This is a genomic window from Paenibacillus vandeheii, from assembly GCF_030433635.1.
Lineage (GTDB): Bacteria > Bacillota > Bacilli > Paenibacillales > Paenibacillaceae > Paenibacillus > Paenibacillus vandeheii.
The window spans coordinates 115,344-230,686 of the sequence record NZ_JAROCD010000009.1 but is presented as its reverse complement, the minus strand read 5'-3'; the positions used below and the strand labels follow the sequence as shown (position 1 = coordinate 230,686).

The window sequence follows — 115,343 nt, the reverse complement described above, 5'->3', positions numbered from 1 at the left end:
TGACAACCAGCTCCGCATATTGTTCCAACGACTTTTCAAAGGTTTGTTCAAAATTACTCATGGTTGTATTCACTCCTAATTCATATTTGAATGTTTAGAATCCATTCCTTCCCCTTCACTACACTTATGCTAATATTTCCAACTCTTTGATTACACACAATGATCTAAGCATTACGTTTTTCCTGCTCACGCAGCTCAATGCGGCGGATTTTACCGGAGTTTGTTTTCGGAAGATCGGCTACAAACTCGATTTTGCGTGGATATTTGTATGGTGCTGTCCATTCCTTCACATGATTTTGCAGTTCACGCGCCAGTTCTGGTGAAGCGAGAGACTCGTCTCTCAGTACAACAAATGCTTTCACTACGTTACCACGGATCTCATCGGGGCTTGCCACAACCGCACATTCCTTCACGCTGTCGTGTTTCATCAGTGCTTCTTCCACCTCGAACGGTCCAATCGTGTATCCCGAACTGATAATGATATCATCACTGCGTCCTTCAAACCAGAAGTAGCCTTCTTCGTCTTTGCGTGCGCGGTCACCTGTTACAAAATAATCCCCGCGCTGATTCGCTTCCTTCCGTCCCTCATCCTGATAATAGGCACGGAACAAGGCTGGCATGTCCTTATGCACCGCGATATCTCCTACTTCACCAGCAGGTACAGGTTGTCCCTCTTCATTGATGATCTCAATGAGGCCTGGTGTAATCGACTGCCCCATCGAACCGATTCGTACGGGAGCATCCTTCAAGCTGCCGATCAGCAGTGTACTCTCGGTTTGTCCATATCCGTCCCGGATTGTCAGGTCAAAGTGACGTTGGAAAATTTCAATCACTTCCTGATTCAACGGCTCACCCGCAGACACGGCGCTGCGCAACGCGGACAGATCATGCTTACCAAGATCGTCTGCCTTGGCCATTAAGCGATATTCCGTCGGCGTACAGCAGAGGACGTTGATATGATGCTCCTGCATCAGTTCCAGATAACGCTTGGGTTGGAAGGATCCATTGTAGACGAGTCCGGTCGCCCCTCTTCCGAGTACGGACAGAAACGGACTCCAGATCCATTTTTGCCATCCAGGTGCTGCGGTTGCCCAGACCGTATCCGAAGGCTGAATATCCAGCCATAACGATGAAGCAATCCGCAAATGGGCATATCCCCACCCATGACTATGTACTACGCCTTTTGGATTCCCGGTTGTACCCGAGGTATATGCGAGAATGGCCATATCGTCACGATGCGTTTCCACCGCAGCCATCGTATCGGATTGGCCTTGCATTAACTGGTGTACGTTAACCCAGCCTTCTCCAGGTACGCGATCATCACCATTTGGTGAAGCAACGATACGGTGTGCCAATGCTGGCAAATCTGCATCTATCTTTTCAACTTCAGCGGTAGTCTCGGACCAGACAATGACAGCCCGCGCCTCGGAATGCCGGAGACGATACTCCAGATCTTTCGCACGCAGCATCTCGGAAGAAGGAATAACTGCAATGCCCAGTTTCAGGCAGGCAATGTAAATGACATAGGCAATAATCCGGCGTGGTACCATGACCAGCACCCGGTCGCCCTTCTCCAAACCAAGACCACGCAAGCCTCCCGCAAGACGATTTGCCTGCTTTAATAACTCACCATAAGTGATCTCTTCCAATTCTTTATGATCGCTCAGCCATCTAAGTGCAACCCGATCCGACGGGTGATTCTCCATCTCGGATGTCAGGTTATAAGTTTCAGGCGAAATCCACTGTTGAAAATTCAAATGGAGCCTCTCCTTCATATTTCAAATGTATAGCATCTATATATTATACCCTAAATCCTAGGACCTGGTGCTATGATATGAACTAGTTTAGGAAAAAAAATAAACATAGGTCAATTCAATGATGCCCTTTAAGGTACATCTCCTATAATAAAGAATGACTCGTAAGACAAAAAAAGTGTCCTCCTGACTACAGGAAGACACGTTTAGTTATCCCAATATATCTAATAGCATAGTTTTTATATTTTCCCATGGTAGACATGACTCTGAATCTCCAAAGTCATATCTCTCCGTTACAAGTTACCAAGCATAGTTTCCGATGCCATCCAAGATGCCTTCGATTTCATTCAGCTCTTCCGACGTCAGGTCTGGTGCCTGAAGGGCGGCTACATTTTCTTCGATCTGAGACACACGACTGGCACCGATCAGGGCTGAGGTAACCCGGTTGTCACGCAAAATCCAGTTCAGTGCCAACTGGGAGATCGTTTGGCCTCTCCGCTCGGCAACCGTCTGAAGTGCTTCGAACTTGGCGATTCGTTCGTCCGTATAAGCTTCTTTTCTCAAATTGCCTGTTGGGTTGGTACGCTCTTCCTTGAGCTTGTCCACATATTTATTCGTCAACTGACCGCGGCCAAGCGGACAGAAGGCAATCGAGCCTACACCGTGCTCATCCAGCACATCCTGCAATCCATCCTCAATCCAGCGATGCAGCATTGAATAGTTTGGCTGGTGAACGAGACAAGGCGTACCGAGACGACGCAAAATAGTAACGGCTTCCTTCGTCTGTTCAGCATCATAGTTGGACAAACCTACGTACAGCGCTTTGCCCTGTCTAACGATATGATCCAGCGCAGTCATCGTTTCTTCGAGCGGTGTATCTGGATCTGGACGGTGATGATAGAAAATATCTACATAATCCAATCCCATACGACTCAAGCTTTGGTCCAGACTGGCAATCAGGTTTTTGCGGGAACCCCATTCGCCATAAGGACCATTCCACATATGATAACCTGCCTTGGTCGAGATGAGCAGTTCGTCGCGATAAGGACGCAGATGTTTTTTGAAAATGACACCGAAATTCTCTTCAGCTGATCCTGGAGGTGGACCATAATTATTTGCCAGATCGAAATGGTTAATTCCCAGATCGAATGCGCGCAGAATCATCTCTTCCTGAATATCAAGGGTACGATTTCCACCAAAGTTCTGCCATAGGCCAAGAGCAATTTGCGGTAGCTTGATTCCGCTTTTGCCGGAGCGTGCGTACTTCATTTCACTGTATCGTTGTTCATTCGCAGTATAGGGCATTGTTATTCTCTCTTTTCCTGTAAAAGTTATTGAATACCCTTTCATCTTAGACAGTTTCATAGCAAAGCGATATGGCATTTCACTACAACGATATGGAAAAATGATTGTTATCTTCAGCAAATGATATTCATAAAACGATTCCTTTTCACCTTTTATATGTTAAAATGCAAGGTATAACGACCTTATAACAGGAGTGAATAGCCTTGATTACATATTTGTGCAAAAATAATCACTTTCAGGAGCTGCAGCTCCTTCATTACGGCACAGAAGCTTGCACACCCGGTCACTACTTTGGTCCGGCCATGCGGGACTACTACAAAATCCATTACATTTTGGACGGAAAAGGCACCTTTGAAGTTGGAGGCAAAAAGGTTGAGCTGCGCAAGGGACAGGGATTTCTGATCGTCCCCCATTCTGTCGTTCATTATGAAGCAGATCAGGCTGACCCATGGGAGTATAGCTGGGTTGCTTTCCAAGGAAGCACCTGTCCTTCGCTATTGCAGCAGGCCTGCCTGTCTGAGCACCATCCGATCTTTGAACTGGGCAATGAAGATGACGAGCTGCGCTCCTGTCTGCACCGCATGATCAGCTCTCGTAATACCCATAAAGGATGGGAGATCAGCATGACGGGATTGCTGTTTCAGTTCTTCTCCATATTGATTGATCGGGCCAGTGAGGACAGACCTATTCCGTTTCAGGATTACACGAAAGAAAACTATGTCACTCAGGTCATGGATTTCATTGAGATTAATTATGCCAACGCCATAACCGTACAGTCCATTGCGTCTCATGTTGGATTACAGCGCAGTTACTTGTGCTCCCTCTTTAAAGACAAGATGGGCACCAGCATTCAGTCTTATCTGGTCAATTACCGAATGCGCAGAGCGGCTGAACTGACGCTCGACCCGGCTTTGACCATTGGGGATATCTCCCGTTCCGTTGGATACGCCGATCAGCTTCTTTTCTCGAAAATGTTCAAAAAAGTCATGGGCGAAGCCCCCACGTATTATCGCAAACACAAAACAGCACCTTCCCATTTATGCAGCTAATGGAAAGGTGCTGTTTTTGTATTTTTACACAGGATATGATGACCTGCTTATAGCTGGATTCCATTCATTCTACTCGTTTTGCTTAAATCTGCTCCTGCATGGTTACGCCTACCACTTGCACTTTAATTTCATTGACCATAATGCCTGTTAATTGCTCCACAGCTTGCTGCACATTATGTTGAAGTTCCTGACAGACTTCATGCATCTTGCTGCCATATTGAACATTAATTCGCAGCTGGATGGATGCCTGGTCATCTTTGATCGCCACATCAATCCCTTTTTGCAAGCTCTTTCCACTGATGCTCTTGGCGATTCCTTCGGTAAGACCAACCGACATGGAGGATATTCCTACAGTCGTCTGAGCGGCCATGCCGACAATTTTGGATACAACATCGTTGGAAATATGAATGGCGCCCATTTGAACAGATTGTGGCTCAATATACTCAGGTTCAGTGTATGGTTGTGGGATGATTTCAGACATGATTTCCACTCCTTTTATATAAGTTATCCATGTTTAAGCATTCTGCCATTTGTCCTTGAAGAATAGCTGGTAGATTCGAACCAAAATAATTTTAACGATCATGTAGACAGGGATGATAATCAGAATGGCAATAATACCACCCAGATCCCCTGCACCCAGCACCAATATAATGGTGGTCAGCGGGTGAATATCGAGTTTTTTGCCGAATACATACGGTGCAACCAGATTATCCTGAATTTGCTGCGCTACCAAAATAATAACGAGTGACCAGATTGCAACCGAAGGGGATACCACCAGTCCCATAATGACAATAGGAACGGAAGACAGGATTGCCCCGATAAACGGAACAAAGTTCATGATGACCGCAATCACGGTTAACAACAGTGCATATGGGAGACCAATGATCAGAAAACCGATATACATCAGCACGCCCAGAGCCAGATTCACGAGCACTCGTCCCACGATAAAGCCACTTAACGCCTGATCGATCTCAAGTACAACTTCACGGCTGTCTTTTTGGAAGCGTTTGGGTGCAATGTGCACCAGCTTACGACCGAACTTCTCTCCCTGCTTCAGCATGTAGAACAAAATGATCGGGAAGGTGAACAGAACAATCGCAAAGCTGGATATGAGTGAGAAGAATCCACTTACATAGTTCGTTACAAAAGTGAAGCCTTTGTTAATGTAATCCGTAATCTGAGAAAACGGGGTCGATCCTTCCGGGAACAAAGCCGTAATGGCACCGTTCTGTTCGAGCTCTTTGAGCTGCAAGCTTAGTGAATTAAGCAGATTTGGTGCGTTTTCTACCAGGTTAACCAGCTGCTCACGTAAAGAAGGCCATAGTCCTATAATAAACAGGGCGAACAGTATACCAAACACCAGATAGATCAGCAAAATGCTAAGTGTACGATTCAGCTTCTTTTTTTCCATGTAATTGACGAGTGGCCGCAGCAGATAATAAAAGAATACGGACAGCATCATCGGCACGGTAATCACCGTAATCATGGTAACAAGCGGTTGGAAAATGAAACTGACACGTGATAACAGGTAGATATTGATCAGTATCAGTGCCAGTGCAATACTGAAACGTACAAACGAATTTACTTTGAACAAAAAGTTTCCCCTCCACTTAACCTTTTCTATATGAGTAATTTGCAAAATGCGATCAGATGACAGAATGTTTATGTCAACCTTATCCTTTATGTCGGTTCTTTATTTCGGAATCTGTATAGTGAACACCGTTGTCTCCTGACCGCGTCGGGAAAGTGTTAATCGCCCACCCATCTTCTCGGTGTTGCGCCGCGCAATCGCCAGTCCAAGCCCCGTCCCTCCGGTTCCCGAACGCGCCTCATCCCCTCGGACAAATGGATCAAAGATGGTTGCCCACAATTCCTGAGGGATACCTACACCGGTATCAGCGACCTCAATAACCACATGCTTGTCCAGTGGAATTAACTCCACACGCAGCTCAGTTCCCCGTGGATTGTAGGACAAAGCGTTCGTGATCAGGTTCTGAATCACTCTGGACAACAGTTCCGGATCATATCTTGCATAGATTTCTTCATCAGGGACGAGCACATGCAGGCTAAAATGATTCTGCTCAATCTCCCCATACGTATCCGCCATAATTTCACGTACGAATTCGCCGATTTCCCGCTGCTGAATGTGCATACGGAAGTCAGGTGAATCCACTTTGAGCAATTCCAGCATATTCTGAATCATGCGCGCGACCTGGACGGACTTGTTGTAGATATATCCCAGATATCGCTGCTGTCTGTCCTTGTCTTCCCCCCGCCCTTCCACCAAAGCCTGGGCGTATCCCTGAATACTCGTGATCGGGGTCTTGAGATCATGTGACAGGTCCACAATCAGTCGCTGTTTGCTCTCTTCCGCATATCGTTTCTCCGCAGATGTATTCTCAATAACGTCCGCCATATAATTGAAGGTTTCACCAATCTGGACAAATTCCCTCTCAGCCGAGATAGACATGCGTGTACTATAATTTCCCTGAATCATCTGGGTAAGACCTAGAGAAAGGATACTCAGCGGTTTTTTGATTCTTCGGGCGACCCAATAACTGTATACAAATATCAGCAGCAAGACCAACCCGATTCCAATCATAATGTAAAACGATAACGGATGCTTCAAATTGGTAATCAGTTGATTATCGTTAATTCGCACACTGACCAACTCACGCGGAATCTTTAGCAAAACGTACTCAGCAGTTCTATCTGTCGATAGCGGACTAATGGAGTAGTAGTACGGCTGTTCATTTCGGTTTTCGAGTCCTTCATATAGCTCGGCTTCACTGTATTGAGTGAACGTATCCTGCTTGTCCCCGATATAACGAATGACCCTTCGATCCGCATCCAGCACTTCAATCCATCCTCCGCTATCCTTGAGACGCTGAATCTCGGTATTATTGGCCTCATCAGAACTACCTGACAGCTCTTCGTTCTCCAGTTCGGTCACATACACATGCGCCTCCACATTCAGATCGGGATCAACCACTTGATCCGAAATGCGGAAATCGACCACATCCAGCGTAATGATAATGTACACAATGGCTACCAGTAGTAACAAAAAGAAGTTGAACAGCAAAAAGTCCAGGGTCAGGGACGTTTGCAATAGTCTCTTTTCTCTAGCTTTCCATGGGCGCTTCAATTTTGTATCCCAGTCCCCTTATCGTTTTTAAATATTCCGGTTGCCTGGAGTCACGCTCGATCTTCTCCCGAATGTTACTGATATGTACCATGATCGTACTGTCTTCGTGCGCGTAATAATCTCCCCAGACAGCTTCGTATATTTTTTTGCGGGTAAAGACACGACCTGGCTGCTCCAGCAGAAGCTCCACGATCTTGTACTCTGTAGAGGTCAACGTTACAGGCTTCCCCGAGCGAAAAAGGATACATTGAGATCGATCAAGCCTGAGCTCACCGAGCACAAGATTTAACTCTTTGGCAGCAGGCACGTCCGGTGCATCAAATTGATTGACTCTTCTGAGCAAAGCTTCCACTCTGGCGACAATCTCCAAGGGATTAAAAGGTTTGGAGATATAGTCATCGGCACCTAATCCGAGTCCAAGGATTTTGTCATGATCCTGGCTTTTGGCCGACAGGAACAGAACAGGCATATGGTGTGTGGACCTGATTTGTTTGATCAATTGCAGTCCATCCATCACGGGCATCATAATATCCAGTATGACCAGATCGATCTGAGTTGAACGGATACACTGCAGCGCATCTACTCCATTAACGGCTGTCACAATGTTGTAGTCCTTCTCCAAGTACAGTTGAAGCAGTTCCACAATTTCGGGCTCGTCATCTGCAATTAATAGTGTGTATCTCATGCGAATCCTCTCATTCCTATTACAATAAATTCAGTTCTCATTCGAATTCGTATCCGCACTTCAGCTTCCTATGGTTCACATGTCTATACGTTACTACTATATACTACGTCTCTTAATTCAATCTAAACCAATTCTAAAGATAACCTAAATAAAAAGCCCGGGCATCAGGCCAGAGCTTTAAATCCAAAGAAAAATAAGCAGCGTTTCTTCAGCATCATTCATCCCTTGCTATGTAACCATGGTTCAACCCGTGCATATAATCGGTCCTTGTCATACTGCATATACTGACTCGCCCGATTGCGTACCGGGTCGCCGGCATAGAAACGTTCATACAGATCATGTCTGGCTCCCAAAGGACTTCCCGTCAGCTCCCAGGCGAGCTGGAATAATCGAATTTTCTCCGGTGCCTGCATCGTTACACCGCCAAGATACTTGTTCATCATGGGGCTCATACTATTTTCTAGCTCCAGATTCCCGGAAGGGATCTGAATGAGACCACCGGCGGCGATTGTCTTCAAAATCTCAACAGCGCGTGGATAATAACGGTTCCCCAAATTGCGGGCTGTTTCGATATATTTGAATGATGGGAGCCAGTTCCCATGAACATCCGGCGCAGCTTGTGCCTCGGAGGCAATGATGAGTCCTTCAATCGTGTGCATCTGACTAATCATTTCCCCAAGCTGTTCCTGTACGTTCAGGAAGGAATCCACTCCAATCTCCTTGGCAATGGAAGACGTGATGGCTGTGATGAATTCCAGCTTCGAATGCAGCCGAATAATGCTCTGATGATAAGCCAGACTGGAGGATGCGGCGTTGCAGCGAATCTGCCATACCGCTTCCGGATTGTTATGCAGCAGTACGCGCTCCCATGGTACGAATACGTCGTCAAAAAATAATACAGCATCCATCTCATCATACTGCATACTGAGCGGATGAGCGGTATCTAAGTCTGATGCAGCAAAAGATTCTCTACATACCATATGTAAACCTGGACTGCCTGCTGCAACAATAACCATATGCGCCAGTTCTGGGCGATGTCCGGGAATGCGCTGAATTGGATATGCAATGATATCATCCGCATATGGAGCCGCAGTTGCCACCATCTTGGCGCCCCGGAGGACAACCCCCTCTGTATTGGTACTCATGATTCGGAGCATGGCATCTTCATCTTCCCCTACAGGCAGAGCGCGATTAATCTGGGGGTCACGCTGAACAATGGTCAGGAAGGCATCCTTTCGTTTAGCTTCATCATAATAGGCAGCGATTTTACCTCCAAATGCCGGGTCGTATACAGCCATGGCGTCACGCGTGGCATACCATCCGGTCAGGCGGGATCGAGCGTAATCCGATAGACGGCTCATGACCCCATAGGTGCGATCGGACCACAATCGAAAGGCTGCCGCCCTGTTGTTGATTTCCAGCGAAGTTCGAGGTACACGAAAAGCCTGATGTACATATCCCCCCGTCTGCTCATCCCAATAAGCCACTGTTTCTCGCGTGTCCGCATCGTCCACCAGATTGAACAAACTTTCAATCGTATGCAAGGTTCCCCGGAAGGCAGGATGCTCCGTAACGCGAATACGTTCTCCATCCAGCCATACATTGCGTTCGTCATTCAACCGTTGCAGATAAGCTTGTCCACGAGACATCGTTATGCTCAATGTAATCCTCCTTCTCGGTAGCTATAACGATACAAATTGTATCTATTGAAATAGTACTTTGCTTTGGAGGGAAAAGTCAACAAACACCGAACCTAAGGTCCGGTGCCTGTTGTATTAGATTTATATCAGATCAATTTGGCATACATGTTGCGTAAATAACGCCAGCGTACTAGCAGGAAGAACAGAATCTGCATGGATGCAAATACCAAGAAAATACGCAAGGTATAACCCATGACTGAGAAATCTACCAACTGCTGTAATGCAACAAAGGCAACGGAGCTGTGGATAATGGCCAAGACGATTGGCAGGAAAAACATTAACATCAGCTGTCTAGTTACGATGTTACGAAGCTCGGGGCGACTCAGTCCCATCTTGCCAATCATGCGGTACTGCTCTTCGTCCCGTTCCAGATCCGCATATAACCTGAAGTAGGTAAAGCTTGCAGCAAAGGTGAAAAAGACGATGCCAATCAAGCCGCTTAGAATAAGGATGATGCCATTGGTTTGTTTGGAATTAAGCCAATCCAGCACGAGAGCGCTGAGCGCGAAGTAACCCTGACTACCCGAGTCATTTTGAATGGTTTCAACCAGATCAGGCGCAAACTTCCGCGTCCCCATCCAATCGTTCACAACAAATTGAGTCATTTTATTGGAATAATAATTTTCATCTGCTTGGATTTGAATATTAAATTCCTTATTGATCTTATCGTACAGCTTATTGGACACCACATAAACGTCCCTTTTGTATTCAACCGGGACGACGATCTCGGTTTCAGGTGTTGTTAACCGAACCTTTTCATGAACTTCTCCGACCCACAAATCGAAGTTATTCTGAGAGGAGCCCTCTCCTGCCTCTGCACGTAATGCCTTACGACTTGTAAGATTACCTGGAGTCATAAACGACTCATCGGTATTCTCCAACGTTCGCTCTTTATAACCTAAAGCCTTGGCAAGATGATTATACTCACTGAGTTTGATGATATAGTTGCCCTTGTTATCCATCAGCGGAATATAACTTCCTTTCTGGTACGGAACTTCATTATCAATGAGTGTCTCTTCGATCTTCCTGATGTGGCGTTCTGCACTAGATGTATCCCATGAATTTTGGTAAGTAAATGCATATGGATTCGTCATGGATGACAAGCCCGGATCAGCGATCGCCAGCATTGTGCCAATGCCCGTAAAGGCGGAAGCCGAGATCACACTTACCATAAAAAACATGACCGCATTATCTTTCATTCGATAGGCAAGTTCGGACAGAAATAGCAAATTCGTTTTGCGGAAAAATAAACGCTTATTGCCTTTGAGCGCCCGAATGGCATATACACTAAGTTGGGTGAATAACAGATATGTGCCTGCAATAACCAAAACAACGCTGCCGACCAGCAAAGGGAAGGAGAATGTGATCCATACAAAGGTAAATACACCCGCATATCCACCCCCAATGAGTATGACGGAGAGCAGTGCTAATAGACGTGAAGCCTTAGGCTCAGGTTTTGGTTTTTCCTCTGATTTTACAAGGTCAATCAATGACCCTTTTCGCATCAGCAGGGATGAGGTCAACGCAATCACAAAAAACAGAATTAAAAATGCTCCGACAGTAAGTGCAATAGCCTTTCCTGGAAAATAGAAACGCAGACTTTCTTCCACAGCCAGCATGGAACCGCAGATCAAAAGGATTAGCTTGGAAAAGATCATTCCTAATCCAACGCCTGTCACAATGGCAGCCAAACCAATACACATGTTTTCCATAAATAACAGTCGGTTCATCTGTTTGCGAGTCATGCCAATGATTTGAAATATGCCAAATTCCTTTTTGCGCGTCTTTAGAAATGAACCTACGGAATAGAGCAGAAACAGAAACGAAAAGATGAAAATAATGATCTCTGCAATCAGAAACCCCTGATTCGCAAGCGTGGTCACTGTCTTACTTGATCCTTTCAATCCTTCCTTCAGATCCGGGTGAAACAAAAGCAGCGCATACGTAAAAAAGATCATGACCGAAAACGTACTGCTCAGAAAATGGGCCAGGTAAATTCGTTTGTTGCGAACAACATTATTAATGGCGAACTGGCGAAAATTCATGACCCGAGCCTCCCATCAGGGATAATACGTTGATGATTCGCTGATAGAACGCCGATCGGTTATCTCCATAATGAATTTCGTTGTACAGTCGCCCATCCTTAATAAATACAACCCGGCTGCAATAACTTGCAGCAACAGCATCATGCGTGACCAGCAGCATGGTGGCCCGATCTTCCTGGTTGCGGCGTTCCAGCATTTCCATTACATCACGCGCTGCCTTCGAGTCCAGATTTCCTGTTGGCTCATCTGCCAGCACCAGCTTGGGAGAATGAATCAGAGCTCGTGCGATTGCTGTCCGCTGGGCCTGACCGCCGGAAATTTCATACGTGCGTTTGTTCAGAAGATCTGCAATACCGAGCTTCTCTGCGAGCCGATCAACACGTTCATTCATCTCCTCAACCGATACTCCGTCGAGCGTGAGCGGCAGGACAATGTTTTCTTTTACGGTGAGTGTATTGAGCAGGTTAAACGACTGGAATACAAATCCCAGCTCTCGGCGTCTGAACAAGGCCAGTTCATCATGATTCAGTTCAAACGGATTTTTTCCTGCGATCTGCAATTCCCCTGAAGTAGGGTGGTCAATAGTTGAAATCATGTTTAGCAACGTTGTTTTGCCACTGCCTGATGGACCCATGATGCCAACGAATTCACCTTCCTGAATACTGAGATCAATACCTGACAAGGCTTCGTAGGACACGACCCCTTTATAAATTTTGCTAATCTGTTTCACTGAACATATCTCCATAGGTTGATGGCTCCTTTTCGAATTTGAATTAAAATAAGTTGGGCTGAACATCATTGCCAATTGATGTCGTTCTCTTACTTTCTGACTTCAGTCTATCGAAGTTTCGACTATTCTCCTATGGATTAACCTTTCATCTTCATGACATTATTGTAAGGTTACGTTATCACTCATGATTAAAAAAGCCCTCTTCTATGTAGAACAGAGAAAGACGCCGATACCTGTTGAGGGGTACCAGACGTCTTCCCGTTTTGTTTTGCATCCTGCTGATATAGTTTTCATGTTTCAAATGTAATGGTTACGGTTGTCCCTTCTCCCTGAACCGATGCCAGATCAATTCGATGATTCATCCGTGTCAGTACATCCTTTACAATATACAGTCCCATACCCGTGGATTCTTTAAAATGACGTCCATTCTCTCCCGTGAAGAAAGGCTGGAATACACGGTTAAGATCAGACTTTGGAATCCCCACACCCTGATCCTTCACTTCAAGGATGATGGACCGTGCGGATTCGTAAGCCTGAATGGTGACCTTTTGCCCATGGCTGCCAGAAGAGTACTTGATGGCGTTGGATAACAGCTGTACGAGGACAAACCGAATCCACTTGGCATCCGAGTGGACCATTAACGCAGAGTTAATTTCCATCTCGGGATACACATGGTTACGAATGAAGAACCGTTTCAGTTCATGAATGGCCTCTTCTGCGGCAGCCTTGAGTGATACCGGCTCCACAATGAAGTCCTGTTCAAATGTCTCCAGCCGCGCCACGTACAACACGGTTTCCAAGCCCCGCCTCATCTGGTCTGCTTCCTCTCGAATGCTAATGAACCGTGGATCTTCATCCTCCTGGTCCTCAACCGTCAGTTCAATGACGGACAACGGTGTCTTCATCTGATGTACCCATTGGTTCATAAATGTCAGGTATTCCTGCTGCCGCTGTTCCAAACGATGCAAATGGGCATGGTAATGACCATACTGCGAATCCAGCAGTTCCGCCAGAGCCTGCGGCAAAGGTGCGGGCTCATTCAGTGGAACAAATTCTTTTAAATCATTCATTCGTTGGGACATCCGGGAATAAAACATGCGATGGGACAGATAACGATAAATGAGATAACCTGCGTACAGGCAAAACCCTAGAGATACCGCATACGTGGCCGTTAACCAGTGGTCATAGCCGTCGTACCAGAAGACTGCAACCACAGTAAGAAGCACAACGATTACCCAACAGGTCAGTACAATATGTTCTTTGATAAACAATTTCATGAGGGCGACGATGCCTTCCAATTACTGTTGAGTCGATAACCCGAACCTCGTACCGTCTCCAGCGCATCCGTAATTCCCAGCTCAGTCAATCGTTTACGCACTCGGGTCACATTCACGCTAAGTGTATTATCATCCACAAAGGAATCATCCCACAGCTTTTCCAAAATGGTTTCGCGGCTAACCAATTTGGGACTGCGCCGCAGCAGCGTCTCCAGCAAAATGGTTTCTTTCTTGGTCAGTTGTATCTTACGGTCACCTAACTGCATCTCCAACCGTTCCAGATAGACCGTCAGTCCATCCAATTCCACCTTGCGTTCTTCATGACTTGCAGCATAATCGCCATACACCCTCCTCAGCTGACTACGAATTTTGGCCATGACAATTTCATGCTCGAACGGCTTCGTAATATAATCGTCCGCACCGTTCTCAAGGGCCATGACCTGATCCATCTTGCCACTCCGGGCCGAGATGAAAATGATTGGACAAGTGGAGATGGAGCGAATCTGTCGACACCAGTAGAATCCGTCGTAACTTGGCAAGTTGATATCCAGCAGCACAACATGAGGCTTCAGTTGTTCAAATTGCCGGACAACCTGTTCAAAGTCCTCAACCGTTACAGCCCGGTCTCCATATCGCTCGATATGGGATTTGAGAAGACCCGCAATCTTCGGGTCATCTTCAATAATCATTATTGTATACATAAAAAAAGGTCTCACCTCTAACGTGTCATAATGGAATATGCGATTCTCTTTCCAAAATCATAACACAGGTGGGTACTATCGGGCATCGACCTGCTTGCGCCAATCCAGAATGTCAGCATTCAGCTGCTTCAAATCTCCAGACGACTGCTTCTCATCAGACAAGTTATACTTCTGTTTCAACGCCAGAATTCGATAGACACTTTCATCAATGCGAGATTCGGAAATCTTCCCTGACTTCACCGCGCTCTTCAACGTATCAAAAATAGTCTTGGCACTCTCATAACTGTGAGCTACCAGCAGAATATCGCTCCCTGCCTGAACCGTAGCCACGGCGGCATCGTCCAGCTTGTAATTTTTCGCGATTGCGCCCATGCTCAGATCATCTGTGATGACCACACCGTCATACTTGAATTTGCCACGTAAATGCTGACCAATGATGACATCCGACAAGGAGGCCGGATGGTCGGGATCGAGTTTCGGAAACAGAATATGAGCTACCATAACCGCTTCTACCTGTTCCTTCACCGCAGCTTCAAACGGAATCCATTCGAGCTCGGCAAGCTGCTTTTCTGTTTTGTTCACGACAGGCAGATCCAGATGGGAATCCACCGACGTGTCCCCATGACCCGGAAAATGCTTCACTACAGGAATAATTCCTTCGCTGCGCAGCCCCTTCATCTCGGCTATACCCATTTGCGACACCAGACTGGCTGAGCTTCCAAATGAACGATCCCCAATTACCGGGTTATTCGGATTACTGTTGATATCCAGCACTGGAGCAAAGTCAACGTTAAAGCCAACAAGCTGAATTTGTCTTGCCAACAATTTACCCATCGTTTCAGCCAAATCAGCATCTTTCGTCTTACCCACTTTCCCATTGGAAGGAATAGACTCTACCGTTTCCGGCATACGACTCACTTTGCCACCCTCCTGATCCACACTCATGAAGATTGGAACCGGATTGGAACGATTGGCATCCTTAATGGATTGCACGAACTTCGCTGTCTCTTGAAGAGTCGAGACGTTATTGGCATAGAAAATAATGCCTCCCACCTTCTGATCCGTAATCATCTGTTTGGCTTGAGCATCCAAAGTAGTCCCTTGAACACCTGCGAGAATCATCTGACCGACTTTCTCATCCAAAGACAATTGATTGAGCTGCTCTTGTACCGGATCTTTCTCTTCCTGCGGCGGCACTGTATTCTGCTGATCATCCTGATCATTTGCGCCTGCGTTTGAATTCGCATCTGTCTTCGTTCCGGTATTATGGTTACTCTGCTCTGACGAGGAAGGCTTCTGAGACTGCCCACATGCGGATAAGAGCAGGACTATTCCCAATAGCAGGAACAACATTTTAAGCCTGTTTATGTGTTTGTTTTTTGAATTGCGATTATGGATATACAAGGATAGTCATCCTCCTTAAGCGTTGTTGTCATTCAGCCTGAATGTGGTTCAGGCATAACCTTATCATAAGGTGCTTCATTTTCAAAATGGAGACAGCTCGCGCACAAATAAAGTTAATGTAGTCGGAATAACGAAAAAAATTCCCTTTTGGGGTTAAAGTGTGGTACTTTTTGGCGTTATTACTTTGGGCGTGTGTGATTGGAGCAAATGAGAAAAGGTGACTGCGGTGCGAAAAACGGTTTTCTATTGTGAATTTTTCATATGATGAAATTATTATTGAAGGAAGGTTGAAAAAGCCGCCCTTCGGCGGCTTCACGTTTGTTTTCAGTTTTCGTTGCCATTGGCGTTTGTTCTTACAATCCTTTTCTGAAAGTTCTCTTAATAGAGTGTTTGCAACACTTCTGTTGTAAAGGGTATGATTTCGGACTGGCGTCCTTCGCGAACTTTGTTCGGCCATTCCGGATCACTCAACAGTACACGCCCCAATGCGATCAAATCAAATTCATTTTTCTCCATTTTCTCGTTCAATTGATCCAGGTGAGCATCGCCAGCCCCCTGGTTTTCGTTCGCTCGATCCACGAATTCCGCTTCAAGCCCTACCGATCCAACAGAGATCGCCGGTTTGCCACTTATTTTCTGTGTCCAGCCTGCCAGATTCAGCTCTGAGCCTTCGAATTCCGGCAGCCAGAAACGACGTGTTGAGCAATGGAAAATATCTACGCCTGCAGCCGTCAGAGGAGCAAGGAACTGCTCCAGTTGTTCTGGTGATTCCACCAAACGTGCGTCATAGTTTCCCATTTTCCATTGAGAGAAACGAAGAATGATCGGAAAGTCAGGACCTACAGCAGCGCGACATGCTTCAATAACTTCGACAGCAAAACGCGTGCGCTGCACCAGATCGCCTCCGTACTTATCCGTACGACGGTTGGTGTGTTCCCAGAAAAATTGATCAATCAGGTAACCATGAGCTCCGTGAAGCTCAATACCATCGAAACCGATGCGCTGTGCATCGGCCGCTGCCTGTGCATACGCCTGGATAAGACCCTTGATTTCGTCCTCTGACAAAGGTTCTCTCTCCGGTTCACCTGCCATACTTTGTCCCGATGGACCTACTGGCTCCGCTTCTGCATTAGGCAGATCGCCCGAACGGCGAGCTGTGCCCACATGCCATAATTGTGGCATGATTTTGCCACCTGCCGCATGGACTGCCTTGACTACATTCGCCCAACCCTCCAGTGACTCATCGCCATGGAACAGCGGAATGCTTGCGCCACTAACGGATGAAGGGTGGTTAATCCCTGTTCCTTCGGTAATGATCAGCCCTACACCTCCGGCTGCTCTGCGACGATAGTAATCCACGACCTCTGGCCCGGGTACGCCTTCGGGTGAAAATCCACGAGTCATGGGCGCCATGACGATCCGGTTGGACAGGGTGAGCTTGTCCGAGGTAAATGGTTTAAACAAAGCTGACGGCACATTCATTGTGCATTGCTCCTTTTCGATCAGATTGGAAGAAAACATGTACACGTTCTTGCACATGCTTCTGTATAACTACCACAGATGTTTTAGCGAGTCGATTAAGATATCTTCTTTCTATATTATAGTTTCTGATTTTTATTTTCAAATTTTTGAAAAAAAGAAATTAATGGCCTTTTGAACACAAAAATAGAGCAAGTTCGATGTAGCTTCTTCTAAGAAGTTCTACCATTTCGGCCCTGCCCTACTTATAACTAAATTGCCCTCGCTGTAACCAAAAATGCGGATGCAGCATAGTATATAATATCCATAATCTTCCTTTCGTTTAATTAGCATTAACAGGGATATCATTGCGATTAACTCTTAGCAATTTGCCAGATGAAGTGGATAGAACATCGGGGTCCGTTCCTAGCCCAAAGTAGAAATCACCTTCGTGTTCTTCGAAAGACCTGGCATACGTGTCCTGGTTAAAACGGAGAATTTCATTCCATGTGTTTAGATCCGTCGATTGATATACGCGGTTTATATAGAGATTCGCACTTTTGCGTGTGTAGGTAAGCACATAGACTTTACCATCTCGCAGCAGCAGATCAGTAGGAAGGGCCTGGGTATCCGGCAAAATGACGCGCTTTGCCTGATTAATATCAGTCATGATATTCAAGGATTTGGGTAACAGCTGCCCGTCATTGAATACCCCTCCGGCAATATAGAGCAGCTTATTTTTGAAATTAATATTTTTCCCTATTTTATTATACGGAACTGTGCCAGTTTGATAGGATAACCCCGGTAGCATTTTGCTGCCATAGACCAGCACGTCTTTCTTTTCTAGCTTCTCATTAATCTCTAATATATTCGTTTTATCGCCCCAAATATTATTGGCAGGATACATCATGCCGGATGCATATAATTTGCCCTTGATTTCAAACAGCGTATACGCCCTGAAGCCAAATGTATTGATGGTGGCGAATTTTTGCCAGCTTTCACCTTGATCATGAGAAATTAATACGGTAGGCTTCTTCTCGGTACCCAGCGCTGCAAATAGTTTGCCCTGATAGGACGCCAAATCGTATACATGTACACCCAGCGGCAGATTACGATATTTTGTCCAAACATCTCCATCCAATCGGTAGAAGTTCCCCATATCCCACTGCTCACCATCCGAATCATTTCCGGGAATATACAATTTGTCATTTAGCACTTTGTAAATGTCAATCTGTTCCTCATCCACAAACTTTTTGGTCGAAGGAACGATGCTCGGATTTCTATTCGTAACGGATTGGGTTACAAATTTGGGAGTGGCTGTGTCGTAATAAATGACCGGAATTGGGCCCGCATTGGGTGAAACACCTAAATTACTGCTGTTCCCATGCCCCATATATATTTTTCCTCTGTACAATTGCAAATCCCAGACATTGTTGGCATAAGGCGCTTTCTTAAAAGGCCTTCCAAGCAGCTCGATCTTGGACGTCACATCGGCGGATGTGATAGCCGCATTGGACACCTTGGCAAGCATCCGCTCGGCAGTCGGCTGCTCTGTTACAGTATCATTCTTGGGTTTCGAATTGCCCATAAGCAGCCACCCCATACCTGCAACGAGGGTCAAAATCACAGCTGCCCATTTCGTATTCCTCTGCATGTCCGCTTCCTCCTTCATTTTATGAGATAACACCTTTACATCAAAATGATACAAATTGTATCTTTTCATATTATGTAAAACGAAACCTACTTGCAACAAATTCCGCCCGATCTGTGCAAAAAAAATAGACAATCGCATCCGGAGATGCGTTGTCTATTCGTCATAATTCAAGTGCATGCCTGCTAATTGAGCATCAGCTCCAGTTGCACTCCAACTGGGTTGCCTATCTCCTTTTGCTGACTTCCACTCTATTATATTCTGATGTTATTGGCCTGGAATTTACTCTGCTTTCACCAGAATTTTAACCTGGTTTTTCTCTTTGAGCAGTGCTTCAAATCCATGCTCTACCACTTCGTCCAGGCTAATTCGTTTGGTTACCAGCTTGTCTGAAGGGAAGAAACCTTTAGCCATCAGACTAATGACAGCCGGGAATACATCACGGTAACCGATAATGCCATTGACCGTACGCTCCTTCATGACAATGGAGTTTGGCAGAATCGGTGCTTCCTGTTCAAAAATGCTGACGATCATCAATTCACCACCAATACGTGTTGAATCAATCGCTTGCTGCAGTACCCGTGGAACACCGGTCACTTCATAAGCTACGTTCACACCACCTTGGGTCCGTGCATGAATTTCTTCCACAACATTATATTGTGCAGGATCAATAACGATAGCGCCAAGTTCTTCCGCTTTGGCTTTACGTTCCTCGGATAATTCCACGACATAAATATCCGATGCACCAGAAGCTTTCAGCGCCTCAATAACCAACAAACCGATAGGACCCGCACCAAAAACAGCCGCAGTGTCGCCGACTTTCAGTTTGCTCTGACGCACAGCATGAAGAGCTACTGCGGAAGGTTCCACCAAAGCTCCTTGCTCGTACGAGATGGAATCCGGAATGGCATGTACCATATTTTCCTCAGCCGTTACATACTCCGAGAAACCTCCGCCTCCCCCAGCAAGGCCCAAGAAACCCATCTGATCGCATAAATTATATTTTCCTTGCTTGCAGGCTTCACAATGACCGCATGCATAGATCGGTTCAACCACAACGCGATCACCTGCCTGAAAACGTGTCACGCCTTCGCCTACTTCAACGACTTGTCCTGAAAACTCATGCCCCATCACAACAGGTGCTTGTTCCCCTGTTAGCGGATGCGGTGCTTGAGCCGGAATGAAGATCGGGCCAGCAGTGTACTCGTGCAAGTCACTGCCGCAGATTCCACACCACTCCACTTTTATTTTAACCTTTCCCTGTTCAGGGCGGGGTTCATCAATATTTTCGAGACGCAAATCTTTTACTCCGTGCCAACGTAATGCTTTCATTTGTTTCATCTCCCAGATCATAAGTTTTGATATAATCGGAAACGTTTCCGTAAATCAAATATGTCACATTTTAAATAGACTGTCAAACATAATTTGTCACACTTATGTCTATATTATGAATTTTACGCCGATAATTCTGGGATAAAGCCAGCCTTCAATACACCTGCCACTCCGATGACAGAACAACCTTCCAAGCGCTATTATCCCCAGATTTTTTGGATACTTTTTTTCAAAAGGAATAATCAACTCTTCTGGAACAATAAACAACTATGATCTTTCAATCGTATTCACAGGATACTTGTTGGCTCAAATGTTATAATCAAGGTATAGTTTTGTCATTCCATTTGTACATATTTTCAAAATTCGGAATCGTTTCCGATTGAAGTGAGGTTAACTAAACGTGAATAAAGATCAGAAGGTTACGATCAAGGACGTTGCAGAACTTGCAGGTGTAGGCATCGCTACCGTCTCCAGAGCCATCAACAACTCGGAAGGTATCAGCAGCAAAACACGTGAGAAAGTCATGCAGGCCATTGAGGAGCTTGGTTTTGTCCCCAATACCTCTGCCCAGAGTCTAAAAATACGCCAGACGCATCAGATTGCACTGGTTGTACCTGACATACGCAACGCCATTATTCCCGAGATTTCCTGGTCTGTTGAACAAACAGCGAAGCAGCATGGCTATCATGTGGTCCAAATCAATACGGCGGGCAATGCAAGAACGGAACTGGAAACCATTCGTAACATCAAAAAACTGCACGTGGACGGGCTTATTTTCATGCCTTTGGCCTATCCCAAAACATTGCCTAGCTTAATTGATAAAGCTCCCCTTCCCATTTCCATGATTAATTACGGTAAAAAGCTGGAGCCTGGCATGAAAGCAGATGTCGTTTCTCTTTCACAACCCGAAGGGAAACTGGTCATGGAACATCTGATTAAAATTGGGCGGACCCGCATCGCCTACGCCGGTGCCCCTAAAGACATTATCGAGGAACGTTATCGGGCTTATGAGAAGGCTGTAGGTCATGTAGATATCTCCCTCGTTTATTTCGGAGAAGATTTTTCATTGAATACGGGAGCCAATGCAGCAGATTATTTTCATGGGCTGACTCACATGCCGGATGCCGTATACGCCATTAATGATATGGTTGCCATCGGATTGGTCAATCGGTTTAAAGAACTGGGCGTTCGTGTGCCCGAAGATATTGCTGTTGTGGGCGTTGACAACAACCAATTTACAACCGTTTCGTCTCCGCAGATCAGTTCAGTCTCGATTATGGGCGAAGAAGTGGCCAGACTTGCAACGGAATTGCTGTTAAAGCGAATTCGAGAGATGAGTACCACCGATTACGAGCATATTCAATTCGAGCCAAGGTTAATTGTGCGCGAGTCCAGTGTTGCCATGATCCGCTCATCTTCACAAGGACCACACGCCTAAGCGTTGTCGTGAAGACACGGATCTATTGGACAACATTCGAATAACACAAAAAAAGGTGTTCTCCAGGAATGAATTTCAGTCCTGAGAAACACCTTTTTTTCATCTTCACCCACGCACTTTTAGCTCAGCCCCACCTAAGAGCAATCACTTTTTCGGAAGCAGTTGTCTAATCGGTGTCCCCTTCAGGAACATCTCAATATCTTCTACAGTATGGTTAAAATAAATAGCATAGTTGCCTTGAGTCACGTAACCAATGTGCGGCGTTGCCAAGAGATTAGGCAATGTGCGCAGGATATGATTTACAGGAAGAGGCTCCTGTTCATATACGTCGAGACCTGCCCCAGCAATCCACTCATTCTGTAAAGCCTCGACCATCGCCTCTTGATCCACAATGCCTGCACGAGACGTATTGATTAATAAAGCGGTATTTTTCATTCGTTGGAACTCGGCTCGTCCAATCAGATTACGAGTGCGGTCACTGAGCACCAGATGGATGGAGACAATATCACTTTGTTCTAGGAGTTGTTCCTTGGTCTCTGCCCATTGGACTACCTGTTCCTCTGCTCTTGCCTGTGTCAAATTCTCACTCCAGGCGATTACTTTCATGCCAAAGGCTTGTGCAATCTGTGCCATTCGGCTGCCAATCTTGCCTAAGCCGAGCAGTCCCAATGTTTTTCCATACAAGTCCATGCCCACTGTACTCTGCCAGTTTCGGTTCAAACGCAGCGCGTTATTTTCGGTCACCAACTGTCTGGACAGGCCCAGGATAAGCGCCCATGTCAGTTCTGTGGGTGGATTGAAGCTTCCTTCCGTGCCACAGACGATGACACCGTTTGTTTCCGCAGCCTGGAGGTCAATGGAGGCATTACGCATGCCGCTTGTAATCAGAAGCTTGAGTTTCGGCAATTGAGTGATCACGGATTCAGGGAAAGGTGTACGTTCACGCATCAACACAATCACTTCAAAATCCCGCAGTTCCTGAACAACCTTCTCTTCTGATCCTAGGTAATGATTAAACGTCTGAACCTCAACCCGATCCAGGATCGGAGTCCAATCCGCTGAAGAAAGGGCAACATTCTGATAATCATCCAATATGGCACAACGCAACTTCGTCTGCATGGTTGAATCTCCTCCTCATATATGTGCATCATTGAACAATGTTTGAAAATGTTACCCCGCATATGTAACTCATAATATACATTCCTAATTTAATCTATACCCTATCTGTATTGTATCAACTCAGCCCCCATCTGCCCAATGCCCTCAGACACAAAAAAAAGCAGGAGTAGGCTCCCGCTCTTGCTAACCGTTCAAAAAAGTTTAAAAAGCAGCGCCGTAATGAGAATCGCAATCGCCACTTGAAACAAAGACCGTATTTTCCAGAACATTTTATCCAGTTTCGATTGATCATTCTCTGTCAGGGAACCCACGATAGCAATAAAAGCAAGTATGCCAATCACAATCAAACTGAACTCAATGATCCCCAGCCCGCCGTATGTCGTTAGCAGCACACCGATAATGTATAAAACGACAAGGTAGATCCTATGAAAATAACGTTCCATATGAACACCCCTTCTATAAAAGAAATCCTTCCCTTATGCCTCAAGCAACGATAACGTAACCTTTATACTCTGCTGTACAAATGAACGGTCCGGCTCCGATTTCATCATAACGGTTAATCCAATCATCGACACAACCAGCGACTTGGAGAGCGCAAATGCGTCAAGATCATCAGACAATTCCCCGGTTTCCTGTCCCCGTTCAATCGTCTCCTTGAAAATCGCCGCCAGATACATCTGGTGCTCACGTGTAAGAACAGCCAATTTAGGATCATGCGGAGCCAGTTCAACCATCGTATTGATGCAAAAACAGCCGTGACGAGGATCTGTTACATCCCCTTCAGCTCCAATATGTTCAAACAATGCACGGAAGGCCTCTTTTACAGAGGATGTATGCTGAAGTCTGGATCTGACCTGAGCGGCATGCAAAGTCGTATACCTGCGAAGTGCCGTTTCAAACAATTCCTTTTTGTCACCAAAAGCCGCATATAGACTGGGACGCTGAATACCCATGGACGTCGTCAGATCACTTAAGGATGTCGCTTCAAATCCTTTATCCCAAAATGTCTGCATTGCTGCTTCCAATGCCTTATCCGTATCAAATTCCCGTTGTCTAACCACACATTCACCTCTTTGTGTATCGATCAGTATAAAACAATTCTAAGCTATACTGAATTCCCATGTCAAACCCATCTCAATATACTAAAAAGAATATAGTCTTATCCCTTCAACTCTTGACATCATCTCAAAGCATGAAGTATGTTTATTCCGAATCATAATGTACTGATCAGTATATTTTAATCCAACAGTATTCATTCCGCTCCTAACGTACCACATTCGAAATACGGAAAGGTGAATCATTCATGCAAAATCCATCTTATCTAACGCATCCCTCCAACGAAGGACGTCCGAGCATGTCCCGGCTTGTGGCGCTACTATTTGCCCTTTGCAGCGGACTGGCGGTAGCCAATATTTATTATGCCCAGCCTTTGCTCGACTCCATTGCTGCGGAGTTCAGTCTCGCTCATTCATCCATTGGGATCGTTATCACCGTAACCCAGGTCTGTTACGCCCTCGGGTTGCTATTACTCGTTCCCCTTGGTGATCTATTGAATCGACGCAAACTGATCATCATCCAGATGCTTTTATCCGTAATCGCCCTGATTGCGGTCGGTACCTCAGCATCCAGCCGAATTTTATTCATTGGAATGGCAGCTATCGGGCTGCTCGCCGTCATTACTCAAACACTCGTTGCCTTTGCCGCCTCCCTCGCTGCACCGTCTGAACGAGGGCGCATTGTCGGTCTGGTCACTAGCGGGATTGTCATCGGCATATTGCTGGCGCGAACCATTGCAGGTACCTTAAATGATTGGATTGGCTGGAGATCGGTCTATCTCTTCTCTGCCAGCCTGACATTACTGGGGATTATCGCCCTGTTTCTCGTACTCCCCAAACACGAACCGGAGCGAGAAAAACTAAGCTACACCCAATTGATCGTTTCTGTCCTGCAATTGTACCGTGAACTGCCTGTTCTTCGCGTACGCGGCGTTCTCGCCATGTTGATTTTCGCAGCCTTCAGCACCTTGTGGACTTCCATGGTTTTACCCCTAAGTGCTGCACCCTTCTCCTTGTCACATACTGCGATTGGAGCCTTTGGTCTCGCGGGAGCTGCTGGCGCGCTGGCTGCTGCACGTGCAGGAAGACTGGCTGATCGGGGACTTGGACAAAAGACAACGGGCGTCGCCCTTGTAATATTGCTTTTGTCCTGGCTGCCCATAGGCTATGTTCACCACTCTTTATGGCTGCTTATAGCCGGGGTAATTATGCTGGACCTTGCCGTGCAGGCCGTGCATGTCACCAACCAGAGCTTGATCTATGAAGTTCGACCTGAGGCGCAGAGCCGCTTAACGGGCGCCTACATGATCTTTTATTCGATAGGCAGTGCTACCGGCTCCATCGCTTCCACTCAAGTGTACGCCTGGGCAGGTTGGACTGGTGTTTGTTGGCTGGGTGCAGGCGTTAGTGCCGCTGCGCTTCTGTTCTGGGTTTTTGATCGTTACATCCATCGGAATACGGGTCACTAAATTAATCCAGCTTATTCCACACCACGATAAACAGAGTGGCTAACGGACCAAATAACAGGGAAATCAGAAACCAGTTACGTCCACTTCTGTTTTTTCCCTGAGCAAGTCCGGCATTAATAAGGGCAAGCGTGCCCCAACCTACAACGTATTCGTTATCCATCACCTATCATCTCCTCTTAACAGATCGGCTCTACCTGTGGCTCTCAAGCAACGCCTTAAGTTTCAAATTTCGACTCTCCAGGAAAGCCTGCATGTACCTCTTGAGTACAATACGCTCTGCAACCCATCCCAGAACACCAAGAGGAGCTTCAAATCTCAGTGTGTCTCTCATACAAGTGGTCTGCTCGCCAAGCTTACTGAAGCTGTGTTCATGTCTCATGCTCTTGAAGGCGCCTTTCTCCATCTGATCCACAAAAAGATGCGGCCGATTGTACTCGGCGATCCGGGAAGTCAGCTTCTGCCTTATCCCGAAATGGCTTGCTTCGAAAGTTACCGTATCGCCTTCGCCAATTTTTCCCGTTGTAACACCAGCTATAGCCCGCTCACGGGTATGTTTCCAGACCGTCCGGGTATGAATATCAATATCCCTTGCATAGTCAAAGCATCGCTCAATGGGGGCATATATTGTAATCTCGGTTACCACTTCAATCAAGGACTATCTCTCCTTTTACGCTTCCGTTACAATGAATGAATAGGCGGTTCGTCCACTCTGCAACCTATTGATAATCACTGAAAGGAGTTGTATATAATTCATGAATGCGTCATCCAAAATCACAACATTTCTGATGTTCTCCGGACAAGCGGAGGAAGCTATTCGCTGGTACACTTCTTTGTTTGCTGATTCGGCCATTCAGCATATGTTTTATCAGGATAACGGCAAAGTTCTGCATGCCATATTTACACTGAACGGGCAGACCTTTATGGCGATCGACAATACTAGCGCTTACCACGCATTTACGCCAGCCATCTCATTGTTTGTCAACTGCGAAACGACCGACGAGCTTACCCGGCTGTTCGAAGCCTTATCCACAGATGGAGAGGTATTGATGCCGCTGGCTGCATCCCCCGTCAGTCAGCAGTTTGGCTGGGTCCAGGACCGTTATGGCGTGAACTGGCAGCTCAATCTGCCTAAAAAGGAAAATTAAGGTCTTTGCAAAGTATACTCCTGGTCCCCACGAAGAACAACGTCAGGGGTAGGATAAAAAAAGGGTCCCCTGTGATCGTACAGGAGGCCCGTTTTGCGTATGAATTCAATTATTTTCAAACTCAGATGATTAACTCATTAATGGCAAGCGTGCGCTCTTTGGACAGATCACGATATTGTTCCGACTCCACCTTGATCAGTGGTTTGAAAATATCGGATGTATTGTTCATGACAATCACGCCCCGCTCGCCGTTGCTCAGAAGCACTTGTTTACCAATAAAATTAGGAAGCAGATGCTGCATCAAGGCCTGAACCGGCTTCTCATTCAATTTGCCAAATCCCATCGCATAGATATCGCGCAGGTTGTTGATCAGATTCGGATTGCTGGTTCCGTGACTGCCGGATCTCATCCCGATGTATATGTCGGCGACAGATACGATCTGTGTGTATGGGTGAATCTCTTCTTTTTTAAGTTGCATCGGATAACCGGTACCATCCTCCAGTTCATGATGCTGAAGAGCTACCAGCGCAGTGGCTTCATCCGTCATGGAGCTTTTGATAATATCATGCCCATAGATCGTATGACGCTGCAATTCAAGCTGTTCATCTGCGGTTAACGGTTCCGTCTTGTTGCGAATCCGGTGGGATACTTTGCACTTGCCAATATCATGAAGATAGCCACCACGACTGATCTGGTAACTCTCTTTTTGAGAATAACCAAGCCAGTTGGCCAGGTAAAATGACAATAGTCCAACCTGAATGGAATGTGTGTAGTTATTGACATCATCCCGTTCCAGCATCATCAGGAGATGTACGACATCCTTTTGCTCGTCCAGTCCCTCCACCATTGGTTGAAGTGCATCATCCACCATTGTTGCGTTGAACTTGCCTACAGTCAGCGCTTCGAGAAATGCAGATTGATAGTTATGTACGGTTTGTATAAATTGGGATTTCATTTCTTCTTCAGGCGGTTCTTCCTTGGTGCTTGTGCTTGCTCCAGATGCAAATTTTGCCGCAGCAGCAAAGAATTCCGCTTCCGTGATCTCTTCCTCGCGTGGTTCAATATCCACATAGTCCACGCGGTGCTGCATCAGCAAGGTGATATCTTCACTTTTGATCACAGTACCCTGACCCAGAACGTGTAATCCCGCTTCGCTGAAAGTATCCGCAGTCAGACGGTCTCCATCTTGCAGGTTCATAATATGGATTCTCAAATCGGTATTCCCCCTGAACAATCATTTATAGTCAACAGTACCCGTTAGATCGGGTCCTATAAATCCCTATACTACTTTATATCGATATAATCTTTCTTTTTCTCCATAGTCCAAACGACCTTAATCACAAAAGGAAATACGAACGTATAAGACTTTATTCTCACTCCCATTTTCAAAAAAGTCCCGGTTTGAATCCGTATTAAGATAACTGGCATCTTGTTTTACACATATATAACCAAAAAGCCCAAAAAAATGTTTGGGCTTTTATTGAATTTCACTATATTTTGATCGAACTCAGACTCGCTCCCTGTACAAAAAAGCGTTCAATACTCTTCTCAACAGATGGGTCCGGAATTAACGGTGGCGCCTGATGAGGCTTCACTCTGGCATCGATAATGATCTGGTCGCAGCCCCAATGTTTATAGTTGTAGCCGCTATTTACACCGTACATATCATGAGACGGGTTACTGCGGGTAAATGTCGCCCACAAGAAATTGCTGAGATTCACACTCAGGAAAGAGCTATCGTCACATAATACGATCATTGGACAGGAGGACAAATCTCCTTTTTCCTTCAGCATGTCTGTTAATGCCTTCATTTCCTGTTCTGTATCCGCATAACTGGTGAACGGCGTACCCTGAACAGCAACAATTCCTGGCATCACGAGCTGTGGATTGTTATAACCTCGAATATCTTTCAATGTCTCCGGTACTTCCCGGCACAGCTCCCGGATCTTGTCCCCGTAGGCTGCAAATACAACCTTACTGCCGCTGTTCAATCCGGTTCCCGAGTAATCCAGCGTATCAATCGTTGTATTGGTATGGAAATGAATGTCCCGCTGCAGATCCATTCGTTCGAGGATATACGTCAGGAATTCCACTTCCCGATGTGTATCCAGGGGTTGCTGATCCTCTGCTGTGATAAACAAGTACTTCGCCAGACTGAGCTGGCCTGTACCCAGAATACGACTCGCAATCGTCAGCAGCTCTGTTGGCTGTTTTACCGTCTGATACGGCGTATAACGTTCACTGCCAATCGCGAACAGAAGCGGATGAACCCCTGCTGCATCGACTGCATGGACTTCTTTTACCCCTGGAATCTCCTGTTTAATGGCATCACCCGTAATTTCGTGAATCAAATCCCCAAATGCGGTATCCTCTTGCGGAGGACGCCCCACCACGGTAAAGGGCCAGATCGCATTCGGCTTGGCGTACACTTTATGCACTCTCATTAACGGGAACGGATGCGTCAGACTGTAATATCCCAGATGATCGCCAAACGGTCCTTCAGGCTTCGTCTCGTCCGGGTAAATATCACCCGTGATGACAAAATCGGCGTCATTGCTGATGCAATATCCATCCTTATAGCTGTAACGGAAGCGACGCCCGGCAAGCAGCCCGGCGAAAGTCATCTCACTGAGTCCTTCAGGCAAAGGCATCACTGCAGAGAGAGTATGTGCCGGAGGGCCTCCGATGAAAATGCTCACTTTCAGGGGTTCTCCCTTTTTGACAGCTTTGGCCTGATGAATTCCGATTCCGCGATGGATCTGGTAGTGAAGTCCAATTTCCTTGTTCAGTTCATAATCATTTCCACTTAGCTGTACACGGTACATACCCAGATTGGAGTTCATGATGCCTGGCTTGTCCGGGTCCTCGGAATAGACCTGAGGCAGCGTAACGAATGCTCCGCCATCCATGGGCCAATGCTTGATTAATGGCAGATCCGAAATCTGAATCTCCTGTGCGGTTACTGGCAGACTGATCGACTTCTGCTTGGGCAGAGCCTGCCAGGCGGCAAGGCCTGTGCTGATATGCTGAAATGGCGTTTTGAGTGCCTTCATTGGATCGTCCCGGACAGCCATGACACGTTGTACGCCTTCAAGCGTTCCACGGAACATGAATTTGCTTCGCTCCAGCGTACCGAACAGGTTCGAAACGGCCTGGAACTTCGAGCCTTTCACATTTTCGAAAAGCAATGCTGGGCCTTTCGCCTCATGTACTTTCATATGTAATGCTGCCATCTCCAAATGAGGGTCCACTTCTTCCTTCACTCGAATCAAATGTCCATGCTGCTCCAGATCGTTAATGCAATCTTCCATATTGCGATATTTCATTGGATGGCTCCATTCTTTGTATAATCAATAATTATGTTCATATATTCACATAGGTGTGAAGTAGCGGGTTGAATATAACGTTGGATCTACCTTGTCTACTTTTCACCTAAAAAAATGATTGATTCTAGCGTCTCTTCTATATTATCAAATGATCTGCTGCTTAACAAAACAATATATACAATTTGTCACGAAGCACTCACCAAAAAGCAATATTTAGGCAACCCGAGTCCAGTATTCATAAGGACCACAATTGCTTCAATATTGCTAATTGACTTACTTATGGTGTAGTCGAAGGTCTGGGGATCGTAACCGTAAACTGCGTTCCTTCTCCAACCCTGCTCTCCACATCTATTGTACAATCATGCAATTTCAAAATTTTAATTACGATGGAAAGCCCTAATCCATTCCCTCTTAGAGCGCTGCTCCGTGCTTTGTCCACCATATAAAATCGATCGAAAATATACGGAAGGGCTTCCTCCGGTATTCCTTGTCCTGAATCTCTAATCGTTACCTTCACGAATGAAGTAGACTTCTCGATTTCAACATGGATGCACCCATCAGGACCCGTATATTTTATAGCATTGTTCATTAGATTCTGCCAGACCTGCTCAAACAGATCTTTATCCACCGTGATTTCACAAGGCAATAGATCCAATTCAATCTTGATATTTTTGCGCGCCCACTGAGGTTCCGCTAATACAATCGTTCTTCTTAATTGTTCATCTAATTGGAATGTGGTGAGATTAAACGGATGATGCTCCGAATCAAGTGAGGCTAACCGGAGTAAATTATCACTAAGCCTGGACAGGCGTAATGTTTCCTCATAGATGATATCCAGATGCTCTTTCTGCTCTTCCAGCGGAATGACACCATCTTGCAGCGCTCTTGTAAATCCTCTAATCGATGTAAGTGGAGACTGCATTTCATGAGAGACGTTACTGACAAAATCATCCCGAACCGAGTCTATTTTCTGCAGCTCACTAGCCATGTGATTAAAGCTCTCCATCAGCTCACCAAACTCATCCTGATTATGATGTTTCAACCGTACTGTTAGATCGCCTGATGCCATTTTCTTGGCCGCAGCGGTTAGTCTTTTAATAGGTTTCACAATGTACCCAGACATAAACATGATTAATAAGCTTCCTATAACTAGAACAGTTAATAGCGATATCAATAGTGTTCGTTTCACATTATGAAAAATCGATGAAAAATTAATTGTGATCAGGAGCGCATCTTTGTCAGCATTCAGCCTGGGAACACCAACGACCGCTGTTTCATCTTTATTGGAAAGTATAAACGCTTCCGTGGTATTTTCGTCGAATAATTTATGAACTTTACCATCCGAAAAGGAAGCCAGCACTTCACTTTGTTCATTCACAGCATTTATGTTCAAACCGTATCGCGAAAAAATATTCAAGCCTGTTTTCACCTTTTCCGGATCATCGATCAGGTTTATCATCGCAGCGATATCTTCGGCAATAGTAACCAGAGTATGATTCGGTGTCTTTTCCTGAGGTCTCATGTTTAGTATGAAGGAGAGAATCAAACTGATGATCACAATACCAATAAAGGTAGCTACGATTCGTAAGCGCAGGCTTTTACTCACTATTTTCATACAAGCTCCAGACGATATCCCAGTCCTCTGATCGTCGAAATAATCAGTTCCGGGATGGGTTCCAGCCGTTCTCTTAACCTTTTAATATGCACATCAACGGTACGCTCATCACCTTCATAATCGAGTCCCCATATATCTTCTATAAGCTGTGTGCGTGTGAATATTTGCCCTGGCAGACTCGCCAAAGCAAACAACAATTCACATTCCTTCTTTTTCAATTCAACCGTATGCGCTCCTGCAGCAACTGTCAAATTGCTTAGATCAATTGTTACACCACCTATATGAATCACATTCGAGGATACCTTGTTGTATCTCTTCATTAAAGATTTCACACGCAAGATTAATTCTACAGGATCAAAAGGTTTTACTAAATAATCGTCTGACCCTGCATTAAATCCTTTGACTTTATCCTTGGATTCTCCTTTTGCCGTCACCATCAGAATGGGAATATCCATATAAGATCGAATATCTTCGGTCAGTTCAATACCATCAACACGTGGCATCATCACATCGACAATCACCAAATCAATTTTCGTATGAGATAGGATGTTCAGTGCTTCTTGACCATCCGGCGCTTCCACTACGGAAAACTGATTCGTTTCAAGGTATATACGAATTAATTTGCGGATATGGGAATCATCATCAACCACAAGAATCGTGTTCATTCATCTATTATCCTTTCAATAATCTTATTTATTCATATCGTAAGGACTCCATTGGATCCAGCTTGGCAGCTTTGGATGAAGGCATCAAACCCGCAATGATACTGATTAGTGTACTTACAGCGACGCCAAACACGATATAATATCCAGATAAATTAATCAATTTTGCTCCAAAAGCATTGTCCAGGAAGATGTTTAGCACATAGCTGATGATCGCTGCAAGGATAACGGCAATAACACCACTGAATATACCTAATAAGGCAGATTCGGAAAAGAATATTCGCTTAATATCCTTTTTCCTTGCTCCAATCGCTCGAAGAATTCCGATTTCCTTCGTCCGTTCCACTACACTAATGTACAGCACCACCAATATCATAATCCCTGATACGATTAATGAAATCCCGGCAATGCCAGCCAGAACAATTGTAGCCATGCTTACGTAGGTCGTGATACGCTCCATGATTTTGGCCGTTTGGGAGCCTGAGAAACCTGCATCCACAGCTGCGGCATTAATATCATTCACATATTTCATATCGGTTGCATAAGCATTAACTTGAATCGGGCCAATGGTCATTCCATTATCAGTGTACATCTGTTCCAGCGTCTGTGAAGGAAGATACCCTGGAGTCTGCTGCATCGGTGTTTGTTGACCCGCCGCTTCATAGATACCGGAGATCGTAACTTCTTTTTCTAAAATGATCGGTTTGTGGTTAGCATCCATTTCATTAATATATAGATGGATGGATTTGCCTATCATAGAATCAGGTTGATCATTTCCACTTAATTTATTCGCCGTTTTTAATGGTAACAGAATTTGATTGCCTTCTGGAAAAGTTCCTGCCGTAATCGTTTCTTTATCAAAAGCATCTGTAAGGGTCGTTAACTGAGTGAGTCCCTCCGACTGTTCTTCATACACCAGAGTCGATTTTCCATCCACGGAGGTAATCGTCTCCACATGATCCACATTCGGAAGACTACGAATGGTTTCGATATCAGCATCCGTAAATGCCTGTCCTGTTGCCATCAGAGCTTCCGGGCCGCGCAGGTCGCTTGCTTCTTCACTCGGTTTAGTGATGTCCACGAGTAATGGGTCCATGCTTGCATTAATTTCGTTATTCATATAACTCGTAATTCCATTTCCCAAGGATAACATCAGGAGTACGCTTAAAATACCTATCGATCCACCCAATGCTACCAGTACATTACGCTTGCCGTTGAGTTTCATATTTTGGAGAGCCATTTTGAAAGAAGCGAATAAGCCCAGGTTTCTGGAAGTCCCATTACTACCCTCATAGGTCGTCAAGGAACGATCTTTTAAATGAATATCATCCTTAATCCGTCCCTCCTCTACCTTCACAATACGTGTACCGGAATCAGCTACTTTCTGCGAGTGAGTTACGGCAATGACCAGCATCCCTTTTTGCGCAATACTGTCCAGTAAAGCCAGGATTTGATCTCCATTTTCCTTATCCAGTGCTCCTGTTGGCTCATCGGCCAAAATAATGTCTGGATTGTTTGATAATGCGCGCGCAATGGATACCCTTTGTTTCTGACCACCCGACAGCTGATTAGGGCGTTTATTCAAATGATTTTTCAGTCCAACCTCGGTCAAAATATCTATAGCGCGCTTATTCCGTTCCTTCTCACTTGTATCCGTCATTTGCATAGCGATCGTAACATTTTCAAGCACAGACAGATGTGGAATCAGATTGAAATTTTGAAACACAAAACCGATATTATTCTTCCGATAATCATCCATTTCCTTCTCAGTCATGGCACTTAGGTTCTTTCCACGAACGAGAATATCCCCTTCAAAATCGGAGTCCATTCCACCAATAATATTCATAAGGGTCGATTTTCCGCAACCCGATTCACCAAGGATCGAGACAAATTCTCCTGTCTCAAAACTCAAATTTACATCATGGAGCACGGGAACCTTTTCCTTACCATACAACGTGTATGATTTCTTCACATGTTTAACTTCTAATAGGGTCATCTTGATCTCTTCCTCTCCAAGTCATACACTCTATCTATTGGTTTGATTTACTTTTCACATTCTAACAAATTTGTGTGAACTGATAATGAACTGGACAATTGGCGTCTGCCTGGCAAAGAAAATACACCTGCAGTGACTTAAGTTGAATATTTCAAATCATTGAAGGTGTCAAAATCAATATGTAAGCAAAGCAAACTGAGCCCTATTTAAGGACTCAGTCTGATTGTTTTTTTGTTTGTTTTACTTAAAAGCGTTCATCATTTAATAACATGGTGTTGATTTAAACGGTCTGCTTGAACTACATTCAGAACAGTCCGGCTGTGACACTATATCCCCTCAACAATACGCTTTGCTCGAACCTGTACCTGATGGAAAAGTTCCTCCTCATTAATCGTTAGCAGCTGCCTGCCTCTCATCAGCACACGACCATTCACAATGGTTGTATCTACATCGGCACCATTCACGCTGTATGCAAGCAAGGATTCCAGCTCGTGAACAGGCTGCAAATGCGGTTTCTTCAGATCAATCAGAATCAGGTCGGCCTTGCGTCCAACTTCCAGAACCCCTGCATCGTGCTGAATATTTAGGAGTTCTGCACTTCCGCGGGTAGCCATTCGGAGAATTGCTTTGGCCGGCAACCGGGTGGGATCACCATAATCCAACTTCTGCAGCCAGGTCGCAGCCTTGATCTCCTCAAACATATCGACGGTTGTCGCACTTCCTGCTCCATCGGTTCCAAGACCCACGTTAATTCCCTGTGAAATCATCTCGGTGATCGGAGCGATTCCGCAGCCCAGCTTCAGATTGCTGACCGGATTGTGTGCTACTCCTCCACGCATGCCTTTCAGCCTGCCAAGATCCCTTCGATTCAGGTGTACACCATGGGCGAGCAATACGTGTGCACGTTCGAACATGCCCGCCTCCTGCAAATACTCCGTAGGTGTCATGCCATAGTGCTCACGAATTTTTACAACTTCTTCTTTGGTCTCAGCCAGATGAATGTGGATGGGTACGTTTTCCTGCTCGGCCATTTCAATTACTTCCCTTAAAGGCTCTACTGGGCAAGTATAGGGAGAATGCGGGCCATACATCGTCGTAATTCGGCCCTCAGCCTTGCCAGACCAACGTTGAACCAAATCCACCGCTTCCTGTAATCTGCGTCCTCCATCATCCTCTACGAACACCATGCCGCGTGTGAGCGATGCCCGAATACCGGTTTCCGTTACCGCTTCTGCAATTTCATTCATGTGAATGTACATATCAGCGTAAGCTGTCGTTCCTGAACGGATCATCTCTGCGATGGATAATTGTGCTCCCCAGTAGATGTCTTCGGGAGTCATTCGTGCTTCTGCGGGCAGCATTTTACGGTCAAGCCAGTCCATAAGCTTCAGATCATCCGAAAATGCTCGTAACAGACTCATAGGTGTATGCTGGTGAGCATTGATCAGGCCCGGCATTGCCAGTTTAAGTTTACCGTCTATAATGTCATCACCCTGTTGAGGCTGAATGTGGGGAGCAATCTCTGCGATACGGTCGCCTACAATGCAAATATCCCCCGTAAAGGGGGAATCGCTGTCTTTCATGGTTAAGATTGTGGCTTGTTGGATTAACATGCGCATTCGTTTCACAACTCCTCTAGGTTTGGATTGCCATACTTCCAAATCCGAGGATAAGCCTTCACGTAACGGCAAGGTCAAGGTTAAGGTTAAGTTAATTTTTGAGTTGTCATTGTTCTGAACGTTTGGATAAAAGGCTTGGGATCTATATTGACCAGATAAGGGTAGACTCCCGTGCTCGTGTGGAGATAAAAAAAGCCACCTTCATTGCCCATTCTCCGAAAAGACATGTCGAACACTTCCGTAATATTAAACTCGCGGTATTTCGTTACAATCTTGTCCGAATACAGAATCATGGACCGATCGCTCTGCAGTACTTCCTGTGCGAGACCCGTCACTTCTCTCTGTATTTTGTAATAAGGCAATACAGCAATGCAGTTCATGATCTCCCTCCGTTCTAGCCATGATTATTTGTTCCATCATAGCAGATCAGAGCGCGTGAGCAAAAAAATGATCCATCAACATTTATGTTTTAGCTGATTTCCGTTGTTACATTCAATGGAAAACGAAGTGCATCCTGAATATCCTGCAAGGAAAGGCACTGTTCAATGTGGAAAACACCATGCGGCAGTTCCGTCCGATACATTCTCTCTGCTACTGCCGCAGCAACGGCTGCTGTTGCATCTGCTTCACGCTTGCCAACCAGCAGCTGTTCGACATGGATTGGCTTGCCCTTTGTCCAACCTACTGCATCTACCTTAACTGCGAACATCGGCTCCCCTCCGGGAATAACCCCAAAAGCCTTGACCGTACCATTTCGAAGTGAGGGAATACGCAGCAGTTTGAACAGTCCTATTCGTTTCGAGATCGCCATGGAACTGGTTATCCAACGTGAATCGAGACATAACCGGGTGGACACCGTCGGAATACGAAGTGTACGCGCAACGACATGCTGATCCGAAAAGTTAAACCGATACGCTTTCCTGCGACCCAGGTCTGCACCAAAATCAATCCATTTCCCATCGTGAAAGCTTTGCACTTCGGCTGGTTTACCCTTTTTCATAACCTGATACGTGGCATTCATCTGATCCACAGTCCACTCCACCGCGGCTTTCCCGTGTTTCTCCCCCAGTCCCAGCATGACGGTAATATCGGCTTCGTCCACTTGCTCCATATGGGTTCCAGCTTCGCGCACAAGCAGATTGGTCACACCTGGCGACAATCCCACACTGAGCATGGCTGTTGCTTTGAAACGCTGCATTTTGGTATGTAACTGTTCGACCTGACTCAGAAAATCATCATTGGCCGAAATATCAATATAATCTGTGCCTGATTTGGCACAAGCCTCCACAAACCGGGTATCCGTCTGGTCCACACACATGATCACCAGTTTGACGGATTGAAGCAGAGCAGGATCAATCGCTTTTCGTACATCCAGTTGAAGCGGCTGGACTATACCTCCTGTAGATCGACTGAATTCTTCAGCCCGGTTCATCCGCGTACCTGCCGCCCATACGTTGCCCGGAAACGAGCGTGCCAGCTCTGTACATATCATTTGCCCCACTTGACCATATCCGCCAACAACCCAAATCTGGTCTTTCACAGAAACTTTAGATTCGTTTCGCATAATATCCCTCCACCCAGAATGCTCCGAAATAACGTGTAATATGGGAGAATCCGCATTCTGCCAAAAGCTCTATCATCTGTTCAGATGAGATGGGGTCCGACTCTCGGCCAAGAGAAGCGGCAAACTGCTCCCATTCTTCAGGCAGAATACCATTACTTAACATGTGATCCTGCCAGGCTTGCATCATGGTTGGATATACAGGCGAATGAAGATCGGCATTCACTGCTGCAATAATAAGTGGTGCCCCAGATTTCAGTCTGGCTGCAAGGTTGGACAAGAATCTTCTTTTGGACTCCATCCCCTGAATAAAATGCAGCATTAGCATGCTTGTTGCCCCGTCGTATATCTCCTCCTCCGGCAACCCTTCAATTGTCATGGATTTAAGCTGCACTCTGGCGACGACACCTGCTTCTTGGACTCTTCGTTTTGCTAATTGAAGCATCGGCTCGGAAGGATCTATTCCAGTAAACGTCCATCCTGCATGGCGAGTTCCAAGCAGAGCCAATTCTTTGCCTCCCCCTGCTCCAACAATCAGTATTTCATCTTCGTTGTTACCTGAGATAGAAGCGGCAAGCAGCCGCTCCATCAGATCATGCATATGAGAATAACCCGGAATTTTCAGGGCTATTGATTGTTCGTAACGGTTTTCATCCGCCGTATCCCAGCTCATAGGTGGTTGATTGTGGTTCATCGATACTACACTCCTCATGGATTCAAGTTAGACTTGACTCTTCGTTCGTCTAATTTCATTATAAAAGGATACATAGAGCTTACAATCCCAGAACATTGGGATATCTGCATGCGGAGAGGAGAAGGCTTTATGACATCACGTATGGAACGGAACCAGCGACTCATTACTTCTCTCGAAAAAGGAACCTGGACTTCGCGTACCTACCGGGAAGCTGTACTGAAACAAATCCAGAACATCGTTCCGTATGACGCTTACTGCTTTACAACGGTTGATCCACAGACCCTCCTCTCCACGGGTGCCGTGACGGAGGACGGCATTGAGGCGATTCACGATCAACTGTTCGTTAATGAATACATGGAAGAAGACATACATAAGTATGCTGATTTGATTCGCAGCAATGAACATACAGCAACCCTTCATGCATCGATTAGCGAAAATCTTATTCCAAGCGCTCGCTATGATAACATTCTTCAACCAGCAGGTTTCGGTGATGAACTTCGGACCGTACTGGTGAGTGGCGGCGCCTGTTGGGGGTATCTGACCCTATATCGCAAGTCGGGAAAATCGGTATTCACAGAAGAGGAGCGACTAAGCATCCAGGCATGGACCCCTTCTATTGCATTGATGTTACGATCCTCAAGTCTGACTCTTATGGACGAGATCAAGAACGGAAGTCCCTCCGACCCTGGTATCATGATCACATCGGACGCTTTCGAGATCTTATCCGTGAACGATCCCGCTCAATATTGGCTATCGCAATTACGTTTGCTGGAGCATGTGGGACCAGATATATTGCCACGCCCCGTCCGTGCCGTCAGTTCGCACCTGCAGCGTCAGATTCGTACAGATACCGACTCGGCCGTTGCGAAAGGACCCTTGCATCATTCTCCTTCTAAAGTCTGCATTCAGCTTCTGGATGGTCGGTACCTTGTGCTACATGCCAGCCGCATGCAACAGCTCGCAGGTCCAGATCAGATTGCGATCAGGCTTGAGCAGGCCATGCCCCAGGACTTGCTTCCTTTACTTGCCGAGAGTCATGGATTATCCGTTCGTGAGCGGGAGCTGTTGGGTTACGTGCTGCGCAGTTATTCTTCCAAGGAGATTGCAGAAGCGATGCACATCTCCGCTTACACGGTTCAGGACCATTTAAAATCCATTTTCGCCAAAACAGATGTATCCTCACGCCGCGAGCTGATCTGGTATTTTGTATCCCGTTTCCAGTGGTCCAATGAACCTGCGATTTAAATACATAATTATGACGTACAAAAAGATGCCTTGTCCGATTGGACAAGGCATCTTTGCGCGAAATGATGGTGAAGGAAATGTCAGCTATATTAACCGATACGTTAATTTCATGCGACCTACAATACCATTCTCACGAATGGACCATTAAGACTTGGCGGGTTTGGCAGGTTTCTTCACAGGTTTAATGTTCTTCACCTGCACAGCAACAGGCTCTTGCAGGTGTTCAACCGGGTACAATTTGCGGAACAATAACGTCTGCAAGACCAGAAATGAGCCGCCAATCGTCCAGTACAGCGGCATCGCTGCCGGTGCCGAAAGAGAGAAAAAGGCCATCATTAATGGAGATATATATCCCATGATCGCGAACTGTTTTCGCTGTTCAGGCGCCATATTGGCTTGCGAAACCTTGGCTTGAATCAGGTAAATTACCGCAACCACAACGGCAAGCACGTAGTCAGGCGCTCCTAATTTGAACCACAGAAATGAGTGGGATGACAACTCCGGTGTAAGTCGGATAGCTGTGTAGATACCTGACAGAATCGGCAACTGAATCAGCATTGGCAAGCATCCGATATTCAGCGGATTGAACTTGTGCTTCTTGTACAGCTCCATCGTTTCCTGTGAAAGCTTCTGCTTATCGGCTGGGTCATTTTTGCCCTCATACTTTTTCTTGAGCGCATCCATCTCCGGCTTCATCGCATTCATAATCACTCGAGTACCTTGCTGAGATTTGGCTTGCCGCATCATCAATGGCAACAACGCAAGACGGATAACGAGGGTAATCACTATAATAGCTACCCCATAACTTCCATTAAATATCGTTGCAATGTGCTGAATGAGATACGACAACGGAAATACAACATAATGGTTAAAGAATCCCGGTGTTGATGAATTAATCTCTGAGACGTTGTTGCTGCATCCAGCCAATAGCATAACTGCAAATAGAATTGCAATCAGCCCATAGATCCGCCCCTTGCCAGATGTAAAAGTGAACCCCTTGCTTGTCTTATGTTCCATATATATCCTCCTCGTTGATTTGTAGAAAATGGATTCAACGAGGATTTGCAATCTGGTTCATCTTCATCCGGTGATTCTCGCCGTCTGACGATTCGACTTAAAGCTTCAGGTCTGTGCTGTCCGTCCAAGGACAAGGCTGGCAAGCCAGGTTCCAGGCCGCCTCCGGCTCCGCCTTCCATCCAGAACTCGGTCACACCACAGTGAAGATGGGCAATATAGGCATAGCTTACTGTGAAAATGAGTCCAATTGTAAATATATAGGGTATCAATTCATGAAGTTCAAACAAGGGATTCACCCCCTTTATAGGTTAGTTTTTATAGTATAACACTTACATATTGATTTTGCATAAATTCATTGTTGGAAACGATGATTGCATGAATTCACTCTGTTCTTAACGGTGTTAATTCTCTTGAGGCCCGATATCTTGCCAGATTAAATGATGGCCATGAATGGTTTACCTTTTCCGTCTGTACATACGCATAACGCTCCAGCAAAACATCTTTTAATTCTGGATACTCCTCGGCAAATTCACGCAGTAGCGGAACTGCATCAGCAGATAAACTCGCCAAATAGGATGCGTCAATATGGCCTGTCTGATGATACCGTTCAATATTAAGCGCTGCAATCCGATGATCCATGCCCACATAGTTGACTGCCACATATGCGGTAAGGGACATTACAATATACCAGCGGATCAACGATATGGACGTATAACGGATTCGGAGAGCGGCGATAAGAAGCAGCAGCGCCAGAAAAATCATAAATGCATGTACGAGAAATCGAATGTAGGTATAACCATAGGCCTGTTCATACAGGTTGAGGCGTATAAACGCCGAATACAGCATGATTGCGGAACAACCCACCAGGACAAAGAGCAACACCTGATGCACAACAGAGCCTATTTTGCCGCTTGAACGCGTGAACTGAAGAGCAATGATTAGTATGAAAAAATTAATGCCTGTTACCAGGATCAGCTCTGCAAATCCACTTCTTGCATACTCCGCATAGGACAGGTCTGACGGAAGATGTCCCTCACCTGCTCCAAAAAGATAAGAAAATTGTACAAGCACAAACAGAATGTACACACAGTTGATGACCAACAGCATCGTACCCACAATGATGGGGTCCAATCTTAATGGTTCCCGATGAGCTTGAGTTGGAATTGCCTCAGGTAAGATTTCATTCACTACCTGACCCTCCATTATCGGGTTTATAGAAGGATCTCCTTGCTTTTCGATTTTTGAAGCAGCCACAAAAGCTGTTCCATTTTTCCAATGTACATTCTCTCTCTTCTCTGCTTCATATTGCATCGGCTGTACAAATCCCCATACGTACCCGAACAATAAAACACCCGCGATGAGAATCCAGATCACTCTCGGAAATCCTGGTGTCAGTGTCAGATGGTTCAACCACTCCGGAAAACCGGATAAATACTCATTAAAAATTCCATCTGCTGAGGAGAGCAGTGCTACGACCACGATGAGGATGGGAACGGATGCTATAAGGCCAATGAACACTTTGAAAGCAACCGTTTTTTGTGTTTTACCCCATCCACGTCCTCCTGTTTTCACAGCAATACTTGCGACGGTTCCCCAGTGACGGATGGATTGTGGCAGCAAATGATCTATAGCGGTACCGATTAAACCCATGTCCCACCATTGTCTCTGTTTTCTGCCGACAAGATAAGTCATATGTAAGATTATAAGCCCCGGTACGACCAGGAAATTAAGTATACTTAGCGGTTCATTGTCGTATAACAGAAACGTTAGCGCCAGCATCAACACCACTCCAGCCATAAAAGCATCAATCATTGTCAATGGCCGCACGCGGTCCCTGGTAAACAAGACCATAAAGCCATAAAAGAGGATAACAAAGATGGGATAAGAAACACCAACCTCCTTACCATAGAACAAATACTGATGAATGATAGCCAACATGAATGAGGAAAGTAGTGTAATTACAGGGCGGTTGGGTGAATCCATTATTTTATTAATCATGGGAAAAACCTCCATTAAACTTTCTAGGCTTCATTTTAGATGATAAAATAAGAATATAAATAGAAACTAAAGTGGATAAAACTTCTTATTTTAATATATTGCATCAGATATAACCTCCAGGAGGGACCAAAACTTTGAAATTACATCAGCAGTATTTGCTGCTCCATAGCCGGTTTGGTCAACTTTTAGAACATGAAGTAACGCTCTCTGACCTCGCGGAACTGCTCGATTGTACACACCGTAACACGTTAACGATCGTCAAAAAAATGGTTGCCCATGAATGGATTCGGTGGGTGTCCCAACGCGGTCGTGGACGGCGTTCTATGTTGACCCTGCTTGTTCCAGCTGATCTAATTGCGGCAGAATACATGATGCAGGCCATGAATCGCCGCGAGTTACAGCAAGCCGCCGAACAGGTTGGTGCTTTCTCCAGTTCTACGACAATGCAGGATCACCTGAATCAGTGGTTGCTTGGTTATTCTGGACACCATACGGAAGCTGGTACTCACAATGAGCGGATTGATACGTTAAGATTACCGATCCGCCAACAGCTGCACGCGCTTGATCCCCTTTATATCAATTTGCTGGCTGAATCTTTTGTCACCAGTCATGTGTTCGATGGGCTGGTTCAGCGTAATGAACATGGCGAAATTGTTCCTTGTCTGTCTCATACCTGGGATATCAGTCCAGATCGGAAGACATGGTTCTTTTATTTACGAAAAGGGATTACATTTCACAATGGACGCTTGCTGACAGCCTCGGATGTGGTGTATACATTTGAACGACTGCAATCCACGGAACGACGAACATTATACCGTGATGTGAGCAAACAAATTCTATCGATTGAAGCAGCAGATCCCTTGACCGTATGTTTCAAGCTCAGAGCCCCACACGAGTTGTTTTTGCCGTTTCTTTCTACGAGCCGTGCAGCGATTGTTGCTTCACAAGCCCCATACGGGCAACATAAAGATGGAGAACATGACCCAGACGTATCGAATACCATGCAGATACCTGTAGGAACGGGGCCTTTCAAGGTCACAGCCTGGGATGATCACCTGTGCAGACTAGAAGCTTTTCCGATGTATTTTCAAGGCCGAGCCCATCTGGACCGCGTAGACATTCTACAAATTCCGTGGAGTGCCCCTGCACATGTGGATGAAAAGCAAGAGATCGAATCTCCCTTCTTTCACCTTGTTCATAATCCATCTTCGTCTGCGGGTAGGGACTGGACTCAGATTAGTGCAGGCGTGATGGTGTGCAAATTACTTACTTGTAATACGCAAAAAACCGGACCGCTAAGCGATCCGGATGTAAGAGCACATGTTCAGGCATGTATTGCTGAATTGTATAGAAAAGACATGAATGAAAGTGATCCAGGAGATGCTGATAGAAAGTTGATACATGCGGAAGAGATGACTCACTCGTCTCATCCTTCCACTTTAGCCACCCCCATCTCCCTTCACATCGCAACCATTCCGCAATATCGGATGGATGCTAAACGTTTGGCATCTTCATTGGAAATGTGTGGCTTTTCTTGTACTGTCCGCATAGGCACGATGGAGGAATTCAAAGGGAACCTGAGAATGGAATCCGATCTGATTCTCTTCTCCCTGATTCGGGACCGGGACGAAGAATTGCGCAGATACGATCTTTATCTCACCTTATCCGAGCATCTGGAGGAATCTTCCAATAAGAGTGTACAAGACATGCTGCGAATCGTTGTAGCTTCACAAATATCAGCAGACCGAACTGCTGAACTGTATCGGATCGAACGATTTTTGGTGCAGCAGAGTCTATTATTCCATTTATCTGAAAAACCTGTGGAGACTGCCTACCTGCCTTCCGTTCGCGGCCTCTCCTTCAACAGTCAGGGATGGGTAAACCTCAGGCACATCTGGTTCCCGTGAATGCTCGTTAAACGAGCATAACAATCCCTTCGTTTCAAGATGCGGTAATGATTTTGGATGCTTATGAACTGGTCATTGGGTCGGCATCCACTTTCTGCCGTATTTCTTCATTTCTCTTCGAAATGGTATCCTTCCGACGATAAATACCGAGAAGTAAACCGAGCATGGCATAATCAAACATCAGGTGATTTCCGTATCCAATAAAAGGAAAAGAAATACTAAGAATCGGAGCCTTCCCGGTAGTCATCGCCAACGAATAGATGATTTGCAATGCAAACACGGCGGTGATACTGACAATAATCATACGACCAAAATCATCCCGGATGCGAGGAAGCATCTTCACCATACTGGCAACAAACCAGATGATACCCACCAATAACAGTATCCCGGCTGACCAGCCAAACACATCAATGAGCAGCACACCTGGGTAATTATAATAACTCGTTTTAAACATGTCGAACGTTGTATTAACCCCATTACCCCACCAGCCGGATGATCGAATAACTTCAAAATTGGAATTGTTGCTATAGCCACTCCCGTAAGGGTCATCCTGAAGATTCAAAACGACAGAAAGCCTCTTCAGGCGTCCGTTTTGATCTGCAAAAAACAATAACATTACAAAAATACTTCCTGTTATAACAGCACCTACGACGGTATAAAGCCATTTTCGCGTGATCCAGCCAAATAAAATAATGGACATTATGCCAAACAGAAACAAGCGAACCCAGTCAAATGTTTGAAACAATAGTACTGCGGGGAGCGTTACCATCGCAATGTACTTCATTATGAATTAGTCCAACTAACAGCCCCCAATGCATGCGATGACGATGCAATCTATGCATACTTTTGCCCACGACTGCGGGATCCCCCATCTGCTCAATGGCGTATGCAGCTGCCTCTTCCTGGCTAAGTCCCTCTTGCTCCTTGTCCAACATCATTTCTTCCAAGTGGTTGCCGAGCTCATCACGCAGATTAGTATGTACTTCACGTGCCTTAACCTGACTACATAGTTGATCAAGATATTGTTTAATCTTCTCATGTCGATCCGTCATGTTAAGCCTCCTTCTCCAAGCACCCGATCTACAGCTCCGCGGAATAAATGCCACTCGGCTTTTTTATGCTGTAACGCCTCCACACCCTTGTCACAGATGGAATAATATTTACGTTTCCTACCTTCAACCTCCAACCAGTAGGACTCCACCCATCCCTCAAGCTCCATCGCGTGCAGAATGGGATATAACGTACCTTCCTTCAAATTAAACACACCCTCGGATTGACGATGGAGTTCCTTGATCAATTCATAACCGTAAAGCGGCTGTTCCTTCAGTAGCGTAAGAATCAATGTCTCCGTACTGCCTTTAATCATTTGTTTGTTCACCTGCAAAGCTGTCACTCCCTTTTGTTCATGCTTCCACGTTCAATAATAACAACAACCACTTGTACCACTTCTTAAAAATTCAACAACGTGAGCCTAATAAAATCACTTGGCTACATACATCGGAAATCTATGCATAGTAAAACTAGGTATTATATTACCTGATTCTTCCTTTTCTGTCCAGCTATGAATTGGACACGTTTATGATAAAATAAACAAGTCATTTCACATCTGAGATACTATACTGAATCTCTCTATTCTTTGTTTTCATAATACATATTCGTTCTAACCATTCTGAGGAGGCCATCCAAACCATGAGCAAATTGATATTCTTTCTCGGCGGGGCCGGGAGCGGCAAAACAACCCTTGCCAAAGCCCTCTCCCGTAAACATAAAGCTGCTTTTTTTGATATGGATATCCTGCTGCGTCCTGCTGCCGAAGCAATAATGACCCTACAGGGACTCGATCCATCCGATCGCGATTCACCGGAATACAAACGGTTATGCCGTGACCTGGGATACCGTATTACGATGGATGCTGCACTGGACAACGTGCAATTGGGTATCGATACGGTTGTTGTCGGACCCTTTACCAAAGAAATCGGAACTCCTGACTGGATCGAGCAGGAACTCGCACGGATCGGACGTTCCCTCGACGATACGGATGTACGTGTAGTCTATATTTATCTAGCAAATGAAGCGTTGTATCGTGAGCGGATTACAGACAGACAATCTCCGCTGGATGAGTGGAAGCTGGAAAACTGGGATGCCTTCACAGCCTCACTTGCCCGAAAACAAGTCGCTTGGCCGCTGCCCGCCTCAGCCGTGGCTTATATCGATAATTCCAATGAGAGCCCAGATATCGCGTTTGCTGAAGTCGAACAACGAATATACGAATAAACATGGAATGACCCTGAACCCATCCGTTCAGTACACTCTCATGTTTGCTTATACGCTCATTAATACGCACTTAAAAGGGGGATATGTCATGATGACCCGCACAGGTCCAACGTGACAAATCCCCCTTTACAATGAGCTATGACCAAACGTTACATCCAGTCTCCATCCTTGTTACATCCTAGTTACAAAAAATGCTTCGTAATATAATCCTGCTCCAGAGGTGTAATCACGGTGCGATCCACGGGCGGCCCTTCTGTCAGATACTCGGCCACTTCAGCCACTCGATTGGATTCCAGCTCTGCTGTAAATACGAGATTGGCCATCCCTAGTGTCTCCACCAACGTTCCCCTCGCTTTAGCGTGAAGCATGAATAAAGTATATAAATCCGGTCTTTTCAACTCCGTCATTGCCCGCGCTATCCAAGCCAAATCGGCCTTGTTGTTCTCCTCAGGATGTTGCGATTTAGGATGTCTCTTTAGGCCAAGATCACACCACAAAATGCGGCGCTCATGTATATCAATAACGGCTGGAATACAAATACGGGACTCTGTCGTCAGTTCCATTCGCTCCTGTACCGTTGAAGGTTCAAACATCTCATCCGACTGTGGCGCCTGACGCATTATCCAGCCAGCATAACACTCCGGCAGGTCCTTGAAGGCATCTGCCGTGAATGCGTTAACCATGATTACCATATAACGTGCGCCCGACCTGGAAACCGACGGCAAGTGCACATCCGTATACTTTGCCACTCCATCAGGTGCATTCACCATATTCCCGCTCTGCGCAGCCTGATATTCGTCCGCTTGCCGATAGGTGCAGGATGTCTGGTCCATATAACGCCACATCGGATCATAAAGTACACTCGACAGATCGGCATCTACACGACCGGTTGGTTTATCCCCCATCATGCCTTCTTTCCACCACACGAAAAAGCGAACCGTATCTCCTGTGGGCAACGATAGCCATGATGCACACGATAGAGCTCGAATGGATTCGCTTGCCCGGCGTTTCCTCCATGGAACCGTAAAGTCTTGAAGTCTCTCATCAATATAGACATTACCAAGTGGGGGAAGCCCGGCAAATCGTTTCAACAGTATATGCTCTACCGCCGAAATTACCGTATGAATATCCTCCAGTGATATGGGCTGCAACGGTTTTGTGGAGACATACAAATTTGCCGTGTTGCCTTTTGGGAAAAAGCTCCTCCTGGCCTGGAACTCATTCCTTGTACTGAAGTGGGCCAACAGCCGAAGCAGCGCCCGAGTCGAGACCATTTCTTCCACAACTTCCAATTTGCCGATCACATGCTGTACCGGAACACCGGAACGAATCATTCGGTCCAACTGACCGACCAGCTCTATTGGACGCTCTGTGAGCGTCTCCAGAATAAGCTGGTTATCCTTCTGTTCAAATGCCCGTTCCACCCTGCCATGAAAGGTAAGCGGTCGTTCACCGCGTCGCAGCTGGTTCAGTGCCGCTACTGCCCTTGGATAACGGTGCTGATACTCCCCCGGATGCAATCGCTCTGCCAATCTCAGCCAGCGCCCTTTATATCGAAACAAATCTTCCAACGGGTCCGAAGAGGCCTCCAGTAAAGCGAGTATTACCCGACGTTCAGATCGCTTAAATGAACGGAAGCGGGTATTCTCCTTCAAAGTGACATCTCCATCGGAACAGGCCACAGCCAAGCACAATATATCTGTTGCTGTCTGCAAATGCCGCTGGAATTGCTCCAACGAAGCACGCCCCACCTTTAATAAAGCCGCACAATAAACGGCGGCATTTTCCCTCACAGGTATCTGCCCTGGCTCTGGCTCATATGCGGACCAGCCCTCATACTCTGTTGCAAACCAGATCAACTGATCTCTTGCAACTGGCTTTAACACAGCTTTCGTTGCAAGCAGGTTTATTCCCACTTGGTAAAAATCCGCTTCACTGCCAAGCTGAATTACACGCAGGCGCAGCTTGTCCAGCCATAATATGCGCTGCTCCTGTTCATTTTCATGTTCAGGAAACTGCTGTCTCCATGAGTGCATCAAAACATTCAGATAAAGCTGACTCTCCTGAATATTCATTTTTTGCTTGGGAAATCTGGGATACATGATGGTTTCCTGTAAATCGATTTCTTTCATCTGTTGAAGCTCACCCATCAGTCGCTCAAACCAGGAAACGAATCCGCTGCGTTCCCAGGTGCGCAGCACATCTATCAATTTCGTCGAAAACGTATATCCCAGCGATTCCAAATTTTTAAGTGCAGTCGCCAATATACGCACAGGCAGCTTGCCCTTGCGCTCTGCGATGATCACTTTCAAATTCCTGCTGAAATAGATTGAGAATAAGTCCATTACTTGTACTCTCCCACATGACGATAATATATTCAGCATTGGTATACTTGGCCTACCTCGTGACGATTCTTCATATGTATAAAGCGGTCCAAAAACTAAAAAAATCAGGGAAGCGGTACCCCTAGTACTATTAAGAGTTCAGAAGGAAGGGATACCATAGCCTGATTAATGCATATTATACCACGTTCTTATTAACGAAGTGAATTCAATATATCATCGGTTCCACAAGTGTGCAGCTTTTTGTCTTTGCTCCTTGGGCGTATAAGAATTTACAAAATGTACAACAAAAAAAGCCGCAGTGATAAACACCGCAGCTCCCTTACTTCTTTATATACACGCTTCATTCATTACGATTTGGACAATTCAATGAATCCTTCACCAAATACGTCACGCACATCATGAATCGTTATGAACGCAATTTCGTCCTCCGCTCGCACAATCTTCTTCAGCATCGGAACTTCTTGTTTGCTAATGACAATATATAAGATCTCTTTCGGGTTCTTCGTATAATAGCCATGACCAGACAGGACGGTGACTCCCCGATCCATCTTCTCAATGACCTGCTGAGCAATGGCATCCTGTTTGGCAGATATAATCGTAACTGCTTTTTTCGGATTGAGCCCTTCAATAATGAACTCCATCGTTTTGGTCCCAACGAACAGCATCACAATCGTACACATCAACCCTTGCGGCCCTATAATGAAGAATGAAGAGAACGCTACGATCAGATCGAAGAATAACAGTCCATAACTGATGTTCCAATCCAGATATTTGTTGGCAAGTCGGGCCAGAATAACTGTCCCCGCCGTTGTGCCTCCCACTCTAACAATCATGCCGATACCCAGACCGGCAAATAATCCACCAAAAATAGTATTGATCCAGAGCTCGTCTGATGCGATCGTCCAGCTCTCGGTCAAGTGCAGGAACAGCGAGTTGAATACCACCGCAATAATGGTATACACCGTTGTCGTTCTGTCCAGAAACTTGTAACCTACAAGCAGCAAAATACCGTTCAGAAGCAAGTTCATCAGTCCAGGAGACCATTCAAAGAGATAATACAAAATAATGGTAATCCCGGTAACGCCACCTTCAGCCAAATCATTCGGGATGACGAACAGGTTTACTGCAAGTGCAAACAGAAATGCACCCGCCATAATAAATAGAATATCCGTTATTCTTTTCTTCATCATGCACTCCATCCAATCCTTCAGAAAATCAACCTATCAACCAATTTCATAAGTTGTCATAACCACTCAATGATAGATTCTACCATGCCAGGAACAAAATTTGTATACATAATACAAATTGTTGCGCGAATTGTACAAAGGAATCTGAAAAGACTGCTTTTTCAGGCTCTACAAAGCGGATTCGCTTCGTCCACCCATGACATTTGTCATGGGTCATCATTGATATTCATCATTACAAAGGGCTGACGTTTATGACTTACTGCACTGGACGCAATCTTATACAATGATAAAAACGCCTCACACGGAGACCTCTTCCCAGGAAGCGTTAGGTTATAACTGATGACAGTTATTGACCAATGAAGGAGGACGTACGTCTATGAGCAGAACCAAAGAGATGGCGCTTAAAAAAGAAGTAACCCCTTATGAGAAAAATAATCTTCGCCTGAGTATCCAACAATTAGTGAATTCCATACTGCCACTATTATTATTATGGGCCGCAGCGTACTATAGCCTGTCCGTGTCCTATTGGCTTACATTTCCGATTGCCCTCGTAGCCTCGGGATTTGTCCTTAGAACGTTTATCATCTTCCATGACTGCTGTCATGGTTCATTTTTCAAAAGCAAACGTGCCAACGACATTCTCGGCACCATTACAGGGGTATTAACCCTGACGCCCTACCTGCAATGGAAAAACGAACATTCCATTCATCACGCAACGAGCAGCAATCTCGATAAACGTGGTGTAGGTGATATCTGGGTCATGACCGTTGATGAATACAAAGCCGCTTCCCCTTGGGGTCGTCTCTTCTACCGTATTTATCGTAATCCGTTTGTCATGTTTGGTATTGGACCCATTTATGTGTTTTTGTTCGCCTACCGCTTTAACCGTAAAGGTGCAAGACGTAAAGAACGTATGAATACTCACCTGACTACAGTGTTGATTGTAGCCCTTTATGCCTTTATGTGCTGGTTAATCGGCTGGCAGGCTTTTGTACTGGTGCAAGCACCCGTATTTTTCTTCTCCGGCTTCTTCGGCATCTGGCTGTTCTATGTACAGCATCAATTTGAAGATACGTATTTTGAACATGAAGATGAGTGGAGTTATGTAAAAGCTGCGGTAGAAGGTAGTTCATATTATAAACTGCCAAAATTGTTGCAGTGGATTAGCGGCAATATCGGGTTCCACCATGTGCATCACTTGAGCCCACGTGTACCCAACTATTATTTGGAAGAAGCACATAACGCAACACCGCCATTGCAGAATGCTACAACGATTACGCTGCGTTCCAGTCTGGCTGCCCTTCGCTTCCGTCTGTGGGACGAAGAATCCAAGCAATTTATCAGCTTTGGTCAGATCAAAACCTTATCCCGCAAGCCTTACGTTCAACCGCCTATCCGAGTAAACAACCAAGCGGGTCTGACAGAGAAGCCTTAACTCTGTCGGATTCGTTTTCTTGTATTCAGGCTGAAGTCATGCTACAGTCAGGCTAAGTTTGAGTACAATGCAGTCCGAGGAGGAGAATTTTCATTCAAAAGTGGATGCAGCTCTTTTATAAAAATACAGGTTTAAATCCATATGTATGGCTCGTCTTTTTCATCCTGCCCTTCTATTATATTTCGCAATATTCCAAATTGTGGCCCATGGTGGCGGGAATTTTCATCATTCTGTTCTTCTTTGTCTGTTATTTGCTTGCCTTCATCACAAAGGGCTGGCAGGTGTATATGTGGATCGGACTGCTGATCGCCATATCGATTACGATGACCATCGCCTATGATTATGCCTACTTCTCGTTGTTTCTTGCTTTTTTTATTGGGAATATTAAAAATAAAGCCGGTTTCTTTACCCTCTATTCGGTGAATTTGGCAGCCAGTTTTCTAACCATTAACTATAGTTTCATCAAGCAGAGTACCCTGCTGCTTAGTCAGTTTCCGTTTGTATTCATCAGTCTTATGGCATCCATCCTGCTCCCGATCAGCACGTATAACAAAAACAAACGGGAACAGCTGGAAGGCCAACTGGAGAATGCCAACAAACGGCTGGATGATCTGGTGAAAATGGAAGAACGGCAACGCATCGCACGAGATCTGCACGATACACTTGGACAGAAGCTCTCCCTTATCGGTCTAAAAACCGATTTGGCGAGGCGTCTGCTTCGCAACAATCCCGATCAGGCCGAGATTGAATTGAATGACCTGAGACAAACAGCGAGCACGGCCCTGAAGGAAGTTCGAGAGATGGTAACCACCATGCGTGGTACACAATTAGTAGATGAGCTATTCCGTGCCGAACAGATTTTGAAGGCGGCCTCGATTGAATATGTACTGGAAGGCAATCCGAAATTGCAGGATACGTCCCAGCTGAATGAAAATGTGCTCGGCATGTGTCTGAAAGAAGCTGTCACGAATGTTGTCAAACACAGTCAGGCAGCTGTATGTACCATCCGTATTAAGGAAACACCGTCCGATAATGTGCTGACGGTTCAGGATAACGGCGTCGGAATCGAACGTGCCCGCAAACAAGAACGGCGCGGTACTGGAATCTTGGGTATGAAAGAACGACTTGAATTTGTTAACGGATGTCTGGATATTCGCTCCGGAGCAGGCTTGGAAGGTACAAGCATTGTCATCCATGTTCCCAAGCTAGTCCGCAAACCAATTAAGGAGGTTGAAGAATGATCAGGATCGTAATCGCCGAAGACCAGCGTATGATGCTGGGGGCCTTGTCCTCCCTGCTCAACCTGGAAGAGGATATGGAGGTAGTTGGGCGTGCAAGCAACGGACAGGAAGCCCTTGCTCTTGTCCGTGAGCATATGCCCGACATCTGTCTGATGGACATTGAAATGCCCGTCAAAAGTGGCCTGGAGGCCGCTGAGGAACTTAAAGGTATGAACTGTAAAGTCATTATTTTGACAACCTTTGCCCGGACTGGCTATTTCGAACGCGCTCTGAAAGGCGGTGTACGCGGTTATCTGTTAAAGGATAGCCCTATCGAAGAACTGGCTGAAGCGATCCGCCAGGTCATGAATGGAAGACGTATTTTCGCTCCCGACCTGGTGGATGAGGCTTATGTACAAGAGAATCCGCTGACCGAACGTGAAAATGCCGTTCTCGGCCTGATGGCCGACGGCAAAAATACAAAGGAAATTGCTGGACATCTATTTATTACAACCGGCACGGTGCGGAATTACATCTCTATTATCCTCAATAAGTTAAATGCGAGTAACCGCATTGAAGCCATTACCCGCTCAAAAGAAAAAGGGTGGTTTAAATGAAAGTACCGCTTTAACCCACTGAAACATAAATAAGGTACGACGATGGAACGATGTACCTTGCTAATACAAAATAGGCTGGTCTGGAGAACTCTCTCCGGGCCAGCCTATTTCCTTTTGAAGCTTCATTTTAAAGACATACGACTTATTTTACAGAAACCACCATACCCAAAGCTTCCAGAGGCACCTGCTCGGTCTGGAGCTGATGAATCTGCTTGCCTTCTTGCCAGGAGATCGTTACATTGACGCTTTTACCACCGCTTGGGTACTCCACATTGACGAATCCTTTTTCCTTTGGTACAGGCAGTGTATGGGACTCCAAATATTCCACCATTCTCTTCGCAATCCCCGGATTGTTCATGTTATCCTGGGAAACGGATCGAATCTGAAGCGTCCATCTCCCTTCTGTCCAAGTGAGATACTGACTGCCCGCCGCGCCTTCAGTCATGCCCTTGATGCCATGTCCCAGATCCACTGTCATATCCTTCGGCACGTCATTCAAGTCTGTATCAGGGAAAATATCCGTACTGTTCGGATCCTTATACGTCTTCACCTCATAGGATGCCAGGACAGGCACCTTGCTGCCAGAGGCCGTCAACGAAGCATCATTCACCGCAACAGGCTGGTCAGTAGAATAAAAATTAATATGGAACGCATCTGAGGTATTCGATGTAATCGATGCAGTCAGATGTTTTCCCTTTTCCAAGGAAAATGAAGTAGGGAACGAAGCGTTTTTCATCTTCAGCTGACTGCGGATGTCCTGAATGACGTCGTTTGAGCTTTGCTGGGCTTGACCGTTACTGCCCGTTTCCGGATTCGATGTTGATGTCCCGCTGCCTGCCGAACCTTCCGTGCCCGTTGTTCCTGTTGTATCTGTTCCGCTATCATTCGTTCCACCGGAGAAATCCGCTCCTCCACTTCCTGACTGAGTCTGTTCGCCAACCGCAGGGGATGTGTTATCCGCTGTTGATGTTTTGGTATCCTGACCACCACACCCTGCAAGAGCAAGCAGCACAGCTGTTGTCACAGGAATCGTCATCCATAATTTAGGTTTACTCATGTTGTTGTCCTCCTTGAAGCCGTTATTGAGATTAACTTACATTGTTGTCCAGCCAGTATATTAACGTTTGTCATTCCAGAAATTCACGGGCTGCACTTTCTTCGTCAGCACTTCAAAATGGTATCCTTCTGCTTTCAGTGTTTTTAACACTTGCGGAAGTACTTTTAATGTCGCTTCCTGATCGTGCATCAATACCACAGGGGTGGTTCCGCTTTTATGCACATTATGGATCTGCTTCATCACGCTGTTGTACACTTTCTGATGATCCTTCTTGTATTTCCAATCTTCGGAATCAACATTCCAATCCCACAGATGGAATCCACCCTGACCTAATAGAACATTGCGGTATGCAGGTTTGAGATACGGTTTGCTGCCGTACGGAGTGCGAACGAGACTTGTTTTGACACCTGCCACTTTGTTCAGACTTTCATTTGCCTGCTGCATTTCTTTCAAACCACTATATGCGGATTTATAAAATTTGCTAGGAACATGCGTTACACCGTGCAAGCCCAGTCCATGTCCGTCTGCAACGATACGCTTGGTGGCCTTCTGAAATTTCTCCATCTGAGGTCCGAGCATGAAAAAGGTCGCTTTGGCATTGTACTGATCCAGTATATCCAGCAATTGTCCCGTGTGGGCGGTTGGCCCATCATCGAAAGTTAGATATATGATCTTGGAGCTCGCTTTATTTCCAGCATTTTGGGATGCGGATGATGTAGCTGAAGCCGATTGCGGCAGTAACAATGGAATGATAAATAGAATAGCAAGTGCGGTGATGAACGTTTTGCGAATATGTAGCATAATAAAAGTCTCCCTTATGTCTTGTATTTCCCCGGGTGTCGATGTTTCTCTCAATGCAGCCCTTGGCGATAATCCTAATACTATCAAAAAGAGTGCGTCCCATTCTCGTTTCAAATGCTACGTTCGAGTTACACTTTTGTCAGATTAACCAAAAAAATAAAACGAATTTGATAGATTTGCTCGAAAAAGAACATCCGACGGGATAGATCAATGTTGACATATATTCTATTAACCCAGATTGTGGCTTCTGATAGATTTAGTACTGGAATTTATATGAAACAAGCGAGGGAATCTTAAAATGATATAACAAAAAAGCCTGCCCGAGAGCAGACCTTTCATATGTAGATCGATTTCTTGTCGTTCAAATTAATCCAGATTACAATGGCTAACCTCCATGATTACTCTGCAGGAGCAGTAAACGAACGTTTACCAAATTCGGCGTCCAGCATGTAGAAAGCATTGCTGTCTTTTTCGATGCGGCGTAACTTCTGAATGATATTGTCAAACAGAGCTTCTTCTTCGACTTGCTCATCAATGAACCATTTCAGGAAATACATTGTGGCATGTTCACGCTCATTCAGGGCAATATCAGCCAGATTGTAGAATTTCTTCGTATTTTGCTGCTCATGTGCATATCCGTGTTCAAACACATCCAGCATTGAGGAATACTCATTTTTTGGTTCAGGCAATGCAGCGAGGGTTGCACGCTGGCCGCGATCATTCAGAAATTTGTATATTTTCATCCCGTGGAACCGCTCTTCCTCCGCCTGCACGATGAAGAAATTCGCAAATCCATCCAGGCTTTTGCTCGAACAGTAGGCAGCCATAGCAAGATATACATGCGCTGAATAAAACTCGAAGTTCATCTGTTCATTTAGAGATTCTGTCAACTCTTTACTCATCAGGAATACACCTCATTCTTTCTCTAGGGATGGTCTTATTCTACCATAACGACAATTGGACTTACATTGATTTTTCAACAAAATTCGCCAATGACTGATTACATCTCTTCCTATATAATTACATAGTTCTCGCTCTAAAATCATTTTATTCTGGAAGGCAGGCCTTTTTATTTCATGAACACATCTACGCAGCTCAAAAAAACCATAGGCATGCCGCAAGCTGTTGCGCTTTATATAAGTGCAGTTCTTGGTTCAGGTGTCCTCATTGTACCCGGGCTTGCCGCCGAACTGGCAGGCCCGGCTTCACTCCTCGCCTGGGGAGGCATGGTTCTGCTGATTCTCCCGCTTGCCCTATCCATGGGACTACTCTCGGCACGCTACCCCAACGCAGGAGGCGTGTCCCATTTCGTTACTCTCGCTTTCGGACAACGGGCAGGAGCCTTAGTTGGCTGGTTCTTTCTGATGTCCGTTCCCATTGGTGCTCCCGTAGCTGCCCTTACAGGTGCAGGTTATATGACAGCAGCACTTGGACTTGGTGACGGATATCGAACAGCGATCGCAGCTGCCATGCTCGCGGCTGGACTGATCATTAACATCGTGGGCATGCAGGTCGCCGGAAAGGTACAGATCGGCGTGGTGCTGGCGATTATTATCGTGCTCGTCATGGCGTTTGTGTTCGCTATTCCAAATATGGAATCCATACATTACACACCATTCATGCCGAACGGTTGGGTAAGCGTCGGTCAGGCTGGCGCCATTCTGTTCTGGTGTTTTATTGGTTGGGAGGCTGTATCTCACCTGTCTGAAGAATTCACTGATCCACGCAAGGCAGCTATTAAAGGCGTAACGATTGCAGCTATCATTGTAGGTGTGCTCTATTTCCTGACTGCACTGGCGACAGTCGGAACGCAAAGCTATCTTCATGGCGGGGCAGATGTCTCCCTTGTATGGATTATTAGTCAGGCTCTCGGTTCCTGGGGCGGATTAATTGCCGGGCTGACTGGCATATTTATTTGCACCGCTACGGTCATTGCATACGCTGGTGCCGCTTCACGTGTCGCTTATGCCCTGGCTAGACAAGGGTCTGCTCCGCAATGGATGTCCCGTTTATCCAGTCGTTACCATACTCCAATTGCTGCAATCGGCTTCCTCGCCATCTGCTTCACTCTTGTATTGGGTATCTATGGATCTGGTCTGGTGTCGCTAACCACGCTCATTCAGCTGCCCAATGCAACGTTCATTCTCACCTATCTTGGCGGATGCGCAGCCGGGATCCGCTTACTCAAGGGCAGTCGTACTGGGGTAACCATCAGCTGGATTTCCTTTGTGGCCACAGCTATCGTGTTCCCTTTTGCCGGGTGGGCCGTTCTCTATCCTGTGGTGATCGTCGTTCTCTTCGGACTACTCAACCGCAAACGACATAACGGCATATAAAAAAAAGCTCTGCCGCTATGGCAGAGCTTCCTTAATTCATCTGGATTAATTAATTATACCAAGAATGCTTTGGAGATGATAACCAACAGGATGAACAGAACCAGAATGGCACCTACAGAAGTGAAACCTCCGTATCCTCCGTATCCTCCGTAGCCTCTTCCTTCTCCGCCTAATACTTCGCTCATTGACCGTACCTCCTTTGCAACAGGTATGCGTTATCTTATGCAGGGAGAACGGATTTGACAGGGCGGAAGCCCTGTTTCAGATATTGTTTATAATCTCCATTCAGTACCGTGGAGAATCAATCCGCATAATGTCCAGGAACGGCACTTTGGCCGTCAATTCTTCCTCTGTATACTCTACATGCACAAGACGGGTTCGTGAATCCAGCTTCACAATAACCCCATGAACCTGATCTTCCTTGCCCCATACGGTTAACAGCACTTCCGAACGTTCATGAAACGCTTCAACCAGTTGGTTCCCCAGCTCTTCCAGTTCAAACTCATCCCGGGTAGGTCTTTTTGCAACTTTTGCTTTTGCCAATGTAGCGGCCTCCTCTATAGCTAATCCGACGTCCCGAATCCACGGGTTATTTGCCGAGGTCATATTTAATTAGTATACCATTCATTCACCTTCGTGTAATGTCATGTCACCGAAATCAGGCAAAGAATCCATGGATAATAACAAGATTTAAGATGTCAGATAAGTTTTCATATAACAAATTAAATGATTTGCGTTTCGTGCAATGTGTTTTATAATTAAAAAATACGAGAGCGGCGTCTGTCGTATCATTATGATGCAGTCAGCGGTGATATATTGAAGAGTTTCCATACGCATAACAGCCATATCCCAACAGAGTACGAATTCAAGCATTCCAAATGGATCAAAAAAATGCTTCGTGCTTATTGGATCGTCGTTCTAACGCATGTTGTCATTCAAATCGGCTGCTTTCTGTTTCTGGATTATGATCGAACTCCGGAAGATTTCATAATCCATGTTTTAGTTTGGCCTACATCAGCCAGCGCTTTAGCCATTCTGGTCGCCAGTTGGGTGGAACGCCGGTTCAGTTCGTTTTCCTTCTACTCCATGTCCATGGCGAGCACGGTGATTGCCTGGACCATCATTCATGTCAATTACGATATTCGCATTATACTGGCCATATGTCTTTTGCCAATCTTTGCTTCGGTTCTGTTCTTCAACAAAAAAAGGGTATGGGCGGTATGCCTCATGCAGATGATTGGCTATGTCATCGTACTCTGCGACCCGTCCTATCGACTGTACTTATCTTCGTTTGATATGGTTTCCATTCCGGCTTTCCTCATTGTAGGTACATATGTTGCGCAACTCATTGTTATTAGCGGGGTCGAGGTACTGGATGATCTTCAGGCCAGTATGCTTGCCAAGCAGGATCTGATTGTACGAAACGCAATTATGAGCAAGCAATCCAAGACAGACGGGTTAACCAATCTGTATAATCAAAGCTCCTTTAAGGACTACTATGAAAAAGCGTTTGAGTATGCCAAGAATGGCATGAGTCTTCATTTGGCATTGATTGATATTGACAATTTCAAGTCCATTAATGATACATATGGTCATCGGGTTGGAGACGTCATTCTGGAGAGGGTATCTCTGGTCATTCAGGAGAACGTCACATCAAGCGATATTGCTGCGCGTTATGGCGGCGAGGAATTTGCACTGCTGATGTTCGAACAGACATTTGAGCAGGCATATGCATTGGTGGAGCAGATCCGTAAGAAAATCGCCCGTCTTGTTCATCCGGAGCTGGAAGGAGCTTATATTACGGTAAGTGTCGGACTCCAAAGCTACAGCCCCCATCTGTCCAAGGACAAATTGTTTGAAGAAGTGGACGCGTGCCTGTATACCGCCAAACGGACAGGGAAAAATAAAACGATAACATCCCTTGAATCGTCTATAATCGTTGAAGAAAAAAATTAAAAAAGTTGTGCTGCTCACCGAACGCCGGTGTAACAGCACAACTTTTCTTTATTAGTCTTTATAAAGCTTTAGGGTTACTCCACCCATTCCCAGCGATGTGTATTTTGCTCCAGCTTCGGGTGGAGCTTAGCGGGCTCTCCATCAATAATCAGACGTACTTCCTTAATCCAATCTTTGAACGAGTCAAAGGATGCGAACTGATTTGCCATCTCCACCGTGAGATACAGGAAATGGGGAGCGGGGTATTCTTCTGCCATATGGCGCAGAGCTGCTTCGATCGGCGTATACTTCTTACGCTTGCCTTCCCAGCCCTCGACCCGTACGCGGGAGGATGCATGCTCCCTTCTCCAGTCATGAAGGCGGTCTTCCCTTTTGTAAAAGGGCTGCACCCCCTCCTTGCTCATTCGCTTCATCGTATTCTCATGCAGAGGATAAAGCACAAGCTGCACAAAAGCACGTGTATCCGCAATAGCAGTGGCCCGTTCAAGCTGTTCATCCGTTACGTGCTCAAATGAATCATAAAAAATCAGGGTGCCTTTCCGGGTAGCTGGGGGCGGTTCATAGCCATAGGGTACATTGGTATATTTTCCAGACATCTCATCGCTCCTTGCCTGTCTTCTGATCAGTTACCTTATACTCTATAGTATATTATCCTTTAGCTGTGTTCTTCAATTCTGGATAGAATGTCATTCTATTTTTGCCCGCACGCTTGGATTCATACAGCGCCTCATCTGCCATGCGAATAATTTCACTCGGATTGCGACTGTTTGCAGGATATTCGGCGCCTCCAATGCTGCATCCAATATGAATCCGCTCATATTCGATAATAAACGGCTTATTCAGGTTCTGTATGATATCTTCAGCATAGGTGCGTGCTTCTTCTCTTGGATTAACTCCCACAGTTCGGAGAACAATAAGGAATTCATCTCCGCCGAGCCTTACCGTGATCCCCTTGTCCTGACTAAGACTGGTCAAACGCTGAGCGACTTTTTGCAGCAGAATGTCCCCGGTCTGATGTCCAAGCGTATCATTCACGCTCTTGAATCCATCCAGATCCAGATAAAGGAACGTTAACGTATGATGTTCACTTTCCCTCTCCAAAGATTCTTCCAAATAGAGTTCGAGTGCTGTCCGATTCGGCAGTCCGGTCAGTTGGTCATAATGCGCCAGATTCTGCATGACAACCAGCTCCGAATCTTTATTCGTTAGTGAAGTCAGCATATCCCCCAACGAACGCGATAGCACTTCGATTTCCCTAAAGCCTCGATTTTCCGGAATCTGCACTTGCTCTCCAGCACCCAGTCGATTCGCTACTTGAGTCAGCCGTGCAATAGGAGCCGAGATCTGGCGGGAGATCAGCCAGCCAATCAGTGCAAACAGCACCGTAACCAAGAGTCCTGCCCACACATTAAACCAGAGCATGTCGGTCACGGAAGAAAATGCCGTTGACTTGAGCTGACGAATAACCACCGTCCATCCTAGACCGGGATAGTCCAGGTGCCCCTGACTGGTCGCAAACCCTGTAACATATTCTTTCCCATCCGGCCACTGTTCTATGGACCAGATGCTTTTATTCAGTCTCGCCCCTTCAATACCCGATAGCTTCAAAGGACGACCAATCCATTCTTTTGGACCCAGCAGCACCGTATTTTCCTTTTGACTGACAATAAACATCTCGATGTCCTTTTCCTCATGCTTCAACGGTTCCAGGACACTTTCCTCTACTTCCTTCGCCCAGGCCCAGCTTAAATGCGCGGCAAGCACACCGGCAATCTCTCCGTTCTTGTATTTCAATGGAAAGCTGATATCTACAAATTGCAACGGTTCACCGGTTGGGTTGGGAAGCAGCTTCGCCAGAAGGACTGCATCGTGGACATCTCCAATAAACTTACCCTTGATTCCCTCCTGATACACGGGCCGTTCCGATAAATTTTCACCGCGCAATATACCGTCTGTGGATGCCAGCACAATTCCTTTCGGATTCATGAATCCAACCCATGAGAATGTGGGAAAGCTATCATGAAGCTGATTGAGCAGCAGCTGCACTTCGGCAGGCTGGAAACGGTCTTCGAGGGCAATCATTCGGCCCAGAAGATCCAGCTCGCCTGAACGCGACCACATGAAGCGATCCAGATTGTCTGAAGTCTGAGAAGCCGCGCTGGTTAGGGAATGACCAATTTCCGTCTCGATAGCAATGGATGATTTTTGACTGAGAATATAACCGATCGTGAGTGTAACCAGCAAGGATAACACAGCGAAGGTCATCGTGAGAACCGTTTTAAGCTTGAATGACATAACTTCCTCCAATAAACGGTGAATACATCTTGCTTTTTCAACATTGGCCATGCTGTAAAGAACATCCGGATGCCACCTATTCGTTTTTATCTTTATCGGAAATCATGTCTTTTTTTATTATACATGTCCATACAATGTTGGATGGATATTCGCACCGTGTTTCTTCCATTCAAAGAATAGTCACGATTCTGTATATACATACTTGGGTTATGAATATAGAGAGCAAGCATGCTCGTATGAGCCAAGCGAGCACTGTTTGTCACAACGAAGAGCATTCGAAATTCAGTCATTGGGGGTGTAATGTTGAGCCTGCTTCATGTTGCTGTGATTCTGCCTTTTGCCGCTGGTGTTGTACTTGCCATGCTGCATCGTTTCTTCCGTAAAATACATATGGGATGGCTGGTTTTACTTGTCCCGGCCCTATTATTTGTTTATTTTGCGAGTCTCTTACCCGCCGTGTCCCAGCGAAATATGGTATCCGGGTATATCCCCTGGATTCCGTCACTGGACATTGGATTCAATCTATATCTGGATGGTCTAAGTTTGCTGCTGACACTGTTAATTACCGGAATAGGAACTCTGGTGGTCCTGTATTCCATCTTCTACATGGATACTAAAGAAGCCTTGAACCGCTTCTATCTGTACCTGCTGATGTTTATGGGAGCCATGCTTGGTGTGGTGCTGTCAGATAATATGATTGTGTTGTACGGATTCTGGGAGTTGACCAGTATTACGTCCTTTCTCCTGATCGCCTTTCATTACAAACGCGAAGCGTCCACCTCAGGTGCACAAAAATCGTTTCTTATTACCGTATTTGGCGGATTCGCCATGCTTGCCGGTTTCATGCTGATGTATCTTATGACTGGCACGTTCAGCATCCGGGCAACCATTACAGAGTGGGGGCAGATACAGGATAGTTCACTATTCTTGCCAGCTCTTGTGCTGATTCTGGTCGGGGCGTTTACGAAATCCGCACAGTTCCCGTTCCACATCTGGCTGCCAGACGCCATGGAAGCTCCAACTCCCGTCAGCGCCTATCTGCATTCGGCTACGATGGTTAAGGCGGGACTGTATGTTGTCGCCCGGTTTACACCGATTTTCGGTGGACAGGGGTTGTGGTTCTGGCTTGTCACCGGCGTTGGACTGCTCACCCTGTGTTATGGATCTTTCCTCGCCGTGAAAAAAAATGATCTTAAAGCGATTCTGGCCTATTCTACAATTTCACAGCTTGGTCTAATCATGTCCCTACTCGGCGTTGGCTCAGCGGCCATCTATTTCGGATATGGCGAATCCTCCGCGATGTACACGGTTGCCATTACGGCAGCTTTGCTTCATCTGTTCAACCACGCTACCTTCAAGGCGGCACTGTTCATGGTCGTTGGGATTGTGGATCATGAAACAGGTACGCGGGATATAAGGAAACTCGGCGGTCTTGCTTCGTTTATGCCAGTGACCTTTACGGTAGCGCTCGTCGGAGCACTCGCCATGGCCGGAATTCCGCCGTTCAACGGATTTCTGAGCAAGGAGCTGTTCTTCCAAGCCATGGTGGAGGTGACACACCTCCGCATCTTTGGACTCGGTTCATGGAGTGTACTCTTGCCTGTGTTCGCCTGGCTCGCAAGTGTGTTCACTTTGATCTATGCGCTTATTATTGTATTCAAAACGTTCCTTGGACGAACTCGCAGCGAGATTCCTGCTGAGAAGCAGCATGAAGCTCCTGTCGGCATGCTGATTCCTCCGGTTATTCTTGGAATACTCGTTATCACCTTCGGTCTATTCCCGAATCTGCTGGCTGAATCATTGATTGAACCGGCGATGGCCGCAGTACTTCCATCTCTGCTGAACGGACAAGAGCACTTTGATGTTCATTTCTCCCTATGGCATGGCATTACTCCTGAATTGATTATGACTATCGGTGTAATTGCCCTCGGCATAACCATGTACAAACTGCTGCCGCGCTGGAAAACGATTTATGAGCACTATCCGCAAGGCTTAACGATAAACAATATGTACCATGTCGTGCTCGATAATCTTCAGCATTATGCACGCAAATGGACGGAAGCCTATATGAATGGCTCGGTTCGTAATTATCTGGTATACATTTTCTCGTTCACCGTTGCATTGCTGGTTTATGCCTTTTTCCGCTCAGGGGAAAATATCACCTGGAACTTCAAGGGGAATGCCCCCTTCTCTTTCTATGAAGCAGTACTGCTGCTGGCATTAATTGCCGCTGCGGTTTCGATTCCGTTTGCCAAGAACAGACTATCGGCAGTCATTATGACAGGCGCGGTTGGTTACCTCGTCACTTTGCTGTTCGTGCTGTTCCGAGCACCGGATCTCGCATTGACCCAGATGATTGTAGAGACGGTATCCGTTGCACTATTTCTGCTTTGTTTCTACCATCTGCCTGAGCTGCAACGGGGCAAATCAAGCCGACGTTATCTTAGTGTGAATATGATCGTTGCGATTGCTGTTGGGGTCGTCATGACCTTTGTGGCCTTGGCAGCGAGCGGAACTGCGTCACTGGAAAGCATTTCAGACTTTTTCATTCAGGAGAGCTACCATCTGGCTGGCGGCAAAAATGTCGTCAATGTGCTGCTGGTGGACTTCCGAGGATTCGATACCTTATTGGAGATTATGGTGCTTGGGGTAGCTTCATTGTCCATCTATTCCATGATTAATCTCAATCTCGAAGCGAGGGACCTCGGCGCAAGACTGAAATTCCGCAAGAAAGAACAAACTGAAGAAACCGATAATGAGACGGGTGACGAAGCAGACAATACGAAAAAGTATGGCAACCGTGAACGCACCTCGTCAACATGGGATACCGTCCCCCTTCAAAGCAACGATGTATTGCTGCAAACGACGACCAAAGTTGTTGTCTTTATCATTCTGACCTTCGCGCTCCATCTGTTCTTCGCCGGACATCATAACCCAGGTGGAGGCTTCATTGGCGGCCTGGTGACGGCTGCTGCACTGGTATTACTGGCGCTGGCATTTAGTACGGATACCGTACGCAAAGCTTTACCTATCGATTTTCGCACCTTGACGGCCATTGGCTTGGGCATTGCGTTATTGACCGGAGCAGGCTCGTTTTTGTTCGGCGTACCCTTCCTGAGTCAGACCTTTGGTTATTTCGATCTTCCAATACTGGGAGAAACGGAACTAGCAACCGCGATGCTGTTTGACCTCGGCGTGTATCTTGCCGTCCTGGGAGTCACCATGAATATCATTCTACAGATCGGGGAGGATCGCTGATATGGAAATATTGATGTGTGTGGCCGTTGGCATTCTGTTCGCAGTCGCCGTCTTTTTAATCTTATCGCGGAGCCTGCTCCGTATCGTGCTCGGTATGTCCATACTAACCCATGGGGTGCATCTGCTGCTGATTACGATGTCACGTCTCAAAACAGGTGCACCACCACTGCTCGGGGAGCAGGCTGAACGGTACGTCGATCCACTCCCCCAGGCTCTGATTTTAACATCCATTGTCATTAATTTCGGACTAACCGCCTTTTTCTTTGTACTCTCCTATCGCTCCTATTTGAAGCTAAAGACAGACGATATGGAAGAAGTAAGGGGGCGTCCTTATGAATAATCTCGTTGTTCTGCCCATTCTGCTGCCACTGATTACCGGGGTTATTGCCCTTCTGTTCTTCCGACGGACAAATATCCAGCGGGTTGTAAGTGTTATTGGCCTTTTGATGACGGCAGCCGCTTCAACCGTGCTCATTACCCAAGTGGCACAGTCCGGGATACAAACACTGAACATGGGAGGCTGGGAACCACCCTACGGTATCGTACTTGTTGCCGATATGGTATCGGCCTTGCTCGTCGTTGCCGCTTCGATCATTGGGTTCGCATGTCTGCTCTATGCCTTTCGCAGCGTGAATAAGGAACGGGAAGAACATCATTTTTACCCGTTCTTTCATTTCCTGATAGCAGGCGTGAACGGTTCATTCCTAACGGGAGACCTGTTTAACCTGTTTGTATGCTTTGAACTAATGCTCATCTCTTCATATGCACTGATTGTATTGGGGGGTACGGAGAGACAATTACGGGAAACAATCAAGTATGTATTGATTAACATTGTCTCTTCTGCGTTATTTGTAGCCTCTATTGGCTTTCTCTACTCGGTTACCGGCACACTAAACATGGCCGACTTGTCCAATCGGATCGCCGAGGTCGGACAGAGTGGAGTCATCACGCTGATTGCCGTCCTCTTCCTGATCGTATTCAGTATTAAGGCTGGCTTGTTCCTGTTCTTCTGGCTATCCGGCTCGTATGCAGCCCCTCCGGCAGTTGTCACCGCCCTATTCGCTGGATTGCTGACCAAAGTTGGCTTGTACGCTATTGTGCGAACATTCACACTCATTTTCTATCATGATCCGGATTTCTTCCATGCACTTATCGGCTGGATGGCGGGAGCGACCATGGTACTCGGGGTAATCGGGGCTATGTCCTATCGTGACGTCAATAAGATTCTGATCTACAATGTTATCGCAGGTGTGGGATTTGTGGCCTTCGGCATGGCGGCAGCGAGTCGTCCGTCACTGGAAGGTCTGCTCTTCTACATGCTGCATGACATGCTGATCAAAACACTGCTCTTCCTGCTCGGGGGTGCTCTGATCGCGGTCGCAGGAACCTCCAAGCTCGACAATATGGGCGGTCTGATCCATCGCTATCCATTGCTTGGCTGGATGTTCTTCATCAGTGCACTTGCCTTGGCTGGCATTCCGCCTTTCAGTGGATTTCCTGGGAAATTGCTACTGTTCGAAGGCGGATTTCAGGCTGGCTTGTACGGTCTGACAGGCATTGCCGTCCTTTCCAGTCTGCTGATGTTATATTCGGTACTGCGCATCTTCATACAGGCGTTCTGGGGTGAACCGCCAGCAGGCGCAGTGAGAAGACCTTATGCCGTGAACGGCCTGCTCATCCCTGCCGGAATTCTGTTTGTGTTCATCATCGCGATGGGTGTGGGGGCTGAGGGCATGTTCCAGCTGACCTCCCGCGCAGGCGACATTCTGCTGCATCCCAATATTTATATTGATGCAGTATTGAAGGAGTAGATGCGTATGGCCTTTCAGATTGTGTTGAATCTGATCATTGCTTTTGTATGGATGTTTCTGAATAATGCGTGGAATGGCGTTGGCTTTCTCACGGGTTATCTGCTGGGTCTGCTGTTGATTGGGAGCATGCGGCGGTTCTTTCCGCAGCGCTTCTACATCGTTCGTGTCTGGGCAATCATTAAGCTGATTGCCTTGCTGTTCAAGGAGCTGGTACGGGCCAGTATTGAAGTTATACGCCAGATTATGAAGCCGAAGCTTGATATTCGGCCAGGCATATTTACCTATCAGACTCAGCTGTCCTCCGATTGGGAAGTTACACTCCTGTGTCTGCTTATTGCACTAACGCCAGGTTCCCTTCCACTTGAAATTTCGGGCAATCAACGTAAATTATATATTCACGCGCTGGATATTAAAGATCAACAGAAAATGAGTGATGATATCAAAAATACGTTCGAAAAAGCCATTATGGAGGTGACACGTTAATGTTATCCTCACTATTGTTCATATCCTTGCTTATACTGTCCCTGGCAATCCTGGGTTGTCTGTACCGGGTGCTGCGCGGCCCCTCCATGGCCGACCGTATTACGGCACTGGATACCATCGGTATTAATGTCATTGCCATCGTTGCGGTACTATCCATGATGCTTCATACTCAAGCTTATCTGGATATTATTTTGTTAATTGGCATTCTCGCTTTTCTAAGCACAGTTGCATTTGCACGATACATTGAACGGGGGGCGGTATTCAAAAATGAAGGAGATCGTTGATGGAACCGCCGGAATTATCATTGGGCTCATTGTCCTGCTGGGCGCACTACTAAGCGCATTTAGCGCGTTCGGACTGATCCGACTGCCAGATGTATATCTACGGGCGCATGCCGCCACCAAAAGCACTACACTCGGCGTACTTTGTGTACTGAGCGGAACGTTTCTTTTCTTCTGGTATTTCGACAACTATATTAGTGCCCGGGTATTGCTTGGCATTGTGTTTGTCTTTATCACAGCACCGGTAGCCGGACATCTGAACGGACGGGCTGCCTATCGAACCGATGTCCCCCTATGGGAACAGAGTGTGCAGGATGAACTTGAACCACTCTTGAAAGGTAAAAAGGTCAACCATGAAGCCAAGGACATGATGGAATAGTCGCTTGGTTCATAATCAAATGCCCCCGGGACATGCCACACATGATGTGGCCGTCCCGGGGGTATTTGGATTGTATGAGACTCAGCTTAGTCCAATCCATATTCGTGGAGCAGAAGTAAACTATATTTTACCGGTTCAGAATCCATCGAGACCCTGTCTTCTCAGATCAGCAGCAACGATTCGTGCAAGCTGGGCAGCACCATCCCGATTCGGATGCAGCGTGTCTCCTGTCATGTACAAGGCCAGTGTTGCAGCCGGTCCAATGGAAGTGAAATAGGCCGAACTGAGTTTGTTCAGATCTACAAGTGCCACACCCTCTTCCTGAGCCAGTGCACGTGTAGATGCATTGTACCAGCGACTCTCAGCAGTATGCACATTGGCTGAATTGAAATCAGTTGCCCGACCCTGAGGCGTTGATAAAATAACGGTGGCTCCTTTATTTTTGGCCTGACGAACCATATCACGCATGATCTCCTTGAACTCCGCTTCCGTTGTATTATTCTTGGCATTCGTATCATTAATCCCTAATTGCAAAATAAAGTAATCTCCTGGCTTAATATACTTCAGAATCGCTTCCATCTGTCCATCATCGCGGAAGCCTCTTGCAAATTGACCGCTTGAGGCCATATTCCGAACCTGAAATGTACTCGTATTCACGTAGGAAGGGAATAGCTGTCCCCAGCCACCCTGCACACTGCTGTTAAGCGGATAGTAATTACAGACCGTCGAATCGCCTCCAATATAGATCGTACGGTTCGTCACCGTCTGATTCGATATTTTTCGGATTTCAAGTGCGCTGAGTGTAAATGCCGTGCCTTCCTTACCTTCTGTTACCAACAGATTTAACTGTCCATCCGTCACCGGAATTTGAAATTGATCGGTCGCCCCGTTACCCGTCATATTGATGATCTGATATACACCTTCTGCCGCCACACTCGATCTGGCTGTATTGCCCAGAACCACTTTGACCTCGTAAAGGCCATTGGACAGATCCACATTAAACGTATTCGTACTCTTCGTGCCAAAGGTAACAAACTGTACGGCATCGCTTGCAGCGCCCGTTCCGGAGGCAGTTACATTTCGCATATTGGCAGGTGTATTGAATCCATAGCCTTTCGCTGAAGTGTAGGCATCCGTTGCCGATACACCTGTGTAACCGCTCTCAACTGCACCCGCACCAAAATCAAATGTGTACTCATTCGCTGCAGCTTCAGCGACCTGTCCGCCATTAGCTGCCAGAGCACCCCCAATCAGACTAGCAAACAGGGTAAGGCAGAGCAAATACCGCACGGATTTTGACCATTTCATGACTAAACACTCCTCTCAGGATTCTATTTGTATAATTTCCTTATAGAACGTAATCAAGCCAATCATAGGCTTTCGCTCCGCTAATTTCATGTCCACCTGTAAAAAAATCCGCATCCAGCCATTTCTGTGCGCCCGCCTGCTCATAGATTTTGGTCAATCGGGCATAAGCTTCTTTTGCTGTTGGCAGCGGAAATACCTGATCTTCACTTCCGGCTTCAATAAACAGCGGCCTGGGTGCGATCAGACCGATGATATCCGGCAGCTCTGCTTCCCTCAAAATTCCTGGGATATAATTATCGAGGCAATGATTTCTGTCCAGTATGCTGCCCTGAAATGTATTGGCGTAACCGCTCACAACAGCCGCACGACACCGTTCATCCAACGCAGCAGTGAATGCCGTCACGAGTCCACCACCAGAGATGCCCATACTGCCGATACGCGCTGAGGCAGCTTCAGGACGGGTGGTTATGTAATCAAGCACACGCATCGTCTCATAGATTCGATGTCCGGCCAGGGTCTGCCCTGTCATGAGCAGATGAGCCGCAATTTTGGTACAGGAGCTTGCCCCTGGGGGTGCATCCCGATCCTCCTCCAGCCTTCGGTCACCAAATCCAAGCAATTCAGGCGCAGCAACCACATATCCACGCTGTGCAAGAGCGACGGCGAAGTCTTTATGCAGGCCGGGCTCTTCACTACGCGGTGAACCGTCGGGTTCCATACCGCAGATCTCCCGGCTGCCATATCCGTGTCCATGACAAGCTATAATAGCTGGACGCGGCTCTGTCGTAGCGCTTACCACATTCGGTATCAACATGTAGATGGGCATGCGCAATCCCGCATAGGTTGTAATCTCAACCTGCTCCCGGATATAGCCGTCACATGCCGTGCGTTCCAACAGTACGGGATTCAGCTCCGCAGCCACGGTTGGGAAACCACCCAGCCGCTCTTTAATCCGTGTGCGCAACTGACTGCGCCATGGGTCAAGGGCTTGACCTGCCTGATAAGCGGAACGTCCGCGCGGGCTTGTTTGTTTTTGCAGATAGGATTCAATATCCGACATACCGTACTTCCTCCTGTCCATTCAAATAGTATATAAATTATTTATCTCCACTTCTTCAGGTTATTTCTGTCCTCTCCGTTCCCGTGTAAATGTTTTGTTCAATTTAAATAGATGTATTATTTTAAAATTTATGTTGGACTTGTCCAGTCTATTATAAATCACCGTACAGCCCGTGAATTGAACATTATTGCCTGTTTTGGGCTTGAATTCACACTATTTTGATAAAAAAAAAAGATATCCTCGCATACCTGAACTTCAGGCTCCGAGAACATCCTTCTTGATCTGGCCTTTTATTCCCTGAACCCAGGTAGCCACCAGTTCCATCTGCCCATCAGTTTCATGAGCGCAGGTACCAGTACCAAACGGATAAGGGTAACATCAATGAATACCGCTGCCGTAATTCCGATTCCCAGCTGTTTTACACCCGCCACGTCAGCAAAGGCAAACGGCACGGTCACTGCCAGCAGAATCGCTGCCGCCGATGTAATCAGACGTCCGGTTGAAGCGAGTCCTTGCTGTACAGCCAGATCACTATCGCCTGTTCGTCTGTATACCTCCTGGATGCGGGACAGCATGAATACGCCATAGTCCATTGAAATACCAAATACGAGCCCGGCAATGAACACGGGAATCATGATCGCAATGGCGGACGGTTCCATACCCAAATGTCCCTGATTGAAGACCAGTACGAGGACGCCGAATGAAGCAGCCAGGCTGAGCAGGTTCATCAGGATAGCTTTGATGGGAATGAGTAATGACCGGAATGCTGCGAGCAATACGAGATAATTCGTTACTATAACAAACACCAGCACTTTGGGCAGTTGGCCTGAAACTTCTTGCATGATTTCATACTGCTTGACTGCTTCTCCGCCATAACGCAGCGGTATTGAGGAAATGGGGTTAGCAGCGTCCTTGTCCCTCATCTGATCGAGCCAGGTAGCAGCTTCATCTGAGCCGGGTGATCCGTGTATGGTAGCTACCATACGAATGGAATAGTCAGAAACATATAAACGCAGCCATGAAGGCTGCTGAGATTGGGTTTCGTTCAGCGCTTCAGGCAGAGATGACGATAGAATGTTCATTGTTAATTGGGTTTGGGAGGAGAACTTGTCCGGCAGCATGATTCCCCATGCGGATTCAATACTCATCACATTCGAATCCTGCTGAAGCTCTCGCATTTTATTCAACGCAACCCGCCAGTGGGAAGCACTCAACGGCTCTGCCGTTCCACCAATCACAATCTCTACAGCAGAGACGTTCTTTTGTCCAAAAATGCGCTGTAACTGCTCCGTCGCTTGACGTGACTCCATCCTGGCAGGCAGGGATGAAGCATCTGGAATAGCCAGCTCCAGCCGGGTAACCGGTAAAACAAAAAGAAGCAGCGCAGCCGTTCCAAGCAGCGCCATGCGAACTGGGCGTTTCATAATCATGCCTGACCAGACTGCCCAAATTGAACGTGACTGCAACGTTTGTTGGTGCTTAACCTGCTTTGAAGAAATGGAATACTCGAACTTTTGTCTAAAGATGTGCAATGTATTTAGGGATAGAATCGCTGGCAGTAGTGTTATATTCAGCAGGACCGATATAACGAGCACAATAATGGCTCCCAGGGATACACTCAGGAACATCGGCAGTCTAATCCATAGCAGACCGAGTAGTCCCAGCAGCACACATGCCGCAGAAAAGAATACCGCTCTTCCCGCTGTACGCAGTGTTCTCTGCAGGACTTCCTCTTTTCCTGCACCTGCTTCTTCACTTTTCTGACCTTGCTGAAGTTCCTCCCTATATCTGCTGAGAATAATCAGGGCAAAGTCGATGCTGAGGGCCATTCCCACCATTGGAATCACGTTGATCACAAAGTTGGAGAGCGCCAGGTGGTAACCCAGGAGGGAAGTAACCCCCATTGCCGTTATGACACCGGATACCCCCATAATGACAGCAAGCAGAGCCGCATAAAGCCCTCTGAACGCAAAACACAAAATGACGATAGCAAGCGGCAGACCCACAACCTCTGCCCGTTCCAAATCGCGGAAACTGAGACGGTTTACATCCTGCTGTACAACAGATTTCCCTGTTATTCGGATCATTCCCAAATCGTCTGTTGTAAGCAAGGATTGCAGCTGTTCCAGGGGTGGACCCATCTTGTGAGAGGGTACATCAAACCCTAGCAAGGCGTAGGCTGCATCCCCCCGCAGCATCTGGCTTCCAGGTGCTTCAAGCGGAGAGATTATGGACGTTACACCTGAAAGTGTGCGAACCTGTTGCAGTCGATCTTGAATCCAGCCTCGGAATTCGGCAAGGGTAGTGCCTGTCTTTTTTTCAAAAAGAAGAATAACCGGATCAGCAGGAACATGGAACTCTTTCTCAAGAACAAGCTCTACAGCATGAGCATCTCCCTGGTTGAAGTTCAATCCATGATCCTGAACATTACCGGGCAATCTCCACGCCCAGACGGCTGACATCCCGATGACAAACACCCAGCAGAGAATGATGAATCGCGGATATCGGCTAATGAGGACAGCAAGGCTGCGATAACCCATACCCAAGCTCCTCTGACATCAGATTGGTAATTCAGTTTCTTTTCAGATCACGCTTTGATTCACGGGCTCTCTTACTTCAACGGATGCAGGAACATAAGTAAAAGGAAGCAATTCCGCTGTGAGTCCCGGTCCAAAAGCAAGCGCAATTCCGCTGGAAGGCTCTTCCCTTATGCTATAATCCTCTCGGATGGCTTGTAAAACAAATAAAATTGTCACGGAGGATAGATTTCCATAATCCCGTAAAATGCTTCGGCTGTATTCGACCTGTTCATCCGAGAGCTGGTAAAGCTTCTGCACCGCATCCACGATGCCTCTGCCTCCGGGGTGAATCGCCCAGATCTCAGGTAGATCGCTGCCGTCCAGCAATTGTTCCACTTCTGGACCAAGATGCAAGCCGAGCAGCTTGGGAATCTGTGGCGAGAGATATAGATCAAAGCCCGTATTGCCCACTTCCCAGATCATCTCTTCCGAACAGTCTGGCAGCAAAACGGATTGTCCGTCCCCCAGTCGGAACAGTTCCTTACGCCCTGTTTCGGACAGGCCGACAACACAGGCCGAAGCCCCATCCCCAAAGAAGGACGCTGCGAACAGGTCATCCCGCTTGGCAGAGGGCTGAAAATGAAGGGTGCACAGCTCCACACATACAATCAGAACCGTTGCATCTTTTTCACTCGTCACAATCGAATTCGCCAACTGTATAGCTTTCAGACCGGCGGCACATCCCTGAAATACAAGCGGAATCCGGTTTACACGCGGTGATAGTTCAAGCTGCTGAATCAGCCGAACGTCGAGACCGGGCAGAAACTGTCCGGTACAACTGACGGTAATGAGATGTGTAATCTCCGAAGTTGAGACGACGGCATCCTCAAGTGCCTGACGTGCTGCCTTGATACCAAGCGGAACGGCAGCCGCCTTATATTTAGTCATACGTTCGGCTGTGGTCGGAACGTTCTCCGCCTGGGTAAAGGGCAGATAACGACAAGACTCTACAGGCTCCAGCAGGTTCGGTTCACATGTATAACGTGTCTCGACACCACACTGGTTGAAAATTCGCTTAGCCCATCGTCTGGAATCCGGCTCATGCTCCAGCGCTTGTGCGAGCCGGGCAGACACATCCTTTTGCTCAATGCGGTGACTAGGCAATGCCGTTCCTATTCCCATGATACTTGCGGCTACTGTTCCATCAAGTTGGTTCATCGGCTCCAACCCCCTTATATATAAAATAGGTTCATGTCACATGTGCAGGATATAGTACAAGTCTATTCAGGGCTTGCCCCCTTTATGTTCATGAAACGAGCAAAGGCGGACAACATATGCGAATTACGCATATGTTGTCCGCCTTATTAGACGAAGATTATTATATAGACCTATCCATCTACAGGCTGTTCAGCCTAATCCGATACTACTCCGGGCGGACCACCGTAAATCTCTCGCCAAGTTTGGCATAGTCATTTCCTGCCAGTCTGCTGATTGGTTTCAGCTGGTCCATTAATATATATTTGGTGGCAGGATCATACACGTTCTCACTGAAATGATACTGTACAATGCGAACCAGAAGCAGATCACTCACGGGTTTCCCCTCATCGTTCGAGATCGGAATATGCTGATAGAGTGTGCACTCCATCCGAACAAGCGCTTCCTGTATCCCCGGTACGGACACCACGTTACTTGGCACAGTCGTCAGATTGGTCCGTTCCAGCTCACTTTCGTGGGGCTCCAGCATGGCTGCTGTCTCGTTCATATCCAGAGCGATTGCTTCATCGCAAATATGTACAACCAGTTCTTGCATGGCAAGCACATTGCGTGCCGTATCTTTCATAACCCCTTCCTTGCGAGCAATGGATATGGATAATAGCGGCGGGTCAGAGCTGACTACATTAAAGAAACTGAAGGGCGCTGCATTAATGACGCTGCCATCTTGAGAAAGTGTTGTCACAAATGCGATGGGGCGTGGTACCACCGAACCGCTCATCAATTTATAGTTTTCTCTTCCGGTTAATTCGCGTGGATCTAGTGTAAACATTCAGAATGTCCCCTTCCTTGTCATGAAGCGATACTCATCTCTCAAGAGCTTCTCTTCATTAATATTATATATCGTAAAATGTTGAAATCACAAAAAAACTCCCTGGTGCTCATCGCACCAAGGAGTATAAACATTCACTTCGTATTTGATATCTGTTATTTTACAATACTGTTTTGAATGTCTTCCATAATTTGCAGGTTTGCTTGGACTCCGCTATACAACCAACTGCTCGTGCTTTCAAATTCAAAAACATTTCCGTTTTTCACAGCAGGGATGCTTTGCCAAACTGCATCTTTTAACGCTTCTGCCCCTGTTCCTTTATCACTGTTAACCAGGAATAGATAGTCAACATCCATTTCTGCGATTTTTTCCAGGGAAATCTCAGACCAGTTACCTGTTGCTTTTGCTGATGCTTCCTTCACGACCTCAGGCTCTAACAGTCCAAGTTCGTTGTACATGACTTCACCACTCGAGACATTGTTACTCACAACATAAAACTTGTTATTGAAAAGCCACAATGCCGCTGCAGTCTCCGTACCACCAGTTGCCGAGGTTACTTTTTCTTTGATCTCTTTTGCTTTTGAATCGTAATCATCAAGTGCTTTCTGCGCTTCATCCGATCTGTTCAGAATCTCTCCAATTTTCAAAAGAGCTTGACGCCAATCGTTGTTAATGTCATCACCGAGTACATAAGTTGGAGCGATTTTGTTGTACTGTTCATACTTTTCACCCTCAACTGTACTCTCGCTCCCCATAATAATCAGATCCGGCGAAAAGCTTGCCACTGCTTCGAACGGAAGATCACTTGCAATGCCCGGAATACCGTTCAAGTCTCCTTGAAGATAATCCTGCAATCCGCTACCATTGTTGATAGACCATTGGGCAACTGGCTTAACGCCAAGGGTAACCAGGTTGTCTTCCAGATAGGAAGCGATAATACGCTCGGGATTCGCCGGAATTTTCACTTCGTGGCCCATGGCATCTGTCAGAGTACGTTCTGCCGGAGCTTCTGTCTGTGTCTCTGTCTCCGTTGCAGTATTGTTCCCCCCTGCTGCTGTACCGTTCTCTGCTGGCTTCGATCCGCATGCTGCCAGCCAAATAGACATGATCATTACCGTGATCAGAAGTATGATCATTTTTTTATTTTGTTTAAACACGTGACTATCCCCTTTCGAAATGAACACCTCAATGGATTGAGTTGTTATGACAGACTTAGACGTTTATACATTATTCATGCATATTATACTTGTATGTACTATTGTCCAATTCCATTGACAATGATAATTGTTATCAACGTAGTTGTCAATGCAGTTTTTGTCCGATAAGGCCGAATGCGCATTCATTTGAACGATTCACATTTGGGCGAATGCCGCCATATGCTAATTCCAGAATACGACGACAGGAAGGATGTACGTACATGGATTACCTATATAACACATATTCAGGTTATGGAGAAGATCGCTCCTATCAGCTCCCTCCTTTGTTTCCAGGTAGCTCTCCAGGCGGTCAGCCCGTGCCAGGTATTCCGGGAGGACCGGGTTCTTCCCCCCCTTACACTCCAGGCGGAGGCACAGGCGGTCAACCTCCCTACTTTCCTGGGGGCGTACCTGGCACGGCGCCGGGTGTTCCTGCTCAGCTGTCACAGGGCAATCTGCCCACCTTGCTTAGCGCCTATCCTCGCCCAGTAGGTCAACCCCCTTCAGAGATGGTCTTCCTATATAACCTGATCAAAAGCAGTCCCGGCCTTCTACCACTATTCATCCACCAACAACCACAGAATCTGACCCAGGCCGTGCAGTTTGCCCAATCCGGAGTAGCAACGCCTCGTGATCCCGAGCAACGTGTACTGCAAAATTTCTGTTACAACCGTTGGTCTCTTGTATTTACGTACAATGACGTATACTTAATGTGGCCTTCCACCAATCTGTTCGGTTTTGTCATCGGTTACTTCTATCCTTTTCTGACTCCAGGTATCCTTCTCAATACACAAATTTTGTTTGCTCTTTGCTAAACCCGTTCAGACATAGAAGAAGCGCCCCAGCTGAAGGACAGAACCTTCCACTTGGAGCGCTTTTTTGCCAAAGCAACAACACAATACTTTTTACACCAGTCGCTGTTTATCCTGACGTCTACCACTCTTGCCTACCATTACAACGTAAATTAGCAACGCGCCAAGATCCGCGCAAGCGATAACAATACCCATCGGCACAGCTGTACCTTCTCCTCCCAGACCTACGAGCGGAGCGACAATGCCGCCGAAGAGAAACGTCATTACCCCAATAAGAGCAGAAGCACTGCCTGCCGATTTCTCCTGATTAGCCATCGCCAGGGCGAAGGAAGCCGTATTAACCAATCCCACACTGGATACCACGAGGAATAAAGGAATCAGGACTGCAATCAGATTGCCTCCAGCCAGAATGGCAATGAGCAAAGATGTTCCTCCCAGTGCAGCAGTGAGCAGCCCTGCGATCAACAGACGGGTTTCGGATACTTTACCTGCAAGTCTCCCGGCGATCTGACTTGCCAATATGATGCCCAGACCGTTAATGGCGAAGCAGACACTGAACATCTGCGGGGAGATGCCATATATTTTCTGAAGTACGAATGGCGAACCGGATATGTAGGCAAACATGCCAGCAGCTAGGAACCCTTGGGTTAAAGCATATCCCATGAACTGGCGATCCCCCGCAATTTTGCGGAATGTAACCAGGGTCTGCTTCAGCCCTCCGCTGGATCTGCGTTCTGGAGGAAGGGTCTCTCCAAGACCAACCACCACAGCAATTAAAGTCAAAATACCGATAATACTCAGCAAAATAAATACGCCGCGCCACGATGTATACGCGAGCAATTGTCCACCGATAATCGGTGCAGCTATCGGTGCGACGCCATTAATCAGCATTAAGAGCGAGAAGAAACGTGTCAGCTCCGGTCCGGAATACACGTCTCTTACCACCGCTCGCGAGATGACAATTCCCGCCGCTCCCGCTGCACCCTGAATGAAACGAAGCACAACAAAAGAACCCATGGTCGGGCTGACCAGGCAGAGTATGGAAGCGATAGTATAGAGAATAAGACCCGCAATAAGCGGCATACGACGACCGCGCACATCACTTAGAGGTCCAGCCAACAGCTGTCCTGCCGCCAGCCCGACCATACATGCCGTAAGACTGAGCTGGGCATAAGAAGTGGAGGACTGGAATTCATCGGCCAGTGTAGGCAGTGCTGGCAAATACATGTCCAGGGACAGCGGGCCAAAGGCCGACAGTGTCCCCAGAATCAGTGCCATACGTACCCGGGATGTAGAATGGGTGCTTATTGAGGCTGGTGTACTTTTCATATGAATAACATATTCCTTTCCCTGCGGTAGTTCTCTTTTCCTTAGTGTTCTCCGTCTCCCAGCAGCTTGAGCAGGTTGGAAGGTAGTGTGAACTGTTGATTGTTAATGATAATACGACGCAGCTCTTCTTCATCCCGATCGTTCTCGGCATCCTTGATTTCCTGAATCTCCCGGTGCAGCCTCTCCATTTGCTGGTCCAGTGCGTTCGCAGAGTCCGCTGCACTTTTCAGCTCTTTGGTCAAACGCTCGGGAACATCCTTATTGTATTTATAAAAGATTTTATGCTCCAGACTCGCCCAGAAATCCATCGCAATCGTACGAATCTGGATTTCCACACACGCCCGTTCCTCTCCATTAGACATGTAAACAGGCACCTCCACCAGAAGATGAAGGCTTTGGTAGCCGTTTGGCTTCGGATTCTGGATATAATCTTTTACCTCCAGCACACGCAGATCACTTTGGTTGCACAACATATCCTTAATGCGATAAATGTCTGAAATAAAGGAGCAGGTAATGCGTACGCCAGCGATATCCTTAATATTATTCTTGATACTTTCAAAGGTTAACTCATGATTTTTGCGGAACATCTTGTTCATAATGCTCTCAGGTGACTTCAATCTGGATTTCGTATGTTCTATCGGGCTGTAATCATGCAGGGACTGAAATTCTTCCTTCAGCACCTCAATTTTGGTCTCCATTTGATCCAAAGCAAATTTATAGATCATCATAAATCTTGTAATTTCGTATTTGAATTTCTTGAATTGATCAATCGGATGTGGAGCGTTCATCATGGTTTTCTTCCTTTCTTCGTGCACACTAAAGTTAGTTTTATGAATAAGAGGACATCGGTCAATCCACATGTCTCCTGAACCATTATAAATCATATGGAGCCAATAAACGAATTTCTCGCAATGAATTGTCGTTGCTGACTGGAAGGTATGGGAACCTCGTTTAGGCGCATCCTAAAGAAGGATCATTATCCATTGGCATCCCATTTCCGATGAAAGAGGTCGATCTCCCTGCTCTATCATGTGACGTATTCGTCCGATGCGCTCCGGGTAAAAGGCTATTTAGGCCTGCCGGACGGTTGCCCCCTCCCCGCCTTTTTACCATATGAAAACGACAATACCAGCTCTGCCCTTTCAGGCTTCGCCTTATCGCAACAATCCATGCAAGTACAACAGCTCACAAGCCGCTATCCTCCTGCAAAACAACACACCTTGGTCAGCAATGGTGCACGTTGGCCGGTTCTGATCTATTGTCGCGGCGGGCTGGGCAACTATGGTGGGGTAAATACTGCTTGGCTGGAGCAATTTGTCCATAAAGGTTATATCGTCTTTGCTCCATCCTATCGTGGCAATGAGGGTGGCGAAGGGCATGACGAGTATGGCGGTCGAGATGCCGAAGACGTGCATGCCGCTTACCGGATCGTTCAGGAGTGGCCCTTTGCCGATACGAAGCGAATTTCAATGATGGGATTTTCTCGTGGAGCCATTAATGCCGTACATACAGCAACGACCTACAATGAAGGGCCTGGGCAGATACATAAACTGGTGCTTTGGAGCGGTGTCGCCGATGTGGAACGCACCTATCATGAACGAACCGACTTGAGACGTACATTGAAAAGAGTGCTTGGCGGTTCGCCACGTTCCGTTCCGGAAGCTTACCTCGCCCGTTCTCCCTTGTCGAAGGCACACAAACTTCACTGTCCTGTGCTGATCATGCATGGCACGTCGGATACACAGGTGAATTACAGTCATGGAACCCGGATGTATCATTGGCTGAAACGCAGAGGCGTGAGCGTTACGTTTCACGCTTATGGGGGACAGGATCATCGTTTTCACGAGAAGGTGCATGAGGCGGCGGTGAACAATATGTTTGACTGGCTTGCCGCACCTTAGCTTCAAGCTAGAGACGATTTAAACATGTTTGCTGATATGGGAAGTTTGCATTGCATCATGAACTTCATTTTGAAGGATCATGCGTTGTGGATGTATACTGGAGGGGTTACGTTTTTTGGAAAGGACGGATAATCATGAAACAAAATACCCTCCAAAAGTACGCGATGCTGCTGCTGTGCCTGTCTGCCGGAATGGTCGATGTGATCGGATACCTAGGACTGGGGCATGTGCTTACAGCCAATATGACGGGCAATATTGTGCTGCTGGGGATTGCGATTGCTCGTACTCAGGAATTTGTTGTGCTGCGTGCACTGCTTGCCCTCATTGGTTTTATTGCCGGAAATGCCATAGCGGCACATATGATCGGACGGGTGCAGACGAAAAATGGCTGGTCTTCCCGGGTTACAACGGTGTTCACTGTAGAAAGTATATTGCTTCTGCTCTTTGCCATCACGATGATCAGTCCTTATTCGGAACAATTGTCCTATATGCTAATTGCCATCCTGGCCGCGGCTATGGGGATGCAAACGACTGCTGCGCGCCGCATTGGGATTGCCGGTATCTCAACAACCGTGCTCACCAACAATCTGGCCGCCGTGGTTGAAGATGCAGTAAGCATTCTTCAGCGGCTGAGACATGCCAATATTCGCTCACTGGTCAGAGCACTGTCAGCAGATGCGCACCTTCGCGCAGGCGCCGTGGTGATCTATTTGGGCGGCGTTATTCTAGCTGCGATTCTATTCCACCACGTACCTATGACGGCGGTCTGGATCCCTGTTCTCATCGTTGGTGGAGTCACCCTATACGCCCGTTTATACTCCAGGAGAACTGCCAAAACAGCGACAGATGACATGCAAAGCTAGCTCTTATCCGATTATTCTATTATTTTACTACATTAATGATGCTTCCTGTCTGATGAGTTCAACCAGATGCTGTGCGGCGGGAGATAACACTTCCCCAGCTCGTGTACATACGGCTACCGTGTTTTTCAACTGCACACCTCGAACGAATACACGTGCCAGCTTGCCTTCTTGGACATCTTCCTTTACGACCAGAGAAGAAATAAAGTTGGCTCCATACCCTGCTTTTACCGCACTGATCGTTTCGTTCAATCCATTAAACTGAAGCGCAATGCGGGGAGCGGCCAGGTTGTTTGTTGTGCAAAGAGAAACCAGACGCTCCCGTGTAGCGCTGCCCTCTTCGCGCATGATGAAGGGCTCCGCTACCATCTCCTGAAGCTCAATTTCTTTTCCCGCGTAAGGATGATCAGGATGGACAACAAACCACATTTCATCTTCAAACAATTCGTCCCAATGAACACCAGAATGTGTAATGCCACTTCCACCATACACCGCAATCTCGGCCTCATAACGCAGCAGTTGGTCAAAAGCCATCCGGGTATTTGTTGTACTCACTACCAGCTCCACATCATCGTGCATCTGCTTGAAACGGGCAATCCAGCCCGGCAGCAGAAAATTCGAGGGCAAATAGGTTGCGGTAAGACGAATCAGCCCTTTTTTGCCCGCCCGAAAATCCTCTACAAAGTTCTCGACATCCTGTTCCAGCATGAACAGACGTTCCGCATAACCTGTTAATTGTGTTCCTGCATCGGTAAGGACCAGTCTTCTCCCCTCCGAAGCGAATAATTGAATGCCCAGTTCTCGCTCAAATTTCTTCACCTGGGAGGATACCGCTGGCTGGCTAATGTTGAGTTCTTCTGCTGCACGCGTAACTCCGCCAAATCTAACGATGGCATGAAACAATCGTAATCCGTGCAAATTCAAGCCTTACACCTCCTTCACTTGAAATATATAATCTAAGGTTATATTAACATACATAATATATATTTTATTTATATATCTGTTCACTTTATAGTTGAAGTATGAAATCCAATACATGCAATCGGAAAGGAACAGATGACGATGAACAATCTGAATGTATCTGCTCAACAGCAAACCTGGAGTCAAGTCGACGACTATTTGAACGCCTTATTAATTCCCTCAGATTCCCTTCTGGAGCAGGCTCTAAGTACAAATACAGAAGCCGGCTTGCCCGCCCATGATGTAACGCCCAATCAAGGGAAACTCCTTCAGCTCCTGCTTCAAATACAAGGCGCAACACGTGTGCTCGAAATCGGGACACTTGGCGGATACAGTACGATCTGGATGGCAAGGGCCCTTCCCGAACACGGACGCATCGTTACACTGGAGGCTGAGCCACACCATGCAGATATGGCACGAACCAATCTTACGCGTGCAGGACTTATGCACAAGGTTGATCTTCGAGTAGGTCCGGCTCTGACTACTCTTCCCGACGTTCAGGAAGAATACAGGGAGCCCTTTGATTTTATCTTCATTGATGCTGACAAACCAAGTAATCCTGATTATTTGAGATGGGCGCTGCGCCTGGCTCGCCCGGGAAGTCTGATCATTGGTGACAACATCGTCAGGGACGGTGAAGTTATCAATGCAGACAGTACGGACCGCAGAGTTATGGGCGTACAATCTTTCCTGAAATTAATTGCGGATAACCCGTGTCTTGAAGCGACAGCACTTCAGACTGTAGGCAGTAAAGGTTATGATGGATTCGTGATTGCCCGTGTGCTGGAGTCTCCTATGACAAAATAAACAATGGTCAATTCTTCCGCAAATCCCCTATTCCTGTTAAACTGAAATTACTGCACAGGCAGACTGGGGGAAACCACTTGAGACTTTTACAACAGATTCAAGCTGAAATTCGGGGCTGGTCCCGCAATATTCAATTGTTTTTTCTGGCAAGTATCTTGTATCAGATCGGAAATGGCATGTTCTCTGTCTTGTACAATCTGTACATTCAGGGTCTCGGCTATAATGATACAATGAACGGCCAGATTGTAAGTATCCAATCACTTGCGACAGCGATTATGTTTGTTCCCATCGGACTATGCGGCGATTTTTTCAGCCGCAAGCGGCTCCTGATTACCGGCGCTTTGTTCAGCGGAATCTTCCTGATTGGCCGTTCCTTCGATTATTCTGCCAGCGGACTGATCTGGTTTGCTGTATTTTCGGGACTTTTCGCTGGCGTATTTCAGGTACTGGCCATTCCTTTCCTCGCTGAGAATGTGAAGAAGAGTCAACGACTAAAGATGTTCAGCTATTATTCCTCCCTCGTGCTTGCTTCTCAGGTCCTTGGCAGCTTGGGTGGTGGCGTGTTTGCAGACTTGCTTCATACGGCAGGACTTGCCAAAGTCACGGGTCTGCAAACCGTATTGTTTGTGGGTGGGGCAGCCACGCTGGTTGCGTTTATCCCGATGTTATTTGTATCCGAGGATAAGAAGGCACCGCAAGCGGATACTCCGGTGCAACCTGTCACTGAATCTGCACCATCTGCAAGTGATGGTAAACAGGGTGTCGTTCATTCTGCGGAACAAGACAGCAAGAACGATACCCTTAGCCAAAAGAAAGATTCCCGTTTGATTGGACAATTTGTCATCACCCAATTATTGATCGGGTTTGGTTCCGGACTGGTTGTTCCTTATCTCAATCTGTATTTTACCAACCGTTTTTCGGTGTCTTTAAGTGCCATGAGTCTGCTAATTTCATTGGGTCAGATCATGACCATTGTATCGATGCTGATTGGACCTACACTTGCGGCCAAGGTGGGAAGTGTTCGGGCTGTCGTCATCTTCCAGGTCATGTCGCTGCCCTTCCTGCTGTTGACCGGCTTCACGAATCTGCTGCTCATCGCTTCGGTGAGTTTCCTATTCAGACAAGCACTGATGAATGCGGCCAATCCGATTCAATCCGCCATTCTGGTGGACCGAGTATCGGATAAACGCCGTGGAATCGCCAATTCTCTGATGCAGACTGCCTTTATGATTGGATGGGCCACCATGGGACCTGTTCAATCCTATCTTGTGACCACTTATGGCACATACTGGGGTTATGCAATCACGTTCAGCATTACAGGCAGTTTATACGTGATTTCATCGCTAATGTACTATATGATGTTCAAAGAACCGAAGCCTTCTGCCCGTGTAATTGCGGCGAACAGATAAATGACAACATCTCAGCAGGATAGCGGGATCGACCTGCTATCTTGTTCTGCTTCGTAATGAGCCAATCACCGTTCAAGGATCAATCATTGTATCTTATCATCAGGAGTGATCTTACATGTACTTCAATCTACCCCATGCAGCCGAAAGACGACGCAGATGGAACTGATGCACAAGCTCGGTTCCCACGTTGTCTTTCGGTTTTTTCTGAGTTTGGGTGTCTCTGTCCTTGGCGGGTTCATATTTACAGCGATCCATACCCCCATCCCTTGGCTTCTTGGACCAATGTTTTTTATGCTGATTGGTTCACAGATTGCCAAACTGCCGCTCTTGTGGCCCACTTCCATTCGGGACTATGGCATTCTAATCGTCGGTTACTCCATCGGATTAACACTGACGGCAGAAGCGCTTCAAGGCATTTTGCACCAGCTTCCCATGATGCTGCTCATGACCTTGCTCTTAATCGGATTATGTACCTTGACCGCCTATGTTGCTTCTAAACTGACAGACTTTGACTTTCCTTCCCTGCTGGTTGGCAGCATTCCCGGCGGACTGTCCCAGATGGTCTCCCTAGCGGAAGAGATGAAATCCATCAATCTGACGCTCGTTACTTTTTTGCAGGTAACCCGGCTCATCATGATTGTATTCTGTGTTCCGTTCCTACTGTTCAGTCCATGGATCGGGGGAACGGCAGGTGGGGGAACGAATCAGCCTATTATCGAGACAGCAACATGGGCAGCGCTCTTTCCCGAAATCTTGCTCTATGCCCCGCTCTGTATCGCCGGTGCATGGATTGCACGCAAGCTTCGGTTCCCTACCGCATTTATGCTTGGACCCATGATCGTGATGTGTGTTATTCAATTAAGTACAACGATGCACACACCCAATCTGCCGTCGTCCCTGCTTAACATTTCGCAATTAATGATTGGCAGCCATGTGGGTCTGATGCTTCGTCCTCAGCAGCTGCAACGCAAGATGCAGACCGTAACACTTGCAATCATGAGCAGTGTTCTCCTCATTGCAGGTTCGCTTGGCTTGAGCTATATATTAATGAAGATGTTCTCCCTCTCGGCCGCTACATCATTGCTGAGCATGGCACCTGGCGGAATGGATCAGATGAGCATCATGGCTCATGAAGTCAATGCTAACCTCTCGGTTGTGTCTGGATATCAGTTGTTTCGCATCTTATTTATATTCTTTATCGTTTCTTCGCTCCTAAAGATGATTTTCATGCGTATGTTGAGGAAAAAAGAAGCGAGTACCCGCTCTTCGGTCACGTAAAACGAAAGTGAACATATAAAATAGAGTATCCGCCTGATTTCCAGCCTGCGGATACTCTATTTTATATGTCTGCTCAAGTTATGAATAAACCCGACTATACATCCAGCTTACAATGCCCACGGTTACAGCGGCCGCTACAATAATAAATGCATAATAGCCAAGTTTGCTTTTTGCCCCTGATGTCTGCTTGTCATAGAAGTCTGAGTTTCGCCTGTAGAATCCCATCCACAGTTCTCCAATCATATTCACAACGATCATTATAAACCGTTTGGCAAGTTCCATTCATCCAATACCCCTTTCTTATCTCAAACCCCTTCCATATTAAGTATAATTATCCTTTTCACTCAGAACAACTCGGTCACGCTGAACTTGGTGCAGTTTCCTGTTCGAGCCAGCTCAATCGTTCAAAAGCCTCCTGATCCGTGTTACCACACATCTCTTCGGAAGCCTGCAAACCGCTGCATACAGCGGGACGCTCTTTCTGACCAAAGATCCCACAGCGATTGTCCTCCGTCAGCTGTACACAACGCACACCTGCCGGCTTGCCGTCAGCCATCCCGGGTATCGGCGATGAGATCGAAATCGCGATACAGCATGCGGCACAGCCTGTCCTGCATTCCATAATTATTGTCCTCCCTCAATATCTGACATTCAACCTGATCCACGATTCACCCACGTCCACGTCCGGGCCAAACCCTGTGCAATTCTTCGATTCATGGTTCCATTCGAGAAATACCCGCCATGACTCAACGGATTCCAGCTCCCGATTATACCGCCAGAGTTGATTTCCATGTCTTCTTTGACCGCCGCCTCATATGCCGGATCAATGGGGCGCAGCGGGTAACCCAGAATATCATCCCGATCATAAAAGTTAATCCACTCGCCTTCCAGCCCGGGGAAGTACTGCTCCGCCAGCGGCGAAGGCACCTGAATTGGACGGCTAAAATCATGGTATCGTAAGCTCCATAACGGCAACGTCGTTCCAAAAGAATAAAAGTTCGTTAAGGTATCTCCCCGTTCCAATGCGGAAGTCACATCCACGATGGAAGGCGTGCGACTAGACGGATATTGCAGATCATAGAAGAAATTGCTTGCAATCACTGCCCCCAGACTATGAGCAATAATACAGAGGGGAGCATCTGGCCCATTCCGCTGTGCAAGTGCATGCATCGCTCGATTCAGCGTACGATGTACCGCATCATAGTTATGACCTTGATTTTCCACGGGTTGATACGCTACAGCATCAGCCAGATAATGGATAACAAATCGACGCAGCACTTGATAGTTCAATCTCTGAGAGCTGACAAGCTGCTGAAACAGCGCCTCTTCCCGTTCCTCAAATACATCCGCCCAAAATACCGGCTCAATATCCAGAACCTGCTTGGCTGCTCCCGGCAACACCATAACCTGATCCAATTCCTTATGCAAACGCGAAATCAGTGTATCCGCATAATCTTCCTTTTGCATACCCAGACCATGAATGACCATTACCGCAACACGAGTCATGGCTCTCCTCCTCCGTCCATTGACTAGCCACTCTCTTAGAACCATATGAACTTCTTCACCTGAACATGCTTTCCGATCGCTGTGAACATGAGATTTTGCACATACATTCTAGTTACAGTTTACCACGATACAAATAAAAAAAAGAACTGCATAAAGAGTCATACCACACAAGTGGGTATACGTTCAGCTTTTATTCTGAATCTCGGGATGAAAAAAGAAGCTGCGATATTCGCAGCTCCCCCATTGTTCGTAACTTAGCCTTTCAAATGAACCTTAAGCACACCGTTCTGATTGGATGTAACATCACCTGTAGTGACCTCTACCCGATCAACCATATCCTGACCGTCCGGAATAATGATTGGTGTAATAAGCGGATATCCCGCAGCTTCAATCACTTTACGGTCGAATTCAAGCAGCAATTGCCCGGCTCTTACCTTCTCTCCAGCTTCAACATGCATGTTAAACCCTTTACCTTTGAGAGATACGGTGTTGATCCCGACATGGATCAGAATCTGCAAGCCGCTCGCGTGTTCAAGAATTACAGCATGTTTGCTTTTGATCACATGGGCAACCTGGGCATCAAACGGAGCAACCACCTGATTGCCGGAAGGCTCAATCGCAACGCCTTCACCCATTTGTTTCTCAGCAAACGCCGGATCAGGTACTTGTTCAAGCGGAACGGCTGTACCTGTTAAGGGTGCCATGATTTCCAGCGTATTCACTGGCTCATCCGCCACCTGAGCAGCACTTCGTGTACGTTGCTCTGTATCTGTATTTGTTGTAGTTGTGCTAGACGCTGAATTAGCTGTAGATGTTTGACCGCCTGCTACAGTAGCTTGATCTGCATTGCGGTCTTCTTTTCTCAACTTCGCTCTTCCGAAAAGAACCGTCAGTACAAACGGAACAACCAGTACAATCGCCATACCGATGAAGAATACTCCCCATTTGTTCGGGAAAATGGACAGGAATCCAGGTACACCACCTACACCAATAGAGGTGGCCTGAACATTATTTATCGTGAGCAGTACGCCGCCAATCGCAGAACCGACCATACCGAAGATAAACGGATAACGATAACGGATATTCACCCCGAAGATCGCCGGCTCGGTTACCCCGAGGAAAGCTGACACGGATGAAGTCGCCGCAAGTCCTCTCATCTTCTTCTCACGAAGCACGAGCATCATGGCAAGTGCAGCTGAACCTTGCGCGATATTGGACAGCGCCAGCATCGGCCACAGGAACGTTCCGCCCTGGCTACCAATCAGTTGTACGTCTACCGCCAGGAACGTATGGTGCATGCCTGTAATAACGAGCAACGCGTACAGTCCACCGTAGATCAGACCGCCCAGAGCCGCGTATGAATCGTAAATATAGATCAATCCGGATGTAATTCCATTCGCAATCGCAAATGTAACCGGACCAATGATTGTAAATGCCAGGAACCCGGTAATCAATAAGGTAACAGGAGCTACGACCAACAGTTTGATCGAATCATGCACCCTTTTGTTCAGGAAAATCTCCAGCTTGGCAAGCAGATAGGCGGATACCAATACCGGCAGAACCTGCCCTTGATAACCGATCTTCTCAATATGCCAGCCGAACAGATTCCACGTAGGCACGGTGCCTTCGTTCACTGCATTGGCGTATCCATAAGCACTCAGCAGATCAGGATGAACCAGAATAAGACCAAGCACAATCCCGAGCAACGGACTGCCGCCGAACCTTGTTACAGCGGACCAACCAATTAATGCTGGCAGGAAGGTGAAGGCTGTGCTCGCGATGGTATTGATAATTGATGCGAGATCCTTCCATGCTGGATATACATCCACCAGTGATTTTCCATCAAAGAAAATGCCCGGCCCTGTCAAAATATTATTAATACCGAGCAAGAGACCGGCCGTGATGATAGCTGGCAGGATCGGAATGAAGATGTCCGATAACGTTTTGATCGCACGCTGGATTGGGTTTTGCTTTTTACCCGCAACAGCCTTCACGTCATCCTTGGAAGCGCGTTCGCCTCCGGTGATCTGAATCATTTCATCATACACTTTATCTACAAGCCCAGGTCCGATGACCACCTGAAATTGTCCTTGAGAGGAGAACTGGCCTTTGACGAGATCGTTCTGCTCCAGACTTTCCGTATCTACTTTACTTTCGTCGTACAGGGCGAACCGGAGGCGTGTGACACAATGTGTTGCAGCTTCAATATTTTCTTTGCCGCCGACCGCGCGTACGATCTCCTCAACCTGTTTTTTATCCATTGCCATATTGTCACTTCCCATTTATATAATGTGAATTAGTCCTGTTGCGGTACAAGCCACATATAGGATGAATACGGGCTAAGAGAGATTTCTTGCTCCAGTGCAGGCGGTGCTTCTGTATTGCCAATCAGCAACTCTGCTGATTTACCCGCAATGTGATCATTCCAGACAGCATCCGAGAAAGCAAAAGTTACGTCCCGCTTGCTGAAGTTGGATACTACAATGAGCGTCTCGCTTCCATTGGTCCGCGCATATGCAAATACATCCGGATGTGCTTCGTCCAAACGTTCATACAGACCATCAGTCAGCACACGAACCTGTTTGCGCAGAGCAATCAGCTTGCGATAGTGATAATAGACCGAATTCGGGTCAGCCATCTGCTGGGCCACGTGAATCGACGGATATCGTTCGTCTACTTTGATCCATGGTGTACCCGTTGTAAATCCGGCATTCTCACTTCCATCCCACTGCATCGGTGTCCGGGAATTGTCACGGGAACGCTCTCTCACAATCTGGAATGCTTCCTCAGCAGATTTGCCTCGTTCTTCCTGAAGCAGTCGGTACATATTTGTCGATTCAATATCACGGAACTCGCTAACGTCGTTCCAGACCGGATTCGGCATCCCGATCTCTTCGCCCTGGTATACGTATGGCGTTCCCTGCATGCCATGAATGGTTGTAGCAAGCATTTTGGCACTTTCAGAACGATAATCGCCATCATCAGCGAAACGAGACAACGCACGGGGTTGATCATGGTTGTTCAGGAACAACGCGTTCCATCCACCACCGGCCTGCATGCCTGTCTGCCACTCACTGAACAGCTGCTTCATCGCTTCGAAATCGTAAGGCATAAGCTCCCACTTCTGTCCGTTCGGATAATCCACTTTCAGATGGTGGAAGTTGAACGTCATCGAGAATTCCCGGGAAGCAGGGTTCGAATATTTAATACAGTGCTCCAGCGTAGTCGAGGACATCTCCCCAACCGTTACCATATTGTGTGGTCCAAACACGTCTTCATACATCTCCGTAATGTACTCATGCACACGTGGGCCATCGGTATAAAACTTGCGTCCGTCGCCTGGGGAAACGCTACCATCATCATCAGGGAAACGCTGGTCCTTGGAGATCAGGTTGATAACGTCCATGCGGAAACCATCTACACCCTTCTCCGCCCAGAACTTGATCATGTCCCGTACTGCCTTGCGTACCTGCTCGTTCTCCCAATTCAGGTCAGCCTGTGTTTTGTCAAACAACGTCAGGAAATATTGTCCTGTCTGCTCATCGTATTGCCATGCAGGCCCGCCAAACTTGGATTGCCAGTTATTCGGTACACCACCGTCCGGCGCAGGGTCCTTCCAAATATAATAATCACGATAAGGGTTATCCTTGGAAGAGCGTGATTGCTGGAACCACTCATGATCCGTAGAGGAGTGATTCACCACGATATCAATCATCAGCTTCATGTCACGTGCCTTCAGACCTTTAAGCAGTTCGTCAAAATCCTCCATCGTACCAAAATCAGGATTAATCCGATAATAGTCCGCTACATCATACCCGTTATCATGCTGCGGAGATACATATACCGGCTGCAGCCACACGATATCAATTCCGAGATGCTGCAGATAATCCAGCTTTTCGGTCAATCCCCGAATGTCTCCGGTACCCGATCCGGTTGTATCGTTGAAGCTCTTGGGATATACCTGATACACCGTGGAGGTTTTCCACCACGATGATGAAGTTGTGTTCGTTGAACTCATGTTAACGCCTCCAATAAATTGTATTGCTTATATGGTTCTCTTGGCCTAACTTCATTTATATATTACATAACTAAACATGTATATACAAGTTGAAACTTAAATATGCTATCTTTTGCCTCTTTTACACATTCCCCATTAATGATTCCTCTGTAACAATTATTTTGCCGCATGCGCTCGAGAACTCCATGATATCTGTATCCAAAACAAAAAAAGACGTCTGTCTCCCCACCATTTCATGCGGGTAAACAGACGATTCAGATTTAAAAATTGGATGAGTTAACATAACAAGCAAAGCCCGGCCACTTCCTGTTTTTTACAGCATTTCTGTCGAAATAATTCCTTTACCCTGCTCTCTTTTGTTCAAATTCGCCGAGGACAAGGACGCTTGATCTTCTCTTTCCAGCTCTTCGGCACTGATCTCTCCAGAGAGCACAGCCCGCATACGTTTTTGGTCCAACAGTCCTTCCCATTTTGCCACTACAAATGCCGCAACACAGTTGCCCATCAAATTTGTGAATACTCGCATGGTATCCATGAAGCGGTCTGCACCGAGCAGTAAGGCAACAGCAGCTACCGGGAAAGCATTCAGGGCCGCCGCTGTAGCAGATAAAGCAAGAAACGCTGAGCCAGGCACGCCTGCCATGCCCTTGGAGCTAAGCATTAATACCAGTAAAATCGTAATCTCCTGTCCCAGTGTCAGATCAATACCAACCGCCTGAGCCAAAAACACGGTTGCCAGCGATAGGTAAATCGAGGCTCCATCCAGATTGAACGAATAGCCTGTTGGAACCACGAGCCCGACGACAGCACGATCACAGCCTGCTTTGGTCAGCTTGTCCATCATTCGGGGCATAACGACTTCCGAGGAACCTGTGCCAATCGCCAGCATCACTTCGGAGCGGGTATATTTTACAAATTGCAGAAAGTTCAGTCCTGTAATCCACCAGGCAGCCAGGGCAAGCATCACCAGGAATAACAACGCCGCTCCATAGCATGCAATAATCAGCAACCCGAAGGATGACAGTGTGGAAGCACCATAGGCTCCTACCGTATAAGCCATAGCTCCGAATGCACCGATTGGCGCCAGCTTCATGATGTATCCGATTATCCGGAACAGAATACCCAGTACATTTTCAATCAGCGTCAGCACATTCTCTTTTGCCTTACTCTCCGTTGCCGCCAAAGCTACCCCAAATAAACAGGCAACGAGCAGTACTTGCAGCAATGCGTTCTGTGCAAAAGCATCGACAACACTTGTCGGGATAATATTCATAATAAAGTCCACCACATGCGGCAGCTCGGAACCATTGGTTTTGGCTTCGATGCCGCTGGTATCCAAAGTCGAAGGGTCCACGTTCATGCTCGCGCCGGGACGAAGCAGATTGGCAGTGCCAAGTCCAAGGACAAGCGCAACCGTCGTTGCAATCTCAAACCACAGAATCGCTTTGAGCCCAATGCGGCCAACCGACTTCAGATCACCGATTTTGGCAATGCCTGTCACGATCACCATAAAGATCAATGGTGCAATGATCATTTTGATCAACTTGATAAAGCCTGTTCCGAGCGGTTGCAGCAGACTGCCCAGATCAGGCCACAGAATGCCTACACCAATTCCGATGATAACCGCTACAATAATTTGAAAAAATAATGATTTCACAAATGACATGAACGCTCCCCCTGTTTTCGGTCAATTCGGATTTCCGGTTGATTTCCGTGTAATTTTTTATAACATTCAGGGAAGGTTTTCAACAATGCCAATTGCATTTTTTTGTGATCCGTACCAACTATTCAGGTCAAAATTGAACTTGAAACCGAAAAAAGACGAATATCACGTCAGTTATCTTGACGTCATATTCGTCTTTAGCTGTTATTTCTTTTAGTATTGAACAGTGCTCAATAAGAGATCATTAGAGAGTAAGGGACTGTCCTGGTGCCAGTACACGACCTTCGAGACCTTTCTCAGCCAGTTGCTGAACAAAACGTTCCGCATCCTGACGGATGACCGGAAATGTATCATAATGCACCGGAATCGTCAGCTTGGCATTGAACCACTCAGCGGCTTGAAGTGCATCCTCCGGCCCCATGGTGAAATGTCCGCCAATAGGCAGGAACGCTACGTCGATGTCATGACGATCACCAATCATTTTCATATCACCGAACAAGCTGGTATCCCCGGCATGCAAAACAGTTTTGCCACCTATGTTAATAATATATCCTGCAGGCAATCCTGCGTACATGATCCGTTGTTCCTCTTCCAGCACGATGCCGGATGTATGGAAAGCCTGAATCATTTTGGCTTGGGCAAAACCAAGATCCACCGTTCCACCCATGTTCATGCCTATGGTGTCCAGACCTTTCCATGACATATATGTAGCCAGCTCGACAATGGCAACCACCTTGGCATGATTGGCTTTGGCAATCGGTTCAGCATCCAGAATGTGATCCATATGGGCATGTGTCAGCAAAACGGCATCGGTCTTGATATCTTCCGGTTTGGTGACAGCAAGTTCGTTGCCACGAAGGAAAGGATCAATGATCAACGATTTCTCTTCTGTTCCCAGCTGTACACTGGAGTGCCCGTGGAAGGTAATATTCAGCAACTTGTTGTCCTCCTGACGTATATGTTTATTTGATTTTCAACATTTATTATAAATCATACCTCTTCGCCAAAGCAAAATTGTGCTCTTATCGCTGCATTTGATAAACCCTTGCTTCATACGGCTGAAGGAGAATTGCACCTTCATCAGTGGAATAACGTTTGCTTACATTGCTGATGAGTAGTTTGGCACGCTCAGCTTGCCAGCCTTCCGGCCAGTACATCTCAGGCTCATGCTCACGGAAATTCAGGATGACCAATATCTGCTCACCATCCAGTGTTCGGGTATAGGCATAGATATCGGGGTCGTCTGGCAGCAACAGCTCATATGCCCCGTAGATGAGCACTTTATGTTGTTTGCGAAGTGCAATCAGCCTGCGGTAATAATGTAAAATGGACTGTGGATCGCGTTCGGCATCGGCCACATTAATCTCGGTATAATTCTCATTCACCTGAATCCATGGCTGGCCATCGGTGAATCCGGCATGCTCCGTATCATCCCACTGCATCGGCGTACGAGCATTATCCCGACTCTTGCGCCAGATTGCCTGCATGACTTCATGCTTCGCTTTACCTTGACCAATATAATGATTGTAATAATTCTTCGTCTCGATATCCCGGTATTGCTCAATATCCGAGAAGGTGACATTGGTCATACCAATCTCTTCCCCTTGGTAAATGTACGGCGTACCTTCGAGTGTAAGCATCCACGTAGCCAGCATCTGGGCAGATCGCACCCTGTACCTTCCATCATCACCGAAGCGGGATACCGGACGCGGCTGGTCATGATTGCCCATATAATTGGCATTCCAGCCTCTGTCATGCAGCACGGTTTGCCAGCGGCTCATAATTTCTTTCAGCTCGGGCAGCTTCCACTCCCGATAGTTCCATTTGCCGATTCCGGACGATTGGGCATCCACAAACATATGCTCAAACTGGAACACCATGTTGAGTTCATTCCGATCTGTCCCAACATAAGCCAGCGCCTGTTCCGGTCCAAGCCCCGAAGTCTCTCCAACGGTCATTGGACCGTATGGCTTCAGGATCATGTCGTTGAGTTTGTTAAGAATCGAATGCACCTGTTCGAGATTGGAAAACAGCTGGTACGCTGGAACGACTGGCAGATTATCCGGATTATGCGCGCTGGGTAACCCCTCTGCCTTGGCGATATGCGCCACCGCATCGAAACGGAAACCATCCACACCTTTTTGCAACCACCAATGCACCATTTCATACATCTCTTCTGCCATCTTTGCATTGTTCCAGTTCAGGTCGGGCTGGTGTTCAGAATAGAGATGCAAATAGTATTCATTCGTTTCAGGATCATGCTTCCACACAGAGCCCCCAAAATAGGACTCCCAGTTGTTTGGAACCTGGCCATTTTTGCCTGAGCGCCAAATATAATAATCCCGTTTCGGATTCACTTTCGATGAACGTGACTCGGCAAACCATGCGTGTTCATCCGACGTATGATTCAGCACCAGATCCATCATGATCTTGAGACCACGCTTGTGAGCCTCAGCCAATAAACGATCAAAATCCTCCATCGTGCCATATTTGCGTAATATAGAATAATAATCCCGGATATCATATCCGTTATCATAACCAGGTGAATCGTAGATTGGACAGATCCAAATCACATCTACGCCAAGTCCAGTCAAATAATCGAGCTTGTCATATATCCCTTGCAAGTCACCCAAACCGTCCCCATCCGAATCTTTGAAGCTGTTGGGATAAATCTGGTACACCACACTCTCTTTCCACCAAACGATATTGCCCACCTCACCTTCATCACTTCATTACTTCTTTACTATATAACCCGTTAGTATGTTTTATCCGAAATGGCCCTATTATAAACACTTTGAAAGACTCAAGAAGGTGCCGGAACACAAAAAGACCCGATCATTGACCGCTAGTTGCAGTTCAATCTCGTCGAGTCCTTCCCTGTGACAATAGGAATAGGGCAAACCCTAGGTATCCAATCCAGGCCCCCACTGTATTCAACATAATGTCATCCACATCAAACGAACCCACGCGGGTAATCAATTGTGTAACCTCAACAGCGAGCAAAAGTAAGACGACAGCCCCTGTAAATGGCAGGAACTTTCGGCACGTGCGGAATAACCAGGGTATCCATATGCCAAGCGGAATGAACAATACAATGTTACCAAACAAATTCTTCACCCAGGCTTCCGTAAGGTATCTGTTTTTTTCAAAAAGAAGAGGCCTGATTGTCTCTAACGGTACAACATTATATTGATAATTCACGCCAGGCGTTCTCCCGTTAACAAAGAGTAAGTTCCCCATAATCAACATGTACAGCACTGCGATGCAGGCAACGATAGCGAGCATCCATCTGGAGTGGAGCCACGAGCCTTCGTTCATTATCTGAATTCCTCCGTCCTTTTTTCCGCGGAGCGGTAAGGTCTATTTTACCGGGATACAGATCTTCAAGTCCAGTTGCTTATCTTAGGGGTAGACTTCCATACACTTCCATACATCCTTTACCTCAAAATCCGCCCCTCCCCTTCCTATCACCTTCTTCAAATTTCACCGAAACCATTTGATCATAGTCATTTTTGAACTAATGGTCAGCAAGTCCAAGGTAGGAAAGACCATGATCACCCTGATCACCGTAAAACATAGTTACCTAAACAGAACCTAAATGACAGCAGCCTAAATTTAGCTGGTTTTCATCCATTTGTTTAGCTTCTATTCAACTTGGTCTACTAGAATTGTATATGAGGGAGCAATTCAAATATGTTCCTCGTCACTTAGCAAATGAAAAAAATAATTTATTGTAGGAGTGTTTATAATGTCAATCAATAGGGACAAGCTGCAAGAATCATTGAATCCTGCCCTTCGGGTTCGTCCCCGCGTAGGATGGGGTGTTCTCACCTATTTCCTCTACAGCGCAGTCTTCTACGCGATCTTCTTGCTCAACGGCATCGACTACACACGAGTGGGTGAAAGTGAGCGGACCCTGCTTCTCTGGTATATAGCACCACTGTCCGGCGGTGCCGTGCTGACCATCACAATGGTCACGATCTACGGATGGTGGCGCCCTAGCCTGGTTGAAAGACGGCGTCTTTCTCGATGGACAATGACTCTCCCCATCTTCATGATGGTCATCGCGATCGTGAACATGCTGACCGGCGATTTCACCCGTGTCACGCCCCTCATGTGGCTATATCTCATCTTTGGCAGTATCATGGTCGGCTTCAATGAAGAGATGATCAACCGAGGTCAGTTGATCGTTGCTCTGCGCAGCAGATTCGGCGAAACCGGGGTCTGGCTGCTCTCAACAGCGATGTTCGCAGTCTTCCATCTGCCAAACATGTTCTGGGGTATCGGAGCGGGCGCCCTGTTCCAGGTAATGGTCGCTTTCGGCCTCGGTTCGATCTTCTATCTCGCCCGGCGGTCTACCGGTTCGCTCGTGGCCTCCATATTCCTGCACGGGTTCTGGGACTTGAGCGTTTTCTCAGCGAATGGCGCGTCGGCATTACCCATCGCTGGTATACTAGCTCCGTTGTTGGTGATCGCTGCAGTAATCACGGTTCCGATCATCCTCCGTCGTGAAAAGCGGCGCGATACGGCCCAAAGCGTGTCACGACCAGTCGGCTGATTCAAACAAAAAATCCCCTTGTACAACAAGGAGCGATCTCTGATGAATGTATATCAACCCAACAGAGATCAACCTAGTGTACAAGGGGTTTTCTTTGTTAAACAATAATTCTTTAACCTTTCCAGTGTCCGGATACCGGATGAATGCCCCAGATATCCGTCGCATATTCGCTGATGGTGCGATCACTGGAGAAAATGCCGGCTTGAGCCGTATTCAGCACCGCCTTGCGTGTCCAGCCCGATACATCGCGGTATGCTGAATCAATGGCAGCATGGGCATCGGCATAGGCAGCAAAGTCACGTAATACAAAGTACTCGTCGCCATGCGCCAGCAAGGAATCATAAATATCCCAGAATTCACCGTCACGTTCACAGAACGCACCTGGATGTACCAACTGCTCCACCACCTCGCGAATCCGTTCATCCTGCTGTACAATCTCACCCGGTCGATAGCTGCCGGAACGATAATACTCAAGGACTTCATCTGCCCGCAGACCAAAGATAAACATATTATCTTCCCCGACCTGCTCTGCCATCTCAACATTCGCACCATCCATCGTACCGATGGTTAATGCACCGTTCATCATAAACTTCATGTTACCGGTACCGGAAGCTTCCTTACCTGCAGTCGAGATTTGTTCACTGACGTCCGCTGCCGGAATGATTTTTTCCGCAAGAGAGACTGAGTAGTTTTCCAGGAAAAACACTTGCAAACGATCGTTCACGGCCGTATCCCGATTTACAGTATCCACCACCGTGTTAATCAGCTTGATAATTTTCTTGGCAAAATAATAACTTGGCGCTGCTTTTGCTCCAAAGATGAATGTACGTGGCACGATATCAAATGAAGCATCGCTCTTGAGCCGGTTGTACAAATGCATGACATGCAGAATGTTCAGCAACTGCCGTTTGTAGCCATGAAGCCTTTTCACCTGTACATCAAAAATGGAATCCGGATTGACAGCTGTTCCTGTATGATCCAGGATATACGCAGCGAGCCGCTCCTTATTGTGGCGTTTGATAGATTGGAATTGCTGCTGGAATGAAGCATCATCCGCAGCTCCTGCCAACTCATTCAGCCTTCCCGGCTCTGTAATCCACTTCCCGCCAATCGTATGGGTGATCAGATCCGACAGCTTCGGGTTGGCATGCATCAACCAGCGGCGATGAGTGATGCCATTGGTTTTGTTGTTGAATCGCTCCGGGTAGAGTGCATAGAACGGCTCCATCTCCCGTTCCTTCAATATCTCGGTATGCAGAGCCGCCACACCGTTGACGCTATGACTGCCCACAATCGCCAGATGAGCCATCCGCACCTGATCGTTCGCAACAATCGCCAGATGCTGAATACGATCCGGGTCTCCTGGATAACGTTCGAGCAGCATGCCGCAGAAACGTTTGTTGATCTCTTCAATGATCATGTAAATACGTGGCAGCAGCTTACTGATCATGGCTACAGGCCATTTTTCAAGCGCCTCACTTAATGTTGTGTGGTTCGTATATGATACCGTGCGGGTTGTGATATCCCAAGCTTCATCCCATCCATAGCCTTTGACATCAATTAGAATCCGCATGAGCTCCGGAATGACCAGTGTTGGATGAGTGTCATTGATATGGAACGCTACTTTATCCGGCAACCGATCATAGGAAAGCTCCAATTTGTTAAACGTACGCAAGGCACTCTGTACACCTGCTGAACACATAAAGTACTGCTGTTTCAATCGGAGCAGCTTACCTTCGTATTGGGAATCATCGGGGTACAAAAACTCTGAAATGGATTCAACCGAACGACTGTAATCGAGATATCCGTAATAGTTCGAAGGGGTATCCTGCGATGTTTCCCGCTTCGGCTCCGCACTCCACAGCCGTAATGTGTTTACATGGGGCTGACCATAACCAATGACGGGTACATCATAGGGCACAGCTACAACGGATTCCGCATCCTTGGTAACAAATTGGTAATGTCCATCCTGTTCATGGGCTTCCACCCGGCCCCAGAATTGTACCTCCACCTTTTTGTCCGGACGGCGGACTTCCCATTCATTTCCCTTATCGAGCCAATTATCAGGTAATTCCACCTGATTGCCGTTGATGATTTTTTGCTCAAACAAGCCATATTTATATCGAATTCCACACCCATGTCCTGCATAACCGAGCGATGCCAATGAATCCAGGAAACAGGCCGCGAGTCGTCCCAGACCTCCGTTACCCAGACCTGCATCCGCCTCCTGCTCCTCCACATCTTCCAAAGAGAAGCCCAGTTCAGCCAGACTGTCACGAACCAGTTCCAGTTCATTCACATTTAGCAGGTTGTTGCCGAGCAGACGTCCAATCAGGAATTCCAGCGAGAAGTAATAGACCTGTTTATCCTGACGCTGCTTAAACCCCTGATTCGACGCCGCCCAATCCTGACCCACATATTCACGAATCATGCTTCCAAGTACGTGATAGACATCCTCCTGCGTCGCTTCTGCTAACGGTTTGCCCAATTTGCTGACCAGATTCCGCCTAAAAATACTCTTGAACGTTTCCTTGTTGTCAAACAAAAGAAGGTTCCTCCCGGTGAAATCCTGTAGGATCGTGGCGGTTCACACTTGTTTCTTACACATGAGTGCTACACCTTTCAAAGCTGCACTTTCGGCTAAGAGCCCCTTTCCGGTTACGAATCGTTCTTCCGATCGCTGACGCTTCTTCAGAATCGATCTCTCACCTCCACTGCGTTAGCACGTATAACCGTAGCTTTAGCTGTGGCACCCATGCTTCGAAGCAGCATGAACCTTGAATCCATCCTACAGGATTTTTATTTTATATATATTTATAGATGATATCGGTTGAGTGTCGGTATTAGATAATAGTACTCTTTGCCAAAATATACGGGTTGGACGGGTCGCCGATCAGCGTCTGGCCGCCGCTTAGCTTCACATCTTTGTCGAGAATAACGTTCTCCAGAACGGCGCCTTCTCCGATGTAGCATTTTTGCATAATAATAGAGCCTTTAATTTTGGCACCCTTCGCCACATGCACCCCACGGAACAGGATGCTGTCTTCCACTTCCCCGCCTACAATACAGCCGTTTGCAAGTAAGGAATGCTTCACCTCAGCGGTGTCCAAATATTTGGCCGGAGCCTCATACTTAATCTTGGTCTGAACAGGCTGTTCCTTGAACAGTTGTTCATATAGTCCGCTATTTAACAATTCCAGACTGTTGCGGTAATAGCTGTCGATTGAATTAATCACGGCATGATAGCCATCATAGGCATATGCAGCAATGTTCAAGCCATCCGGGTTTTTCTGGATTACATCACGGAAGAAATGGCTTTCTCCATGAGCGATGCAGCGCTGCACCTGGCGCAGGAACAGTTCTTTTTCCATAATGAAAATTTCTGTATATATATTCGGGTGATCGGCGCTTTGGTGAATGTCCACCACATTGCCGTTCCCGTCATCTTCAACTTTGACACAGGCGTCATGCTCAGGCAGAAGTTGATCCACTTTTTTGCAAACCAATGTCACATCCGCGCCTTTGCTTATATGGTACCTGTACACATCCTGCAGATCTGCTTTGGTCACGTGCCGACTGCCTGCATGAACGACATATTGGCCGGAACCCCGACGAAAGAAATCGAGATTATTGTGAAAATGCTGCAAATCCCCTTGTGACGTATCGGTTGGATCGTTCCAGTCCGGGGGCAGAATAAACATGCCTCCATGCTTGCGATCCAGATCCCACGGCTTACCGTCTCCCAGATGATCCATGAGTGAACGATACTTCCGACGGACAAATACGCCGATACTCTCAATGCCAGCATTCATCATATTGGACAATACAAAATCAATCAGACGGTAGCGCCCGGCATATGGCACCGCGGCTCCGCAGCGAAAGTACGTCAATTCCTTCAATTCCTCAAGCTCATGGTCAAGGTTAATAACTCCGATCAATGGTTTCATCGCATGCACCGTCCTTTGGGGTTAGATTAGGCTTTGCTTGTCATTCCCTCGTGAAGCTGACGTTCCAGTTCTTCCTGATCAACCAGTAATATATCACTTTCATCCTCAGGGGCAGGCGACAGATGTACTCCATCCGGAATCACCAGTCCTTCGGCAATAATAGCTTTGTGGATGCGTACATGTTGTCCGATCTTCACTTTTGGCATGATCACTGAATCCGTGACTGAGCTATTCTCACCCACCTCAATCCCGTAGAACAGCACCGAGTGATTAACCTCACCATGTACAACACTACCTTCACTGATGATGCAGTTCCGCACCTTCGCAGAAGGTGAAATATATTGCGCAGGCTGATTGGGGTTACGGGTAAAGATACGCCAGTCGGGGTCGTTCAGATTAAACGGCGTCTCCTCATCCAGCAGATCCATATTGGATTCCCACAGACTGCGGATCGTACCTACATCCTTCCAATACCCCTCAAACGGGTAGGCGTATAGTGATTTTTCATTTTCAAGCAACAAGGGAATGATATCTTTGCCAAAATCGTAGGAGGTGGATGCCTGTTGTTCGTCCTGGATCAGGAAGCGTTTCAGCACATCCCACTTGAAGAGATAAATACCCATGGAAGCAAGCGTACTCTTGGGTTCAGGAGGTTTTTCTTCGAATTCATAGATGCGATAATCATCGTGGGTGTTGAGCAACCCGAACCGGCTGGCTTCTTCCAACGGAACGTCAACGACCGATATGGTGCAATCTGCATCCTTTTCCTTATGGTATTGAAGCATTTTCTCGTAATCCATTTTATAGATATGATCCCCTGACAAGATGAGCACATGCTCAGGATCGAATTGTTCGATAAAATTCAGGTTCCGGTAGATTGCATCCGCCGTACCTCGGTACCAGTTACTGCCGTCTTCACGTTCATGAGGAGGAAGCACATATACCCCGCCATTTTTCCGATCCAGATCCCAATCGCTGCCAATGCCGATATATGAGTGCAGCACCAGAGGTTCGTATTGGGTTAACACACCGACCGTGTCGATGCCTGAATTGGAGCAGTTACTAAGTGGAAAATCAATGATACGATAAGTTCCGCCAAAATAAACAGCGGGCTTGGCCAGTGATTTGGTCAATCCCTTTAACCTTTTGCCTTGCCCTCCAGCGAGCAGCATCGCTACAACTTCTTTTTTTGCCATCATTACAGCCTCCTCCATGTGCATTCGTTCTGATTCATTTCAGAGCCCATAATCCGATATGTTGTTGTGTGGACACTTTTGTCATGATTAGGAGCATGCTGTACAGACTGTGTTCCATCGAAATTGCAGCCGAACGTCATTCTTGTAGTGTCTGAAAGTAGATGATACATGCAGAATTGCCTGAACTTGTTGTGTAGAGGTGATAGGTGGATGTACAAATTAAGGTGTACCCCGTGAAAAATGCAATACACGACTCCTATATAACATTAAACACGAAACGGGTTGAGGAATCTTGCTGGAAAACTTCGACAAAAGTATAAGTGGATATCACTCCCTCCCTTATGCCGCTGTTATTAAATATTGTATTCGATAATAGGTCTTCAAAATCCTTTTGTTTTGCCCTTAACATTAACTGGAAAAATAAGTAATTAAATTTTAAAAATATATGATAAAAAAGCCGAGATCCCTCCCGGCCTATTTCTCCTTTTATCCGCTGGATGCTCTCATCCCCATCCTTGTTTCCCAGCAGGGCTTTCCATTCCATTATACGAAATTGCTATGATACTCTATATAATTTTACGGAACAGCTCCATCACTTCTTCCTTGGAGGGTTCATATGGATTGCTTGGTGCACAGGCATCTTTCATGGCGTTATCCGCCAGCAATTCAACATCAGGGTCTTTCACACCCAATTCAGACAGCTTCTCAGGAATGCCAACCTCTTTGGAAAGTTGACGAATGGCCTCAATCACGTAATCGGAGCATTCCTCATCACTTCTGCCCTTCACGTCCATACCGATCGCTTTGGCAATATGCCGGAATTTACCGGGTACATGCTTGGCATTCATCTCTTCTACATAAGGAAGCAACATCGCGTTACATACCCCATGTGGCAGATCGTAGACTCCCCCAAGCTGGTGAGCCATCGCATGAACGTAGCCCAAGCCCGCATTGTTAAAAGCAATCCCACCAAGAAAACACGCATAAGTCATATGCTCTCTTGCCTCCAGATCACTGCCATCCTTAACGGCTCTGGGTAAATATTCAAAGATCAGCTCAACGGCTGCTGCCGCTGTAGCGCTCGTTACAGTAAAACCACCAGGCGTCACCATGGCCTCAACCGCATGGGTCAACGCATCCATGCCTGTGGCCGCAGTAAGACTGGCAGGCTTGCTCAGCATCAGTTCCGGGTCATTCACCGACAGGTCGACGAGACTGTTTCGATCCACCATTACCATTTTCACCTTGCGTTCCTCATCTGTAATCACGTAATTCATAGTCACCTCACTCGACGTGCCCGCTGTTGTGTTAATCGCAACTAGCGGCACGGACTTGTGTTTCGATTGATGTAATCCTTCATATTCACGGATATGTCCACCATTGGTTGCTACAATGCCGATACCTTTGGCCGCATCCTGCGGTGAACCTCCGCCTATCGATATAATGGCGTCACAGCCATGATCCTGAAATACTTGAAGTCCGTCATGTACATTCTGACAGGTCGGATTGGGCTGAACCTCATCATATATCACATAGTCTAACCCTGATTTTCTTAGTATAGACAGCACTTGTTCAGCAACGCCGCAAGAGATCAATTGACGATCACTTACGACAAGCGCCTTGTGAATCCCCATATTCTGTATCAACTTGCCTGCTTCCTGTAAACACCCTCTGCCCATCAAGTTCACGGGCGGAACATAATAAGCGTGTGTTGCCATCTGAACCAGCCTCCTGTTACCCCTGATTTACTGTCTTTATTGTAACTGAATCCGTTTTCAGATATAGTGAAATAAATCACAACCAAGTTGATAAATGTTTCATCTGGACGAATTCATCCAATGATTGTGACTGCTCTTCAACAGCTGGCTCATCAGCGCTTGAAAAGAAAAACAAGTTGATCTTGGATTCACAAATCAAATCGAAAAACAGGGGCTATCCCAGGTCATTTTTCATGACTTCTGGGACAGCCCCTGCAAATCTTCAACATGCAAAAAACGTTTAACGAACCCGGTACACTTTAATTCGTTCAATCTTCATCATTCACAATCCAGAAGCTCCTGAATCGGCATGTAATAGACGGGATAGGGTCTGCCTTGATCGAAACCAAGCTTGCCAGCTATTGCAATGGAATCATGACGAAAATCCTCTGTCGTCCAATGTGGAACACAATTCCTTTCCAGAACGAGTTGCACATAAGTGCTTGCCATGGCCGAAGCCAGACCCTTGCCCCGGTGTATCGGATCGTAGGTATTGATACCTGTTTCGTGGTGAATGCCACTGACAAACACCGAGATACACGTACCTACAACCTGCCCTTTATAAACCGTACATGTGCCTGCTCCGTATCGGAAGAAGTCCTCCACTGAATGCCAGAATTTCAAAATTTCATGCTCAATGATACCACTTTTGTCCTCTACCAATACAGCTTGGTCGATAACTTGAAGCTCATATCCAGGAGTAACGAACAAGGAGCTGGAACTGTGTTCCCGCCACTGTTCATACTTCGCAAGATTGAATTGAAAAGGAACCCGCACCCCTTCTCGCAAACGCCCATTAAACATGTGATGCAGAACTGGAGCCCAGTCTGAACCTGGGTCGGGGTACACTTCAAGATTCAGCATGTCTTCGCCAGCACCTAACGCCTCAGGGAAAAGCTCCTGAACGAGTACCTCTCTGACAAGACTGTTGAACTGTTCATTATCCGATCTTCCGATCAGATAGAACATTTCATTTTTTGCCCAGATCAGTGCACTTTTTGGAGCATAAAGCCGGTCTGCATAGACGCGTCCGCATTGAAGCCCAGCAAGCACTCCACCCATGACCACATGCCCGTTCGTACCCGAGATGAAGGGTGTCAATTGATTCCTTTGGGACGGTTGATTCAGTAAAACCAACATGGTATAACCTCGCATTCTTTGTATAGGGTGGGTAAATGAATACATTCAAATCCGCCCTGCCTCAGAATGCGATAACGTCTGGTCTATTCCTCGTTCCCTTTCACCTCTTCGACCTTTATTTTTATTGAACTAGAGTATATTTACCCTTGCCACTCCTATGACAGAACAACCTTTCGATCGCTGTTATCCCCAGATTTTTTTGATTCCCTCTTTAAAGGGAAAATCCGGGGATAAAGGCGAACGCTCCGCTTCTTCAGGTTATTTCTGTCCTCTGCGTTATCGTGTAAAGTTTAGTTCAATATATATAGCTTACAACGCCTTATCGTCTACTCCATCCAACCAGGCTTCAATATCACCGATGACGGAGGATACGCAGCCGTCTTCAAACGGAGAATTCAACCCAGCCAGTTCGACTAATCCTGTGAAGGACAGGCTACCTCCGGCTTTACACAATGTCAGGTAGTCAGCCCATGCGGACTTCATATCCTGGTTGCTGCGTTTCCAGAACTGGAACGCACAGATTTGTGCCAGTGTGTAGTCAATGTAATAGAAAGGCGACGAGAAGATGTGACCCTGCTTATGCCAGAATCCGCCTTGTTCCAGATAGGCGTTATCCTTGTAATTGATATGCGGCAGATAAGTCTTCTCAATGTTGCGCCAAGCCTGCTTGCGCTCCGCTGGTGTTGCATCCGGATTTGCATAGACAAAATGCTGGAATTCATCGACAGCTACACCGTAAGGAATGAAGAGCAATCCGGAAGACAGGTGATCAAACTTGTATTTGTCCGTATCTTCCTTGAAGAATAATTCCATCCAAGGCCAAGTGAAGAATTCCATGCTCATGGAATGAATCTCTGCGGATTCATACGTCGGCCAATTGTATTCAGGCACTTCGAAGTGACGACTCTCATATACCTGGAACGCGTGACCCGCTTCATGCGTCAATACGTCGATATCGCCCGATGTACCGTTAAAGTTGGAGAAAATAAACGGTACTTTGTAATCGTTCAGGAAGGTACAATATCCCCCGCCCTGCTTGCCTTTTTTGCTCACCAAGTCCATCAATTCATTGTCGGTCATCATTTGGAAAAACGTATCCGTTTCCGGTGACAATTCAGCGTACATTTTCTTACCATTGTCAATGATCCAGTCGGCATCACCTTTAGGTGTCGGGTTCCCCGTCTTGAAGCTAAATCCTTGATCGTAATAATAGAGGGTATCCACATCAATCCGGCTGCGCTGACGCTCTCTGAGCTTCGTAGCTACAGGCACGATATAATCACGGACTTGCGCTCTGAAATTGGACACCATCTCCGCGTTGTAATCCGTACGGTTCATACGGTCATAGCCGAGCTCCACATACGATGGATATCCCAGCTTCTTCGCGATTTGCGTACGTACTTTCACCAATTCGTCGTAAATTCGATCGAATTCAGCTTCATGTTCAGCCATAAACGTATATCTTGCTTCCGATGCGCGTTCCCGCATAGAACGATCCGTGGACAACTCAAAAGGGTGCAGCTGCGGTAATGTGCGTTCTTCCCCTTCAAACGGAATTTTGGCCGAAGCAATCAGTTGGTTGTATTCGGTAGAAAGTTTGTTCTCTTTCTGAAGGTCTTCGATAATTTCCGGGCTGAAAGTCTTCAGGGACAGATCTGCCAGCTGGAATAACTGCGAACCCCATTTTTGTTCCAGTTCAGCACGGAATTTGGAGTTCACCAATGCCCGATAATAATCGGTAATGTATTCTTGAATGATCGGAGAGCTTTCATCCAGAAATTCGTTTTCTGCTTTATAGAACGTATCATTGGTATCAATGGAATGACGGATGTAGACCAATTGTGCCTGAGTCTCAAAATCACTGCGCAGCGCGTTAATTTTGTCCATATATCCACTCTGCTCTTCAACCGTAATCGCAGCTTCAAAACCACTCAGAAGCTCACGGAATGACGTTTTGATTTGTTCCAGATCGGGACGTGTATACGTATACTCACTAAATTTCATTTATGTACACCCTTTCCTATTAGGCATATTTCGGGATTCCCCGAGTTGAACTAAACCCTATTATACAAAAGAGCAGCCTAAAAATCCCATCTTTACGAAAAATATTTGTCCATCGGTCAAATGGAACAACATCACTCGTCACATATATTACGCTTGAATGTCAGGTATAACATGCATGTAAAAGATGCTGCATCAGCCGGGAATGGATCTCCCTTCGAGCAGCATCTCATTGAATCAGGAATAATGCGTGATAAATGGAGCCGTTACTGAACGTTTACATACCAATTGGAGTAATTGATCTGGCCGCTGCCTTTCGTAATTTCGGTTCCATATTCAACACTGCTGACATATTTGCTGTTGGTGAAGTAACTTTTGGAGATCAGATAATCGGTGAAATTTTTGACGTTGATGCTAAAGTTGTTGGGGGATTGAGACTTTTTGAGGAACGAGTATACCCACCATTGATGCACCCCATTGTCGGTAATTTCGCCACGATATAGATCATAGGTCTGTCCACCAATGGATACATCCGTAAATACTTTGGAACCAATGGGTCCTACACCGGAAGTCCATTCGTTCCAGATCATAATTTCTTCGGTCGGTGTACTTGACCAGGTCGCATTCCCGATGTCATGCAGCCAGATATCATACGCATTATTATATTCTCCATTGGTGTTGGACGCCTTAGAATAACCTACTCCGGTATTGATACTTTTGTTTGCAGACAAACGTGTTGGCAGCCCACTGCCTGGTGTATAGCCCTCTGTCCAGTGCCAGCCGCTGACAAGAGAAGGATAGGCTTTGACTCCACCAGACGTTGTTGGCCAGTTCCAAACGTAACCCAGATCTGTATTACTGTTCACATACACGGACTGGGACCACCCACTGACACTCGAACTTCCCCAGCTATTGTTGAATATATAATACTTGTTGTTGCTGAAATTAAGTTTGGCATACGCTGTAGAATCCGATGCTGCGCTGGCTGTAATTGGAACGGCCGCAATCAGTAATGACATAACCAGCAGCATCCATGCTTTCTTGCCTGATCTTTTTTTCAACTTCAAACTCATAATGTTAGCCTCCCGTAAATTTTATTGTAAACGCTTACAACAGTAAGTGTAAAACATTTCCATGTACAAGCATACCACTTAAATCCGACATTATTTCATGCTATTTTTAGACTTTTTGGGATTATATACAAATAAGCCCACCTCGCAATACGTTACGAAGTCAGCTTATAAGCTTGTCTTTTCATGTTTCTTTTATAATCTTAGTGTTGATCGTTGTCCATAATCTTATAGAACCAGCCCATTCCGAGCATTCCCACAACCATAATAATCCCCATAATAATGATGTATGTCATGAATGTAACCCCCCTGCTCCGTTTTTCTTCACACTACTACCAGTTTACACGGTGAAACCCCTTTTGAGTTGACTGAACATTGACAAAAATACGAAATCTTCATTCTCACTCCATAATATTGTGTCCTTTTTCATTGTAATTTCAATCGTAATATCGCTAATTCAACAGATTTGCATTGATATTTGATTTTTCCACCTTGCTCTTGTAGGGTACAAAGTTTCATCCGTCATACTTACGGTGTATACTATACTTCTATGAAATGGAATTGGATTATACGCAGAAAGGTTTGAACTGAATGTCGACTCGCATACCCTATTATCGTCAGCTATTATTCGCTTTTTTACTTACTCTTATGCTGTCTATCCTATCCGCCTGTGCTGATGGTGAAGCTCATGTCACGGTCAATATGGACGGTTCATCGGATCTGGATCTGAATCTCAGCGTAACCGACTCTGCTCTGGGAATGATGGGACAAGACAATCTCATGACATTGCTCGCAGATTCGTTGAAAAAGAATAATTTCCAGGCTGAAGTCTCGGACCAGGGAGATCGCACAGAACTCAAAGCGACGACCCATTATGAGAAAAGTAATACCGTCTCTACCTTCAGCACGTCGGATCTGCCTGATGGAATCCAGGTGGAGCAATCCACTACACCTGGTTTTTTCACTTCCAAATTGCATATAGCTGCGGAAGTAGACCTGCTGCAGACCGTTCCCGACGGTGAGGTCAAAGACCAAATTAACAAGGTGCCTGGATTTCTCAAAAACTTGCTGCTGAAAGATGTCAATTTTGATTTCAAGCTGACTCTTCCAATCAAGGCACAGGAATCCAATGCAGATCTGGTCGAAGATCATGGAAAAACTCTAATTTGGCACGTCTCCCCACTGGATACGAATAAGCTGGATTTAACCCTACAGGTCCCGAATATTCGGAATATCATTATTACGGGGGGCATTGCCTTGGTGCTATTCATTGCATTACTTATTTGGTTTATAGTCCGTCGCAGACGAACCAGAAAGGCGCGGAAAATATAACCACAGCTCAAGAAGCTCGGATGATATGACTACTATTTCACTTCCGACTTGCCAAACGGTGTTATGGATAGTAGAATACATCCGTACTGTGTGAACGGTTAAATTAACTATGGAATTGCTAAAGAGGTGACAGATTTCATGAATATCCGGGAATGCCCACTGCCTGGTATCGGAGTTAAGTACCAGTTTGATACAAAAAGCGGTAATAAGTTGGTCATTGTTGTCCACGAAGACGGACGCCGTGAATTGTTCTCGGTGGACCCAAGTGACAACGAAGAACTCACCCTAATTGCAGAACTGGAAGATGACGAGTGCGTAACCCTTTCGGGGTTAATCGGAGGATGGTCCTGACATCTGTGTCAGGCGATTAGATTAACAACACCGATGAAAGACGCAAATAACCTGCCCCTGAAATTTCAGGGCAGGTTATTTTTTTCGATAAGTTGCACTTGGAGCTCATCAGCGCTCGTGCTTTGCTCGAATGAACGGAACCCATGTGTTTAATACACGACTAACTTCCGCAGAGCTGAACGGTTTACTGATAAAATCCTGCATGCCGCATCTCAGACAGGCTTCACGGTCGTTCGCCCCTGCAAAAGCGGTGATGGCAGCAATGACCGGGATTTCAGGATGGGTTTGCCTAATTCTGCTGGTCGCTTCAATCCCATCCATAACGGGCATCTGGATGTCCATAAACAGAAGGTCGTATGATTCCCTTTCCAATGCTTCCACCGCTTCTGCACCGTTCTCCACGATATCACATACACCGCCGAGCTTCCGAAGCATTTCCTCCAGCAAATGACTGTTTAATGACTGATCCTCAACTATAAGTATTTTGATGCCCGCTGCCAGACTTGTTCGATCCAGCTTCAGGTCGTGATCAGCCACCTTTTCAATCCGATCCGTGGACTCATCTTGCCATCGTTCAAGTAACAAAGTGAAATGGAAATCTGCTCCCTCACCTGTCTCACTCTGTACACCAATGGCACCGCCCATCAGTTCCACCAGCTTCTTACTGATGGCCAGCCCGAGGCCCGTGCCTCCATATTTGCGATTGATAGCCGGATCAAGCTGAGAGAAGGACTGGAACAGTTGATGCTGCTTGTTGAACGGAATGCCAATCCCGGTATCTTTGACTGAAACTGACAAGAGAAGGTGATTCTCATCGTATAATCCCGCTGGCTTAACGTTCGCGTGAACCTGAATGCTTCCCTTCTCCGTGAATTTGACGGCATTGCCTACCAGATTAATTAAAATCTGACGAATCCGTGTTTCATCGCCTCTTACGCGTTCGGGAATCTGTTCGGACATTTCACAGTATAGTTCAATATTTTTTTCGGAAGCTCTAAGCGCGAATAGTTCCATGACCCCGCCAAGAAGGGCTTTGATATCAACTGGCTGGCGTTCGAGATCCATTTTACCTGCTTCAATCTTGCTGAAATCCAAAATTTCATTCAGAATATGCAGCAGTGATTCACCACTGTCGATGATAATATCGGCAAATCCGTTCTGCTCCTCATCCAGCTCTGTTTCTTTTAACAGATGAGCCATTCCCATGATTCCATTCAATGGTGTACGAAGCTCATGACTCATAATCGCCAGGAACTCTGACTTGGCCCGGTCCGCATGCTCTGCCACTTCCTTGGCACGAATGATGTCCTTCACCGATGTCATATCGCGAAAAACGAGTACAGCCCCACGATTGTCTCCCTGATCCATAATCGGTTTCAGTTGGAACTCCGCCAGAAAGCTGGAGCCATCCTGCTTCCAAAAGACTGACTCTGATCGCGGCAGGCTTCTCCCTTCACGTACCGCTTGCAGAATCGGATTACCATTGGACGGATAAGGAATACCCTCACTTTGCATTTGTAACATAATCTCTTCAAGTGGTTTTCCATTCATTTCAGACGGACAGAAATCCATCATCTGCGTTGCAATCGGATTGGCAAATATCAGGTTTCCGTTCTGATCCAGGCCAATAACTCCCTCAGACATGGCATTGAGAATCAATGCCCGTTCATTACTGAGATTTTCAATCTCCTCTACATACCTTTTGGACTCCGTAATATCACTGGTTATCCCATAGACGCCAACAACACGATTCTCGAGCAAAATCGGAACATTAATTACACTCGTTTCAATGCGCTGCCCGTCTTTGTGAATCAGCCCTACTTCATAGCGCTGTGCGTTTCCTTTTACAGTCTCTTCAAAGTGATACCTCGTCTTCTCCAGGTCCACCGGGTCAATGAGATGATCAAAGGGTCTGCTAAGAAGCTCCTCCCTGGTATGGCCTGTCAATTGCTCCTGTCCTGTGTTGGCCTTCAGCAAGTTTCCGTCCAAATCTAATGAAGCAACCCCTAGAGGGTTGCAGTCAAACAATGACTGGTATTCCTGAAGACTTAATTGCTGCTGCTTGCTCGCTGTAATATCACGGGTCACCGCGATTATTTCCTGCAGATTTCCCTGCTTGTCATATAGATACTGAGAGATGGTATCCGCCCATACAACCGAACCATCCTTATGCAGGAGCCGATAGCTGATTCGATCAGGGGCAAGGCCCTGAATTTGAGCAGCCACGTAAGCCTCGACCAGAGCCACATCGTTGGGGTGAATGCAGAACAGGCCAGATTGACCAATAACTTCTTCCGGATCATATCCCAACATGCTTGTGCTGGCTGGAGATACGTACTTGAACGTTCGTTCCGGATCGGCATGGTGTATGGCAATCAGGTCAAGCGAGGATTCAGCCAGTAATCTTGAGATTCGGCTGCTCTCCTCCAACTGCTCACGCTGTATAATCAGTCGATTCTCCGCGTCCTTCTGCTTCGAAATATCCGCTGCCTGAACAAGCAAATAAAGCGGCTCACCGCTCGGTTCATCCCTGACGATACAGGCTCTTACCGTCACCCACAGAAGAGAATCATCCTTGCGCTTAAGCCGCAGCTCGGTTTCATACATCAGACTTAATCCGTTGGTCATATCCCAGAAGTGGGATCTAAATTGCCCCATTTCCACGTCTTCCTCATAAATCATATGTACGAGAGGGGCGTTAATCAATTCATCTTCACTGAATCCCAACATCTCGCAAAATGCCGGATTAAGCTGGAGCCAACGTCCGTTCACATGCGAGGCAACAGCAATGCCGATCGGTGCATGTGTGTATAACTGTTCGAACAGAGAGCGATTCTCTGCAATTAGATTCGACACCGCATATCCTCCTTTATTAGGAATCTGAATATATTCCGTATGAACAGATCGACCTGAACATAACTTCATCTATAAGAGTAGTACCCCAAATGTAATGATTTATAAACGAGTTGAACAAAAAATCCAGGCCATAATCGACATTCTTATCGTGTGTTCATGCTGTCTGCACCTGCAGACATACAAAACCGCACAACTGGCGTCATATACTACAGAATAACGCGTGCATCCCCGTTTGTACAAGGCTGAACATCCCAATGATACTGGAGGTTATGAATATGATTATTGTTGCGAATCAACCGATTGAGCTGGTGCGTTCGGATTGGTCTGCTTTTGCATGGCACTGGTTACAGCAACTACAGAACAGTCCCACAGTATACACCTATCAATCCATGGATCATCTTCACTTTGAATGGACACTGCGGGAGTCTCTGGTTGATGCAGCGGAAGCACTGGATCGTAGTGGTGTCAGCTTCGCCTCATTCGAGAAATCCAGGTGTAACCCGGCCTATTGGAATCGAAATGCTCAAGGAGGCTTTGAGCTAAGGGGTGAGGTGACGCCTGCGCAGGGAATCCGGGACATTTGGAAGAATGGTCATTTGTATGCCTTTGAATGCGCAACAGCGACTGTAATTGTTCTGTATGGCGGTGTATTGAACAGCATTCGGGAAGATGATTTCAATTCCCTGTTTCGCAACCTGCTGCTCTATGACTGGCACTATGACAGCGATCTGCGATTAACGGAAAAGAACGGAAGTAACTCTGCGCTTCCTGGAGATGTATTGTACTTCAAAAATCCGGACGTTTCCCCTGAAACACCAGAGTGGCAGGGAGAGAATACCATTATGCTGCGTGAAAATTCATATTATGGACATGGAATCGGGATTGCAAGCGGGGAAGAAATCATTCGTTCATTGAACCAAAATCGTATTCCTGGAAGTACAGTTTCAGCCTATTTAATGGATACGGTCATTTATCCAGACTTTTTATATCTGTCCCGATATGCCAAGAACGGTAACAACGGAAATTCACAGACAGCCTCTTCTACCCCGGTCTTGCCGGGACAATTGTATGTGCGTATTGGCGGCAGCCGCTACTTGCGAACCTGACATAGCTTGAAGTGTATTGGTCATTAGAAGTTCGTTCAGCAGGGTTTAATGATATTCCATGCTTAAACCCCCGAGAAGCAGCAGGTCCACTGTTGCTTCTCGGGGGTTTTGGAGCAATTGGGACAGCCAGTTCATTAACGACTGGATAGCCCCACCGTTCCATTGTTAGTTAATTTCATTCATCGTTATTATTCAATGGGGTCCAATTGCACAACGACCTGTTTGCCGCTTACCTGAACCCCCGTCGTTTTACTGCCATACTCAGCCAGAGATTTGCATAGCTGTTCTGCCCATTCCTTGCCTGCTGTTCCTTCCTTGGCTCCATGCACCTGGATGACGAGCTTGACCGAGTCACCCTTCGTTAGGATGCGCTCTGCCTGAGATTGCTTGGTTTCCCGGTCGTGGTCTTCCATCTGCAGGTTCAGCCGAATCTCCTTCACTTTGCGTTTGTCGGGTGATTTCGCAGCTTTCTTCTTCTCTTGCTGCTTTTCCTGTCTCGCTGCACCAGCACCAATCAGTTTGCATGGCGGCGGGCTTATCATTAGAGACGTACAGATCAGATCCACTTTGTACTGCTTCGCAAGTGCGAGCGCATCACGGGTAGACATGATGCCCAGATCCTCACCGTTCAGGCCGGTCAGTTGGACCTCAGTCGCTTTAATCTTTTCATTTTTGATCATGGTACATCCTCCTCTACAACAAAAGCCTGTCCTGACCTATGACAGATCAAGAGCAGGCTTGGATGTTGTGAACTGAATATTCATCGTATATCTGGACGTAATGGTTATACGTCGGTTTTATGCGTCTTGTTCGTCTTACAACGAGTTGAAAGCTTCGGTCAGAACCGGTACAATTTGCGACTTGCGGGATACTACGCCTTTGAGCACCGCTCTGCTATCCGACAATGTTACATTGTATGCTTTCTCTACAGCTTGAGTGGAAGCACCATATGCCAATGCAACAGAATCGTTGTTCAGGATGTCCGTTACGACAAATACGAACAGGTCGAGACCTTTGCTGGAAATAATCGCTTCAATCGCTGCTTCAAGCTCAGGTTGCTTCACAAGCACATCATTCACGTCAACCGCGTTCACTTGTGCAATTTCCACTTTAGCTTGACCCATTACGAATTCTTTGGCATCCAGGGAAATCAGTTCAGCAATCGTTTTCTGGCTCAGATCCGCGCCCGCTTTCAGCATATCCAGACCATAGCTGTCTGCATCCACACCAGCAATGGCAGCCAGTTCACTTGCAGCTGCTACATCCTGCTCTGTGCATGTTGGGGATTTGAACAACAGGGAATCCGAAATAATCGCGGACAGCATCAAACCAGCAATCGGTGCGCTGATTTCCACGCCGTTTTCTTTGTACAATTTATTCAAAATGGTTGCTGTACAACCTACAGGTTCTGCACGGAAATACAAAGGCTGGCTTGTCTCAAAGTTAGCGATCCGGTGGTGGTCGATAACTTCAACAACCGTCACTTCTTCAATATCGCTGACACTTTGTTGACGTTCGTTGT

102 protein-coding genes (2 of these 102 cut by a window edge) are annotated in these 115,343 nt (G+C 46.6%); 28 read left to right on the top strand and 74 right to left on the bottom strand.

Annotated elements, in window-relative coordinates; genetic code table 11:
• The 3 genes from P5G61_RS19440 to P5G61_RS19430 all read right to left on the bottom strand — a co-directional run.
• Positions 1–61 carry the beginning of an aminopeptidase gene (locus tag P5G61_RS19440; protein ID WP_301248032.1) on the bottom strand. 1,184 nt of this gene lie to the left of the window's left edge, so 61 of the gene's 1,245 nt are visible here — the first part of the coding sequence; the start codon lies at positions 59–61; its stop codon lies off the left edge, out of view.
• 103 nt (positions 62–164) lie between these two features.
• Entirely contained in the window at positions 165–1,706 is a 1,542-nt protein-coding gene (locus P5G61_RS19435; RefSeq protein ID WP_301248142.1) for an acetate--CoA ligase, read from the bottom strand.
• A gap of 348 nt (positions 1,707–2,054) precedes the next feature.
• Entirely contained in the window at positions 2,055–3,059 is a 1,005-nt protein-coding gene (locus P5G61_RS19430) for an aldo/keto reductase (protein ID WP_301248030.1), read from the bottom strand.
• A 203-nt stretch (positions 3,060–3,262) separates the two neighbouring features.
• On the opposite strand from P5G61_RS19430, the gene P5G61_RS19425 reads away from it, so the two are divergent.
• Positions 3,263–4,108: an AraC family transcriptional regulator gene (locus P5G61_RS19425; protein ID WP_301248029.1), complete on the top strand. Its 846-nt coding sequence runs from the start codon at positions 3,263–3,265 to the stop codon at positions 4,106–4,108.
• 82 nt (positions 4,109–4,190) lie between these two features.
• On the opposite strand, the gene P5G61_RS19420 is transcribed toward P5G61_RS19425, so the two are convergent.
• From P5G61_RS19420 to P5G61_RS19360, 13 genes are all read right to left on the bottom strand, one after another.
• Positions 4,191–4,589, bottom strand: a complete 399-nt coding sequence (locus tag P5G61_RS19420) for an Asp23/Gls24 family envelope stress response protein (protein ID WP_079344256.1) — start codon at positions 4,587–4,589, stop codon at positions 4,191–4,193.
• 33 nt (positions 4,590–4,622) lie between these two features.
• On the bottom strand, positions 4,623–5,702 hold the full coding sequence (locus P5G61_RS19415; protein WP_094936766.1) for an AI-2E family transporter: 1,080 nt from the start codon (positions 5,700–5,702) through the stop codon (positions 4,623–4,625).
• Between the two features lie 99 nt (positions 5,703–5,801).
• The gene (locus tag P5G61_RS19410; RefSeq protein WP_301248028.1) at positions 5,802–7,253 is read right to left on the bottom strand and encodes a sensor histidine kinase; all 1,452 of its coding nucleotides are present in this window, start codon (positions 7,251–7,253) and stop codon (positions 5,802–5,804) included.
• Positions 7,231–7,938, bottom strand: coding sequence for a response regulator transcription factor (locus P5G61_RS19405; protein WP_024633809.1), 708 nt, complete (start codon positions 7,936–7,938; stop codon positions 7,231–7,233). The genes P5G61_RS19410 and P5G61_RS19405 overlap by 23 nt, the downstream gene beginning before the upstream one ends.
• Positions 7,939–8,156: 218 nt before the next feature.
• Complete coding sequence (locus P5G61_RS19400) at positions 8,157–9,587, bottom strand: 4-hydroxyphenylacetate 3-hydroxylase family protein (protein ID WP_301248141.1); 1,431 nt, start codon at positions 9,585–9,587, stop codon at positions 8,157–8,159.
• Positions 9,588–9,724: 137 nt separating this feature from the next.
• A complete protein-coding gene (locus P5G61_RS19395; protein ID WP_301248026.1) occupies positions 9,725–11,683 on the bottom strand; it encodes an FtsX-like permease family protein in 1,959 nt (652 codons plus the stop codon).
• Complete coding sequence (locus P5G61_RS19390; RefSeq protein ID WP_301248024.1) at positions 11,658–12,428, bottom strand: ABC transporter ATP-binding protein; 771 nt, start codon at positions 12,426–12,428, stop codon at positions 11,658–11,660. The genes P5G61_RS19395 and P5G61_RS19390 overlap by 26 nt, the downstream gene beginning before the upstream one ends.
• Positions 12,429–12,703: 275 nt before the next feature.
• The gene (locus tag P5G61_RS19385; RefSeq protein WP_301248022.1) at positions 12,704–13,690 is read right to left on the bottom strand and encodes a sensor histidine kinase; all 987 of its coding nucleotides are present in this window, start codon (positions 13,688–13,690) and stop codon (positions 12,704–12,706) included.
• Positions 13,687–14,391: a response regulator transcription factor gene (locus P5G61_RS19380; protein WP_024633804.1), complete on the bottom strand. Its 705-nt coding sequence runs from the start codon at positions 14,389–14,391 to the stop codon at positions 13,687–13,689. The genes P5G61_RS19385 and P5G61_RS19380 overlap by 4 nt, the downstream gene beginning before the upstream one ends.
• Positions 14,392–14,466: 75 nt before the next feature.
• A complete protein-coding gene (gene nagZ / locus P5G61_RS19375) occupies positions 14,467–15,729 on the bottom strand; it encodes a beta-N-acetylhexosaminidase (RefSeq protein ID WP_301248020.1) in 1,263 nt (420 codons plus the stop codon).
• 444 nt (positions 15,730–16,173) lie between these two features.
• Positions 16,174–17,277: an NADH:flavin oxidoreductase gene (locus P5G61_RS19370; RefSeq protein ID WP_301248018.1), complete on the bottom strand. Its 1,104-nt coding sequence runs from the start codon at positions 17,275–17,277 to the stop codon at positions 16,174–16,176.
• Between the two features lie 319 nt (positions 17,278–17,596).
• A complete protein-coding gene (locus P5G61_RS19365) occupies positions 17,597–18,907 on the bottom strand; it encodes a hypothetical protein (RefSeq protein ID WP_301248016.1) in 1,311 nt (436 codons plus the stop codon).
• Between the two features lie 279 nt (positions 18,908–19,186).
• Entirely contained in the window at positions 19,187–20,236 is a 1,050-nt protein-coding gene (locus P5G61_RS19360) for a 2,3-butanediol dehydrogenase (protein WP_301248014.1), read from the bottom strand.
• A 400-nt stretch (positions 20,237–20,636) separates the two neighbouring features.
• Here P5G61_RS19360 and P5G61_RS19355 point away from each other — a divergent pair, with 400 nt between their 5' ends.
• Positions 20,637–21,674: a LacI family DNA-binding transcriptional regulator gene (locus P5G61_RS19355; protein ID WP_301248013.1), complete on the top strand. Its 1,038-nt coding sequence runs from the start codon at positions 20,637–20,639 to the stop codon at positions 21,672–21,674.
• A gap of 144 nt (positions 21,675–21,818) precedes the next feature.
• On the opposite strand, the gene P5G61_RS19350 is transcribed toward P5G61_RS19355, so the two are convergent.
• The 3 genes from P5G61_RS19350 to P5G61_RS19340 form a co-directional block, all read right to left on the bottom strand.
• Positions 21,819–22,793 (bottom strand): D-2-hydroxyacid dehydrogenase family protein, encoded by a 975-nt coding sequence (locus P5G61_RS19350; RefSeq protein WP_301248012.1) that lies wholly within the window; start codon positions 22,791–22,793, stop codon positions 21,819–21,821.
• 191 nt (positions 22,794–22,984) lie between these two features.
• Entirely contained in the window at positions 22,985–23,236 is a 252-nt protein-coding gene (locus P5G61_RS19345) for a hypothetical protein (RefSeq protein WP_024633797.1), read from the bottom strand.
• 33 nt (positions 23,237–23,269) lie between these two features.
• The gene (locus P5G61_RS19340; protein ID WP_301248011.1) at positions 23,270–23,854 is read right to left on the bottom strand and encodes a TetR/AcrR family transcriptional regulator; all 585 of its coding nucleotides are present in this window, start codon (positions 23,852–23,854) and stop codon (positions 23,270–23,272) included.
• A gap of 242 nt (positions 23,855–24,096) precedes the next feature.
• On the opposite strand from P5G61_RS19340, the gene P5G61_RS19335 reads away from it, so the two are divergent.
• Positions 24,097–25,317 carry an MFS transporter gene (locus P5G61_RS19335; RefSeq protein WP_301248009.1) on the top strand — a complete coding sequence of 407 codons (1,221 nt, stop codon included), beginning with the start codon at positions 24,097–24,099 and terminating at the stop codon, positions 25,315–25,317.
• Between the two features lies 1 nt (position 25,318).
• On the opposite strand, the gene P5G61_RS19330 is transcribed toward P5G61_RS19335, so the two are convergent.
• On the bottom strand, positions 25,319–25,477 hold the full coding sequence (locus P5G61_RS19330) for a hypothetical protein (RefSeq protein ID WP_173405258.1): 159 nt from the start codon (positions 25,475–25,477) through the stop codon (positions 25,319–25,321).
• Between the two features lie 30 nt (positions 25,478–25,507).
• Positions 25,508–25,960, bottom strand: coding sequence for an SRPBCC family protein (locus P5G61_RS19325; protein WP_363325755.1), 453 nt, complete (start codon positions 25,958–25,960; stop codon positions 25,508–25,510).
• 109 nt (positions 25,961–26,069) lie between these two features.
• Between P5G61_RS19325 and P5G61_RS19320 the strand changes: the two genes are divergently transcribed.
• Positions 26,070–26,462 (top strand): VOC family protein, encoded by a 393-nt coding sequence (locus tag P5G61_RS19320; protein WP_301248006.1) that lies wholly within the window; start codon positions 26,070–26,072, stop codon positions 26,460–26,462.
• A gap of 121 nt (positions 26,463–26,583) precedes the next feature.
• On the opposite strand, the gene P5G61_RS19315 is transcribed toward P5G61_RS19320, so the two are convergent.
• The 9 genes from P5G61_RS19315 to P5G61_RS19275 all read right to left on the bottom strand — a co-directional run bounded on the left by P5G61_RS19315 (position 26,584) and on the right by P5G61_RS19275 (position 37,935).
• On the bottom strand, positions 26,584–27,675 hold the full coding sequence (locus P5G61_RS19315) for an HD-GYP domain-containing protein (protein ID WP_285076769.1): 1,092 nt from the start codon (positions 27,673–27,675) through the stop codon (positions 26,584–26,586).
• Between the two features lie 277 nt (positions 27,676–27,952).
• Entirely contained in the window at positions 27,953–29,788 is a 1,836-nt protein-coding gene (locus tag P5G61_RS19310; RefSeq protein ID WP_079344240.1) for a UbiD family decarboxylase, read from the bottom strand.
• A gap of 277 nt (positions 29,789–30,065) precedes the next feature.
• The gene (locus tag P5G61_RS19305; protein WP_301248005.1) at positions 30,066–31,394 is read right to left on the bottom strand and encodes a sensor histidine kinase; all 1,329 of its coding nucleotides are present in this window, start codon (positions 31,392–31,394) and stop codon (positions 30,066–30,068) included.
• 5 nt (positions 31,395–31,399) lie between these two features.
• Complete coding sequence (locus P5G61_RS19300; RefSeq protein ID WP_301248003.1) at positions 31,400–32,068, bottom strand: response regulator transcription factor; 669 nt, start codon at positions 32,066–32,068, stop codon at positions 31,400–31,402.
• 28 nt (positions 32,069–32,096) lie between these two features.
• Positions 32,097–34,061, bottom strand: coding sequence for an ABC transporter ATP-binding protein/permease (locus tag P5G61_RS19295; RefSeq protein ID WP_301248002.1), 1,965 nt, complete (start codon positions 34,059–34,061; stop codon positions 32,097–32,099).
• 326 nt (positions 34,062–34,387) lie between these two features.
• Positions 34,388–35,680 carry an amidohydrolase gene (locus tag P5G61_RS19290; protein ID WP_301248001.1) on the bottom strand — a complete coding sequence of 431 codons (1,293 nt, stop codon included), beginning with the start codon at positions 35,678–35,680 and terminating at the stop codon, positions 34,388–34,390.
• A gap of 86 nt (positions 35,681–35,766) precedes the next feature.
• Entirely contained in the window at positions 35,767–36,060 is a 294-nt protein-coding gene (locus tag P5G61_RS19285; protein ID WP_301248000.1) for a hypothetical protein, read from the bottom strand.
• A gap of 89 nt (positions 36,061–36,149) precedes the next feature.
• The gene (locus P5G61_RS19280; RefSeq protein WP_301247998.1) at positions 36,150–37,244 is read right to left on the bottom strand and encodes a saccharopine dehydrogenase family protein; all 1,095 of its coding nucleotides are present in this window, start codon (positions 37,242–37,244) and stop codon (positions 36,150–36,152) included.
• Positions 37,228–37,935 carry a class I SAM-dependent methyltransferase gene (locus P5G61_RS19275; RefSeq protein WP_094936782.1) on the bottom strand — a complete coding sequence of 236 codons (708 nt, stop codon included), beginning with the start codon at positions 37,933–37,935 and terminating at the stop codon, positions 37,228–37,230. Before P5G61_RS19275 ends, P5G61_RS19280 begins: the two co-directional genes overlap by 17 nt.
• Positions 37,936–38,064: 129 nt before the next feature.
• On the opposite strand from P5G61_RS19275, the gene P5G61_RS19270 reads away from it, so the two are divergent.
• Complete coding sequence (locus P5G61_RS19270; protein ID WP_301247995.1) at positions 38,065–39,180, top strand: helix-turn-helix transcriptional regulator; 1,116 nt, start codon at positions 38,065–38,067, stop codon at positions 39,178–39,180.
• A gap of 144 nt (positions 39,181–39,324) precedes the next feature.
• Here the strand turns inward: P5G61_RS19270 and yidC are convergent, their stop codons facing one another.
• The 3 genes from yidC to P5G61_RS19255 all read right to left on the bottom strand — a co-directional run bounded on the left by yidC (position 39,325) and on the right by P5G61_RS19255 (position 42,195).
• Complete coding sequence (yidC, locus tag P5G61_RS19265; RefSeq protein ID WP_301247994.1) at positions 39,325–40,197, bottom strand: membrane protein insertase YidC; 873 nt, start codon at positions 40,195–40,197, stop codon at positions 39,325–39,327.
• Positions 40,134–40,484, bottom strand: a complete 351-nt coding sequence (locus P5G61_RS19260; protein WP_301247992.1) for a hypothetical protein — start codon at positions 40,482–40,484, stop codon at positions 40,134–40,136. Before P5G61_RS19260 ends, yidC begins: the two co-directional genes overlap by 64 nt.
• Positions 40,485–40,578: 94 nt before the next feature.
• Positions 40,579–42,195 carry a DUF4153 domain-containing protein gene (locus P5G61_RS19255; protein ID WP_301247990.1) on the bottom strand — a complete coding sequence of 539 codons (1,617 nt, stop codon included), beginning with the start codon at positions 42,193–42,195 and terminating at the stop codon, positions 40,579–40,581.
• A 134-nt stretch (positions 42,196–42,329) separates the two neighbouring features.
• Between P5G61_RS19255 and P5G61_RS19250 the strand changes: the two genes are divergently transcribed.
• A complete protein-coding gene (locus P5G61_RS19250; RefSeq protein WP_301247989.1) occupies positions 42,330–44,102 on the top strand; it encodes an ABC transporter substrate-binding protein in 1,773 nt (590 codons plus the stop codon).
• A 61-nt stretch (positions 44,103–44,163) separates the two neighbouring features.
• Here P5G61_RS19250 and P5G61_RS19245 read toward each other — a convergent pair whose 3' ends face one another.
• Genes P5G61_RS19245 through P5G61_RS19235 form a run of 3 tightly spaced genes read right to left on the bottom strand, consistent with a single transcriptional unit; the run spans position 44,164 to position 45,486 of the window.
• The gene (locus P5G61_RS19245) at positions 44,164–44,871 is read right to left on the bottom strand and encodes an FtsW/RodA/SpoVE family cell cycle protein (RefSeq protein ID WP_301248139.1); all 708 of its coding nucleotides are present in this window, start codon (positions 44,869–44,871) and stop codon (positions 44,164–44,166) included.
• The gene (locus tag P5G61_RS19240) at positions 44,831–45,154 is read right to left on the bottom strand and encodes a permease prefix domain 1-containing protein (RefSeq protein ID WP_301247987.1); all 324 of its coding nucleotides are present in this window, start codon (positions 45,152–45,154) and stop codon (positions 44,831–44,833) included. Before P5G61_RS19240 ends, P5G61_RS19245 begins: the two co-directional genes overlap by 41 nt.
• Positions 45,151–45,486 carry a PadR family transcriptional regulator gene (locus P5G61_RS19235; RefSeq protein WP_301247986.1) on the bottom strand — a complete coding sequence of 112 codons (336 nt, stop codon included), beginning with the start codon at positions 45,484–45,486 and terminating at the stop codon, positions 45,151–45,153. Before P5G61_RS19235 ends, P5G61_RS19240 begins: the two co-directional genes overlap by 4 nt.
• Positions 45,487–45,791: 305 nt before the next feature.
• Here P5G61_RS19235 and P5G61_RS19230 point away from each other — a divergent pair, with 305 nt between their 5' ends.
• Entirely contained in the window at positions 45,792–46,376 is a 585-nt protein-coding gene (locus P5G61_RS19230; protein WP_301247984.1) for a P-loop nucleotide/nucleoside kinase family protein, read from the top strand.
• A 182-nt stretch (positions 46,377–46,558) separates the two neighbouring features.
• Here the strand turns inward: P5G61_RS19230 and P5G61_RS19225 are convergent, their stop codons facing one another.
• Both P5G61_RS19225 and P5G61_RS19220 read right to left on the bottom strand, forming a co-directional pair.
• The gene (locus P5G61_RS19225) at positions 46,559–48,721 is read right to left on the bottom strand and encodes a cytoplasmic protein (RefSeq protein ID WP_301247983.1); all 2,163 of its coding nucleotides are present in this window, start codon (positions 48,719–48,721) and stop codon (positions 46,559–46,561) included.
• A gap of 347 nt (positions 48,722–49,068) precedes the next feature.
• Entirely contained in the window at positions 49,069–49,908 is an 840-nt protein-coding gene (locus P5G61_RS19220) for a YitT family protein (RefSeq protein WP_301247982.1), read from the bottom strand.
• A 376-nt stretch (positions 49,909–50,284) separates the two neighbouring features.
• Between P5G61_RS19220 and desA the strand changes: the two genes are divergently transcribed.
• The 3 genes from desA to P5G61_RS19205 all read left to right on the top strand — a co-directional run bounded on the left by desA (position 50,285) and on the right by P5G61_RS19205 (position 53,180).
• Positions 50,285–51,343 (top strand): Delta(5) desaturase DesA, encoded by a 1,059-nt coding sequence (desA, locus tag P5G61_RS19215; RefSeq protein WP_301247981.1) that lies wholly within the window; start codon positions 50,285–50,287, stop codon positions 51,341–51,343.
• Between the two features lie 92 nt (positions 51,344–51,435).
• A complete protein-coding gene (locus P5G61_RS19210; RefSeq protein WP_301248137.1) occupies positions 51,436–52,584 on the top strand; it encodes a sensor histidine kinase in 1,149 nt (382 codons plus the stop codon).
• The gene (locus P5G61_RS19205) at positions 52,581–53,180 is read left to right on the top strand and encodes a response regulator transcription factor (protein WP_024631891.1); all 600 of its coding nucleotides are present in this window, start codon (positions 52,581–52,583) and stop codon (positions 53,178–53,180) included. Before P5G61_RS19210 ends, P5G61_RS19205 begins: the two co-directional genes overlap by 4 nt.
• Before the next feature lie 142 nt (positions 53,181–53,322).
• Here the strand turns inward: P5G61_RS19205 and P5G61_RS19200 are convergent, their stop codons facing one another.
• The 3 genes from P5G61_RS19200 to P5G61_RS19190 form a co-directional block, all read right to left on the bottom strand.
• Positions 53,323–54,237, bottom strand: a complete 915-nt coding sequence (locus P5G61_RS19200; RefSeq protein WP_301247980.1) for a hypothetical protein — start codon at positions 54,235–54,237, stop codon at positions 53,323–53,325.
• 60 nt (positions 54,238–54,297) lie between these two features.
• Complete coding sequence (locus P5G61_RS19195; protein ID WP_301247978.1) at positions 54,298–55,038, bottom strand: polysaccharide deacetylase family protein; 741 nt, start codon at positions 55,036–55,038, stop codon at positions 54,298–54,300.
• A gap of 398 nt (positions 55,039–55,436) precedes the next feature.
• Positions 55,437–55,940: a ferritin gene (locus P5G61_RS19190; RefSeq protein WP_024631888.1), complete on the bottom strand. Its 504-nt coding sequence runs from the start codon at positions 55,938–55,940 to the stop codon at positions 55,437–55,439.
• A 174-nt stretch (positions 55,941–56,114) separates the two neighbouring features.
• Between P5G61_RS19190 and P5G61_RS19185 the strand changes: the two genes are divergently transcribed.
• Entirely contained in the window at positions 56,115–57,374 is a 1,260-nt protein-coding gene (locus P5G61_RS19185) for an amino acid permease (RefSeq protein ID WP_301247976.1), read from the top strand.
• Between the two features lie 53 nt (positions 57,375–57,427).
• Here P5G61_RS19185 and P5G61_RS19180 read toward each other — a convergent pair whose 3' ends face one another.
• The gene (locus tag P5G61_RS19180) at positions 57,428–57,559 is read right to left on the bottom strand and encodes a YjcZ family sporulation protein (protein WP_301247974.1); all 132 of its coding nucleotides are present in this window, start codon (positions 57,557–57,559) and stop codon (positions 57,428–57,430) included.
• A gap of 100 nt (positions 57,560–57,659) precedes the next feature.
• A complete protein-coding gene (locus tag P5G61_RS19175) occupies positions 57,660–57,917 on the bottom strand; it encodes a YolD-like family protein (protein WP_024631886.1) in 258 nt (85 codons plus the stop codon).
• Between the two features lie 348 nt (positions 57,918–58,265).
• Here P5G61_RS19175 and P5G61_RS19170 point away from each other — a divergent pair, with 348 nt between their 5' ends.
• The gene (locus P5G61_RS19170) at positions 58,266–59,330 is read left to right on the top strand and encodes a GGDEF domain-containing protein (protein ID WP_301247973.1); all 1,065 of its coding nucleotides are present in this window, start codon (positions 58,266–58,268) and stop codon (positions 59,328–59,330) included.
• Between the two features lie 74 nt (positions 59,331–59,404).
• On the opposite strand, the gene P5G61_RS19165 is transcribed toward P5G61_RS19170, so the two are convergent.
• Positions 59,405–59,926, bottom strand: coding sequence for a hypothetical protein (locus tag P5G61_RS19165; RefSeq protein WP_301247972.1), 522 nt, complete (start codon positions 59,924–59,926; stop codon positions 59,405–59,407).
• Between the two features lie 52 nt (positions 59,927–59,978).
• The gene (locus P5G61_RS19160; RefSeq protein WP_301247971.1) at positions 59,979–61,625 is read right to left on the bottom strand and encodes a diguanylate cyclase domain-containing protein; all 1,647 of its coding nucleotides are present in this window, start codon (positions 61,623–61,625) and stop codon (positions 59,979–59,981) included.
• Between the two features lie 303 nt (positions 61,626–61,928).
• On the opposite strand from P5G61_RS19160, the gene P5G61_RS19155 reads away from it, so the two are divergent.
• The 6 genes from P5G61_RS19155 to mnhG are packed head-to-tail and all read left to right on the top strand — an operon-like array spanning position 61,929 to position 67,837.
• Positions 61,929–64,883, top strand: coding sequence for a Na+/H+ antiporter subunit A (locus tag P5G61_RS19155; RefSeq protein WP_301247970.1), 2,955 nt, complete (start codon positions 61,929–61,931; stop codon positions 64,881–64,883).
• A 1-nt stretch (position 64,884) separates the two neighbouring features.
• Complete coding sequence (locus P5G61_RS19150) at positions 64,885–65,223, top strand: Na(+)/H(+) antiporter subunit C (RefSeq protein ID WP_024631879.1); 339 nt, start codon at positions 64,885–64,887, stop codon at positions 65,221–65,223.
• Positions 65,216–66,694 carry a Na+/H+ antiporter subunit D gene (locus P5G61_RS19145; protein WP_285076718.1) on the top strand — a complete coding sequence of 493 codons (1,479 nt, stop codon included), beginning with the start codon at positions 65,216–65,218 and terminating at the stop codon, positions 66,692–66,694. Before P5G61_RS19150 ends, P5G61_RS19145 begins: the two co-directional genes overlap by 8 nt.
• 6 nt (positions 66,695–66,700) lie before the next feature.
• Positions 66,701–67,177, top strand: coding sequence for a Na+/H+ antiporter subunit E (locus P5G61_RS19140; RefSeq protein WP_079344219.1), 477 nt, complete (start codon positions 66,701–66,703; stop codon positions 67,175–67,177).
• Positions 67,177–67,461, top strand: a complete 285-nt coding sequence (locus tag P5G61_RS19135) for a Na(+)/H(+) antiporter subunit F1 (protein WP_053782045.1) — start codon at positions 67,177–67,179, stop codon at positions 67,459–67,461. The genes P5G61_RS19140 and P5G61_RS19135 overlap by 1 nt, the downstream gene beginning before the upstream one ends.
• Positions 67,445–67,837: a monovalent cation/H(+) antiporter subunit G gene (gene mnhG, locus P5G61_RS19130; protein WP_079344218.1), complete on the top strand. Its 393-nt coding sequence runs from the start codon at positions 67,445–67,447 to the stop codon at positions 67,835–67,837. The genes P5G61_RS19135 and mnhG overlap by 17 nt, the downstream gene beginning before the upstream one ends.
• 135 nt (positions 67,838–67,972) lie before the next feature.
• Here the strand turns inward: mnhG and P5G61_RS19125 are convergent, their stop codons facing one another.
• The 6 genes from P5G61_RS19125 to P5G61_RS19100 all read right to left on the bottom strand — a co-directional run bounded on the left by P5G61_RS19125 (position 67,973) and on the right by P5G61_RS19100 (position 75,925).
• Entirely contained in the window at positions 67,973–69,145 is a 1,173-nt protein-coding gene (locus tag P5G61_RS19125) for a rhamnogalacturonan acetylesterase (protein ID WP_301247969.1), read from the bottom strand.
• A gap of 40 nt (positions 69,146–69,185) precedes the next feature.
• Positions 69,186–70,205 carry an alpha/beta hydrolase family protein gene (locus P5G61_RS19120; RefSeq protein ID WP_301247967.1) on the bottom strand — a complete coding sequence of 340 codons (1,020 nt, stop codon included), beginning with the start codon at positions 70,203–70,205 and terminating at the stop codon, positions 69,186–69,188.
• 290 nt (positions 70,206–70,495) lie between these two features.
• Positions 70,496–72,745 carry an MMPL family transporter gene (locus P5G61_RS19115; protein WP_301247966.1) on the bottom strand — a complete coding sequence of 750 codons (2,250 nt, stop codon included), beginning with the start codon at positions 72,743–72,745 and terminating at the stop codon, positions 70,496–70,498.
• Positions 72,746–72,787: 42 nt separating this feature from the next.
• Positions 72,788–73,942 carry a type III polyketide synthase gene (locus tag P5G61_RS19110; protein WP_301247965.1) on the bottom strand — a complete coding sequence of 385 codons (1,155 nt, stop codon included), beginning with the start codon at positions 73,940–73,942 and terminating at the stop codon, positions 72,788–72,790.
• A 205-nt stretch (positions 73,943–74,147) separates the two neighbouring features.
• Positions 74,148–74,768, bottom strand: coding sequence for a flavin reductase family protein (locus P5G61_RS19105; RefSeq protein WP_024631870.1), 621 nt, complete (start codon positions 74,766–74,768; stop codon positions 74,148–74,150).
• Between the two features lie 155 nt (positions 74,769–74,923).
• Entirely contained in the window at positions 74,924–75,925 is a 1,002-nt protein-coding gene (locus tag P5G61_RS19100; protein WP_301247964.1) for an iron-hydroxamate ABC transporter substrate-binding protein, read from the bottom strand.
• Between the two features lie 260 nt (positions 75,926–76,185).
• Here P5G61_RS19100 and P5G61_RS19095 point away from each other — a divergent pair, with 260 nt between their 5' ends.
• Positions 76,186–76,779, top strand: coding sequence for a hypothetical protein (locus P5G61_RS19095; RefSeq protein ID WP_301247963.1), 594 nt, complete (start codon positions 76,186–76,188; stop codon positions 76,777–76,779).
• 90 nt (positions 76,780–76,869) lie between these two features.
• On the opposite strand, the gene P5G61_RS19090 is transcribed toward P5G61_RS19095, so the two are convergent.
• Together P5G61_RS19090 and P5G61_RS19085 are read right to left on the bottom strand one after the other, a co-directional pair.
• Positions 76,870–78,105, bottom strand: coding sequence for a multidrug effflux MFS transporter (locus tag P5G61_RS19090; protein WP_301247962.1), 1,236 nt, complete (start codon positions 78,103–78,105; stop codon positions 76,870–76,872).
• A gap of 41 nt (positions 78,106–78,146) precedes the next feature.
• The gene (locus tag P5G61_RS19085) at positions 78,147–78,893 is read right to left on the bottom strand and encodes a GTP pyrophosphokinase (RefSeq protein ID WP_024631866.1); all 747 of its coding nucleotides are present in this window, start codon (positions 78,891–78,893) and stop codon (positions 78,147–78,149) included.
• 243 nt (positions 78,894–79,136) lie between these two features.
• On the opposite strand from P5G61_RS19085, the gene P5G61_RS19080 reads away from it, so the two are divergent.
• Together P5G61_RS19080 and P5G61_RS19075 are read left to right on the top strand one after the other, a co-directional pair.
• Complete coding sequence (locus P5G61_RS19080; RefSeq protein WP_301247961.1) at positions 79,137–80,006, top strand: alpha/beta hydrolase family protein; 870 nt, start codon at positions 79,137–79,139, stop codon at positions 80,004–80,006.
• A gap of 134 nt (positions 80,007–80,140) precedes the next feature.
• Positions 80,141–80,869 carry a YoaK family protein gene (locus P5G61_RS19075; protein ID WP_301247960.1) on the top strand — a complete coding sequence of 243 codons (729 nt, stop codon included), beginning with the start codon at positions 80,141–80,143 and terminating at the stop codon, positions 80,867–80,869.
• Positions 80,870–80,896: 27 nt separating this feature from the next.
• Here P5G61_RS19075 and P5G61_RS19070 read toward each other — a convergent pair whose 3' ends face one another.
• Positions 80,897–81,790: a LysR family transcriptional regulator gene (locus tag P5G61_RS19070; protein WP_301247959.1), complete on the bottom strand. Its 894-nt coding sequence runs from the start codon at positions 81,788–81,790 to the stop codon at positions 80,897–80,899.
• A gap of 138 nt (positions 81,791–81,928) precedes the next feature.
• Here P5G61_RS19070 and P5G61_RS19065 point away from each other — a divergent pair, with 138 nt between their 5' ends.
• The 3 genes from P5G61_RS19065 (at position 81,929) to P5G61_RS19055 (ending at position 85,320) form a co-directional block, all read left to right on the top strand.
• Positions 81,929–82,633, top strand: a complete 705-nt coding sequence (locus tag P5G61_RS19065; protein ID WP_435874226.1) for an O-methyltransferase — start codon at positions 81,929–81,931, stop codon at positions 82,631–82,633.
• A gap of 77 nt (positions 82,634–82,710) precedes the next feature.
• Positions 82,711–84,042 (top strand): MFS transporter, encoded by a 1,332-nt coding sequence (locus tag P5G61_RS19060; protein WP_301247957.1) that lies wholly within the window; start codon positions 82,711–82,713, stop codon positions 84,040–84,042.
• A gap of 156 nt (positions 84,043–84,198) precedes the next feature.
• Positions 84,199–85,320, top strand: coding sequence for an AbrB family transcriptional regulator (locus P5G61_RS19055; protein WP_301247956.1), 1,122 nt, complete (start codon positions 84,199–84,201; stop codon positions 85,318–85,320).
• A gap of 78 nt (positions 85,321–85,398) precedes the next feature.
• Here P5G61_RS19055 and P5G61_RS19050 read toward each other — a convergent pair whose 3' ends face one another.
• The 9 genes from P5G61_RS19050 to P5G61_RS19010 form a co-directional block, all read right to left on the bottom strand.
• On the bottom strand, positions 85,399–85,602 hold the full coding sequence (locus P5G61_RS19050; RefSeq protein ID WP_079344205.1) for a hypothetical protein: 204 nt from the start codon (positions 85,600–85,602) through the stop codon (positions 85,399–85,401).
• A gap of 76 nt (positions 85,603–85,678) precedes the next feature.
• Positions 85,679–85,942: a YkgJ family cysteine cluster protein gene (locus tag P5G61_RS19045; RefSeq protein WP_301247955.1), complete on the bottom strand. Its 264-nt coding sequence runs from the start codon at positions 85,940–85,942 to the stop codon at positions 85,679–85,681.
• A gap of 29 nt (positions 85,943–85,971) precedes the next feature.
• Positions 85,972–86,826 (bottom strand): hypothetical protein, encoded by an 855-nt coding sequence (locus tag P5G61_RS19040; RefSeq protein WP_024631857.1) that lies wholly within the window; start codon positions 86,824–86,826, stop codon positions 85,972–85,974.
• Between the two features lie 254 nt (positions 86,827–87,080).
• Positions 87,081–89,093, bottom strand: a complete 2,013-nt coding sequence (gene treP / locus P5G61_RS19035; protein WP_301247954.1) for a PTS system trehalose-specific EIIBC component — start codon at positions 89,091–89,093, stop codon at positions 87,081–87,083.
• A gap of 29 nt (positions 89,094–89,122) precedes the next feature.
• Positions 89,123–90,844, bottom strand: a complete 1,722-nt coding sequence (treC, locus tag P5G61_RS19030) for an alpha,alpha-phosphotrehalase (RefSeq protein ID WP_301247953.1) — start codon at positions 90,842–90,844, stop codon at positions 89,123–89,125.
• A 313-nt stretch (positions 90,845–91,157) separates the two neighbouring features.
• The gene (gene dctA, locus P5G61_RS19025; RefSeq protein ID WP_094937521.1) at positions 91,158–92,510 is read right to left on the bottom strand and encodes a C4-dicarboxylate transporter DctA; all 1,353 of its coding nucleotides are present in this window, start codon (positions 92,508–92,510) and stop codon (positions 91,158–91,160) included.
• A 241-nt stretch (positions 92,511–92,751) separates the two neighbouring features.
• Positions 92,752–93,444, bottom strand: coding sequence for a metal-dependent hydrolase (locus tag P5G61_RS19020; RefSeq protein WP_094937522.1), 693 nt, complete (start codon positions 93,442–93,444; stop codon positions 92,752–92,754).
• An 85-nt stretch (positions 93,445–93,529) separates the two neighbouring features.
• Positions 93,530–95,221 (bottom strand): glycoside hydrolase family 13 protein, encoded by a 1,692-nt coding sequence (locus tag P5G61_RS19015; protein ID WP_301247952.1) that lies wholly within the window; start codon positions 95,219–95,221, stop codon positions 93,530–93,532.
• Positions 95,222–95,363: 142 nt separating this feature from the next.
• Positions 95,364–95,825, bottom strand: coding sequence for a VanZ family protein (locus tag P5G61_RS19010; RefSeq protein ID WP_301247950.1), 462 nt, complete (start codon positions 95,823–95,825; stop codon positions 95,364–95,366).
• 430 nt (positions 95,826–96,255) lie between these two features.
• Here P5G61_RS19010 and P5G61_RS19005 point away from each other — a divergent pair, with 430 nt between their 5' ends.
• Positions 96,256–97,065, top strand: a complete 810-nt coding sequence (locus P5G61_RS19005) for a CPBP family intramembrane glutamic endopeptidase (protein WP_301247949.1) — start codon at positions 96,256–96,258, stop codon at positions 97,063–97,065.
• A gap of 112 nt (positions 97,066–97,177) precedes the next feature.
• On the opposite strand, the gene P5G61_RS19000 is transcribed toward P5G61_RS19005, so the two are convergent.
• The 8 genes from P5G61_RS19000 to P5G61_RS18965 form a co-directional block, all read right to left on the bottom strand.
• Positions 97,178–99,610, bottom strand: a complete 2,433-nt coding sequence (locus tag P5G61_RS19000; RefSeq protein WP_301247948.1) for a glycogen/starch/alpha-glucan phosphorylase — start codon at positions 99,608–99,610, stop codon at positions 97,178–97,180.
• Between the two features lie 298 nt (positions 99,611–99,908).
• On the bottom strand, positions 99,909–101,012 hold the full coding sequence (gene glgD / locus P5G61_RS18995) for a glucose-1-phosphate adenylyltransferase subunit GlgD (RefSeq protein WP_024631848.1): 1,104 nt from the start codon (positions 101,010–101,012) through the stop codon (positions 99,909–99,911).
• A gap of 26 nt (positions 101,013–101,038) precedes the next feature.
• On the bottom strand, positions 101,039–102,208 hold the full coding sequence (locus P5G61_RS18990; protein ID WP_285077410.1) for a glucose-1-phosphate adenylyltransferase: 1,170 nt from the start codon (positions 102,206–102,208) through the stop codon (positions 101,039–101,041).
• Positions 102,209–102,464: 256 nt separating this feature from the next.
• A complete protein-coding gene (locus P5G61_RS18985; protein WP_079344195.1) occupies positions 102,465–102,752 on the bottom strand; it encodes a hypothetical protein in 288 nt (95 codons plus the stop codon).
• Positions 102,753–102,774: 22 nt separating this feature from the next.
• Positions 102,775–103,926 (bottom strand): iron-containing alcohol dehydrogenase, encoded by a 1,152-nt coding sequence (locus tag P5G61_RS18980; protein WP_301247945.1) that lies wholly within the window; start codon positions 103,924–103,926, stop codon positions 102,775–102,777.
• Between the two features lie 318 nt (positions 103,927–104,244).
• Positions 104,245–105,105: a GNAT family N-acetyltransferase gene (locus tag P5G61_RS18975; protein WP_301247944.1), complete on the bottom strand. Its 861-nt coding sequence runs from the start codon at positions 105,103–105,105 to the stop codon at positions 104,245–104,247.
• Positions 105,106–105,414: 309 nt separating this feature from the next.
• Entirely contained in the window at positions 105,415–107,109 is a 1,695-nt protein-coding gene (locus P5G61_RS18970) for a M3 family oligoendopeptidase (protein WP_301247943.1), read from the bottom strand.
• Between the two features lie 263 nt (positions 107,110–107,372).
• Positions 107,373–108,179 carry a glycoside hydrolase family 12 protein gene (locus P5G61_RS18965; RefSeq protein WP_301247942.1) on the bottom strand — a complete coding sequence of 269 codons (807 nt, stop codon included), beginning with the start codon at positions 108,177–108,179 and terminating at the stop codon, positions 107,373–107,375.
• Between the two features lie 588 nt (positions 108,180–108,767).
• Between P5G61_RS18965 and P5G61_RS18960 the strand changes: the two genes are divergently transcribed.
• Both P5G61_RS18960 and P5G61_RS18955 read left to right on the top strand, forming a co-directional pair.
• Positions 108,768–109,508: a hypothetical protein gene (locus P5G61_RS18960; RefSeq protein WP_079344190.1), complete on the top strand. Its 741-nt coding sequence runs from the start codon at positions 108,768–108,770 to the stop codon at positions 109,506–109,508.
• A gap of 138 nt (positions 109,509–109,646) precedes the next feature.
• On the top strand, positions 109,647–109,859 hold the full coding sequence (locus tag P5G61_RS18955) for a cation:proton antiporter regulatory subunit (protein ID WP_029881135.1): 213 nt from the start codon (positions 109,647–109,649) through the stop codon (positions 109,857–109,859).
• 108 nt (positions 109,860–109,967) lie between these two features.
• Here the strand turns inward: P5G61_RS18955 and P5G61_RS18950 are convergent, their stop codons facing one another.
• Positions 109,968–112,715 carry a PAS domain S-box protein gene (locus tag P5G61_RS18950; RefSeq protein ID WP_301247941.1) on the bottom strand — a complete coding sequence of 916 codons (2,748 nt, stop codon included), beginning with the start codon at positions 112,713–112,715 and terminating at the stop codon, positions 109,968–109,970.
• A 275-nt stretch (positions 112,716–112,990) separates the two neighbouring features.
• Here P5G61_RS18950 and P5G61_RS18945 point away from each other — a divergent pair, with 275 nt between their 5' ends.
• The gene (locus P5G61_RS18945; protein WP_079344188.1) at positions 112,991–113,821 is read left to right on the top strand and encodes a protein-glutamine gamma-glutamyltransferase; all 831 of its coding nucleotides are present in this window, start codon (positions 112,991–112,993) and stop codon (positions 113,819–113,821) included.
• 188 nt (positions 113,822–114,009) lie between these two features.
• On the opposite strand, the gene infC is transcribed toward P5G61_RS18945, so the two are convergent.
• Both infC and P5G61_RS18935 read right to left on the bottom strand, forming a co-directional pair.
• A complete protein-coding gene (infC, locus tag P5G61_RS18940; RefSeq protein ID WP_024631839.1) occupies positions 114,010–114,501 on the bottom strand; it encodes a translation initiation factor IF-3 in 492 nt (163 codons plus the stop codon).
• A gap of 135 nt (positions 114,502–114,636) precedes the next feature.
• A protein-coding gene (locus P5G61_RS18935) for a manganese-dependent inorganic pyrophosphatase (RefSeq protein WP_301247940.1) crosses the window boundary here: on the bottom strand, positions 114,637–115,343 show its 3' portion. The gene runs 226 nt beyond the window's last position; the window shows 707 of its 933 coding nt (coding positions 227–933); the start codon falls outside the window, past its right edge; it ends in the stop codon at positions 114,637–114,639.

Coding starts and splice junctions, on each gene's coding strand:
- P5G61_RS19385 (WP_301248022.1), bottom strand. CDS start 13,690: ATGAAATTGTTTATCAAAGAACATATTGTACTGACCTGTTGGGTAATC.
- P5G61_RS19165 (WP_301247972.1), bottom strand. CDS start 59,926: ATGTCTGGAAAATATACCAATGTACCCTATGGCTATGAACCGCCCCCA.
- P5G61_RS19145 (WP_285076718.1), top strand. CDS start 65,216: ATGAATAATCTCGTTGTTCTGCCCATTCTGCTGCCACTGATTACCGGG.
- P5G61_RS19225 (WP_301247983.1), bottom strand. CDS start 48,721: ATGGACTTATTCTCAATCTATTTCAGCAGGAATTTGAAAGTGATCATC.
- P5G61_RS18980 (WP_301247945.1), bottom strand. CDS start 103,926: ATGGCAACACACGCTTATTATGTTCCGCCCGTGAACTTGATGGGCAGA.
- yidC (WP_301247994.1), bottom strand. CDS start 40,197: ATGGAACATAAGACAAGCAAGGGGTTCACTTTTACATCTGGCAAGGGG.
- dctA (WP_094937521.1), bottom strand. CDS start 92,510: ATGTCATTTGTGAAATCATTATTTTTTCAAATTATTGTAGCGGTTATC.
- P5G61_RS19395 (WP_301248026.1), bottom strand. CDS start 11,683: ATGAATTTTCGCCAGTTCGCCATTAATAATGTTGTTCGCAACAAACGA.
- P5G61_RS19270 (WP_301247995.1), top strand. CDS start 38,065: ATGACATCACGTATGGAACGGAACCAGCGACTCATTACTTCTCTCGAA.
- P5G61_RS19115 (WP_301247966.1), bottom strand. CDS start 72,745: ATGGGTTATCGCAGCCTTGCTGTCCTCATTAGCCGATATCCGCGATTC.
- P5G61_RS18955 (WP_029881135.1), top strand. CDS start 109,647: ATGAATATCCGGGAATGCCCACTGCCTGGTATCGGAGTTAAGTACCAG.
- P5G61_RS19200 (WP_301247980.1), bottom strand. CDS start 54,237: ATGAGTAAACCTAAATTATGGATGACGATTCCTGTGACAACAGCTGTG.
- P5G61_RS19160 (WP_301247971.1), bottom strand. CDS start 61,625: ATGTCATTCAAGCTTAAAACGGTTCTCACGATGACCTTCGCTGTGTTA.
- P5G61_RS19400 (WP_301248141.1), bottom strand. CDS start 9,587: ATGTCTCGTGGACAAGCTTATCTGCAACGGTTGAATGACGAACGCAAT.
- mnhG (WP_079344218.1), top strand. CDS start 67,445: ATGAAGGAGATCGTTGATGGAACCGCCGGAATTATCATTGGGCTCATT.
- P5G61_RS19140 (WP_079344219.1), top strand. CDS start 66,701: ATGGCCTTTCAGATTGTGTTGAATCTGATCATTGCTTTTGTATGGATG.
- P5G61_RS19185 (WP_301247976.1), top strand. CDS start 56,115: ATGAACACATCTACGCAGCTCAAAAAAACCATAGGCATGCCGCAAGCT.
- P5G61_RS19120 (WP_301247967.1), bottom strand. CDS start 70,205: ATGTCGGATATTGAATCCTATCTGCAAAAACAAACAAGCCCGCGCGGA.
- P5G61_RS19255 (WP_301247990.1), bottom strand. CDS start 42,195: ATGATTAATAAAATAATGGATTCACCCAACCGCCCTGTAATTACACTA.
- P5G61_RS19005 (WP_301247949.1), top strand. CDS start 96,256: ATGTCAATCAATAGGGACAAGCTGCAAGAATCATTGAATCCTGCCCTT.
- P5G61_RS19275 (WP_094936782.1), bottom strand. CDS start 37,935: ATGAACCACAATCAACCACCTATGAGCTGGGATACGGCGGATGAAAAC.
- P5G61_RS19390 (WP_301248024.1), bottom strand. CDS start 12,428: ATGGAGATATGTTCAGTGAAACAGATTAGCAAAATTTATAAAGGGGTC.
- P5G61_RS19350 (WP_301248012.1), bottom strand. CDS start 22,793: ATGCAGACGAAGTTGCGTTGTGCCATATTGGATGATTATCAGAATGTT.
- P5G61_RS19180 (WP_301247974.1), bottom strand. CDS start 57,559: ATGAGCGAAGTATTAGGCGGAGAAGGAAGAGGCTACGGAGGATACGGA.
- P5G61_RS19295 (WP_301248002.1), bottom strand. CDS start 34,061: ATGACCCTATTAGAAGTTAAACATGTGAAGAAATCATACACGTTGTAT.
- P5G61_RS18990 (WP_285077410.1), bottom strand. CDS start 102,208: ATGGCAAAAAAAGAAGTTGTAGCGATGCTGCTCGCTGGAGGGCAAGGC.
- P5G61_RS19170 (WP_301247973.1), top strand. CDS start 58,266: ATGCTTCGTGCTTATTGGATCGTCGTTCTAACGCATGTTGTCATTCAA.
- P5G61_RS18945 (WP_079344188.1), top strand. CDS start 112,991: ATGATTATTGTTGCGAATCAACCGATTGAGCTGGTGCGTTCGGATTGG.
- P5G61_RS19310 (WP_079344240.1), bottom strand. CDS start 29,788: ATGAAATATCGCAATATGGAAGATTGCATTAACGATCTGGAGCAGCAT.
- P5G61_RS19125 (WP_301247969.1), bottom strand. CDS start 69,145: ATGAAATGGTCAAAATCCGTGCGGTATTTGCTCTGCCTTACCCTGTTT.
- P5G61_RS19435 (WP_301248142.1), bottom strand. CDS start 1,706: ATGGAGAATCACCCGTCGGATCGGGTTGCACTTAGATGGCTGAGCGAT.
- P5G61_RS18975 (WP_301247944.1), bottom strand. CDS start 105,105: ATGTTGGTTTTACTGAATCAACCGTCCCAAAGGAATCAATTGACACCC.
- P5G61_RS19190 (WP_024631888.1), bottom strand. CDS start 55,940: ATGAGTAAAGAGTTGACAGAATCTCTAAATGAACAGATGAACTTCGAG.
- P5G61_RS19085 (WP_024631866.1), bottom strand. CDS start 78,893: ATGAACGCTCCACATCCGATTGATCAATTCAAGAAATTCAAATACGAA.
- P5G61_RS19220 (WP_301247982.1), bottom strand. CDS start 49,908: ATGAAGAAAAGAATAACGGATATTCTATTTATTATGGCGGGTGCATTT.
- infC (WP_024631839.1), bottom strand. CDS start 114,501: ATGATCAAAAATGAAAAGATTAAAGCGACTGAGGTCCAACTGACCGGC.
- P5G61_RS18970 (WP_301247943.1), bottom strand. CDS start 107,109: ATGAAATTTAGTGAGTATACGTATACACGTCCCGATCTGGAACAAATC.
- P5G61_RS19345 (WP_024633797.1), bottom strand. CDS start 23,236: ATGGAACGTTATTTTCATAGGATCTACCTTGTCGTTTTATACATTATC.
- P5G61_RS19320 (WP_301248006.1), top strand. CDS start 26,070: ATGAATGCGTCATCCAAAATCACAACATTTCTGATGTTCTCCGGACAA.
- P5G61_RS19290 (WP_301248001.1), bottom strand. CDS start 35,680: ATGCGCATGTTAATCCAACAAGCCACAATCTTAACCATGAAAGACAGC.
- P5G61_RS19195 (WP_301247978.1), bottom strand. CDS start 55,038: ATGCTACATATTCGCAAAACGTTCATCACCGCACTTGCTATTCTATTT.
- P5G61_RS19300 (WP_301248003.1), bottom strand. CDS start 32,068: ATGAACACGATTCTTGTGGTTGATGATGATTCCCATATCCGCAAATTA.
- P5G61_RS19090 (WP_301247962.1), bottom strand. CDS start 78,105: ATGAAAAGTACACCAGCCTCAATAAGCACCCATTCTACATCCCGGGTA.
- P5G61_RS19430 (WP_301248030.1), bottom strand. CDS start 3,059: ATGCCCTATACTGCGAATGAACAACGATACAGTGAAATGAAGTACGCA.
- glgD (WP_024631848.1), bottom strand. CDS start 101,012: ATGAAACCATTGATCGGAGTTATTAACCTTGACCATGAGCTTGAGGAA.
- P5G61_RS19230 (WP_301247984.1), top strand. CDS start 45,792: ATGAGCAAATTGATATTCTTTCTCGGCGGGGCCGGGAGCGGCAAAACA.
- P5G61_RS19050 (WP_079344205.1), bottom strand. CDS start 85,602: ATGGAACTTGCCAAACGGTTTATAATGATCGTTGTGAATATGATTGGA.
- P5G61_RS19280 (WP_301247998.1), bottom strand. CDS start 37,244: ATGCGAAACGAATCTAAAGTTTCTGTGAAAGACCAGATTTGGGTTGTT.
- P5G61_RS19065 (WP_435874226.1), top strand. CDS start 81,929: ATGAACAATCTGAATGTATCTGCTCAACAGCAAACCTGGAGTCAAGTC.
- P5G61_RS18985 (WP_079344195.1), bottom strand. CDS start 102,752: ATGGAATGGAAAGCCCTGCTGGGAAACAAGGATGGGGATGAGAGCATC.
- treP (WP_301247954.1), bottom strand. CDS start 89,093: ATGGCAATGGATAAAAAACAGGTTGAGGAGATCGTACGCGCGGTCGGC.
- P5G61_RS19380 (WP_024633804.1), bottom strand. CDS start 14,391: ATGTATACAATAATGATTATTGAAGATGACCCGAAGATTGCGGGTCTT.
- P5G61_RS18965 (WP_301247942.1), bottom strand. CDS start 108,179: ATGAGTTTGAAGTTGAAAAAAAGATCAGGCAAGAAAGCATGGATGCTG.
- P5G61_RS19135 (WP_053782045.1), top strand. CDS start 67,177: ATGTTATCCTCACTATTGTTCATATCCTTGCTTATACTGTCCCTGGCA.
- P5G61_RS19335 (WP_301248009.1), top strand. CDS start 24,097: ATGCAAAATCCATCTTATCTAACGCATCCCTCCAACGAAGGACGTCCG.
- P5G61_RS19245 (WP_301248139.1), bottom strand. CDS start 44,871: ATGGTAACGCTCCCCGCAGTACTATTGTTTCAAACATTTGACTGGGTT.
- P5G61_RS19040 (WP_024631857.1), bottom strand. CDS start 86,826: ATGACTCGTGTTGCGGTAATGGTCATTCATGGTCTGGGTATGCAAAAG.
- P5G61_RS19330 (WP_173405258.1), bottom strand. CDS start 25,477: ATGGATAACGAATACGTTGTAGGTTGGGGCACGCTTGCCCTTATTAAT.
- P5G61_RS19420 (WP_079344256.1), bottom strand. CDS start 4,589: ATGTCTGAAATCATCCCACAACCATACACTGAACCTGAGTATATTGAG.
- P5G61_RS19075 (WP_301247960.1), top strand. CDS start 80,141: ATGAAACAAAATACCCTCCAAAAGTACGCGATGCTGCTGCTGTGCCTG.
- P5G61_RS19240 (WP_301247987.1), bottom strand. CDS start 45,154: ATGACGGATCGACATGAGAAGATTAAACAATATCTTGATCAACTATGT.
- P5G61_RS19010 (WP_301247950.1), bottom strand. CDS start 95,825: ATGAACGAAGGCTCGTGGCTCCACTCCAGATGGATGCTCGCTATCGTT.
- P5G61_RS19365 (WP_301248016.1), bottom strand. CDS start 18,907: ATGCAGAGGAATACGAAATGGGCAGCTGTGATTTTGACCCTCGTTGCA.
- P5G61_RS19360 (WP_301248014.1), bottom strand. CDS start 20,236: ATGAAAGCATTACGTTGGCACGGAGTAAAAGATTTGCGTCTCGAAAAT.
- P5G61_RS19370 (WP_301248018.1), bottom strand. CDS start 17,277: ATGAATGTGCCGTCAGCTTTGTTTAAACCATTTACCTCGGACAAGCTC.
- P5G61_RS19205 (WP_024631891.1), top strand. CDS start 52,581: ATGATCAGGATCGTAATCGCCGAAGACCAGCGTATGATGCTGGGGGCC.
- desA (WP_301247981.1), top strand. CDS start 50,285: ATGAGCAGAACCAAAGAGATGGCGCTTAAAAAAGAAGTAACCCCTTAT.
- P5G61_RS19110 (WP_301247965.1), bottom strand. CDS start 73,942: ATGAACCAACTTGATGGAACAGTAGCCGCAAGTATCATGGGAATAGGA.
- P5G61_RS19285 (WP_301248000.1), bottom strand. CDS start 36,060: ATGAACTGCATTGCTGTATTGCCTTATTACAAAATACAGAGAGAAGTG.
- P5G61_RS19105 (WP_024631870.1), bottom strand. CDS start 74,768: ATGTTTACACTAGATCCACGCGAATTAACCGGAAGAGAAAACTATAAA.
- treC (WP_301247953.1), bottom strand. CDS start 90,844: ATGAGTTCAACGAACACAACTTCATCATCGTGGTGGAAAACCTCCACG.
- P5G61_RS19095 (WP_301247963.1), top strand. CDS start 76,186: ATGGATTACCTATATAACACATATTCAGGTTATGGAGAAGATCGCTCC.
- P5G61_RS19045 (WP_301247955.1), bottom strand. CDS start 85,942: ATGGAATGCAGGACAGGCTGTGCCGCATGCTGTATCGCGATTTCGATC.
- P5G61_RS19405 (WP_024633809.1), bottom strand. CDS start 7,938: ATGAGATACACACTATTAATTGCAGATGACGAGCCCGAAATTGTGGAA.
- P5G61_RS18960 (WP_079344190.1), top strand. CDS start 108,768: ATGTCGACTCGCATACCCTATTATCGTCAGCTATTATTCGCTTTTTTA.
- P5G61_RS19055 (WP_301247956.1), top strand. CDS start 84,199: ATGGAACTGATGCACAAGCTCGGTTCCCACGTTGTCTTTCGGTTTTTT.
- P5G61_RS19150 (WP_024631879.1), top strand. CDS start 64,885: ATGGAAATATTGATGTGTGTGGCCGTTGGCATTCTGTTCGCAGTCGCC.